Here is a 113,684-nt window from a genome sequence, read left to right as displayed (position 1 = left end):
CTGGATGGTTTTGCCCGCCAGGATATTGCCTATCTGCCGCAGCAGTCCGAGATCGACCGTTCGCTGCCGGTCAGTGTGCTGGACCTGGTGGCCACTGGCTTGTGGCATCGCACCGGGCCGTTTGGCAAGGTAGGGCGTGCCGGCCTGGGGCAGGCCATGGATGCGCTGGAGCAGGTAGGGCTGGCCGATTTCGCGCCGCGTGCCATCTCCGCGCTGTCCAGCGGGCAATTCCAGCGCGTATTGTTCGCCCGCATCCTGCTGCAGGACGCGCGGCTGATCCTGCTGGACGAGCCCTTCACCGCCATGGATGCCAAAACCACCTTCGATTTGCTGGAGCTGGTGCGGCGCTGGAAAGAAGAGGGCCGCACCATCATCGCGGTCCTGCATGACTACGAGCAGGTGCGCGCCTATTTCCCGCATACCTTGCTGTTGGCGCGCGAGGTGGTGGCCTGGGGCCGTACCGAGCAGGTGCTGACCGATGCCAATCTGAAACGGGCGGTGGATACCGCAGCCCACTGGCAGGACCGCGCAGCGGTCTGCCGGGTCGACGGGGTCAATGTCTGATGCAACACCTGTATGACTTGTTGATTGCTCCCTTTGTGGATTTCGCCTTCATGCGCCGCGCGCTGGCCGGTTGTCTGGCGCTATCGCTGGGCAGTGGTCCCATCGGCCTGTTTCTGGTGATGCGGCGCATGAGCCTGATGGGCGATGCCATGAGCCATGCCGTGCTGCCCGGTGCGGCGGTGGGCTTCATGCTGGCCGGTCTCAGCCTGCCGGCCATGAGCCTGGGCGGCTTTTTCGCCGGCGTGCTGGTGGCGGTGCTGGCCGGATTGGCCACCCGTTTTTCCAGCATCAAGGAAGATGCCAGTTTTGCCGCCTTCTATTTGTTGTCACTGGCCATTGGCGTATTGCTGGTGTCCAAGAGCGGCAGCAATGTCGACCTGATGCACATCCTGTTTGGCTCGGTGCTGGCGGTGGATGATGCGGCACTCTATCTGGTGAGCGGAGTGGCCTCGGTCACGCTGATCTGCCTGGCCTTTATCTATCGGCCCATGCTGCTGGAAAGCCTGGACCCGGTATTCCTGCGTGCGGTGGGTGCGCGTGGCGGCCTGTGGCACATGGCCTTTTTGATGCTGGTGGTGCTGAACCTGGTATCCGGTTTCCAGGCGCTGGGCACGCTGATGGCGGTCGGCCTGATGATGCTGCCGGCAATCACCGCGCGGCTGTGGTCGGAGTCGGTGGAAGGCATGCTGGTGATGGCGGTGAGTGTGGCCTTTGTCAGCGGCATGGCCGGTTTGCTGCTGTCCTACCATTTCGAGCTGCCGTCCGGCCCCGCCATCATCCTGGTGGCCGGCCTGTTCTATCTGTTTTCCCTGCTGTTCGCGCCAGCGGGCGGTGCTTTGCCGCGCTATATCCGTGCACGGCATTTTGAATCCTGAGGAGATAGCATGAAAAAAAGCCTGTTCGGCTTGTTATTGCTGAGTCTGCCGGCCTTTGCCCTGGCGGCGAAGCTGCCGGTGGTGGCCAGTTTCAGCATTGTGGGTGACATGGCCCGTCAAATCGGCGGCGATCGCGTGGATGTGGTGTCGCTGGTGGGGCCCGATCAGGATGCCCATGTGTTTCAGCCATCGCCTGCCGATGTGAAGAAACTGTCGGCCTCGCGGCTGTTTGTCACCAACGGTCTGGGTCTGGAGGGCTGGATGGGTCGTCTGACCAAGGCTTCCAGCTTCAAGGGCGTGCTGGTCGAGGCGGGCAAGGGCATCAAGACGCGCATGGCGCCGGCCGAAGAAGGCGAAGAACATGGCCATGAGATGGTGGATCCGCATGCCTGGCATGATCCGCAGCGGGTGCAAGTCTATATCCGCAACATCACCGATGGCCTGATCAAGGCCGACCCGCAAGGCAAGGCGGAGTACACCCGCCGTGCCGCGGAGTTTGCCGCCAAGGTGAAGCAGCAGGACGATTGGGCGGCCAAGGAATTTGCTGCCATTCCGGCAGCCAGGCGCAAGATGCTGACCTCGCATGATGCCTTCGGCTATTTTGGTGAACGTTACGGCATCAAGCTGCTGGCCATCCAGGGCGTCAGCACCGAAGCCGAAGCCTCGGCCAAGGGGGTGGCGCAATTGGTGCGCCAGGTGCGGCAGGAAAAGGTCAATGCGGTGTTCATGGAAAACATGACCGACAAGCGCCTGCTGGAGCAGCTGACCCGCGAAGCCAAGGTGAAGATCGGCGGCGAGCTGTATGCCGATGCCCTGTCCAAGCCCAGCGGCCCGGCCAGCGATTACCTCAAGCTGTTTCACTACAATGTGGAAACCATCCTGAAGTCCATTCGCTGACGCGGCACCGGCAGTCTGCTTATCTGTTCAAAAGCCGTCGCGCCAACGCGACGGCTTTTTTAATGAGCGGTAGCCAGCAGTGCCAGTCGAGTCAGACCCATGCCGGCAACCAGCAAACCAGCCAGTAGACGCACTGGTTTTTGTTGCAGCCACTGGCGCAAGGTGTCGGCAAACACCCCCATCAGCAGCAGATTCGGCAAGGTGCCCAGGCCGAAAGCCAGCATCAGCAAACCGCCCTGAGTGGCTTTGCCGCTGGCCAGGGCGGACAATGAGGCGCTGTATACCAGACCGCAGGGCAGCCAGCCCCACAGCATGCCTGCCAGCAGTGCCGTGCGTGGACTGCGGATGGGGAGCAGGCGTGCCAGCAGGGGTTGCAGACGGGCCCATGCCGGCCGGCCCAGTTTTTCCAGGGCAGTGATGGCGGAAGACAGGCCTGCCAGGTACAGGCCCATGGCAATCAGCATCAGGTTGGCCAGCACCAGCAAGGCAAGCTGTGCCGGCCGCGCCGTCAGCAGGCTGAGGCCGGCGCCGGCCAGGCCGCCCAGCAGGACGCCCACCAGCACATAGCTGCCGATGCGACCGATATTGTAGGAAAGCAGGATCAGCCAGCGCCGTTGTCCGGCCGGCAGATTCAGCGTGAGCGCGGTGATGATGCCGCCGCACATGCCCATGCAATGTCCGCCACCCAGCAGGCCGGTCAGGAAGATGATCCAGAAGTTTGTTTCTAACATGCGACAGCCTGTTGCTTAAACCTCTATTCTAACAGAGCGGCCAACAGGCCGGATTGCCTGAATATTAGGCAAATTGTGACATGGTAATAGTAAAAAAAACGCAAATTCTGTTTGGCATTCAAGTGCGCAGCCATCTAGAAAAAAAGTTGAGCATATCGGCATTCCATGCTGGAAAAAGGTGGTGCAAGCCCTGAGAATGCTCATTCTTTCCTGTCGGTATCGGGGATGGTCTGGTAACAAGGCCACGCGGGCAGGAGCCGCAATGTGTAACGACCCATAGAGAAACTGAGGAAACTACATGGCCAAGTATTTGACGCTTGAACATCTGGGCCAGTCTGCAATCATCACCATCAATCACCCTCCCGCCAACTTGTGGACCATTGCCAGCCTGCAGGAATTGGCCGGGCTGATGTCAGCGCTGCAGTCGGACAAGAGCGTGCGCTCGGTCGTGTTGACCGGGGCGGGCGATGCCTTTTTTTGTGCCGGTGCCGACCTGAATCTGTTTGCTGCCGGCAGCAAGCAGGAGGCACAGGCCCTGCTGGATGCTTTTGCGGCTGCATTTGCCGCCGTGCGCAATTATTCCGGCGTGACGGTGGCTGCCATCAATGGTTATGCCCTGGGCGGCGGACTGGAGTGCGCCCTGATGTGCGACTACATGGTGGTGGAACGTGGTGCCAGACTGGGCCTGCCGGAAGCCCGGGTCGGCCTGCTGCCGGCCGGTGGCGGCTGTAAGCGGCTGGCGGACAAGGTGGGGGTGTCCTGGGCCAAACGGATGATTCTGGGCGGCGAGATTGTCGACGCGCAAAAAGCCTATGATATCGGTCTGGTCGAAGAGATTGTCGATCCGGGCTTTGCCAAGATCATCGCTGTCAGCCTGGCTGGCAAGGTGGCCAATCAGGCACCGCAGGCCGTGGCGCGTGCCCGGCAGCTGATCGAGGATAGCGTGAACCTGTCGCTGGAGCAGCATCTGCAGCAAGGTCGGCAGGCTTTGCTGGAGTTGGTGGGCGGCGAGGAGCAGCTGGAGGGCGTGGCGGCTTTCCTCGGCAAGCGCGCACCAGGCTGGGCCGACGAGGACTGATGCTGGCTGGCACGGGCAGGTAAAAAAGGGATGCGTGAGCATCCCTTTTTTTCTGCGCATCACCCGGCAAGCCGGGCCGATGACGGTTTACTGCTGGATCTTGGCCTGGGCCTTCAGGTCGCCCACGTATTTTTCGATACGGGCGCCCATGATGCGCTGGGTCAGCTGCGGACGGGCATCTTCCAGCGAGGGCACATTGCGCTCGGTACGCACGTCGTCCAGCTTGATGATGTGCCAGCCAAACTGGGTTTTCACCGGCTTGGCGGTGACCTGGCCCTTGCTCAGCTTGGCCATGGCATCGGAGAACTCCGGTACGAAAGTGCCGGCTTCCTGCCAGCCCAGATCGCCGCCGCTAGCCTTGCTGCCCGGATCCTTGGATTTTTCCTTGGCCAGCAGGTCGAAGGCCTTGCCCTTGCGCAGGGCTTCGATCACGGCCTTGGCTTCCGCTTCGCTGCCTACCAGGATATGGCGGGCGTGGTATTGCTTGGTTTCCGGAACCGAAGCCACCAGCTTGTCGTATTCGGCCTTCAGCTGGTCGTCAGTGACCGGGTTGGCTTTCTGGAAATCCTTGATCACACGGTTGGCCAGGGCCATGGCTTCCATGTTTTGCAGTTCGGCCTTGAAGTCGGCCGTCTTGTCGAAGCCCTTCTTGATGGCTTCCTGACGCAGCACTTCGGCGGTGATCAGCTGATCCTTGACCATGTCCTTGGTCTTGTCGTCAGCGGCCTGACCCTGGGCGGCCATCATTTGCACGACGGCGTCGATGCGGGCCTGGGAGATTTCATTGCCATTCACGGACGGGCCGGCAGCCAGTACGACGGTGGTGCTCAGGGCGGCCAGCAGGGCGCTTGCCAGCAAAGTCTTGCGCATGATGTATTCCTGTTGTTACTTGCAGTGGTGTGGTGTTACTGGATTTTCGCCTTGCCGCGCAGTTCGTCCACTGCCTTGGCAATGGCTTCTTCCTGCAGCTGACGTTCGATCTGCGGTTTTACTTCTTCCAGCGGCGGCAGTTTGGCATCGCGTACATCGTCAACCTTGAACACGATCCAGCCCACGCGGGTCTGCATCGGCTTGCTGCTGACCTGGCCCTTGTTCAGCCCCTTCAGCACTTCGGCCAATTGCGGCTCCATGCGTGCCAGATTGCCCCAGCCCATGTCGCCGCCATTCTGCTTGGCTGCCGGGTCGAGCGAACGGCTCTTGGCCAGATCTTCGAACTTGCCGCCCTTTTTCAGGCTGTCGATGATTTTCTGTGCCTCGGCCTCGCTGCCGACGGTAATCTGGTGCGCATGCACGTCCTTGGTGCCGGCGAACTTGCTCTGGGTCTGGGCGTAGCGTTCCTGCAGCTGGGCATCGCTGATCTTCACCTGCTTGAGCAGGTCGGCAAACAGTGCTTCACGCAGCATGTCCTGGCGCACTTCATCCAGGCGCTTGATAAAGGCCGGCTGCTGGTCCAGCTTGCGGCTCTGGGCTTCCTGCAGGATCACTTCGCGGTTGATCAGGGTGTCCTTCACCTGCTGGCGCAGGGCGGGGGAGTCTTGCACATTGCCATTGCTGTTCTGCACGACCAGCGCGACGGCATTGTCCAGATCGGTCTTGTCGATGGCCTTGCCATTGACCATGGCAATGGATTCGGCCATGGCCGGAACACTGATACTGGCTGCCAGCAGCAGGGCGGCGATACGGGCGTTTTTCATGGATAACTCTTTCTCGAAATCAAAGTTCGTCAGGTGTCAGTGCGCGAATGGCCAGCGCATGCACCCGGGTTTGCATCAGATCGCCCAGGGTGGCGTAGACCAGCCGGTGGCGGGCCACGCTGCCCAGCCCGGCAAAGCGGCTGGAAACGATTAGCAGATTGTAGTGGCCGCCGCCGGAGCGGGCGCCGGCATGGCCGGCATGTGCCGCACTGTCATCCTCGATTTCCAGATGTTCGGGTTGCAGTGCTTGCAGTGCCGCTTGCAGCAGGGCGACGGTGTCACTCATGCGGGAAATACCTTGCGGAAGGGCTTTACTTCCACCGCCGCATAGACGCCGGCAGCAACATAGGGATCGGCATCGGCCCAGTTGCGGGCTTCTTCCAGGCTGGCGAATTCGGCCACGATCAGGCTGCCGGTGAAACCGGCGCTGCCCGGATCAATGCTGTCGATGGCCGGGCAGGGGCCGGCCAGTACCAGGCGACCTTGTTCCTGCAGGGCGGAAAGACGGGCCAGGTGTTCCGGACGGGAGGCCAGCCGCTTGTCCAGGCTGCCGGGATGGTCCTGGCCGCTGATGATGTACAGCATTATTTTTTATCCTCGATGTATTTGGACAGGAACAGGCTTTGCGCGATGATGAAAATCACCATCAGGCCCAGACTGCCGAACAGCTTGAAGCTCAGCCAGATTTCACGGCTGAAGTTGAAGGCAACATACAGATTCAGTGCGCCCATGGCGCTGAAAAAGGCAGCCCAGGCATAGGCCAGCTTGCGCCAGATGGCTTGTGGCAGCTGGAGCTGCTCGCCAATCAGCAGTTTCAGGCCGTTCTTGCCCATGAAGTCACTGACCAGCAAGGCCAGCGCCATCAGCCAGTACAGAACGGTGAATTTCCAGATGATGAACAGGTCGTTGTGCGAAATTACGGTCGCCGCACCCAGCACCACGCTGAGGATCAGGTTGATCCATTGCATGGCGTCCACCTTGCGGTGTTTGAACCATGTCCAGGCAAACAGCAAGGTGGTGGCGGCAACCAGCACCTTGGTGGCGAGGAACATGTCGTGGGTGATCAGGTAACTGCCGAAAAACAGGGCTACCGGAAGAAAGTCGGATAAAAATTTCATGCGGCTGATTATGGGGGCAGCCTGCCCGTTATACAAGACAGGGCAAGGCTGACGTCATGTTGAAAATGTTAACGATTGCTTTGCTTGACCACGCTCAAGGCCGTGGCCACCAGCGAGCTGACGTCGGCCACATTGGCAGGCAGGATGACGGTGTTGTTTTGCTTGGCCAGCTGGGCAAAGGCGGCGACATATTGCTCGGCCACCTTCAGGTTCACCGCTTCGATGCCGCCGTCCACCTTGACCGCCTCGGCCACGCGGCGCACGGCATCGGCCGTGGCATCGGCCACCAGCCGCAGTGCCTCGGCCTCGCCCTGGGCCTTGTTGATGGCAGCCTGCTTGTTGCCTTCGGAGTTGTTGATGGTGGCCTGCATCTCGCCTTGTGATTTCTGGATGGCGGCTTCGCGTGCACCGTTGGCCAGGTTGATCTGCTCCATCTTCACCCCTTCGGACTGGGCGATGCGGGCGCGCTTTTCGCGCTCGGCGGTAATCTGTGCCTGCATCGAGTGCAGGATGTCCTGTGGCGGCACCAGGTCCTTGATTTCATAGCGCAATACCTTCACGCCCCAGTTGATGGCGGCTTCATCCAGCGAGGCCACCACGATCTGGTTGATTTCATCACGCTCTTCGAAAGTCTTGTCCAGTTCCATCTTGCCGATGACCGAGCGCAGCGTGGTCTGCGACAGCTGGGTGATGGCCAGCAGGTAGTCACTGGTGCCATAGGAGGCGCGCTGCGGGTCGGTTACCTGGAAGTACAGGATGCCGTCCACTTTCAGCTGGGTGTTGTCGCGGGTGATGCAGATCTGGCTGGGTACTTCCAGCGGCACTTCCTTCAGGCTGTGCTTGTAGGCCAGGCGGTCGATGAAGGGAATGAGGATGTTGAGTCCGGGCGTCAGTGTGGCATGGTAGCGGCCCAGGCGTTCGACAATATAGGCATGCTGCTGCGGCACGACCTTGACCGACTTGATGATGAATACCACCACGGCCAGGAACAGAATGATGAAGAATTCCATGATTAGCGGGTTTCCGTTTGCTTGAGGGAAAGAATCAGCACATTGCCGTCGCGGCCATGGATGTAGGCCTGCATGCCGGCCTGCCATGGGCCGTCGCCGCTCAGGCGGGCCTGCCATTCCGTGCCGCGATAGTGCACGCGGGCCAGTCCGCCATCCAGCAGCGTGCTGATACGCACTGTCTGGCCAAGGTCAGGATCATCCGCCGCTGTCGTGGTGGGCCTGCCTCGACGCTGACGGGCGCGCCAGCGCGCCACGCAGCCTACGCCGATGCTGCCGCTGAGGCTGGCCAGCAACCAGCAGAGCACCTCGCTGGCGCCAGCCAGGCTGCCCAGGCCGGCCATGGCCAGTGCCAGCGCCAGCACCAGCAGGTAGAAGGTGCCGGACATGAACTCTGCGATCAGCGCCAGCAGGGCGGCGACCAACCAGATGGTGTGGGTCAAGGTAAGGCGTCTTTCATAACGATGGATTTGGCATTCTCATGCTGAATGCGGCGACTGACAACTGCTTTCAGCAGTGATCCCGGTCAGGCAGGTATCTGGCCAGCACGGCTTCTTGTTCCATATCAAGCCAGCACTTGTCCAGTGCCAGCCACAGTGCTTCCAGTAACAGGGTCAGAACGATCAACAGGGCTGGCATGGCGTGGCTCCTTTTGATGATGTTGCGGGCAGCGATTGCGGATTGGCGTTACCATGCAGGCCACTCCATCTGCTTTGACCATGGAAAGCGTAGCAATGTTTCAGCTGGTAGCGCCTGTCATGGCGGAAATCGACATCAAGAAAAGCCGCTTCATTGCCTGTTTATACCCGGTGCAGAGCCGGGATGAAGCCATGTTGCAACTGGCCGCCTTGCGGCGGCAGTGGCCCGATGCCCGTCATTATTGCGCCGTGCTGCTGGTGAGCGGTGACTCCATGCTGGACGATGATGGCGAGCCATCCGGTACGGCGGCACGCCCTATATACAACGTATTGATGCACAAGCAACTGCACAATGTACTGGCCGTGGTGGTGCGTTATTTTGGTGGCATCAAGCTGGGGGCGGGCGGCCTGGTGCGCGCCTATACTCAGGCGGTCAATGCGGCATTGCAAACTGCGCAGCTGCAGCCGGTGGTGCCGCGGCAAAGCTGCCTGGCGCGTGTCGGCTTTGCCAGCGAGTCGCGCCTGCGCCATTGTTGTGCCGAGCTGGCGATCAGTGTCGATGCGGCGGCATACGGCGAGCAGGTGGTGTTGACCTTGTCGATGCCGCTGGCACAGAGCCAGGCCTTGCAAACACGCTTGCACGACCTGCTGGCGGGTGAGGTATATTTCATGACGGATGAAAGCTGATGCTGCCTGCCGCCAGCGCTGGCGGGTCGGCACGGCTGATATGACTTGATCTCGGGGAGAAAATGATGTCGCAACAGCAATACCGCCTGGTGACGCGCAGTGATTTTGACGGCCTGGTCTGTGCCGTGCTGCTGAACGAGCTGGGCATGGTGAATGAAATCAAGTTTGTTCACCCCAAGGATATGCAGGATGGCAAGGTGGAAATCACCGAGCGTGATATCACCACCAACCTGCCTTATGTGCCGGGCGCCTATCTGGCCTTTGATCACCACCTGTCGGAAACGCTGCGCAATGGCCAGCACGATAACCACATCATCGATCCGTCCGCCCCCTCGGCAGCCCGCGTGGTGTACGACCATTTCGGTGGCAAGCAGGTTTTTACCCGTATCAGCGACGAAATGATGGAGGCGGTGGACAAGGCCGACTCTGCCCAGTTCACCCGCGATGAAATCCTTGATCCAAGCGGCTGGGTATTGCTCAATTACCTGATGGATGCCCGTACCGGGCTGGGCCGTTTCCGTAATTTCACCGTCAGCAACTATCAGCTGATGATGGACCTGATCGGTTATTGCCGCGATCACAGTATCGAGGAAATCCTGGCCTTGCCGGATGTGAAGGAACGGGTGGATCTGTATAGGCAGTACCAGGAGCAGGCGCGTGAGCAGATCCAGCGCTGTGCCCAGGTGCATGGCAATCTGCTGCTGCTTGACCTGCTGCAGGAAGAAACCATCTACCCGGCCAACCGCTTTCTGATTTATGCCATGTATCCGCAGTGCAATATCTCCATTCACATGATGTGGGGCCTGAACAAGCAGAACATCGTGTTTGCCACCGGCAAGTCGATCATCGATCGCAGCTGCCCTACCAATGTCGGTGCACTGATGCTGCAATACGGCGGCGGCGGGCATGAGGCGGCCGGTACCTGCCAGATTGGCATCGAGCAGTATGAGCAGGTAAGGGACGAGCTGATCGCCCGCATTCGCGCCGAGGCTTGATGATCTAGGAGCCTGGGAAAGGGCCGCTGCATTGCAGTGGCCCTTATTTTTTGGGGCGGGTGGTCTACAGGGTCTGCAGCAGCAGCAATGCCTGGTGCAGGTCTTGGCAGACGGCCAGCGCGCCGGCTGTTTCATGTACGGCCGGCTGCAGCATGTCCGGCACCAGAATCACCCGCATGCCGGCCGCCAGTGCCGCCCGCATGCCGATCAGCGAATCTTCCAGTACCACGCAGGCTGCCGGTGCGATGTCCAGCAGGGCTGCCGCAGCCAGGTAGACATCCGGAGCCGGTTTGGTATTGGCCACTTCATCGCCGGCAACGGTGTGCTGGAAATAAGGCCCCAATCCGCTACGTTGCAGTTTGAGATCGCACATCATGCGCTGGGTCGAGGTGGCCACTGCATGGGGAATGGCCTGATCCTGTACCCAGTCCAGCACTTCGATGATGCCGGGTTTGAGCCTGAGTTCGCCGGTACTCATCAGCTGATGGTAGTGATGACGGCAGCGCTGGCTGAGTGTTTCCGCCAGCTTGTGATCCTGGAAATGCGCGGCGACATGGTCGCGGCATTTGTGCACCGACAGCCCGACCATGCCCAGGATGACCTGTTCGGGGATGGTTACGCCCACTTCGGCAGCAGCCAGCAGCCAGGACTGGCCGCTGACACTTTCGGTGTCGATCATCAGTCCATCCATGTCGAACAGGATGGCTTGCATGTTTGCATTCATTGCTTTGTTTTCCTCCAGCGCGTCAGCCTAATGTGGCAAGCCCCTGCCTGCAAGCATGATGACTCTGGTATAGTGGCTCGATCACCAAGTGAGCGAGGTCCATTGTGCAGTCTGTGCTGGTAGCGAATCCCAAGGGTGGTAGTGGCAAGTCGACTTTAGCCACCAATCTGGCAGGTTACTTTGCCTGTTCCGGTCGTAATGTCATGCTGGGCGACGTGGATCGGCAGCAATCTTCATTGCGCTGGTTGCAGGAACGGTCGTCGGCATTACCGGCGATTCAGGGCTGGGAAGTATCGGCCGGTGCGCCGGCCAAGCCGCCCAAGGGCACCGAAGTGATTGTGCTGGACAGCGGCGCTGGCTTGCATGGCAAAAAAATGGCCTCACTGATCGCACGGGTCGAGCGCATCATCATCCCGATTCAGCCTTCCCCTTTCGATATGTGGGCCAGTGGCGAGTTTTTTGAACAGCTGCTGGCGGAAAAAGCGGTGCGCAAGAGCAAGGTGTTCATGGCCGTGGTCGGCATGCGGGTTGATCCGCGCACCCGTTCGGCCAAGGAGCTGGAGCGCTTTCTTGCCGAGCACGATGTGCCGGTGCTCAGCTGGCTGCGCGATACCCAGCTGTATGTGCAGGCAGCCGCCACCGGCATGACCCTGTTTGATCTGCCGCCCTCGCGTACCCAGAAGGATCGTGATGCCTGGAAGCCCATTTTGCAGTGGCTGGGCGAACCGCAGGATGGTTGCTGGTTTGATAAATAATCTTCACGTGAAGAAATTATTGCTTGACGTGAAGAAATTGCCGGCGTAGATTTGCTTCGACATTGCGTGCGAGCCCAGCTGAGGCGGCGCAGGAGAATCCGTAAACGGGAGCCCATGAGGCTCCCGTTTTTTATTGGGGCCCCTGCATTTTTATCGACTACAGCCTGAAGGGAATACTTGCATGATTACTACCGAACTGAACTATGGCGACGTCTACCTCGTCCCCAAGAAAACCGTGGTCGACAGCCGCAAGGAGTGCGACACCTCGGTGCAATTCGGGCCGCGCCGTTTTGACATGCCGATCTACCCTTCCAATATGAAATCGGTGGTCGATGAGGAAACCTGCGAAGCATTTGCCCGCCTGGGCTGGTTCTACACCATGCACCGCTTCAATGTGGATGCCTGCCGCTTTACCGCTGCCATGCAGGAAAAAGGGCTGTTTGCCTCCATCAGTGTCGGTGTCAACGAAGATACCATGCAGCAACTGGCCGAGCTGAAAGCCGCTGGCCTGACCCCGGAATACATCACCCTGGACGTGGCCAATGCCTGGTGCGTCAAGGCCGAACGCATGATCAAGCACATCAAGCAGCAATTCCCCGGCAGCTTCCTGATTGGCGGCAATATCGCCACCGCCGAAGCCGCCCGTGACCTGGAAAGCTGGGGCTGCGATGCCATCAAGGCCGGGATCGCCGGTGGCCGTGTCTGCATCACCAAGAACAAGACCGGCTTTCACCGCCCGATGGTGAGCACGGTCAAGGACTGTGCCGCCGCTGTGCAAGTGCCGGTGATTGCCGATGGTGGCATTGTCGAGCATGGCGACATGGCCAAGGCGCTGGCCTGCGGTGCCAGCATGATCATGGCCGGCTCGCTGTTTGCCGGTTATGACGAGTCGGCCGGTGAAATCGTCGAGATCAACGGCAAGCATTACAAGGAATACTTTGGCAGCGCCTCGCAGTTCAACAAGGGGGCTTATGTCAATGTCGAGGGCAAGAAAATCCTGGTGGAGTACAAGGGCAGCATCGGCAAGCTGCTGCGCGAGCTGAAGGAAGACCTGCAGTCATCGGTGAGCTATGCCGGCGGCCGTGACCTGTCTGCCTTGAAGGATGCCGCCATGATCCAGGTTTATCGCTGACACCACCGCTTGCCGGGCTGGCCACTGCCCGCGCTGGCACTGCTGGTGGCCATTGAGTCCACCAGCAGGCTCCCTCCGGCGCAGCCCCTCCTTGCCGCACCACCTTTAGCGCGCTGTGCTTGGCGGCGCTTACCCCACCCGCCTTGAGCGGGTTTTTATTTGCGGCTGCGGCTGGTAATTGGTCGCAGGTTTCATATGCTAAGCCTAGTGCTTGTTGTTAGAATGGTGAGATTAAATCATTTGTTTTAAATAATTAAAATTAACGCAAGAAAACACATCAAATGAAGATCAATCTGCCTGTCACCACCACGGAGCTGAGTGTTGATCCTGTCAATCCCATCGTGACCAAGACCGATGTGAAAGGCAGCATCACCTATGCCAATCGTGCCTTCATTGAAATCAGCGGCTTCAGCGAAGCCGAGTTGCTGGGCAAGAACCACAATATGGTGCGGCATCCGGATATGCCGCCGGCAGCCTTCGCTGATTTGTGGGATACGGTAAAGACAGGCAAGCCCTGGCGCGGCATTGTGAAAAACCGTGCCAAGAATGGCGATTTCTACTGGGTGGAAGCCTATGTGACGCCGATTACCGAGCATGGCCGCATCGTGGGCTATATGTCGGTGCGCTCCCGCCCCAGCCGTCAGGATGTGGATGCGGCGGCCGCGCTGTACCGGCAGGTAATGGACAAGCAGGCCACCCTGCCTTCCACCCTGCAGCGCTATGCCAGACAACGCGATGTGCTGAAAGTGGCGCCTGCGCTGGCCTTGTTTGGCTCGGCAGTGGCCGTGGTTTCGTTTTTCCTGCCCGACTCCATGCAGCTGCTGCGGGAAACCGTCGGGGTGGGCGGCAGCCTGCTGGCGCTGGGCAGTGGCGCCTGGGGCTGGTTGCGCATCCGTTCCGCGCTGGCCGTGCTGGATGGCCGTTTCCAGGATTTGCAGGAAGGCCGGCTGGATCATGCCATCCAGGCGCATGAAGGCGGCTTGCTGGGCAAGGTGCTGGCTTCGCTGGAAGCATTGCGCATCCACTATCGCGCCACCATTGCCGACGTGATGCGTGCCAGCCATTACACCAAGCAGCAGGCGCATGGGCTGCTGGATGATATGCATGCCTTGCAGGAGCGCTCAGTGGAGCAGCGCCAGGGCCTGAACCAGATCAGCCACAATATGGAATCACTCAGCCTGGCGGTGCAGGATGTGGTGCGGCTGGCCGAGCATAATCAACAGGATTCGCAACACACCCAGCAGGTGGCGCGCGAGGGGCGGCAGACCATGGATGCGGCCACCACGGCGGCACAGCGTGCGGTCAGCGTGGTGTCGCAGTCGCGCGGTGCCATGGTGGAGCTGGACGAAGCCATGATCCGCATCCGCAGCATGACCACGCTGATCCGCGAGATCGCCGATCAGACCAATCTGCTGGCGCTGAATGCAGCCATCGAGGCCGCGCGTGCCGGCGAAATGGGTCGTGGCTTTGCCGTGGTGGCGGATGAGGTCAGAAAGCTGGCGGAGCGCACCACCAAGACTACGGACTCCATTGGTGGCATCGTCGAGGAAATCGGCAAGATCACCCATTCGGCGGTCAGCAGCATGGATGCCACGGTGGAGGAGGTGGACGAGGTCAATGGCCAGATCCGTCTGTCGTCCGGCAATCTGCAGGGCCTGATCGAGGCGGCGGAACAGTCCAGCCAGCAGGCGCAGCAACTGGCGCGGGAGATGAGCAGCAAATCCGACTCCATCAATGTGATGGCGGCGGCGCTGGAGCAATTGAATGCGCTGTCCGAGCAGGATCTGCACACCACGCAGTCGATTGGTGACAGTGCCAGCCATCTGGCCGAGACTTCGGTCGATCTGGCACAGCTGACCGACACCTTCAGCAAATGGCAGCAGCGCTGAGCGATTGTTGACGGCGGTATCACAGAAAAACCTGCCCATCCTTGCGGACGGCAGGTTTTTTCATGGTGATTGCCTGCGGTGGCTCAGGCTGCCGGGCGGCAGGCGACCCAGATTGCGGTTTCCAGTTGCATGGCGATTTCATCGCGCTGGTTGCGGGTGGTCCAGCGCAGTTGCACCACACCAAAACCCGGCTGGCTGGTCGAGCGTTTGCCTGTCAGCACTTCGATTTCCGCACGCAGGGTATCGCCTGCGCGGGTGGGCTGCGGCCAGCGCATGTCCTTGATGCCCATGCCGATCAGCCCGTTGGCGACTTCTTTCAGCTCACTGGCGGTAATCAGGCGCATGGTCAGGCTGCTGGTGTGCCAGCCCGATGCGGCCAGGCCATCGAACACGCTGGCTTTGGCAGCCACGGGGTCGGTGTGGAAGGGTTGCGGGTCGAACTGGCGGGCGAACTGGATGATTTCGTCCTGGGTGAGGGTGTGGCTGGCCGTGTGAAACAAGCGGCCGGGTGTCAGGTCTTCGAAATAGAGCATGGCATTACGTTTGCGTAAGTTGATACTGCAGCATACGGCGCCAGCCGCCTGTGGTCAAAGCCTGTGTCAGGCCGCCGCTGGCGGCCCGACAGTATTCAGATGCGCAGGGCGCTGATCAGCGCGCTTTCCAGGGCCAATACCGTCTTGTCGTCCTTGAGGCCGGGACCACTGATCAGGAAGGAGTCTTCCGCACGGCTGCCCAGGGTCATGATCTTGGCGGACTGCACACTCAGGCGGTAGTCCGCCAGCACCTTGGCAATGCGCGCCAGCAGGCCGGGGCGGTCGCCGGCAACAATGGACAGTACATAGTAATTGTCCTTGTCGTCCGGGCGGATCAGCACTTGCGGCGCAATGGGGAAGTGCTTCAGATGGCGGCTGATACGGCCATTGGCTGGCGGCGGTGGCGGCGTTTCCAGGCGCAGGCATTCGGCCAGTTCGAATTCGATGAAGTTGATCATGTCACGATAATCGCCGTCGTGGTGCTCGGGGATGAAGACATGAAAGGTATCCAGCGCATAGCCGTGGCGCGTGGTGTAGACCTTGGCATCGGCAATGCTGTAGTTGGTGCGGCCAAAGAAGGCGCAGGTGCGGGCAAACAGCTCCGGCTTGTCCGGGGTGTAGACCAGCACCTGGATGCCTTCATGGTCATCCGACAGTCGCGCCCGCACCATCGGCGTGTCGATATTGACGAAGCGGTTGAGGATGCGCGCATGCCAGGCGATTTCGCGTGCTTCGTGGCGCAGGAAGTACACCATGTCCAGCTGCGACCACAGTTTTTGCTCCACGCCGGCCGGCACTGCATACAGGCGCAGCAGGCTGAGCGCCTGGGTCTTGCGTTCTTCCAGCTCCGAATTCAGGTCCACTTCGCCGCCGCGCAGCAGTACGCGCAGGGTGGCGTTATACAGGTCTTCCAGCAGCTTGGCTTTCCAGGCATTCCATACCTTGGGGCTGGTGCCGCGGATATCGGCTACTGACAGCAGATACAGCGCTGCCAGCCGGCGCGGCGTGCGGGTCAGCTCAGCAAAGCGCTGGATGATGTCCGGGTCGTAGATGTCCTGTTTCTGCGCGATGCTGGACATGGTCAGGTGCTGCCCCACCAGCCACACCACCAGCTCGGTATCTTCGGCCGACAGTTCGTGCTGTTCGCAGAATTCACGCGCGTCCACCATGCCCAGGGTGGAGTGGTCGCCGCCACGACCCTTGGCAATGTCGTGGAACAGGCCGGCTACATAGAGCACTTCCGGGCGCTCGAAGTCGTTGATCAGCCGTGACAGGAAGGGGTATTCGTGGTTGAAGGCGCTGATGGCAAAGCGGCGCAGATTGCGCACCACCATCAGGATGTGTTCATCCACGGTGTAAACATGGAACAGGTCGTGCTGCATCTGGCCGACGATGCGGCCAAAGCCCGGCAGATAACGCCCCAGCACGCCGTACAGATTCATGCGGCGCAGGCAGCGGGTAAGGCCCGGCTCGCGCAGCATCTGCATGAACAGGCGACGGTTTTCCGGGTTCTTGCGGAAACGGTCGTTGATATGGCTGCGACCATGCCACAAGGCGCGCAGCATGCGCGGCGCAAAGCCGGTGAGTTCCGGATTGCGCTGCAGCATGAGGAAGGCTTCCAGAATGGCGGACGGCTCTTTTTCGAAGACATCGGGGCGGCGGATGCCCAGCATGCCGTTCACCGAATAAAAGCGCTCGTTCAGGTTCTGGGTGATGCGCGGCACCTGCGAATACAGCCGGGCGCGCAGATTGGGCAGCAGGATGCCATTGAGCTGGCTCACCGTCTTGGCAGCGCGGAAGTAAAGCTGCATCACCTGCTCGCTGGCGCGTTTGGCCGGCGTGTCCTGCAAGCCCCAGGCCAGGCCCATGCTTTGCTGCAGGTCGAAAATCAGCCGGTCTTCGCGCCGGCGCGCCAGGATGTGCAGGTCGATGCGCAAGCGCTGCAGCTGGCGGTCGCTGTGGTGGATCAGCCGGGCTTCGGCCTGGGTAAGGATGCCGCGCTGCACCAGATCGCTCCAGTTTTCACCCAGCCCGATGGCCTTGCTGATCCACAGGATGGTGTGCAGATCACGCAAGCCGCCGGGGCTTTCCTTGATATTCGGTTCAAGATTGTTGGTGACGCCAAAGTGGCGGTTGTGGCGTTGTTGCTGCTCCAGCGTCTTGCCTTCGAAGAAGGCCAGCGGGTCGCGCTGGCAGTCGAGGCGGGAAATCAGCTGCTGGTAGGGCGCGGCCACCCCGGCGATCAGGCGGTTTTCCAGCAGATTGGTTTCGATGGTGATGTCTGCTGCCGCTTCCTGCAGGCATTCTTCAATGGTGCGTACGCTGTGGCCGACTTCCAGTCCGATATCCCACATGCGGCTGATCAGTGCCGCCACCCGCTCGGGCAGTTCGGCCGGGGTGGGGCTGGGCAGCAAGACCAGCACGTCGATGTCGGAGCAGGGGAATAGCTGGCCGCGACCATAACCGCCAACGGCAATCAGCGAGGCATCGGCATCCAGCCCCGCCTGCTGCCATAGCTGTTGCAGGACCTGGTCCACCGCCAGACTGTGCTGCGCCAGATAGCGCTGCGGATCACGTTCGCCCAGATAGTGTTCGACCAGTCGCTGGCGGGTGCTGGTCAGCTGTTTGCGCAGGTCCTGGGTCAGCTCGGTGGTGGATTCTTCCATGTCAGCGTCTTTCCTGTTTCAGGATGAGGGCGATGCCGGCGAACAGAAACAGCAGGGTGGGTACCGTGGCCGAGATCACCGGGTTCCAGTTGTACAGCAAGCCCAGGTGGCCGAACAGGCGGTTGATGAAGTGAAAGCCCACCCCCAGGCAAATGCCGGCAAACAGCTTGAGGCCAAGCTGGCCGTGGCGGCGCTGCTGCGGCGTGAATGCCAGCGCCACCAGCGCCATCGACACACAGGCCAGCGGATAGAACAGCTTACCCCACAGGGCAATGTCGTAGCGCTGGGTTTGCTGTTTGTTGGCGCTCAGGTGTTCGATGTATTTCATCAGGCTCAGGGCCGACATCTGTTCCGGCACCACCAGCAGCACATTGAGGATGTCCGGCTCGATGATGGAGCTCCACTGTGCCAGCGGCACCGATTTGCTTTCGGTGTGATCGGCATACAGATGGGTTTCCACCACATTGCTCAGCTGCCAGATATGGGTGCCGCGCAGGAAATTGCCGCGCTCGGCATAACGGGTGGTCACCAGTTGATAATTATCATCATAGGTATAGATGCGCACGCCAAGCAGGGTGGTGTCCGGCAGCATCTCATGGACATTGATGAAGTTGTTGTTGTCTTTCACCCAGATGCCGGAGCGGAACTCCTGCGCCACCATCGAGCGCATGGCCGACAGTTTCATGCGTTCGGCCTGTTGCAGCGAGTAGGGACTGATGAATTCGCCCAGTGCGGTGGTGAGGATGGCGAAGCCCAGGCCGAACAGCAGCAGGGTGCGGGCAATCTGGGCCAGGGTGATGCCGCAGGTGCGGATCACCGTGTATTCACTGGAGCTGGCCAGCTGGGTCATGGCCACCATGCCGCCGATCAGCACCGCCAGCGGCATCAGTTCGTAGGCATGGCCGGGAGCCTGCATGGCGATATAGGCCAGCATCTTGCCGATGTGGTAGCCGCCCTGGTTCAGGTCCGGCACTTCATGGATGATGTCGAAGAATCCATAAAGGCCCAGCAGGGCTGCCAGGGTAAACAGCGTGGACTGGGTCAGCGCGCTGATGATGTAGCGATAAATCAGTTTCATCGGGCTCAGTGCTTGTGCAGGAAGTATTTCAGGGTCTGGCGCACGGTATTGGCCGGGCGGTCACGGTATTTCAGCAGCAAAACGGCAATGATCAGCACGATGACATGCACCAGCAGAATGCTGGCCATGCCGACCTTGCCCTGGGTAATCCAGTTGCGCACCAGCGTCAGGCTGTTCTGGTACAGGAAGAAGGCGAGCAGGGCGACCACCAGATTGTGGGCATGGCCGTTGCGCGGATTGTAATAGGACAGGGGGATGGCCAGGAAGGCCAGCACCAGGCAGCTCAGCGGCATCGACAGGCGCCATACCAGTTCCGAACGATAGCCCGGATCACTGCTGCCAAGCAGCGCGCTGGTGCTTTGCGCCTGGCGATTGTTCGGGCGCGCGACCAGCTTCTGGTTATTCCCCACTACCACGCTATAACGCTTGAAGCTGCCGACTTCGTAGTTGGACTGGCCCGGCTCACCCACATAGCGCCGGCCATCTTCCAGCACCAGTACCCGCTCGTTATCGTCGTTGACGGTAATGTAGCCACGCTTGGCAAAGATGCTGGACACCTTGCCCTCGCTCATGTCCTGCATGAAGATATTGGTGGCAGCACCATGCTCGCCGCCATAGCTTTCGATGAAATACACCTTGCTGCCCGAACCGGTTTCCTTGAACACGCCCGGGGCAATGGCGCTGATCTCTTCGCGCCGCTTGAGGATTTCGGCATAGACCTGGCTGCGTTCTTCGGCCCAGGGGGCAATATACAGCGACACGATGCCCACCAGCAGGGCCAGCGGAATGGTGAAACGCATCACCGGCCACACCCAGTCGCGCAGCGACAGGCCGGACGACAGCCAGACGGCCATTTCGTGGTCGCGCCAGATACGGGTCAGCACCACCAGCACGGTGACGAAAACGGTGAGGATCATCAGCAGAGGAAACAGGCCGAGCGCCCAGAAGCCGATCAGTGCAGTGACCGCCTCATTGGCGATTTGTCCTTCGGCGGCGCGGCCGAGCAAATTGATCGCCTGGGTGGAGAGAATGATGGCCAGCAGGACGACAAATACGCCCAGGGCGGTAAAAGTCAATTCTCGGGTCAGGCTTTTACGAAAAACCATTTATCAGTGCCTTTTTGACTTTTTGTGACTAGCGTAGTGATAATTTGATTTGATAACTCTGAAACGCCGTTTTCGGCAAATTTCGGGATGGACGCAGCTTCTGTCTTCGCCTGCTACAGGCAGGGCTTTCCGGCACAAAATCTGGTGCAGACAGCCTGTCAAGAAGTGGAACAACTGACACTCGCATTACACGGGAGTACAAGATGGAATTTAACATAAAAAGCGGCAGCCCGGAAAAACAGCGCGTTGCCTGCGTGATAGTAGGTGTCTATGAATCGCGCAAGCTGACCTTCGCAGCCGATTTGCTGGATCGCATCTCCAATGGCTTCATCAGCGATGTGATCCGCCGCGGCGACATGGAAGGCAAGCTGGGCAGCACACTGTTGCTGCATTCGGTGCCGCATACCCTGTGTGACCGTGTCATGCTGGTGGGTCTGGGCAAGGAGCGCGATTTCCGTGCCAAGGAATACCGCGAAGCGGTACGCAGCTCCATCCGCAGCCTGACCCAGACCTCGGCCACCGAAGCCGTCAGCTATCTGACCGAACTCACCGTGAAGAAACACGATGTCGAGTGGATGATCGAACAGGCCACCGTGGTCACACTGGACATGCTCTATCGCTTCGACCGTTTCAAGAGCAAGCAGGACGAAAGCGTGCGCGAACCGCGCAAGCTGACGCTGGCGGTGCCGCGTCGCAGTGATCTGGCTGATGGCGAGAAGGGCTTGCAGCGCGGCTTGGCCATTGGCAACGGCATGAAGCTGGCCAAGGATCTGGGCAATCTGCCGCCCAATGTCTGCACCCCGAGCTATCTGGCAGGCGAGGCCGAGCGTATTGCGGCCGACTTTGGCTGTGGCGTGCAAATCTATGGCCAGGCACAGCTGGAAGAGCTTGGTCTGGCGTCCTTCCTGTCCGTGGCGCGTGGCAGTGTGCAGGAACCCAAGCTGATCGTGCTGCAATACCAGGGCGCCAAGGACAAGAGCGACCGTCCGCTGACGCTGGTGGGCAAGGGCATCACCTTTGATTCCGGCGGCATTTCGCTCAAGCCCGGCGAGGGCATGGACGAGATGAAGTACGATATGTGCGGCGCCGCCTCGGTGCTGGGCGCTTTCCGCGCTGCCGTGGAAATGAAGCTGCCGATCAATCTGGTGGCCATCGTCCCGGCCTGCGAAAACATGCCGGCCGGCAATGCGGTCAAGCCTGGCGACATCATCACCAGCCTGTCCGGCCAGACCATCGAAGTACTGAATACCGATGCGGAAGGCCGCTTGATCCTGTGCGATGCGCTGACCTTCGCCGAGCGTTTCAATCCGGACACCGTGATCGATGTGGCCACGCTCACCGGAGCCTGCGTCATCGCCCTCGGCCATGTCGCCACCGGCCTGTACAGCAACCAGGACAGCCTGGCGCGTGAGCTGCTGGCGGCCGGCGAAGAAGTGGCCGACCGCGCCTGGCACATGCCGCTGTGGGACGAGTACCAGGAGTTGCTCAAGAGCCCGTTTGCCGACATGGCCAATATCGGCGGCCGTCCGGGTGGCAGCATCACCGCCGCCTGCTTCCTGTCGCGCTTTGCCAAATCCTACGACTGGGCGCATCTGGACATCGCCGGCACCGCCTGGAAGAGCGGCAAGGACAAGGGGGCCACCGGCCGTCCGGTGCCGCTGCTGGTGCAGTTCCTGCAGGATCGTGCCGACATCGCCCTGGGCAATGTGGTGCGCCGTGGCCGTCCGCGCCGTGAATCCCCTGAAATCGTTGAAGATGACGCGGATTGATTTTTATACCAATGTGGCCCAGCCGCAGGAGTTCGCCTGCAAGCTGGCCGCAACGGTATTCCGCAAGCAAGAGCGCCTGCTGGTGTGGCTGGAAGACGAGCGGGCGCTCGACACCTTCAGCAACCGGCTGTGGTGTCTGGGTGATACCCAGTTCATTGCCCATTGCCGGCTGGATGCGGCCGAGGCAGCGCAGACGCCCATCTGGCTGACGGCCGAACTGCCGCCTGCACTGCAGCATCCGGTCCTGCTCAACCTGGGGGCAGAATTACCGCCCGCACCGCAGCATTTTTCCCGTATTCTGGAGATAGTGGGAAGCGATGAGGCTGCACTGGCCACAGCGCGTCACCGCTTCAAGGCCTATCGAACGCTGGGCTGTGAAATCCAACATCACGACATGAGCCACAAGTGACCATGAACGAGTCGCCAATGCCTGATCTGCCCTCTTGGGACGAGCTGGACCTGCCGGTACTGGATGAAGTGGTGGATGAGTCCGCCGTGCCGGTGCTGGCCGAGGAAGTGCTGGATGTCCCGGACTTTGACTTCTCCAGCGAGCTGGACGTGATGCAGCAAACCCTGGCCCCGCCAGATCACGCCATGGCCGAGCTGGAAATACCGGAGCTGACGCTGGAGGATCTGGATGTGGTCAGTCCGGCAGAGGTGCCGGCTGCTGCCGCGCTCGACCTGACCGCCTTGCCCTCGCTCGATCTGGATGAGCCCCTGGCCGATGAGCTGTCGCTGGAGCAGGTCTTGCCCGAGGCGCGGCCAGAGCCTGTGCCGGCGGCGCCGGTGCCACCGGTGTTGCGGCCAGAGGCGCCGGTGATGGCGGTGGATGGCTTTGAATTCATGCTGGATGGCCATGTGCCGCCAGCGTCGGCAGCGGGCAGTCAGCCCGAACCGTCATCGCCTGCCACGGCGCCACAGCCAGCGGCCGAGCGGCCGGCCGCAGTAGGGCAAGCACCGGTCGCGCCATCCGCTGCTGTGGCTGAAGCAATGCCGTCTGTTCCTGCCGAGCCGCCGCCCCCGGCCTTGCCGGGTGGTTTGTCCATTTCGCTGGATAGTCTGCCAGATGGTGTGCTGGGTGGTGGTGTGGGCAAGGTGGAAGAGGCCCGCCCCTCTGCCGCCGAATTGCTGGCGCGCGCGCAAGCACTGGTGGCGGCGACGCCCAGTTCGCTGGATGATGTATTGCACGCGGCCGAACTGACGCTGGCGCAGGAAGAAAGCCTGCAACGCTTTCATGCCGCACCGGCTGCGCCGGCGGCAGCCCAGCAAACCTTCGCATCGCTTGGCGAGGCCGAGTTGCGGGCTGCCATGGCCGATCTGCCGGGCGCTGTCGCTGCAGAGAGTCAGGAAGAGGACTGGCCCAGTCTGGGCGATGTCGACCGCCTGAACGAAACCGAGCGCGAGCTGCCGGCCGACGCGGCAGTGCAGGCCGCTGCGCCGCTGCTGCAAGCCGAGTGGCAAGACGAGCCGCCCGAGCACGCCGTGCCGGACAGCGCACTGGCTGTGCCGGTGCTGGAGCAGGAAGAAGACTGGCCCAGCCTGGGTGATGTCGACCGCCTGAACGAAACCGAAGTGGAAATACCGGACGAAGCAGCCGTGATCGCCGCCGCGCCGCTGCTGCAAGCGGAGTGGCAGGATGAGCTGGCAGCGCCTGCCGTGGCGGATAGTGCGGCTGCCTTGCCGGTGCTGGAGCAGGAAGAAGGCTGGCCCACGGTGGGCGAGGTGGACAAGGAGAGCGAAACCGAGGTGGATGGCGAGCCGGAGGTGCCGGTAGTCAAGGCTGCTGCATCTGCTGTGCAGGGCTTGTTTGCCGAGTCGCCCTTTGCCAGCGAGCGGCAGGCGGCCGTAGCTCCGGACGCGCCCGCTATTCCCGCCTTGCCAGACGAAGTGCAGGCCGAGCCGCAGGCAGTGGCAACTCAGCCTGCGCCGGTGGTCCAGCCAGTATTGCAGACTGCAGCTGAGCAAGTCATCGAACCGCCTTTGCTGGAAGAGCTGGCCGGTGCCAGTTTTGCCGCTGCCATGCCGCAAGCCCATGTCCAGCCTGCTGCGGAGGCCGGCAAGGCGGTGGAAGTGCTCAATGTCGCCGCAGTGACCACGGCCACAGCCGCTTCTGCGCTGATGAATCCGGTTGGCAAGCCTGATGCAACCGTGGCGGTGGTGGATGAGCGGGCGCTGGTGGAGGCGATGTATGAAAAGCTGCTGCCAAGGATGAAGGTGGAGCTGTCCTTGTGGTTGCAGGATGCACTGGAACTGCAGGCCAAGAACATGCTGTCCGGCGTGATGCAGCAATTGAAAGAAGACTACGACATGTTGTTTGGTGAAACATTGAAAGAAAGCCTGCGCCAGGCCATCCTGGCACTGGGGCGCGAACAGCAGGGGCGGCATGACGCCCCGCGAGGGGAGCAGGACTGATGGGGCATAGACTGTCACGCATTGTCACCCGAACCGGGGATGATGGTAGTACCGGGCTGGGCGATGGCAGCCGCGTGGGCAAGGATAGCCCGCGCGTGCAGGCGCTGGGTGATGTGGATGAGCTGAATTCGGTGATCGGCGTACTGCTGGCGGAGGATCTGCCGGAAGAGGTCGCCCAGCGCCTGCTGGCCGTGCAGCATGATCTGTTCGATCTGGGTTCAGAACTGGCGGTGCCGGGTTATGCCGCGCTCAAGCCAGAGCATGTGCTGATGCTGGAGGAGTGGGTGGCGGACATGAATGCCGAGCTGCCCATGCTGAAGGAGTTCATCCTGCCCGGCGGTTCGCGCCAGGCCGCGCTGGCGCATCAGGCCCGCTCGGTCTGCCGTCGCGCCGAACGTGCCGTGGTGACTGCGGCGCAGGATAGCGAGGTGTCGGTGGCGGCGCGCCAGTATCTCAACCGTTTGTCTGATGCGCTGTTTGTGCTGGCACGCCATCTGAACAAGGCGCTGGGCCGGCCTGATGTGCTGTGGCAGCCGCATCGGCGCGACTGAGACGGCCATGGGCAGAAAAAAGCCGCGAGGGGTCTCGCGGCTTTTTTCATGCAGACGGCGCTCAGGCCGGCACATGGCAGCTGCGTTCTGCCGCCACGGGCTGATGCAGCGTGTCCAGCCATTGCAGCAGCCGTTCGGCGGTACGCTCCCAGCGGGTGTCCAGCATCATCATATGCCCCATGTGCGGCAGGATTTCGGCGTTCACATCCAGCCGCTCGGCAGTGGCCACCACATCTTCCGGCGAGATCAGCATGTCTTCCGCCGCCCCCAGCACCAGTGCCGGCAGCGGCTGGATGGGGCGGATGGCCAGCGGATTGACCAGTGTCATGTCCATGACTGCACGCTGGCTTTCCTGCTGGCAGCACTGCGTCAGCAAGGCCGTGGTGGCCGCCGGTGCATCGTGCGACAGCAGCAGGTCGCGCAGCTCGCTCTCCACCGGGTTGTAGCTGCCTTGCTGGTACAGGTTCAGGTTGAGCAGCAGCACCGGCGCCTGGGTCAGCAGGCGCAGGCTGGACGATGCCAGCCCCGTGGGCGGAACCGAGGCCAGAAAGGCGGCCGCCGGCAGGGTGTGGCTGGTGAGGTATTGCTGCAGCACGAAGCCGCCCATGGAGTGGCCGATCATGATGGGCGTGCGTTTGATGCGCTTGACTGCCGCACTCAGGTTGCGCACGTAGTCATCGATGCTGATGGCAGACAGATACTGGTGGCCATCGCTGTCGCCATGGCCTTCCAGGCTGATGGCCCAGCAGTCGAAACCCTGCCGGGCAAACCAGGGCAGGAAAGTGCGCTGCCAGCACCAGGCGGCGCAAAACGCGCCGTGGACAAACAAAAGGGGCGGAGCATCGCGCTCCGTCCCTTGAGCTGCCTCATGGATCAATTCGAGGCGTGGATGCATTTAGTCAAAGTACCTCACCAGCATGGTCTGCCAGACGTGAACGTTCCCCGCGTTGCAGGGTGATATGGCCGGAATGTTCCCAGCCCTTGAAGCGGTCGACCACATAGGTCAGACCGGAACTGCCCTCTGTCAGGTAGGGGGTGTCGATTTGTGAAATATTGCCCAGACAGACTACCTTGGTTCCCGGACCTGCACGAGTGATCAGTGTCTTCATCTGCTTGGGCGTCAGGTTCTGCGCCTCGTCGATGATCAGGTATTTGTTGAGGAAGGTGCGGCCGCGCATGAAGTTGAGTGACTTGACCTTGATGCGCGAGCGCACCAGATCACGGGTGGCGGCACGGCCCCAGTCGCCGCCATCGTCATCACTCTTGTTGAGCACGTCCAGGTTGTCTTCCAGCGCGCCCATCCATGGGGCCATCTTTTCCTCTTCCGTCCCCGGCAGGAAGCCGATGTCTTCGCCTACCGGCACGGTCACCCGGGTCATGATGATTTCCGAATACAGCTTCTGCTCCAGCGTCATCGCCAGCCCGGCGGCCAGGGTGAGCAGGGTCTTGCCGGTACCGGCCTGACCGAGCAGGGTGATGAAGTCCACTTCCGGGTCCATCAGCAGATTCAGGGCGAAATTCTGTTCGCGGTTGCGTGCGGTAATGCCCCAGACATTGTTCTTGTGGTGGCTGTAGTCTTTCAGCGTCTGCAGCACGGCGACTTTGCCTTCTACCTTGCTGACACGCGCTTGCAGTGGCTGCGGGCCGTCCTGCCACAGCATCTGGTTGATGTGCAGATTGGGCACATCCGGGCCTTTGAGCTGGTAATAGCTGCGGCCCTGTTCCTGCCAGGACTTCATGTCCTTGCCATTGCGCTCCCAGAAGGTCTGGTCGACTTCGCGGGTGCCGGTGTACAGCAGGTCGGAGTCCTGCAGCACCTTGTCGTTGAAGTAGTCTTCGGCATCCAGCCCCAGTGCGCGGGCCTTGATGCGCATATTGATGTCCTTGGACACCAGGATGACCGAGCGCTCCGGGTGCAGCTCCTTCAGCGCCATCACGATGCCAAGGATCTGGTTGTCGGCCTTGCCCACCGGCAGCGAGGCCGGCAGCACGCTGTGAATGGCCTGGGTCTGCAGGATGAGCTTGCCGGTGGCCGCTTCGCGGCTGGCATTTTTCAGGGTGATGCCGGCTTCGATCTTGGTTTCGCAGCCGCTGACGATATCGTCGAGAAAGCGGCTGGTCTGGCGGGCATTGCGCGCCACTTCCGACATGCCGCTCTTGTGGGCGTCCAGTTCTTCCAGGGTGATGATGGGAATGAAAACATCGTGCTCTTCAAAGCGGTACAAGCTGGTAGGGTCGTGCAGCAATACATTGGTGTCCAGAACGAACAGCTTGGCGGTTTTGCTTTTCTTACGGCTTACCATGATGGACCCCTTGGCGATGCAGGGCCCGGTCGGCAGACCGGGGCACTGCGTTTAGAGAGTGTTTACAAAGGCAAGAACTTCAGCGGCGTGGCCGGGTACTTTGACCTTGCGCCATTCACGAACAATCATGCCGGCGGCATCGATCACGAAAGTGCTGCGCTCGATCCCCCTTACCTGTTTGCCGTACATGTTTTTCATTTTGATGACATCGAACAGGCTGCAAACCGTTTCCTCGCTGTCGGACAGCAATTCAAACGGCAGTTCCAGCTTGGTTTTGAAGTTTTCATGCGATTTGATGCTGTCGCGCGAGATGCCGACAATAGTGGCGCCAGCAGCGGCAAACTGGCTGTGCAGCTCACGAAAATCCATGGTTTCATTGGTGCAGCCGGGGGTGTTGTCCTTGGGGTAGAAGTAAATCACCAGTGGCTTGGGGGCGGCAGACAGGGTAAACGTGGTGCCGGCAGTGCCGGGCAGGCTGAAGTCGGGGCAGGCGGTACCTGACATGCAAGACTCCTGAAGGTGGTGGTTGATGGGAATGCAACCGCCTCGCTTTGAGCTTAGCGGAAATTTCTTACTATTGTCATCCGGATTCTGAGTCGTATGCCTCGTGCGGACCACGGCGGACCAATACCAGCAGTGCACCGTCGCCTCCCATTTCCTCACTGGCCTGACAAAACGCCAGTACCTCCGGATGGTGACTGAGCCAGGCGCGCACCAGCTTTTTCAAAACCGGCTGGCCATTGGAGCCGAAACCCTTGCCGTGGATGATGCGCAGGCAGGGGCCGCGACGGCGGGCGCGGTGCAAGAACAGCGCCAGGGCGTCCTGTGCCTGGTAGCGGTCCATGCCATGCAGATCCAGCTGGCAGGCAACCGGCCAGTGGCCATTGCGCAGACGTTTCAATGTCTGGTTGGGCAGGCCGCTGCGACAGAACTGCCCCAGCTGCTCGGCGGGCTCGAACAGGCCAACCATGTGGCGCAGTACTTCCATTTCCGTCTGGCTGGAAAGGCCATGCTGGGCATGCCGCTGCCTGGGGTGCGGGCTGGGCTTCTTGGGCTGGTGAATGTGACGGGGCGGGCTTTTCAGTGGAATGACATCGCTGAACAGCTGCTTGAAGTCGGGTTCGGGTGGGGCGGCAGGCGGGGATGCGGGTGCGGCAGACGTGTCGCGTTGACGCGTCTGCCGGCGGATTTCCTTCAATGTGTCCTTGAAGGCCTTCAAGATATTACTTCAGGCTGTCCAGATAGCGCTCGGCATCCAGGGCGGCCTGGCAGCCGGAGGCGGCGCTGGTCACTGCCTGGCGGTAGATGTGATCCTGCACATCGCCAGCGGCAAAGACGCCTTCCACGCTGGTCAGGGTGGCATTGCCTTCGCGGCCGCCACGGGTGATCAGGTAGCCGGTGGCATCCATTTCCAGCTGGCCCTTGAAGATGTCGGTGTTGGGCTGGTGGCCGATGGCAATGAACACACCCATCAGCTTGATCTCTTCCACGCTGCCGTCGGTAAACTTCAGGCGGGCACCGGTCACGCCGCTATCGTCGCCCAGCACTTCATCCAGGCTGGCGTTCAGCTTGAGGGTGATCTTGCCTTCGGCCACGCGCGACATCAGCTTGTCGATCATGATCTTTTCGGCGCGGAAGCTGTCGCGACGGTGGATCAGGGTGACATGTTTGGCGATATTGGCCAGATACAGTGCTTCTTCCACGGCGGTGTTGCCGCCACCGACCACGGCCACGTCCTGATTGCGGTAGAAGAAACCATCGCAGGTGGCGCAGGCCGATACACCCTTGCCGGCAAAAGCTTCTTCGGAAGGCAGGCCCAGGTATTTGGCAGAGGCACCGGTGGCGATGATGAGCGCATCGCAAGTGTATTCGCCGGCATCACCTACCAGACGGATCGGCTTTTCATGCAGATGGGTGGTGTGGATGTGATCGAAGATCATTTCCGTACCGAAACGCTCGGCATGCTGCTGGAAGCGTTGCATCAGTTCAGGACCCATCACGCCGCTGGCATCGGCAGGCCAGTTGTCCACTTCGGTGGTGGTCATCAGCTGACCGCCTTGAGCAAGGCCGGTGATCAGCACCGGTTTCAGATTGGCACGGGCGGCATATACGGCTGCGGTATAGCCGGCGGGGCCGGAACCAAGGATCAGGAGGGGGCTGTGACGGGTGTCGCTCATCGTGGTATTCCTGTTTTAGGTCGTTGGGTTGTCATTTTAGCAGCTTTGCCATGACAGAATGGCGTGGGCCGTCTAAACTGATCAGGTAAGCATTTGTTGATGTGGGAGGTGAGGGCATGGACGGAATAAGTCAAGTAAGCGGACAGAATGTTTCATCGGCCACTCAGGTGTTCGCCCTGAAAAAGTCGCTGCAGGCCGAAGGTCAGTCGGTACTGTCACTGGTGCAAGGTGCCAGTGATGCCGGCAACCAGATCAACCAGGCTGCCTCCAATCCGGCACATCTGGGACAAAGCGTCGACGTCAGGGCTTGAGTCGGCAGCAGTCAACAGCGGCGCAAGCCGCTTTTTTTACGTTTGTAAGAAATGCCCAGCCGGCCCGACCAATCAGCAGGAGGTGCCACATGCATCGCAAAAACGGAGTTGTCTGGCTGCTTCTGCTTGGCATGGCCTTGTCGGCCGCCGCTGCGGAAAAGCCATCACTACCAGGCTGGGCCAGTTATCAGGCAGGCGATTATGCGCAAGCGTTTCTCATGTTCAAGGCAGGTGCCGAGCGTGGCGACCGCGTGGCGCAATATGATCTGGCCATGCTGTATTGGCGGGGCGAGGGTGTGCCGCGTGATCGGGTGCAGGCCCTGAAGTGGCTGCAGCAGGCGGCGGCTGCGCACTTGTCATCAGCGCAGTTCGTACTGGCACAGGTGTATGAGAGTGGCGATGGCCTGCCACGCGACATGCAGCAGGCGACGCGCTTGTTCGAGGCTGCGGCCAGACAAGGGCATCGTGATGCGCAGGTGAGTGTGGCGACCCAGTATTACCTGGGCCGTGGTGCGCCGCAGGATTATGCCAGTGCGGCGCGCTGGTATCGGGCGGCGGCCAAACAGGGTGATGTGGGGGCACAATATCTGCTGGCCAGCCAGTATGAACATGGGCTGGGGGTGCAGGAAGACTGGCGTGAGGCGGTGCGTTGGTATACCCGTGCTGCGGCGCAGGGCGATCGTGCTGCCCAGCTGAAAGCCAAGGCGCTGGCGGCTGCCCACGCCGGATAATGACGATGGGACAAAAACAAAACAGCAGTGCGGGGTGGCCCGCACTGCTGTTTTGTTTTGATGCCGGACTCAGGCGCTTTCGCTGATACGGCGGCGGCTGGCCTGGGTGGATGTTTCCAGCAGGGACTGGTTGTTCTGGTATTGCGCCACGGCAATCTGGCCGCTGCTCTTCTGATTTTCGAGTGTGGTCTGGGTCTGGTTTGCTGGGGGGGCGGCCGATGTGCTGGCCGCGTTTTCCGTGCGGTCTTGTCTGCTCGTGCGGCTGGGGCTGCCATTGGACACGGCAGCTGTGCGCTCGCTGCGATTCGCTGCGGTACTGTTGCTGTCATTGTTGCTGCGAGTGTCACTGCTGGCTTGGCTGGCATTCACCGTGGCGGTGCTGCTGGTGCTGGCGCTTTGGCTGGCAGCCAGTTGCCGGCCCAGTTCCTGTTCCACCTGCAGGCGGTTCTGGCTTTGTTGCGAGGGCCTGCTGCTCGGCGCTGGCTGGCTGGCTGCTTGTGCCTGCAGCTGCTCGGTGGTGCTCTGGGTGCGGGTGGACTGCGCCGTGCTGGCGGTTTCCGTGCTGTTCTGACTGTTGCTGACGGCGCGGGAGTTGCGGCCCTGTTGTAGCAGGCTGGCGGCGGTGCTGGCGCTACTGCTTTGCAAACGATGGATACCGTCCATGATCGCAACTCCTGGGGTGTTGGTGCTAACCCTGTGATTTTAGAACACTTTGCCCCTGGTTTGCTGAAAAAATAAGCGAAAATCCTGACGGGTGTGGATTTACTTCAACAAAACCAGGGCCAGCATGCGCTCGGCCAGCTCATCCACGCTCAGTTCGCCTTCGGATTTGTACCATTGCACCGACCAGTGCAGGCTGCCCAGCAAGGTGCGGCGTAGCAGGCGGGTGTCCTGCTTGACCAGTCCGGCGGCGGCCGCTTCGTCCAGCACTTCCTGCCACAGTGCCTCGTAGCGGTCACGCAGTACGATCAGGCCCGGTTTGGCTGCGGCGGAAACGCTGCGCCATTCGTACAGCATGACTTCCAGTGCGGCCTGGTTGTCGCCCAGCAGCGAGCTGAGGTGGACATGAAACAGCGCCGACAGCTTGTCACGCGGATTGCGCGCCCGGGCAATCGCTGCGCTCAGTTGCTCGGTGGTGGCGCTGATACCCAGGGCCATCACGGCGACCAGGATTTCTTCCTTGGTGCGGAAGTGATAGAACAGGCTGCCGGATTGCAAGCCGACGGCATTGCCCAGATCACGCACCGTGGTGCGCTCGTAGCCCTGGTCGCGGAACAGTTTGGCGGCGGCGCGCACCAGCTCCATGCGGCGGCTGTTTTCTTCGGGCTGATTGTTTTTGTCTTGTACGCTCATGGTCCAGCCTATGTGCTGCGAGTGTGTTGAATGAGGGGATTGCCCAGTTCGGGCAGAAAACGCTGTGCGGCCTGCCAGGCGAGGTCTGGTTCCAGCTGTTCCAGGCAGTTGGTGTGCTGGTAAGGGCAGTTGCGTTCAAAGCAGGGGCTGCAGTCCAGGTTGAGGCTGACCACGGCCGCCTGATCCGACAGCGGCGGGGTAAAGTCCGGGCTGGATGAGCCATACAGCGCAACCAGCGGCTTGCCCAGCGCGGCGGCAACGTGCATCAGGCCGGAGTCGTTGCACACGGCCAGTCGGGCCAGACCCATCAGGTCGATGGCTTCTTCCAGTCCGGTCTTGCCGCACAGATTGATGGCTGTGCCCGCAGCCTGGCTGGCGATCTGCTCGCCGATTTCCTTATCCTTGCCCGAGCCGAACAGCCAGACCGCGAAGCCGGCCGCGGCAAAGCGTTTGGCCAGTTCGGCAAAATGGCGTGCCGGCCAGCGCTTGGCCGGGCCGTATTCCGCGCCGGGGCAGAAGGCGATCACCGGGCGGCTGGTGTCCAGCTGCAGGCGGCTGGCGGTTTGTTGCCGGCTTTGCGCATTGGTCACCAGTGTCGGGTGGGCAATGGGGCGGGGCAGCGGCTTGTTGCGGTCTTCGGCCAGGGCGCAGAAGCGCTCAACCATCATCGGCAATTCCTGCTCGTCCAGCTCGCGACTGTCGTTGAGAATCCAGTAACGCGATTCGCCAATGAAGCCGGTTCGCAGCGGAATGCCGGCAAACAGCGGAATCAGGGCGGATTTCAGTGAATTGGGCAGGATGATGGCCTGGTCGAAACCTTCGGCCTTCAGGCGGCGCGCGGTCTGCCAGCGTTCGCGCAGGCGCAGGGCGCCGTGGCCGAAGGGGTTGAGGTGGGCCTTGGCGACTTCCGGCATGCGTTCCAGCAGGGGCAGGGTCCAGGCCGGAGCAAAGACGTGCAGCTCCAGGCCGGGATGGCGTTCGTGCAGGCGCTGATACAGCGGCTGGGCCATGACGCTGTCGCCCACCCAGGAGGGGCCAATGACCAGTATCTTTTTCTTCATGAAGTTTTCCGCTTCCAAATCAGCGCCAGCCTGTCCGGCCCGCCGTTTCAAGCTGGCGTTGATTTGGTGAGGGATCAAGTGAAAAAGGTGCGGAAGCCCGCACCTTTGCACTTGGCGATTGCCAGGCAGTAGCTTAATGGTGGTGTCCGACCGGGCCAATCAGCTTGTAGTGGGTGCCGCAGTAGGGGCACAGTGCTTCGCCGGTTTTGTGTACCGGCAGGAAAACGCGTGGGTGCGAGTTCCAGGACACCATGTCCGGCATCGGACAGTGCAGGGGCAGGTCCTTGGCGGTGACTTCGATGAGGCGTTGGGTGTTTTCTTTCAGTTCAGCCATTGTCTTTCCTTGTCGGGCCGGCGGCGCCGGCCCTTGCTGCTGGGGTGTGTTTACTTGACGTAGGTCAGCCAGTGTTCGTGTTCGGCATCCAGGCCCTTCACGATATTGAAGTACTTCTGCTGGATGGCAGCGGTGATCGGGCCGCGCGTGCCTTCGCCGATGGCGCGGCGGTCCAGTTCGCGAATTGGGGTGACTTCGGCGGCGGTGCCGGTGAAGAAGGCTTCGTCGGCACTGTAGACTTCGTCACGGGTAATGCGTTTTTCGATGATTTCCAGGCCCTGTTCCTGCGCAATCTGCACCACGGTATCGCGGGTGATGCCTTCCAGTGCCGAGGTCAGGTCCGGGGTGTACAGCTTGCCCTTGCGCACGATGAAGATGTTCTCGCCCGAGCCTTCGGCCACAAAACCGTCCACGTCCAGCAGCAGGGCTTCGTCGTAGCCGTCTGCGGTGGCCTCGTTATTGGCGAGGATGGAGTTCATGTAGTTGCCATTGGCCTTGGCCTTGCACATGGTGATGTTGACGTGGTGGCGGGTGAAGGACGATGTCTTGACGCGGATGCCTTTCTCCAGGCCGTCTTCGCCCAGGTAGGCACCCCACGGCCAGGCTGCCACGATTACCTGCACGTCATCCTTTTTCGGCGCCACGCCCAGTTTGCCCGAGCCGTAAAAGGCCATGGGGCGGAAATAGCAGGACTGCAGCTTGTTGGCTTTTACCACGTCCAGATGGGCCTGGTTGATGTCGTCCTTGCTGAAGGGCAGGTTCATGCCCAGGATCTTGGCGGAGCGGAACAGACGGTCGGTGTGATCCTGCAGACGGAAAATCGCCGGGCCCCTGGGGGTTTCATAGGCACGTACGCCTTCGAACACGCCCATGCCGTAGTGGAGGGTGTGGGTCAGCACATGGGTGGTGGCATCGCGCCAGTCAACCAGTTTGCCGTCATACCAGATGAATCCGTCACGATCTGCCATCGACATCTTGGAGCTCTCCGTCATTGTGTTTTGTATCCTGCCGATTATACCGTCCGCCGCCGTCTTGTGAACCGTCCGCTGCGAAAAACGGCATCAGCCCAGGCTGTCCGCGCCGAAAACCTGCCGCCACAGTTGCTGTGCCTGCTGGTAGTGGGCAAGTAGCTTGTCGTTGACTTCCACCTTGCCGTTTTCATTGAGGCGGGCAGCATGTTGCAGCTTGCGGTAGTCGCGGTAGGCGGCGCGGCCTTGTTCGGCCTGCTCGTGACTGATCAGCCCGGCTTCGGCTGCCACGGCCAGCAGGGCGATGTTGCCGGTGTTGCGGGTGAGTGCCGGTAGCTGCCTGGCATGCGCCAGAATCAGGTATTGCACGATGAATTCGACATCGATGATGCCGCCGCGGGCATGCTTGACGTCGTTTTCCTGTGCCGGATGGCTTTCCAGCATACGCTGGCGCATGGCCAGCACTTCGCTGCGCAGGGCAGCGGGATCGCGCTGCTGGGTCAGCACATCGTGGCGGATGGCTTCGAATCCCTCGCCGATATCGGCTGCGCCGGCGACATAGCGGGCGCGGGTCAGTGCCTGGTGTTCCCATACCCAGGCCTGTTTTTCCTGGTAGCTGCGAAAGGCTTGCAGTGAGCTGACCAGGAGGCCGCTGGCACCATTGGGACGCAGGCGCAGGTCGATGTCGTACAGGATGCCGGCGCTGGTGGCGCTGGTCAGCCAGGTGGACATCTTGCGGGCCAGGCGCGAGTACAGGTCGGTGGCGTCGGGGTGGTCGTCGTCATACAGGAAGATGATGTCCAGGTCCGAGGCATAGCCCAGTTCTTTGCCGCCCAGTTTGCCGTAACCGATGATGGCGAAGCGCGGGGTGTCGGTGTGGCGGCTGGGAATGTCCAGCCAGGCATGGCGCAGGGTGGCGCCCAGCACGGTGTCAGCCAGCAGGGAGAGCTGGTCGGACAGCGCTTCCACCGTCCACATGCCGGCGATGTCCTGGGCGACCAGACGGAAGGCCTGGGCGTGCTGGAAGTGGCGCAGGGTATCCATCTTGGCCTCTACGTCGCCCTCGCATTGCTGCATTTGTTCCTGCAACTGGCTGGCCAGGGCCGGCCAGTCCGGCGTGGCGTACAGCACGCGGGCATCCAGCAGTTCATCCAGCAGGATGGGGTGGCGGGTCAGATAGTTGGACACCCAGGCGCTGGCCGAGCACAGGGTGGCCAGTCGTTGCAGGGTCTGCGGGTATTCGGTCAGCAAGGCCAGATAAGAGGCGCGCCGGCTGATGGCTTCCATCAGGCTGATGATGCGCGACAGGGTGGCCGCCGGATTGGGGAAGTGGGTGGACACTTCGATCAAGGGCGGGATCAATGCGTCGAATTTCTTGCGGCCGGCCAGTGGAATCTGCTGATAGCGCTGGCTTTGTGCCAGGGAGCGCAGCTGCCCGGTGACGCTGCTGACGTCATCAAAGCCCAGGCTGGAGAGTTGTTCGGTCGGGTCCTGTTCGCAGATGTCGCGCCACAGGCAGGACAGCGGGTGGTCCGGCGCGGTTTCGGTTGGCAGGATGAATACCTGCTCGAAGTGGCGGGTGACCTTGCGCCGCTCGCTATTGAGGGCATCGAGGAAATCCTGCCAGCTGGCAAAGCCCATGCTGTGGGCGATCTTGCCCTGGTTTTCCTCGCTGGTGGGCAGGGTCTGGGTTTGCTGGTCGTCCAGGTATTGCAGGCGGTGTTCCAGATTGCGCAGGAAGGCATAGGCTTCCTGCAGTTCCTGCACGGCGGCTGGCTCCAGCAGGCGCAGCTCGGCCAGGCGGTTCAAGGTGGCGCGGGTGCCGCGCAGTTGCAGGCTTTTGTCACGGCCACCGCGAATCAGCTGGAACACCTGGGCGATGAATTCCACTTCGCGAATGCCGCCCGGCCCCAGCTTGATATTGTCGACCATGTCGCGTCGCGCCACTTCGCGGCGGATTTGTGCATGCAGTTCGCGCATGGCGCCATAGGCGTTGTAGTCGAGATATTTGCGATAGACGAAGGGGCGCACCATGTCGGCCAGCCCGGCGATATCGCCGGTCAGTGCCTTGGCCTTGATCCAGGCATAGCGCTCCCATTCCCGGCCCTGGGTCAGCAGGTAGTTTTCCAGTGCGGCAAAGCTCATCACCAGCGGGCCGGAGTCGCCGTAGGGGCGTAGCCGCATGTCGACACGGAATACCTGCCCATCCAGCGTCACGTCGTTGATCAGGCTGATGATGCGCTTGCCAACCTGGCTGAAGTATTCGTGATTGCTGATCTTGCGTGGGCCGCTGGTTTCGCCGCCTTCGGGGTAGATGAAGATCAGGTCGATGTCGGAGGAGACATTCAGCTCGCCGCCGCCCAGCTTGCCCATGCCGATGACGATGAGTTGCTGGACTTCGCCGCTGTCTTCGCCGATAGGCTGGCCGTATTGCGGCAGTGAGCGGCAGGCGCAGGCCAGTGCTTGTTGCACGGCAAATTCGGCCAGCAGGCTGATGGTGCTCACCACCTCGTCCAGGTCGGCCAGTCCGTTGCAGTCACGGCAGATCAGCCGCGCCATCACCGCCTGACGCAGGCTGCGCAGTGGCGGCGTCATGGCTTCCGGCGTGTCAAGGCTATCCCAGTCGGCAAAGCCGGCCATTTCGGTGCGGTCAAATGGCTGTGCCAGCTTGTCGTGCAACAGGCTTTGCTGCTCCGGTCGCGCGCTCAGCAGGCGGTCCAGATAAAGTGAAAAGGCACGGCTCTGGGCAATGGCATGATCCGGGTTTGCTGGCATAATGACGAGGCGCTCATTTAGGTCCTGTAACACTTCATTGTATCGGTTTAGCTCATTTGGAAAAGCCCCCGCATCTGTTAGCCAGAGTCCACGTCATCAGTTTGCTGCGCAAATCGCTGCAAGCCCTCGGCTTGTTGCTGTTGCTGGCGCTGCTGGTGGTGGGTGGCGGCTTTGCCGTGTTCAACGGGTGGTTCTTGCCGCGGCTGGAGCAGTTCAGGCCACAGCTGGAGCAAAGCCTGTCGCAGGCGACCGGCCGTCAGGTGTCGGTGGCCTCCCTGTCCGGCCAGTGGCAGGGGCTGGCACCGCAGCTGCAGCTGCGTGGCTTGCGCATCGCCAATCCGGTGACTGCCGATGCCCTGACCCTGGAACGGGTGGCGGTGGTGCCGTCGTGGTGGTCGCTGCTGTCATGGGAGCCGCTGTTTTCCAGCATCACCATTGACGGGCCAAGTGTGGCGCTGCTGCGGCGGGCCGATGGTCATGTGCTGCTGAACGGCTTCGACATGAGTGCGCCCGCCAGTCAGCCACAGCCGGCCGGCAGCGAGCCGTCGGCCAACTGGTTGCTCAAACACAGCCGCATCGATATCCGCCAGGCACGCATCAGCTGGGAAGACCAGGCCTTGGGCCTGCCGCGGCTGGATCTGCAGCAGGGGCAGCTGACGCTGAGCCAGACCCTGCTCGGTCATCGGCTGAGCCTGTCCGGCCAGCCGGTGGCCACGCTGGGTAAAGGCTTTGACATGGAACTGGCCTGGCGCGGCAATGATTTTCGCCAGTGGCGCAACTGGGCCGGCAATATGCGCATCCGTCTGAATGGCGCACAGGCCGGCGTGGTGTCGCGCTATATGGAAAAGATCGGCCTGATCAATAGTGGTGAAGGCAGCGGCACGCTGGAAGCGGATTTTGCCGATGGCCACATCAACAGCCTGAGTGCCGATGTCAGCATCCACAACGCGGCCTACACCCCCAAGGATGCGCGCACCCTGGTACTGCCGGCCATCAGTGGCAAATTGCAGCTGGAGCGCTCTGCGCGTGGCAGCTATGCCATCAATGCCTCCAACCTGACCCTGGCCAGTGCCAGCGGGCTGGCCTTCGACAAATCCACCATTCGTGGTGACTGGACCCCTGGCGAACAAGGGCAGGGCAAGCTGACGCTGGATAATGTCAATGTGGCCCACCTGACGCCGTTTATCCGTGCGCTGGGTGGGGATGGCAATTCCTTGTTTGCCCGTTTCGCGCCCAGCGGCCAGCTGAAAAACCTGTCACTGAGCTGGCAGGGTCCCTTGCAGTCGCCACGGCAATATGCGGTGGCCACCCGGTTCGAGCAGCTGGCCTGGCAGGCTTTTTCCTCGGTGCCCGGGGTGAGTGGTGTCAGCGGCGAGCTGAGCTTTGGCGAGCAGGGCGGCCAGCTGCGGCTCAACAGCCGGCATGCCGCGCTCAATTACCCGACGGTATTTCCGCAGTTGCTCAATTTCGACCAGCTGGATGGCCGCGTGGACTGGCGCAACCACGGCCCGCAGACCGAGGTCGAGTTTCACGATGTGACCTTTGCCAATGCCGATCTCAGCGGTCATTTCGCTGGCCACTACCAGCACGACGGCAAGGGGCCGGGGGTGGTCGACTTCACCGCCGATGTGGCCAAGGTGGCCGCCGTGCGCGTGCCGGCTTATCTGCCGCATGCGGTGGGGCAGGATACCTTGCGCTGGCTGAATGCCGCGCTGCTGGGTGGTACGGCCAGCAATGTACGCATGGTGCTGAAGGGTGATCTGGCCAACTTCCCCTTTGCCGGTGGCAAGGGCGGGCAGTTCAGCGTGGATGCCAAGGTGGATCAGGGCCGTCTGCTATATGAAAAAGGCTGGCCCACCATCGACAACATCCAGGCTGATCTGGGTTTTCATAATGAGAAGATGCTGATCAGCGCACGCAGTGGCAGCACGCTGGGGGTGCCGTTGAGCGGGGTGCGGGTCGGGATTGATGATCTGGGAGCGGCCAGCTCCATCCTCAGTGTGCAGGGGCGGGCACAAGGCCCGCTGGCCAGCATGCTGAAATTCACCACCAGCAGTCCGGTCGATGGCTGGCTGGATGGTTTCACCGGTGGCATTCAGGCCGGCGGCAATGCCGCGCTGGACCTGCAGCTGGGCATCCCCCTGTCCGGCAAGCAGCCGGTGAAGGTGCATGGTGATATCTTGTTGTCCGGCAATCAGCTGGCATTCAAGGGCCTGCCGATTCCGCCAGCCAGCAATGCCCATGGCACGCTGAGCTTCACCGAGTATGGCGTGGAATCCAAAGGCGTGCAGTTTGCCGCGCTGGGCGGCCAGTTCCAGCTCAAGGCCAGCAGTACCCCGGCCGGACGCATGAATTTTGACATTCACGGCGACGCCGACAGCCATCAGGCGCTGGGCCTCTACCTGCCCTTGCTGGCGCCCTATGTCAACGGACATTCGCCATTTTCCGTACAGTTTGTCGTGCACAAGGGGCTGGAAAACCTGACAGTGCAATCCGGCTTGCTCGGTACGGCCATCGTGGCGCCGGCCCCGCTTGGCAAGCCCGCGGCGGACAGCTTGCCGCTGTCCTTGCGCTTTGCTCCGGGCAAAACCGCACAGCAGCCATACCGGCTGGATTTTGATGCGGGCAGCGTCGCCAGCGGCAGCCTGTTATTGGATGTTCACGGTAATCTGAAAAGCGGGGTGGTCGCCGCCGGGCGCCCCATTGGCAAACAACCCGACGAAGGGCTGGCGCTGCGGCTGGCCGCACCGCAAGTCGATCTGCAGCGCTGGGTGGCCGCCATTGCCAGCCCCGGTGGCAGTCAGGGCGGGGTGTCGACGGTCAGGCAGATCGATTTGCCGCTGCTGATCGAGCTGGACAGCCCGCAAGTGGAAGGATGGGGCGGCAGCCTGCATCAGGTCAGCGCCAGTCTGAGCAATCGGCGTCTGCGCAATGCCTGGTCGCTGGATGTGCGGGCGCGCGAGTTGAACGGCAGTGTTGATTACCTGCCGGCCGGCAGTGGCCTGCTGCGTGCCAATCTGGCCTATGCCATTCTGCGGCCGCCGGCCGCAGGCGCTGCGGACGAGGCGGATACGACCATGGTGGACAAGGGCGACTGGCCGGAGCTGGATATCCGGGTTGGTGACCTCATTTACCAGAACAAGACCGTGGGCAAGCTGGAACTGCGCGCGCGCCGCGAAGGGCGCGACTGGGTGCTCAATCCGCTACGGCTGCAGGCGGCGGAAGGCAGTCTGCAAGGCAGTGCCCGCGTACGGCGTGGTGAGGCCGGCAAGGAGGTGCAGGCCCGCTACCAGCTGGACAGCAGCGATGTCGGCAAGCTGCTGGCGCGCATCGGTCTGCAGGATACCTTCCGCAAGGGTGAGGGCAGTCTGTCCGGCAATATGAGCTGGCCGGGCGGCTTGTTTGATGTCAGCGCCAGCCGCTTGTCCGGCGACATGACGCTGGCGCTGAAAAACGGCCGTTTTGCCAAGGTCGATCCCGGAGTGGCGCGCCTGCTTGGTGTACTCAGCCTGCAATCGCTCAGCCGCCGGGTGAAACTGGACTTTACCGATGTGTTCAGTGACGGCTTCGCCTTCGATACCATCAGCGGCAATGCCACGGTGAGCAAGGGTGTGTTTGTTTCTGATAATGTGCACATGAAAGGCCCGGCTGCCGATGTCGCGCTCAAGGGGCAGGTGAATCTGGCCAGTGAAACCCAGGATGTGCGCATCCGGGTACAGCCGCACCTGGCCGAGAGCGTGGCGCTGGCCGCCGGCGCCGCACTGCTCAACCCGGTGGTGGGCGTGGCTGCGCTGGCCGCGCAGAAAGTATTGCAAGACCCGTTCGGCAAGATATTGTCGGTCGACTATGCCATTACCGGTTCCTTTGCCAACCCCAAGATTGACAAGCTGGCAGCGGAACCTTTGAAAAACAACAAGCGGATACCCTCGCCATGAAACAGAAATTTATTGCCGCAGCCGTGCAAATGGTCTCCGGTACGGATGTTGCCGCCAATCTGGCCACGGCGGCGCGGCTGGTGGCCGAGGCTGCGGCGGCGGGAGCCGCTTTTGTGGTGCTGCCGGAGTACTTTTGCCTGATGGGCCGGCAGGATGGCGACAAGGTGGCCATCAGTGAAGAGCCCGGCCACGGGCCGCTGCAAACTGCCTTGGCCGCCATGGCGCGCGACAACAAGGTATGGCTGGCTGCCGGCACCGTTCCGTTGCGCTGCCCGGCGCCGGGCAAGGTATTCAACAGCACGCTGGTGTTTGACCCGGCAGGGCAGCAGGCCGCCCGTTATGACAAGATTCACCTGTTCGGCTATACCGGCAATGGCGAACGCTATTGCGAATCCGACAGCATTCAGGCGGGCAGCACGCCAGTCAGGGTGGACATCGGCCTGGCCGAAGTGGCCTGCGGCATTTGCTATGATCTGCGCTTTCCCGAGCTGTTTCGCCAGCTGGCCCCGTTTGATGTGATGATTCTGCCGGCGGCATTTACCGCGACCACCGGCGAAGCGCACTGGGAGGTGCTGTTGCGCGCCCGCGCCATTGAAAACCAGTGTTATGTGATTGCCTCCGGCCAGGGCGGCACCCATGAAAACGGCCGCAAGACCCATGGCCAGTCCATGATCATCGACCCCTGGGGGCGCATTCTGGCGCAACAGGCCCTGGGCGAAGGTGTGGTACTGGCTGAAATCGACCCCGCATTGCTGCATGCGGTGCGCAGTGGCCTGCCGGCCCTGGCGCATCGCGTGCTCTGACAGAAAGCCCCCACCATGCAAGACGCATTCCGCATTGCCGATCAACTCCTGCTTGCGCCTTATGGCGTGGATGAGTCCGTGATCGAAACCACCTTCTCGCGCATGCGCCAGCATGCCGTCGACTACGCCGATCTCTACTTCCAGTACACCCGCAGTGAGGGCTGGAGCCTGGAGGAGGGCATCGTCAAGTCCGGCAGCTTCAGCATCGATCAGGGCGTGGGTGTCCGTGCCGTCTCCGGCGACAAGACCGCCTTTGCCTATTCCGACGATATCGGTGCCGAAGCCATTGGCCGTGCCGCCGATGCGGTACGGGCCATCGGTGCGGCCGGTGGCGATGGCTCGGCCGGGCGCCAGTCGCCGCAAGGGGCGCGTGATCTGTACCCGGCCATCGACCCCTGTTACAGCCTGGAAGCCGCCGCCAAAGTGGCGCTGCTGGAAAAGGTGGAGAAACTGGCGCGCGCCATGGACCCGCGGGTGATCCAGGTGATGGCGGGCGTCGCTTCCGAATACGATGTGGTGTATGTGGCACGGCATGATGGCGTGCGTGCGGCCGATGTGCGCCCGCTGGTGCGGCTGTCGGTGCATGTGATTGCCGAACAGAATGGCCGCCGCGAACAGGGTTCCGGCGGCGGTGGCGGCCGCTTTGACCTGACCCGTTTCGACGATGAGCTGGTGGAGCTATATGTGCGCCAGGCGGTGAACCAGGCGCTGATCAACCTGGAAGCACGCCCGGCACCGGCCGGCCAGATGACGGTGGTGCTGGGTTCCGGCTGGCCGGGTGTGTTGCTGCACGAGGCCATTGGCCATGGCCTAGAGGGCGACTTCAATCGCAAGGGCACCTCGGCCTTCTCCGGCAAGCTGGGCCAGCGTGTGGCCGCCGCCGGGGTGACGGTGGTGGATGACGGTACGCTGGATGGCCGGCGCGGTTCGCTGGCGATTGATGACGAGGGTAACCAGACCAACCGTACCGTGCTGATCGAGGACGGCATTCTCAAGGGCTATATGCAGGATGCGATGAATGCACGCCTGATGCAGGTGGCGCCCACCGGGAATGGCCGGCGCGAGTCCTATGCACATATCCCGATGCCGCGCATGACCAATACCTATATGTTGGGCGGTCAGCACGATCCCCAGGAAATCATCGCCTCGGTCAAGGATGGCCTGTATGCCGCCAACTTTGGCGGTGGCCAGGTGGACATCACCAGCGGCAAGTTCGTGTTCTCGGCCTCGGAAGCCTGGCGCATCGAGAATGGCAAGCTGACCTACCCGGTCAAGGGCGCAACCCTGATTGGCAACGGCCCGGATGTGCTGGGACATGTTTCCATGATCGGTAACGACATGGCGCTGGATCAGGGCGTGGGTGTCTGCGGCAAGGAAGGCCAGAGCGTGCCTGTTGGCGTGGGTCAACCCACCTTGCGCATTGATGGCGGCCTCACTGTTGGCGGCACGGCCGGCTAAGCGGTATGGCATGCTGACCTGCCTTCGCAGGGCAATGCGGACAGGGCAGGGATTGTGGCTGGCCTGTCTGCTGCTGGCGGCCACTGCCACCGCCCAGGACTTTGTCGTGGCCGTGGAGGAGTCGGATAACCATCCCTTCGAATACGCCAGGGGGGATGGGTCGGAGCATGGTGGTTTCCATCTGGAGGAAATCGACCAGGTGAGCTCACGCCTGGGCTGGCATGTGGTGTACAAGCCCATGCCCTGGCAGCGCGCCCTGCGCAGCCTGCAGCTGGGGCGGGTGGATGCGCTCAGTTATCTGGCGCGCACCCCCGAGCGTGAAGCCTATGCCGTATTCATGCCGGCGGCCATCCAGCACCGGCAGTATGCCGGTCTGTTCGTGCGGCGCAGTCAGCGCCGGCATTTTCCCGAAAGCAGCCAGCCCTGCACGTATGCTGGCTATCGCATGGCGGCCGCCAGCAATTACTTTTATGGCGAGGTGGTGCAAAAAGCCATGCATTCCTGCTGGCAGGTCGAGATGACGGCCAGTTCCAAGGAAGAAGTGTTCTCCAAGCTGCTGGCTGGCCGCATCGATATCGCGGTGGCGTATGGCACCTCCTTGCAGTCGCTGGAAGCCGGCATGCCGGAGCTGGCGTCGCAAGTGGTGGCCTTGCGCCAGCCGCGCTGGCTGATCGGTGATTTCTACCTCGGCTTTTCCCGCAAGGCGATGTCGGCCCAGCGTATTGCCAGCTATCTGCAGGCGCAGCAGCAGTATCGCCAGAGCAGCGACTACCAGCGGCTGGTACGCAAATACAATATGAAGGAATTCCTGCCCTGAGTGCGGCATGCGCCAGTTGCTTGCGGCAGCATACAGCTGCGGCGCGCTGGCTGTTGTTGTCAGCATCGGGGTGTGTTGGCCGGCTATCGTCCTGACTGCCTGGCCTGGCCATGGCACAAGCTGCCGCTGTGCCGGAGCCACCTGTTCCGGCTATTTCCAATGAATGATCGCTAACGGTGGCGGCTGCTGCCAGGGAGGGGGGGATGGTCCGACTGGAAGACCTGCAGATATTGCTGCATACCGCGCAGCTGGGCAGCCTGTCCGCTGCGGCTCGCCTGCTAGACATCAGTCCGGCAGTGGCCAGTGCCGGGCTGAAGCGGCTGGAGGCCGAACTGCATGTCCGGCTGCTGGTGCGCTCTACCCGCAGCCTGCGTCTGACTGCCGATGGTGAGCGCTATCTGGCTCATGCCCGCGCTGCCATCGAGGCATTGCAGGCCGGTGAGCAGGCGCTGGCAGCGGGACAGCAGGCCCTGCATGGCCAGCTCAGCCTGTCCATGCCTTCGGATATTGGCCGCCAGCTGTTGCGGCCATGGCTGGATGATTTCCTGGCCGAACATCCGGCGGTGCGCCTGCAACTGCACATCAGCGACCGGCTGGCCGATCTCTACCGCATGCCGGTGGACGTTGCCCTGCGCTATGGCGTGCCGGAAGATTCCAGCCTGGTCGCCCTGCCGTTGCTGGCCGATAACCGGCGGCTATTGTGTGCGGCGCCGACCTATCTGCAGCGGCATGGCTGGCCGCAGCGGCCGGCCGATCTGGCCGCGCATGAGTGCCTGCGATTTGTGCTGGGGGATGCCCTGCATGAACGCTGGCGTTTTGCCCTGCATGGCGAGTGGTCGGTGGTGACGGTGGGCGGGCGGCGCAATAGCGACGATGGCGAAATCGTGCGCCACTGGGCCGTGGCTGGCGAGGGCATTGCCTACAAGTCGCAGCTGGATGTGCTGGATGATGTGCGCGCCGGCCGGCTGCAAGCCTTGCTGACCGATTACCAGGCCGAGCCGGCACCTTTGTATCTGGTGTGTCCGCACCGGCTGATGCTGTCGCCCTTGCTGATGCGTCTGCGCGAGTTCCTGCAGCAGCGGCTGCAGCAATATGTGGCTGCAGAGGGCGCAAGCCTGCCGCAGGCGGGCTTGCGCTGAGCGGACTCAGCCCTGGGTGCTGAGCAGATTGCCGACCGAAGACGAGTAGCTGTTGCTCTGGCTGTTCTGCAGGTTCTGCAGCAGCGCGCTCAGGAAGGATTGCAGATTGGCCGAATTGCTGCTGCCAGAACTGCTGCCCGAGCTGCTGGAGCTGGTGTCACTGCTGCCGTTGGCTTGCTGCACGCTGCTGACCAGATTGTTGAAATCGCTTTGCAGTGTATTGAGCGCGCTCGAGCTGGAACTGGTGCTGCTGCTGCCGGAGGAGCTGGACAGTTGCTGAATCAGGCTTTGCAGTTGGCTCTCGGCATTGCCGTAAGCACTGGTGCTCGTACTGTCCGTGCTGCTGTCAGCGCTGCTGTTGGCTGATTTCAGCGCGCCGAACAGATCATGCATGAAGGTATGCATGGCCTGCATCGGATTTTGCGTACTGCCGGTGCTGCTGGTGCTGCCATCATTGTCGCCGTCGTTATCCGGTGGCGGCGGGGCCTGCAGGCTGGCCAGCGAGTTGTTGCCCGAAGTGCTGTCCGCATTACTGCTGCTGGCACTATTGCTGCCGGATGGCGGCTGCAAGGAAATCCCCAGCTGGCTGAGTGCCTGCTCCACGCTCTGCATGAAGGCGTCGTTGCCGCCACGGTGTTTGCCATGGTGACGGGTTTCGCCAGTGCTGGAGGTGCTGCTGGTGGATGTGCTGCCAGTCAGCTGGCTGCTGTAAATCGACGATGTACTGCTGATGCCCGAAATACTCATGATAAGGCTCTCCCTGTGCTTGCTTGTGACTTGTGCAGTAAAGCCACCTCCAGAGATCAGGACGCGGCATTGCGCCTGCCTGTCATTGCAAGTTTCGGGCCAGGAGCGGCCCGGCCAGATGTAAATCTTTGTCAGCAAATGTTAAGAAGTGTGAGCAAAAACAGGATTTTAGCCCGGTTTTGCTAGTATTCGGCCTGCCATTGGCCAAGTCGGCAGTCTGGCCTGGCAAGATTTGCCGCTGCTGCAGGCCGCAAGCCAGCAGAATTGCCGCCTGCTCCTGCCCAATTTGTGCGGCGCCGGCACGCAGCCGGCAAGAATTGCCGTGGTCATCGGGGGGGCAGCCGCCAGAAGAGAGAGAGGGACCCGGGCAAGCCGGCGGCGGCTGCTTGTCTTGCATGATGCGGCAGCGGACGGTTAAGTAAGGTTAACAATCGGTAAAGCGCGATAAATCAGTGTAAAAGCCGGTAAAACTTCCCCCGCAGGCGGCCGTGATGTGGATCATGTCTGCCGACAGTCTCCGGGAGAGCGGGGCCTGCACAGAATAATCAGGATGGAAAATGCGAATACTGCTGGTAGATGATGATATCGAGTTGGCCGACATGCTGGGCAGCTACCTGGAGCGGGAATCCTGCCTGGTCCAGAAAGTGAGTGATGGCACCAGCGCCGTGGTGCAGGCCTTGTCCGGCCAGTTTGATCTGATGGTGCTGGATGTGATGATGCCTGGCCTGAGTGGGGTGGAAGTACTGCGGCGGGTGCGCGAGCACAGCATGTTGCCGGTGGTCATGCTGACCGCGCGGGGAGATGATACCGACCGTGTGCTGGGCCTGGAGCTGGGTGCCGATGACTATGTGCCCAAGCCCTGCACCCCGCGCGAGTTGCTGGCACGCATCCGTGCCATTCTGCGCCGTACCGGCAACCAGGTGCTGCCGGCCCAGGAAAACGATGTGTTGCGTGAAGGGCCGCTCACCATGTGGCCCGGCGAGCGCCGTGCCCAGTGGGGCGAGGAAACGCTGGAACTGACCAGCACCGAATACAGCCTGCTGGAATTGCTGGTACGCCATGCCGGCCAGCCGGTGGGCAAGGATGTGCTGTCCAAGCAGGCATTGGGCCGGCCACTGGCGCGCTTTGACCGCAGCGTGGATGTGCACATGAGCAGTATCCGGCAGAAACTGTCACGGGTGGCCCCGGGCCGCATCTGCATCCAGACCGTGGTCCGCCGCGGTTATCAGTTCATCAAGGCCTGAGCATGGGACGCCTGTTCTGGAAGCTGTTTCTCATTCTGTGGCTGGCGCAGATCAGCACGGTGTTCGGGGTGGGCACGGTATTCTGGCTCAGGCATCGCATGGAAAGTGCGGCAGTCGTCGAGCAGCAGCATCCGATGGATACGGTGGTGCTGGATATGGCGGCGGCGGTACTGCGGCGCGAAGGTGTGGCCGGTTTGCGGGCCCATCTGCAAGACATGAGCCCCGGTGCGCGCCGGCATCTGCTGGTGCTGGACGATCAGCAGCACGAGCTGCTGGGCCGGGCGCTGCCCGTGCCGGAGCGGCTGGGGCCGCGGCCCATGCGCGAAGTGACGCTTGGCGGTTCTGCGCATTACCGCCTGCTGCTGTTGCCGCCGGGCCCGCCGGGTGGCGGGCCTGAGCACGGACCGGGGGAACCCAGCCCCTTTCCCATGCTGCCCATCCTGGGTGCGCTGCTGGCCAGCCTGCTGTTCGGTGCCATCCTCGCCCGTCATCTGTCCAAGCCGATCCGCTTGATGAGCGAGGCCTTCCAGTCGGTGGCCAGGGGAGACATGGATGTGCATCTGGCCAGTGATCTGGGTAGCCGGCGCGATGAGCTGGCCGATCTCGGGCGTGATTTCGATGGCCTGGCACAGCGCCTCAAGCAGTTGATCACCGGCCAGCGCCGCTTGTTTCACGATGTGTCGCACGAGCTGCGCTCACCACTGGCCAGGCTGAATGCCGCAGTGGATCTGGCGCGGCAGCAACCGGAAAAGCTGGAGGAATGGCTGGATCGCATCGAGCGTGAATCCGGGCGCATGGATGCGCTGGTGGGGGAAATCCTGGCGTTGGCGCGGCTGGATGCCGAAGCATCGCAACACCCGCCCGAATGCCTGCCCGTGGATGCCTTGCTGGAGGAGCTGATTACCGATGCCCAGTTCGAGGCGGAGGCCAATGGCACCCGCATCGTGTTGCTGCAAGAGGATAGGGCGGAGGTGATGGCGCAGCCCGAGCTGCTGTCGCGCGCCTTGGAAAACGTGGTGCGCAATGCCATTCACCATACCCGCAAGGGTGGCCCGGTTTCACTGGCCGTGGTGCGTGGCAGTGGTGAGGTGACGATTAGCGTGAGTGATTGCGGGCCGGGGGTGCCGGAGCAGGAGCTGAAAACCATTTTCGAGCCCTTCTTCCGCAGCGAGCAGAATGCCCAGCCTGGCGGCTACGGCCTGGGACTGGCCATGGCGCAGCGCATTGTCGAGGCGCACCATGGCCGGATACGGGCGGCCAATCTGCCGCAGGGCGGTTTGCAAGTTAGCATCACCCTGCCGCTGGTCTGAGCTGGGCTCAGCCGCGCGAGCGCAGGCCGCCCGAGCTGCCCAGTTCGCAGAGCAGGCGGGTGGTGGTGCTGCCGCTCAGACGGAAGGGGTCGAGGACCGGGCTGGAAGAGTGCCGCAGCAACAGCGCGGCATTTTTCTTGTCGATGGGCGCCTGCGCCATCGACCAGCAGGCGAATTCGCGCTGATCGATTTCCTGGTAGGCCAGCAGGGTGACGTCGCGATGACGGCTGTCGCGGCAGATATGCTGGTACAGCGCATTCACTTCGGCACGGCCGCCTTCCAGCGCCTGCACGAACACATCATCGCCATAGCACAGCACGCCGGTAATGCCGCTTTGTGGATTGTGCTGGTGGGCGGCGTCCAGGATCTGTTTCACCAGTTCGCTGGTGATCGGGCTGCAGCTGCGGCTGGCGTAAATGAGTCGGACGAGCATGGTCAGTTTCCTCTGTGCATCAGCGACAGGAATTCCCGGCGCAGATTGGCGTCGCGCAGGAAAGAACCGCGCATCACGCTATTGGTCATTTTCGAATTATTGTCCTTCACCCCGCGCCAGTGCATGCAGAAATGATCCGCCTCCATGACGATGGCCAGCCCGTCCGGTTGCAGCTTGTCCATCAGCAGGTCGGCAATCTGCATCACCGCTTCTTCCTGGATTTGCGGGCGGGTCATGATCCAGTCGATCAGCCGCGCGTATTTGGACAGGCCGATCAGGCTGGAATGTTCGTTCGGCATCACCCCGACCCAGACCCGGCCCATGATGGGGCACAGATGGTGGGAGCAGGCACTGCGTACCGTGATCGGGCCGACAATCATCAGCTCGTTGAGCTGTTCGATATTGGGAAACTCGGTATTGGGCGGGCTGGCCACATAACGGCCACGGAATACTTCGCGCACAAACATCTTCGCCACGCGGCGGGCTGTGTCCTGGGTGTTGTGGTCGTTGACCGTGTCGATGACCAGGCTTTCCAGCACGCCCTGCATTTTTTCTGCCACTTCCTGTTGCAACAGGTCCAGCTCATCGTCCTGAATGAAGTCGGCAATATTGTCATTGGCGTGGAAGCGTACGCCAGCCTGTTGCAGGCGGTAGCGTATGCGGGATGAAACGCTGGCCGTGGTCATGGCCTTGTCTTCCGGTTTACTCATGGTGGGGCAGACCCTATCTGGATGGCTGGCTTGTTCTGGGTAAGGGGCCTTGCAAGTGGCGACAGCGGTGGTGCCAGGCCTGAATGCCAACCGCTCTTAGCCGTGATGTGTGCCTGATTCTTGTCCGGTTTTCCGGGCTGCCGCTTGCTGCTGCGACAGCCGGCAACCCTGTCCTGAATGGTAATGCGCTTGCCCGGCAGGGGAAAGGAAAAATCCGACCCTGCCGCATCAGATGGTGCCTCCACCGCTGCTTTCAAGAGGAAGAGGCCGTTTTCTGCTGCCGGTACAGACAGTGCTGGCCCGAGGCTTCCAGCACATCCTGGCAGGGCTGGCGCTTGCTCTTGATCTGCAAGGCATGACAGGCATAAGGAAAGCGGGCGTCGTGGCTGATGTAGTAGTGGCGGCAGCCCTGGCAGCGCAGACGGGCAGCAGCGGTATGGCTGGTATTGGGCATGGGCTGGCCTGCTGATGAGTGTCAGCGGATTGTGCCGTGAGTGGCGCCGAATGTGAATATTTGTTTTAAATGATGATGGCGGCTGTCATTTTTGATATAAAGCTGGATTGCGCCCTGCTGTTTTCGCCCGACTCCTCTGGCGGAAGGTGGGCCTGGCTTCCCCGGCGGTTCAACACAGCCGACATACATCATCATGAATATCAACCCCGTATTGGTGCTGGCACCCATCTTCCTCACCACCGAATTGCTGAGTCTGGCACTGTGCCTGGTGCTGGCTTCGCTGCGCAGCAGCGGGCTGCCCGGTGTGCGCCACTGGCTGCTGGCCAATGTGGCGGTGGTGGTTTACCTGCCCTTGCTGGGTTTGCGCGGCATCATACCCGATGTCATTTCCATTGTGCTGGCCAATGGCGTCGTGGCGCTGTCGGCGGCTTGCTATTATGCCGGCTGCGCACATTTCCTCGGCCAGCCGTCCCGCTGGAAATACCTGCTGGGCGGTGCGGTGCTGCAAGTGCTGGCCGTGGCCTACTGGCGTTACGGAGTCGACAGCCTGCCTTTACGGGTGATGGCGATTTCCGCCTATGGCGCGGCGGTTTGCACCGCCACCGCCTGGCTGATGCTGCGCCATTACACCGGCCGCCGCAACAGCGTGCACTACCGGCTGCTGACCGGTCTGTCCTGCCTGTTTGCCGTGGCGCAGATCACACGCAGCCTGTATTTCGGCATGCTGCATCCCGCGCCCACCAACATCATGCTGGCCAGCGGCTGGAATGTGCTGCTGCTGTGCCTTGGTGCCGCCATCATGCCGGCACTGTCCATGGCGGCGGTGCTGATGCTGCACGAGGCCCTGCAGACCGAAGCGGAAGAAGCCGCCAACCGCGACTTCATGACCGGCGCCTTGTCACGCAAGCACCTGTTTGCCACCGGCCAGCAGTTCATCCTGCAGGCGGCCGCCACGCGTCGGCCGCTGACACTGTTGCTGATCGACCTGGATCACTTCAAGGCCATCAATGACACCTATGGCCATGCGGCGGGTGATGAAGTGCTGCGAGCCTTTGCCGACATGGTGGGCGAGCATCTGCGTGGCCGCGATGCGCTGGGGCGGCTGGGTGGCGAGGAATTTGCGGTCTTGCTGCCGGATGCCGGCGTCGCCGCGGCGCAGCTGGTGGCCGAGCGGCTGCGTTTGCGGGCGCAGCAACATCGGGTGGTCAGCAGTTTTGGCGAGTGCCGCTACAGTATCAGCATCGGTGTGGCCGGCTGGCAGGGCGGGGAGAACTTCGATCAGCTGTGTCAGCGCGCGGATCAGGCCCTGTATCAGGCCAAGAATGGTGGGCGCAACCGGGTGCATACCAGTCAGCTGGCGCCGGAATTGCAGGCGCAGTCTGCCTGAGTGGTGGCATGGTGTGCTGGCCGGGTCGTGATGGACGATGGCGGAAGCCGAATACAAACAGGCCGTGGACGGTAGTCCACGGCCTGTTTTGTTACGGGCGGGGGTGACTCAGCATTCCACCACGTTGACGGGTACTTCGATCACATTGATGGCCAGGCCGCCGCGCGCGGTTTCCTTGTACTTGGTGCTCATGTCGCGGCCGGTGTCGCGCATGGTCTTGATCACGCGGTCCAGCGACACGCAGTGCTGGCCGTCACCGCGCAGCGCCATGCGCGCGGCGTTGATGGCCTTGATCGAGGCCATGGCATTGCGCTCGATGCACGGCACTTGCACCAGGCCGCCCACCGGGTCGCAGGTCAGTCCCAGATTGTGTTCCATGCCGATTTCCGCCGCATTTTCCACTTGTTCCGGCGAGCCGCCCATCACCTCGGCCAGCGCACCGGCGGCCATGGAGCAGGCCGAGCCCACTTCGCCCTGGCAGCCGACTTCCGCGCCGGAAATGGAGGCATTGAGCTTGAACAGGATGCCAATCGCTCCGGCAGTCAGCAGGTAGCGCACGATGCCGTCTTCGCTGGCGCCCGGCACAAAGCGCGAATAATAGTGCATGACTGCCGGGATGATGCCAGCCGCGCCATTGGTGGGCGCGGTGACGACGCGGCCACCGGCGGCGTTTTCCTCGTTCACGGCCAGCGCATACAGATTGACCCAGTCCATCACCGTCAGCGGGTCGCGCAGCGCGGCTTCCGGCGCGGCCAGCAGTTTCTGGTACATGTCGGCAGCACGGCGTTTTACCTTCATGCCACCGGGCAGGGTGCCTTCGCGCTGGCAGCCGCGTTTGACACAGGCTTGCATCACCCCCCAGATGGTCAGCAGGTCGCGGCGGACTTCTTCCTCGCTGCGCCAGGCCAGCTCGTTTTCCAGCATGATCTGGCTGATGCTCTTGCCCTGTTCCTTGCACAGCGCCAGCAGTTCCGCCGCGCTATTGAAGGGGTGCTTGAGTTCGGTGACGCCCGGCGGGGTGAAGCCGGCCTCGATGGCCGCTTCGTCCACCACGAAACCACCGCCCACCGAATAATAGGCGCGCTTGGACAGGCTGTTGCCTGCGGCGTCGAAGGCTTCAAAAATCATGCCGTTGGGGTGGTAGGGCAGGGTCTTGCGCTTGTGCAGGATCAGGTCTTCGGCCTCGTTGAAGGCGATGTCCTGCTGGCCCAGCAAGTTCAGCCGCTTGCTGCTGCGGATTGCTGCCAGCAAGTCCGGCACGGCATCGGTATCCACCAGGTCGGGCAGTTCGCCCGCCAGGCCCAGCAGCACGGCGGTGTCCGAGCCGTGACCCTTGCCGGTGGCACCCAGCGAGCCATACATCTCGCTGCGTACGCGGCGGGTGGCGGCCAGCAGGCCGTCCTTGTCCAGCCGGGCGACAAACTGGCGTGCGGCGCGCATGGGGCCGACGGTGTGCGAGCTGGACGGGCCGATGCCAATCTTGAACAGGTCGAAAACGCTGATAGCCATATTGCTCTCTTGTCTGCTGCGGGCAGGCCGTTTGCGGGCGCTGCCGGTGTTTCGGATGTGGTCCGCCTGCTATTGGAAGCGGCCCCTTGATGTAGGTGTCAGCCTGTCATGTTTTGTGCGTGCGGACTGTTCTGCTTCCGGCCATCAGGCGTCGCGAAGCGTCTGATCCGCTGTTGTTTGCGGCAGTAAATGCCGTGTGCGTGACGGATCATGGTGGCTGGCGCAGCGATGGCAGGCAGGACGGGCGAGGGCAGGCAGGCTCCATCGCTCGCAAACCGGGCAGGCCGACGCATGCTGACATGATGCAGTCACTGCCCCCTCTGTCCTTTTGCCTGAGAGATTGCGACTGCAGGGGCTGTCTCAGGCTGCTGACAAGGTAATTTGACAGGATTGCGCAGGAGCCGCGCCTTCCGGCGCGCTGATTGATTCCGCAGCCTTCCTGTCTGTTCCCGATACCCCGCCCTTGTCCTGACTATTGAAGAAGGGAGCCGCGCTTGCATTTCACAAAGCGCGAGGGGTTTGTCAACAATCTTCGACAACGCGTGCTGTCTTTTCCTTCGGCGAGGCCGGGCGTACTGGCCCGGTCCTTCTCTCCAGAGAGCCAGACGACGGCGCGGTTCTTTTGCCTGAGAGTTTCTGGGGCGATACCCCTTCGGCGTCACCGCAAAGGTGATCTCTCCCGCGCCATCCAGTACGGCTGGCTGGCACTGTAGATAAGCCGGGAATGGCTGTCAACGCCAATATTGACGCGGGTTTTGATGTGCGCTTTTTTCATGCGCCGGCGCATGAAAAAAGCCGCCTGCAGGAGCAGGGCGGCCAAGGCGGGTGAGGTGGAAAGTCAGTGTGCGACAGTAAAGCGCTGGCGGCTGTGACGCGGTGTTTCCGCTTCGTCGACGATGGCAACGGCGAGGTCGGCCACGCTGATGCCGGCGGGGGCTTCTCCATCCATCAGCAGTGTATCGCCACCCAGACGGTACTGACCGCTACGCGCGCCCGGCGCCAGCTGGGCCGGCGGCGACAGGAACACCCAGTCCAGCGTGGTTTCCTGTTGCAGGTCGGCCAGTGCCTGGCGCGCGCCTTCGGCGCCTTCCTTGTATTCGGCAGGGAAGTGCGGGGTGTCGATCAGTTGCACGCCCGGTGCCACGTACAGGCTGCCGGCTCCGCCCACTTCCAGAAAGCGTTTCACCCCTGCCTGTTTCACCCCGGCAACAATGGCGGCATGGCCCTTGAGGAAGAGGGCGCGGATATCGGCCTTGTCCCAGCCGGGGTTGAAGGCGCTGATCACCATGTCGTGGCCGGCCACGGCGCTGGCAATGGTGGCGGCATCATAGGCATCGGCCTTGACGGCGTGCAGTTGCGGGTGGGCGGGCAGGCGTTCCGGACGGCTGACAATGGCAGAAACCTGATGCTGGCGGGCCAGCAGCTCTTGCAGGATGGCCGAGCCAACAAAACCGCTAGCGCCGATCAGTGCTATTTTCATCTTGCTTTCCTTTCGATAATGGATGGAAGCAACTGTAATCGCTTGCTGATCTGCTGATAATCCGGCGATACTGCCATTAATAAATTAGCTGAACTTAATAATATGGAAATGTTACGGCGTATGGCGGTGTTTGCCACCGTGGTGGAGCAGGGCTCGATGATTGCCGCTTCGCGGCAGCTGGGCATGACGCCTTCGGCAGTGAGCCAGCATATCAGCAAGCTGGAAGCCGAGCATGGCGTGTCCTTGTTGCACCGGACCACGCGCAGCCTGACCCTGACCGAAGCCGGCAGCCTGTTTTACCAGGGCTGTGCCGACATGCTGGCGGCCGCGCAGCTGGCCGAGCAAAGGCTGAGCGAGCTGCGCGATGCACCGGTGGGCGAGCTGCGGCTGGCGGCCCCCACCGGTTTTGCCGGCCCCATGCTGAGCGAGGCGCTGGCGCCCTTGCTGGCGGCCCATCCCCGACTCAGCCTGAAGTTGTTCTTTCATGACGAGATGATCGATCTGGTACAGCATCGTATCGATCTGGCCTTGCGCGCGGGCGACTTGAAAGACTCCAGCCTGGTGGCACGCCATCTGGCGGACTGGGATAGCGTGCTGTGCGCTGCGCCGGCCTATCTGGCCCGCCATGCGCCGATTACCCAGCCGCAACAGCTGACCGAGCACCAATGGGTGATGCTGGATCATCAACGCAGCCAGAGCTGGCTGAGCATGGAGAATGCGCAAGGGGTGGTGGTACGGCCCGAGGTGGGTGTCCGGGTCAGCAGCAATAATATCCTGGCGGCGCGCCAGTTTGTGCTGGCCGGCATGGGCTTGTCGATCCAGCCGGAGCCGGAAATCAGGCAGGAACTGGCCGATGGCCGCTTGCTGCGTATCCTGCCCGAATGGCGTTTGCCGGCGCTGGGCATTTATGCGGTGACGCCCAGGCGTGATGCACAGCCGGCCAAGGTGCGCTATGCCATCGACGCACTGCGCCAGCGCATGCAGCAGCGCAGCCCTGTGGCGGCATGAGCGGCCAGCGCGTCAGCCAGGGCTGGCGCACCGGTCACTCAAACCTTGTTGCTGCAAGGCTGCTGTTCGAGCTGGGTCAGCAGATCCATCACCTGGTCGGAGGCCTCTTCCATGCGCTGCAGCGCCTGTCTGGCCTTGGCGAAATCCTTGGCGTGGAAGGCGTTCAGTGCCTCCTTGCCGGCATTGTGCACATTGGCATGCGGGGCTTCCAGCTGCATGAACTGGCTGTTGCCCTTGCATTCCTGTGCGCCACGACCTTCGTAATACCACTTGCCCAGACGGCAATGCTGGTGCGAGGACACCTTGTCTGCCGCCAGGTCGTGGTAGCCGATGAAAGCCTTGTAGATGTCCAGCTTGAATACCACATGGTCGAGCTTGACCACCTCCATGAAGCTGGTATTGGTGCCCTGGGCGATGACCCGTGCCATCTGTTCGCTGACATCCACCATGCTGCGGATGGCAGCGGCGGTTTCCAGCCCGGTATCGCGGTAGCCGGCCACTTGTCCGGCTGCTTCGGTGACTTGCTGCTTGGTGTTGAGCGAGGCGCTTTCCACATCGCTCACCAGGGTGGAGATCTCATTGGTGGCATTGGCCGTGCGCTCGGCCAGCTTGCGCACCTCGTCCGCCACCACGGCAAAGCCGCGGCCCTGTTCGCCGGCACGGGCGGCCTCGATGGCGGCATTCAGCGCCAGCAGATTGGTCTGGTCGGCCACGTCCTTGATCAGCTGCACAAACTGGCGGATCTGTCCGGTCTTGCTATTGAGCGAGTCCATGGCAGCGGCGGTTTTCTGCTGCGCCTGGGCGATTTCGTCGAAACTGTGTGCCAGCGTATCCACCGCGCCACGGGTGTGGTGCAGGGTGGTGACGGCATCGGCCGCTGCGCCGAAATGGCTTTCCATCAGCGCCGCCAGCTCGGCAAAGGAGCCGCGGATGCTGGACAGGCTGTTGCAGAAATCGCCAAAAGGTTCCACATAGCTTTGATTGCGCTGGTTCTGGCTTTGCTGGGCATTGACCTGCTGCTCGGCCTGCTGGCGCGCCTGTTCGCTGTCCTGCAATTGCCGCTGGCTCTGCTGGAGTGCGCCTTCCAGTTCTGCTACCCGATCCTGCAGTTGCTGGATGCGCTTTTTGTGACCTGATCCAAACATTCTTGTATCTCCCTCTGATGGCTAGTCTGCTTTATTAGAATATTAATGAATTTTTTTAAGGCTTTGCCGCGTTCAACCCAGGCCTGGCCAAGCCATAGTCCTGCCCGAGATTTGTCCGGGTCATGGTCGGCCATTTTCTGCTGACTGGGCACGATGCTGTAAATTTATGTTGTAAATGATATCGCCAGTGGGCTGCGCTGTCTTTGTGTCATGTCATGGGATTTTCATCATCCTGCCGTTTCTTGCCGGTTGAGTGTGCTTGGTCAATTTCATGTTTCTGATAAGTAATGCGTTTTTTCTTGCTTAGTTTTCCGATGGCTGCTTGCTAGATTGGTGTCCAGCAAACAAACCCACCATCACGGAAAACACCATGACACAAGCCAAGACCAAGAAGCTTCGCCTCTCGCTGATTGCCGCTGCGCTGGCCCTGTTCGGCAGCCTGGCCCATGCGGGCGATGCGGTGACCATTGCCTACCAGACCGGCATCGACCCGACCAAGATTCCGCAGGCCGACGGTACTTATGAAAAAGCCACCGGCAGCCAGATCAACTGGCGCAAGTTTGAAAGCGGCTCCGAAGTGATTGCCGCCGTGGCCTCCGGTGATGTGGTGATTGGCAACCTGGGCTCCAGCCCGCTGGCTGCTGCTGCCAGCCGTGGCCTGCCGATTGTTACCTTCCTGGTGGCTGACGAAATCGGCGATGCCGAGGCACTGGTGGTGCGCAATGGCAGCAAGATCAGCAAGCCGCAGGACCTGATTGGCAAGAAAGTGGCCGTGCCTTATGTGTCCACCACCCATTACAGCCTGCTGGCCTCGCTGAAACACTGGAAGGTCGACCCGACCAAGGTGAATGTGCTGAACCTGCGCCCCAGCGAAATTACCGCTGCCTGGCAGCGTGGTGATATTGATGCCGCCTATGTGTGGGACCCGGCACTGGGCAAGATCAAGGCCAACGGCAAGGTGCTGACCAGCTCGGCCCAAGTGTCCAAGTGGGGTGCGCCGACCTACGATATCTGGATCGTGCGCAAGGACTTTGCCGATGCCCATCCGGAATTCGTCAACAAGTTTGCCAAGGTGTCGCTGGATGCCATCGCCGGCTATGTGGCCAACCCCAAGGCCTTTATCGCCAACAAGGACAATATCGACAAGATCAGCCGCCTGACCGGTGCTGCGCCGGCCGACGTGGTGCTGGGCTTGCAGGGTAACCGCTTCCTCACCCAGAAAGAACAGATTGCCCTGCTGCAAAAGCCTTTCGTGCAGGCGGTGGCCAATACCGCGGCCTTTTTGAAATCGCAAGGCAAGGTGGACAGCCTGCAGGCTGATTACAGCCCCTATGTCAGCAACCAGTTTGTCAAGGCAGCGAAATAATCATGGCCATCCTCTCCGCCCACAAGGTGAGCGTGCGCTATCCCGGTCAGGACCGCCCAGCCTTGTCCGAGGTGTCGCTGGACATCGGCCCGGATGACCTGACCGTGGCACTGGGGCCGTCCGGCTGCGGCAAGACCACCTTGCTGAACCTGTTTGCCGGTTTTGTCCAGCCGGATGGCGGCGAGGTGCGCTTTGGTGAAGCCCGGGTAACCGGGCCGGGGGCCGACCGCGCCGTGGTGTTTCAGCACGACGCGCTATTGCCTTGGTTGAATGTGCGCGACAACGTGGCTTTTGGCTTGCGCCTGCAAGGCGTGGCCAAGGCCGAACGGCTGGCACGGGCCGACGAGGTACTGCGCCTGGTCGACCTGCCGGAGGCCGGTAGCCGCTACAGCTGGCAGCTGTCCGGCGGCCAGCGTCAGCGCGTGGGGATTGCCCGCGCACTGGCCAGCCATTCGCAAGTATTGCTGATGGATGAGCCTTTCGGCGCACTGGATGCCTTTACCCGTGAGCAAATGCAGGAACTGCTGCTCAAGGTGTGGCAGCAGGCACGGCGACGCATTTTCCTGATTACCCACGATATCGAAGAGGCGCTGTTTCTCGCCACCGAACTGGTGCTGATGTCGCCAGGACCGGGCCGCATTGTCCAGACCCTGCGTCCGGGCTTCAGCCAGCGCTATCGCGCCGGTGAATCGGCGCGGGCCATCAAGTCCGATCCGGCCTTTATCGCGCTGCGCGAGCAATTGCTGGCCACCTTGTTCGACCATCGCCGTCAGGCCGAGGAGATTGCCGCATGAATGCACTGGAACACACACTGGAGCAAAAACTGGCTGATGTCGCCATCAGCAAACCGGTGCCGGATGAACTGCCGGCCAGCAGCCGCGCGCCGCGCAACAACTGGTGGCAGCCATACCGCCGTGGCTGGCTCAGCCTGATCAGCCTGCTGGCGGTGCTGGGCGGCTGGTGGGGGCTGTCGCACAGCGGCATTGTGCCGCCGCTGTTTCTGCCGGCACCCGAAGCGGTGCTGGCCAAACTGGTTACCGTCAGCACCCAGGGCTTTATGGACGCCACCTTGTGGCAGCACCTGGCGGCCAGCCTGCAACGCATCGTGCTGGCCTTGCTGGCGGCGGTGTTGCTGGGCATCCCGCTGGGCGTGCTGATGGGTGTCAGCCCGGTGGCGCGTGGCCTGCTGGACCCGCTGATCGAGGCCTATCGCCCGGTGCCGCCACTGGCTTATCTGCCCTTGATTGTCATCTGGTTCGGCATTGGCGAGTTGTCCAAGGTGCTGCTGATTTTCCTGGCGGTACTGGCCCCGGTCATCATTGCCACCAGTCACGGTGTGGCACAGGTCAGCCGTAACCGCCTGCGTGCCGCCCAGACACTGGGGGCCAGCCGCAGCCAGTTGCTGTGGTTTGTCATCCTGCCGGAAGCCTTGCCGGAAATCCTCACCGGCATCCGCATTGGCCTGGGGACCGGCTGGTCCACCCTGGTGGCGGCCGAGCTGGTGGCAGCCACCCGTGGTCTGGGTTTTATGGTGCAGTCGGCGGCGCAGTTCCTGGTGACTGATGTGGTGATTCTGGGCATTGCCGTCATCGCGGTGATTGCCTTTGCGCTGGAACTGGGCTTGCGCCTGTTGCAGCGACGCCTCGCCCCCTGGCATGGCCAGCTGGACTAAAGATTTCATGGCCACTGCCTGCGGCGGCGGCCAGAACCGAATACTGCAAGGAATATCAAGATGAGTCTGACGCTTACCCGTTTGTCCCCGGCGCTGGGAGCGATTGTCGAAGGTGTGGACCTGGCGCAGCCGCTGACCGACAGCCTGCAGCAGGAGATACAGCAGGCCCTGCTGCAACACCAGGTGCTGTTCTTCCGAAATCAGGACATCAGCCCGCGCCAGCAACGCGATTTTGCCGCCCGCTTTGGCGATCTGCACACTCACCCCATCTACCCGCAGCACCCGGATGCGCCGCAGGTGATGATTCTGGATACCGACGCTTTCGACCTGAAGGACAATGCCATCTGGCACACCGATGTCACCTTCATCGAAACCCCGCCAGCCGCTGCGGTACTGGCGGCACGCTTGCTGCCGGAGTATGGCGGAGACACGCTGTGGGCCAGCAGCTTTGCTGCCTGGGATGCGCTGTCCGACCGGCTGAAAACCTTGCTGGAAGGGCTGACCGCCACCCATGACTTCACCAAGACCTTCCCGCTCAAGCGCTTTGGCCTGACCCCGGCTGACCGGGAAAAATGGGAACAGACGCGGCGTGACAATCCGCCGCTAAGCCATCCGGTGGTGCGTACCCATCCGGTGAGCGGACGCAAGGGCCTGTTCGTCAATGGCGGTTTCACTACCGAAATCAACGAGCTGCCGGAAGAAGAGGGCGCCGCCTTGCTGGCCTTCCTGCTGGCCCATCAGGCAAGACCGGAGTTCACCATCCGCTGGCGCTGGCAGGCTGGCGATGTGGCCTTCTGGGATAACCGCTCTACCAGTCATTATGCGGTGGACGATTACCGCCCCAACCGCCGCATCATGCACCGGGCTACCATCCTGGGTGACAAACCGTTCTGAGTCAGTGTGTTGCGCGGCTGAAATGACAAAAGCCACCCCGCGGGGTGGCTTTGGCTTGTTGCGGCGCGCAAGGCTTATTCGACAAAGCGCATCTTGAACAGACGGCCCTTGATCTTGCTGACCGACAGGCGCTCGAAGGCTTGTTCGGCGATGTCGCGCTGCAGGGCGACAAAGCTGGCGCCCTCCAGTACGTTGATCTTGCCGACATGGCTGCCGGCAATGCCGCCGTCACCCGTCAGCGCGCCCAGAATGTCACCCGGACGCAGCTTGTCACGTTTGCCGCCGGCAATTTCCAGCGTCACCATAGCCGGAATCAGCTGGCCGCCCGGTGCCGGGGTCAGCTCGCTGACTTCGGCCCAGGTGAGCGGGGCTTTCTGGTAATCCTCGATCTGCACCAGACGGCGTGCGTCGTTTTCGCAGGCCAGGGTCATGGCCAGGCCGTGCAGCTCGCCGCGGCCGGTACGGCCAATGCGGTGGATGTGGATTTCCGGGTCGTGGCTCACGTCCACATTGATCACCAGGTCCAGTTCCTTGATGTCCAGCCCGCGTGCCGCCACGTCGGTGGCCACCAGCACGGTGGTGCTCTTGTTGGCAAAGCGCAGCAGGATCTGGTCGCGGTCGCGCTGTTCCAGGTCGCCATACAGCGCCAGCGCGGAGAAGCCACGCGCTTGCAAATCCTTTACCAGCTCCTTGCAGCGTTCCTTGGTATTGCAGAAGGCCAGCGCCGAAGCCGGGCGCACATGCTGCAGGATGCGGGTGACGGTTTCCAGCCGGGTTTCCGGCTTCACCTTGTAGAACCATTGTTCGATATGGTCGCCACTGTGCAGGGCCTGCACCTTGACTTCCACCGGCTGGCGCAGGAACTGCGCGCTGGCCTTGCGGATGGTGTCCGGGTAGGTGGCGGAGAACAGCAGGGTCTGACGCTGACGCGGGCAGGCGCGCACGATGCCGACGATTTCCTCGATAAAGCCCATGTCTATCATGCGGTCGGCCTCGTCCAGCACCAGCATTTTCACATTGGACAGGTCCAGCGACTGGCGGAACAGGTGATCCTGCAAGCGGCCGGGGGTGCCCACCACGATGTGCGCACCGTGTTCCAGCGAGCCGCGCTGCGGGCCCATGGGCGAGCCACCGGTGAGGGTGACCACCTTGATATTGTCGATGCTGCGTGCCAGACGGCGGATTTCCTGTGCCACCTGGTCGGCCAGTTCGCGCGTGGGGCACAGTACCAGACCCTGCACGGCAAACCAGCGCGGATTGATGCCGGCCAGCATGCCTAGACCAAAGGCGGCGGTCTTGCCGCTGCCGGTCTTGGCCTGGGCGATCAGGTCGCGGCCTTCCAGAATCACCGGCAGGCTTTCGGCCTGGATGGGGGTCATGCTGTGGTAACCCAGGCTGTCCAGGTTGGAGCGCAGGGCTTCAGGCAGGGCGGTGAGGCTGGAAAAGGCGATTTTTTTCACGGACTTGGCGATATCACGACAGAAACGGGCTGGCAGTGTAACAGCTGGCGGCGTATTGGCCAAACCGGCTGTTGCGGATGTGGCGCTGGCTGGCTGCCTGGCAGAAAAAACGCCAGTGGGCCGGGGCGCACTGGCGTGGTTGGTCATGCAGGTCTGCTACACCTTGAAACGGGCTACCGAATCGTTCAGCCCGCCTGCCAGCTGTTCCAGCTCCTCGGCAGAGCGCACGGTGTGCTGGATGGCCGTGTCATTGGTATTGGCCAGCTCGGCAATGCTGTCGATATTGCGGGTGACGCGTTCGCTGGTTTCGCGTTGTTGCTCGGTCACCTGCACGATCTGGCGCAGGCCATTGCGCACGGCGGTGGCGGAATCGCTGGCCGACTCCAGCACACTGGCCACTTGCCCTGCCGACAGATGGCTGGCTTCCAGCGAGCTGAGGCTGGCGGCCACCGCCTGGCGTACCGCTTCGGTCTTGTGGTTGAGCGCCCCGGTCACGGTATCGATTTCGCGGGCCGACAGGGCGGATTTTTCCGCCAGCTTGCGTACTTCATCCGCCACCACGGCAAAGCCGCGTCCGGCTTCGCCGGCACGGGCGGCTTCGATGGCGGCGTTCAGCGCCAGCAGATTGGTCTGTTCGGCGATGTCGCGCACCTGTTGCGTCATGCTGGTGATGGAGCTGGTGGACTTCACCAGCTCGGTTTCGGCTTCGGCCATCATCTCCACCGCCTGCTGCACCTGGTTGACTTCCTGTTGCAACTGGGTAAGGTTGCGGCGGCCCTGTTGCGAGCGCTGCAGGCTTTCGTCCGACTGTTCCAGCACCTGTTCGGCATGGCGGGCGATTTCGCCAATATGCTGTGCCAGCTGCTCGACGGCTTGCGCCGCATCCTGCGACTGGGCGTTCTGGGTGCGCGAGCTGTCTGCCAGCTTTTCCGCGCCATCGCTGAGCTGGCCGGCGGAAGAGGCTACCGTGCGGGCGGCACTGCCTACCTGTCTGACCAGCTCGGCAATCGAGCCCAGCATCTGGTTGAACAGGCTGGCAGTCTGGCCGATTTCATCCTGGTGGCGCACCTCCAGCCGCCGGGTCAGGTCGCCTTCGCCCTTGGCCAGTTCGGCCAGTCCGCCGGCCATGGCCTGTAGCGGACGGGTGACAAAGCTGCGGATGAAGAAGAACACCACGGCCATCAGCGGCAGCGAGGCGACAATGGCGAACAGGATGCTCTGGTTGCGGAACTGGGTGACCGAGGCATAGGGTTTTTCCAGCGAAATACGCATGCTGACCGCACCCAGCGGCGTGCCGGCACTGACCTGGTGACAGGTCATGCAATTCTTGCCCAGATAGTTGCTGGCGGCGCGCGCCGGGTACACCACATGCAGGTGTTCGCCCAGCTGCGGGGTGGATTCGATGGCGATATAGGGCTGACCGCTGGCCAGCGCTCCTTTCTCGGCCTCATCGGCGGCGTGCGCCTTGTCACCGGCATTGCCGGGGCCAAACTGCTTGCTGACCGCATCGCCACGGATTACCCGCAACTCGCGCACCGCAGACAATTCCTTGATCTGATCGAGAAACACATCGCGCTGGCCTACCGTGCCGGTCATCATCATGCCGGTGAGGCCGGCCAGGGTCATTTCATTCATGCTGCTGGCCAGGTCCTTGGCCTGGGACACCGCGATGTCGCGGCTGACCGTGGTTTCCCAGGCAATCAGCCCGCTCCATGCCAGTACCAGGCAGCACCAGATGGCGCTGGTGAGTCTTAGCCAGATTGGCCATTCGGAAAATTTTTTCATTGCAAACGGGAGCCCCGCCTCCTTTGTTGTTGCTTATGTTTTTTTTCCCGGTTAACAAAATAGCCGGGCATTCCTGTGGCAAGCGGCGCTGGCCCCGGCAGCAGGACTGCCAGGGGGCGCAACACGCAGCAGGTTTTTGGTGTGCGACTCTTATTGAGCCGTCATGGCCTGTAACAGCGGCCAGCGTAACGTACGTCATATTACCTGTGCTTGGTTTAAATCAAATTTCTTTCCCCGATGGCAGTGTGGGAAGGATGCGGCTTGGGAGAACGCGTGTTTTCTGCAACAATCCCGCCTCAATCAACAGGCAGCACGCTGATGCGGCACCGGCACGGTGAGCTCAGCGGCTGTCGGCCACCAGTCAGGAGTCCCTATGCAGCAGCCCCCGTCCTCATCCAGTGTCGCCATCATTGGTGGAGGTCCGTCCGGCCTGATGGCAGCCGAGGTGCTGGCTGCCGCGGGCGTGGCGGTCACGGTGTATGACGCCATGCCGTCGGTGGGGCGCAAATTCCTGCTGGCCGGGGTGGGGGGGATGAACATCACCCATTCCGAGCCCAAAGCGGACTTTCTCAGCCGCTATCGTGAGCGCGAACCTGAGCTGGGCAACTTGTTGCAGGATTTTGATGCCGACCGGCTGCGCGAGTGGGTGCATGTGCTGGGGGTGGAAACCTTTGTCGGCAGCTCGGGCAAGGTATTCCCGCGCGAGATGAAGGCCGCTCCGCTATTGCGTGCCTGGCTGTCGCGCCTGCGCGAAGGCGGGGTGCAGTTCCGCGTGCGCCACCGCTGGCTGGGTTGGGGCGAACAAGGCGCCTTGCGCTTTGCCACGCCGGAGGGCGAGCTGGAAGCCCGCCATGCTGCCGTGCTGCTGGCCCTGGGCGGTGGCAGCTGGAAAAAGCTGGGTTCGGATGGCAGCTGGCTGCCGCTACTGGCCGCGCGCGGTGTGGCGGTGCGCGAGCTATTGCCGGCCAATTGCGGCTTTGACTGCCACTGGACGCCGCATTTTGCCGACAAGTTTGCCGGCCAGCCGCTGAAATCGGTCACCCTGGAGTTTACCGACCTGGCGGGCAAGACCGTGCGCAAGACCGGCGAGTGTGTGGTCACCCGCCATGGGGTGGAAGGCAATCTGATCTATGCCTTTTCCGCCGCACTGCGCGATACCCTGCTGGCGCAGGGCTCGGCCACCTGCTATCTGGATTTGCTGTCACAGAAAAGCGCCGAACAGGTGCTGGCGGAAGTGACTCACCCGCGCGGCTCGCGCTCGCTGTCCAGCCATCTGCAAAGCCGGCTCAATATCAAGGGTGTGCGCGCCGGCCTGCTGCGCGAGTGCCTGAGCAAGGAGGCTTTCAACGACATGCAGCAACTGGCTGCCGGCATCAAGCGCCTGCCGCTGACGGTCCATGCCACGCGCCCCATCGACGAGGCCATCAGCACCGCCGGGGGTGTGCGTTTCGAGGCCATGGATGAGCGGCTGATGCTCAAGGCCTTGCCCGGTGTGTTCTGCGCCGGAGAAATGCTGGACTGGGAAGCACCGACGGGTGGCTATCTGCTGACCGCCTGCCTCGCCAGTGGCCGTGCGGCCGGCCTGGGCATGCTGGACTGGCTGCGTGCTGCCGCGGCAGTGTGATGTGCTGCTGTGCTGATCCTGCATGAGCAAGTGCGGCGGCATGGACCCTGGCTGATGCAAGCGCCCATGCCAGCATGCGCGTTTTAGCGCAGCCTCTGTGCCGGCAGCTGCTGGCTGTTCCCAGCCCTGCCTTGTACCCAATCCCGTGGCTTCCCGGTGGCGGCTTCCGTCCATGGCGGCCTTGGTCAACGGCCACGGCCGGCGATGCTTGTTCTGGCATGATCACCTGAATTATTGATGTCAATGTCCTTGCGGGCGGCTATACCATAGCAATGGCCCGGCACCGCGGCAGCATGGCTGCATGGTACTGGCACAATACAGGGTGGACTATGCACAGAAAAATAAGCAGCAAGGTATTGCAGACCTTGTCTATCAGTCGGGCGGTCTTGCTTATCGTCATCTTGCTCGGCGCAATCCAGCTGGCCTGGATTACCGAATTGCTGGTGGCCTCCTGGGCCAACTATCAGCAGGCCGAGCAGGTGATGCAGCTGAACAATGTCAGCCGGCAATTGTTCATGGTGGCCGACCTGGCGCGGCGCGAATCCATTCAGGCCCGTATTTTGCTCAACCGCCGCACGGCACCGGGCGCTGCCGAGCGTGCCAACCTGTTGCATTTGCAGCAGGGGGCGGACTTCTGGGCCGAGCAGGTCCTGCAGTCCTTTCGCCAGTTGCCGGATGAGCGTCACTATGGCGAGCAGTTTGCCGGGCAATGGCAGAATTTCAAACGCTTGCGCCAGGAGGTCAACACCCGGCTGGGGCCGTCTTTTGCCCGTGACGAAACCCTGAGCTACGGGCTGGAGCTGGCCATGCGCACGCTGCAGGGCACGCTGAGCGCCATGATGGTGGAAACCGGCAACCGCATCGATCTCAAAGGCAGTGCCGACATCAATCTGCTGGATACCATCAAGCAGGATGGCTGGCTGGTGGCACGCAGCCTGCGGGCGGCTGCGATGGGGCTGGTGTTGCGCGGCGAGCTGAATTCCATGCTCAGTGAAACCGAGGAGGACGATCTGCGCGCCCGGCTGGATCTGGCTGGCGTATTGCTGGAAAAACTGCGCAGCGATGCCCGCTATGCCAATGATCCGCGCCTGTCACAGCGCATGCAGCAATTTTCCGCGCTGGCCCTGCAGCTGAATATCCAGACCAAGCAACAAACCCAGGTGTTGCGCGAGCATGGCGACAATCCGCTGGCTGTGGCGCAGCTGCAAAGCCAGCTGACGCGCACCCAGGATACGGCGCGCGATACCTTCATGCTGTTGTCGGACATGACTGGCGAACTGATCCGGCAGAATCATCAGCATTCTCGCCGCCTGCTGCTGCGGGACAGCCTGTTGGGTGGCTTCCTGCTGGTGCTGGGTGTGGCCTTGCTGTATTTCATGGTGCGCAAGGTGTTGCAGCCGCTCAATCATCAGCAGCGCATGCTGGATGCCGCCGGCGACGCCATCATGACCATCAACGAGCAGGGCATCATCCAGAGCGCCGCCGCCGGTGCCGAGCGCATGTTTGGCTACCCGATGGGCGGCTTGTCCGGTTTGCCGATCGACCAGTTGCTACGCATGGGCGATGACCTGGGCAAGGCCATGCTGCTTGCCGGCGCTGAGGTGGGCATCAATTTGCAGGGCCTGGGCATGGAGCGCAGCGGTCGCTGCTTTTTTGCCGGGCTGACCCTGACCCGCTACCAGGACAGCGCCGCCCATACCGTTTACCTGCTGATCATCCGGGATGAGCACCAGCGCCGGCTGGCCGAACATTCGCTGGAGCGCAACCTGGACATGCTGTCGGCCATCTCCCATGTGGAAAACCTGATGTTGTGCCGCTGGCCGCGGCAACAGGTGCTGAACCGGCTGCTGGACGAATTCAAGCGCTTTGCCGCCGCGGCGGATGGTTTTCTGCTGGAACTGTTCAATGTCAGCGATGGTTCGCTCAATATCAATTTGCAGGCGGGAACATGGCCGGCCAATTTTCCCAGCCTTGCCAGCATCGGCCAGGAGCTGGATCCGGTCAGCTACCTGATGGCCGCCCTGGCCAACGAGCCGGCCTGGGTCAGTCTGCCGGTGACGCAGGACGAGCAGGTGCACGCCATCATCTGCCTGCGGGGTGCCGACCCCTTGCTGGTGGACAAGGATATCCGGCCGCTGGTCAGCTCCTGCGCCAGCATTCTGGGTTTCTACGACGAGGAAGACCGTCGCCTGCATTCGGAAGCGCAGCTGCGTGCGGTATTGCAGGAAGAAGAAGCGATCTATTCCGCCTCGCCGGTCGGATTGCTGCGGCTGAATGCCAATATGCAGATTGTCCGCGCCAACCGCATGGCCGAAGCGATGTTCCTCAGTGGCAGGGAGCAGTTGCCGGGCCGGCACCTGATGGAGCTGGTGCTGTCCGACGAGGGCTGGTTCGAGCTGACCAGCCAGTTGCATGACATGGTGCAGAAACAGACCAAGGTAGCCTGTGAGATCGAATGCAAGACCGGGCAGGGGGCGCCGATCTGGGTCCTGTTCGAGGGCATGAACCTGTTTGCCGCGCAGCCGGAACAGGGCTCGATTCTGGCCTGCATCGATATTTCCGAGCGCAAGCAGGCCGAGCGCGAGTTGCTGGAAGCACGCGATCAGGCCAATTCGGCCAACAAGGCCAAGAGCGCCTTTCTCGCCACCATGAGCCATGAAATCCGCACCCCGATGAATGGCGTGCTGGGCATGCTGGAACTGCTGGCCATGACCCCGCTGGACGAGGAACAGAAAGATTCGGTGGATACGATACAGGAGTCGGCCCGCACCTTGCTGCGGCTGATCGACGACATCCTGGATTTTTCCAAGATCGAGGCCGACAAGCTCGAGGTGGTGATGGCGCCCACGGCGCTACGCCCGATGCTGGAGCAGGTGCATACCCTTTACTCACAGGCGGTCGGGCGCAAGGGGCTGGAGTTTGTGCTGGAAATCGATCCGCGGGTGGCCGCGGTGGTGGTGGTCGATCCCCTGCGGGTAAGGCAGATCCTGCAGAACTTTGTCAGCAATGCGGTGAAATTCACCGCGCATGGCCGCATCGTGTTGCGGGTGCTGCTGCTGGAAGAGGATGGCCGCTCGCAGACCCTGCGTTTCGAGGTGGAGGACAGCGGTATCGGCATTAATGCCGAGGGGCTGGCCAAGCTGTTCCAGCCCTTTACCCAGGCCGAATCGGATACCTCACGCCGCTTTGGCGGTACCGGGCTGGGGCTGACCATCTGCCGCCGGCTGGCCAGGCTGATGGGCGGGGAAGTGAGTCTGGACAGCACGGTCGGTCAGGGCAGCTGCGCGGCACTCTTGCTGGTGGTGAGCGTGGCCGATGCGCAGGAGCTGGAAGAATCACCACCCGTACGGCCCGGCCACCCGGCCGGCATGCCTGGCAACCAGGATCAGACCATGCTGCCCATCCTGTTTGCCGAGGATAATCCCACCAATCGCAAACTGGCGACCAGGCAGCTGGAAAAACTGGGCTACCGGGTGGAGCTGGCCGAGGATGGTGCCGAGGCCTATGCCAAGTGGCAGGATGGCCATTTCAGCCTGCTGCTGACCGATTGCCAGATGCCGAATACCGATGGCTACCAGCTGGCGCGGCTGATCCGCAATTACGAGGCAGAACACCCGGCGCGGCCGCCGACCATCATCATCGCCTGCACCGCCAATGCCGGGGTGGAGGAGCAGGAAAAAACCAGCGCCGCCGGCATGGATGATTTTCTCACCAAGCCGTTGTCCATCGTGGCCTTGTCCGCCATGCTGGACAAGTATCTGGGGCCGTCGGCCAGCCCCCCGGCCTAGCGCGGGTGCCGCTTTGTGCCGCCGCCGAGGCATTTGATGCAAATCAAACAATGCATTTTTTATGCAAGCATCTATGCTGCAATAACAAGCCGCTGCGGTTTGCTGTCTTGCCGGTGTTGCCCGCCCGGGTAGAAACTGGCAGCGCCAAGTCACCCCAGTTTGATGTCGGAGATCAGAGCCATGAAACTTGACGATTTCAACCAGGTTGCCGACCTGATCGGCCTGAAAAAACGCTCGCGCGAAGCCGTGTGGCTGATGGAAGTGGAAGGCATGACCGGCTATTTTGCCGCCCAGCAAATGGATATCAGCGAGTCCACCGTATCCCGTGCCCATACCCGTTTCCGCCTCGCACTACGCAAGCTCAATGCCCTGTCCGGGCATCTGCCCCTGTAATTTCTCCTCTGTTGTTGACTTGCAGCCCGGCCGCCATGCCGGGCTTTTTCTATGCAGCCTCATCCGCGGCAGCCTGTTGCCGCAGCCAGCCCAGCAGTGCCTGCAGACCGGGATGGTCGGCATAGCTGTCGGGATAAGCCAGGTAATAGCCGCAGCCGGTTTCCAGCACGCTGTCGAAGGGGCATGCCAGCCGGCCCTGTTGCAGCTCGTCCTTCAGCAAGGCCATGTCACCGATGGCCACGCCCAGCCCGCTGGCCGCCGCCGTCCAGGCCAGGTGGTGCAGGTCCACCACCTGATGTTTGTATTGCGCCAGCGAGCTGATCTGCCGGGTGGCCAGCCAGGCCATCCACTCCTCGTAATCGCGGGTGGTGTGGAACAGCGTCTGACCGGCCAGATCATCCAGGCAGGTCAGCTGCGGCAGCATGCCGGGCGCACACACCGGGCTCAGCCTTTCCGCCAGCAGCAATTCGGCCTGCATATTGGGCCAGTGACCGCGGCCAAACAGGATGTAGGCCCGGTCGATGCCCGGGTCCAGCTCCGAGGGCTCATACACCATGCTGTCGATGCGCAGCTGGGTCAGCGGGTATTGCTGGTAGAAACTGCCCAGCCGTGGCATCAGCCAGCGCACGGCAAAGCTGACATACACCTGCAGCGACAGGATGTCGGTCTGGGTTTTCAGCCGTCTTTCCACTTCTTTCAGTCTTTCCACCACGTCTTGTGCGACCGGCAGCAGGGTGCGGCCCGATGGCGTGGGCTGCACCTGCCGGCTGTGGCGTTGCAGCAGGGGCGTGCCGTAATGCTCCTCCAGCAGGCGGATCTGCTTGCTGATGGCGCCCTGGGTCAGGAAGAGCCGGCGTGCCGCTTCGGTAAAGCTGCCGCTCTGCACTACGGCGACAAAGGCACGCAGGGCGGAGAGCGAGGGAAGGTGATGGGTGTCGTTCATGACAAGATGGAATAGTTCCATGCCAATAATTCGTTCGTGCAAATTAGGTGATTTCCGTATGTTTGGCAACAAACAGCACCAGCAAACGGAGACGCCATGCACCACGATTATGATTCCCAACGGCAATACACCCTGCAGCATGACCGCCGGCTGAGCGCCGGCAGCGGCCATCTGCAATGCGAAGGGGTGGATCTGCCGGCACTGGCCGCAGAGTTCGGCTCGCCCTTGTTTGTCTATTCCGCGCCGGAAATCCGCCGCAATATCGCGGAAATCCAGCAGGCTTTTGCCAGCCACGCCAATACCCGCATCTGCTATGCCTCCAAGGCCTGCTCGCTGCTGGCCGTGCTGCAGGTGGTGCGTGCCACCGGCATCAGCATCGAGGCCAATTCCGCCAATGAAATCCGCCGCTGCCTGGCGGCCGGTTTTGCCGGCAATGAGATCGTCTACAACGGCGTGGTCAAGCGTGATGAAGAACTGGAATTCGCCATCCGCCAGCAATTGCACGCCATCAATGTGGACAGCGAGCAGGAGCTGCTGGCCATCGACCGCATCAGCCGTCAGTTGCAAACCCCGGTACGTATCTGCCTGCGGGTGGAGCCGAATGTCCGGGCCGCCACGCACGAGGGGCTGATGACGGCTTTCCGCGCCAAGTCCGGGGTGGATCTGGCCGATGCCGAGCGGATTTGCCGTCAGGTCGCCGCCATGCCACATGTGCGCCTGTGTGGCCTGCACATGCATGTGGGCGACCAGGTGCCGGATGCCGAACCGTTTGCCGCGGCGACCCGCGTGCTGGTGGAAACGGCGCGCCGGCTGGAAAGCACGCTCAACATCCGTTTTGACATGATCAATGTCGGTGGCGGCATTCCCACGCCCTACCGTTATGCCAGCGACCGTGGCCTGGGTGGGCCGGACAATATGCAGCCGGCCATTGGCGCGGCGGAATTTGCTGACGCGGTGATCCGCGCAGTGCATGCCTGGCGCCAGGACATCGAAATCTGCATCGAGCCGGGGCGCAAGGTGGTGGGCAGTGCGGCGGTATTGCTGACCGGCCTGGTCAGCGGCAAGCGCAAGACCCTGCTCAATGAAGATGGCAGTGTGGAAGGCCAGGTGGACTGGCGCATGCTGGATGCCGGTTTCAACGCCATTCCGGATTACAAGGACTGGTATTTCTACGTTTACAACGCCAGCCGCATCACGGACAGCCACAATCAGCCGGTCAAGCTGGGCGGACCCTTGTGCGATGGCGGCGACTACTTCCGCCACGGCCCGCTGGGCGAGCAGTTCCTGCTGCCCGAAGCCAGTGCCGTGGGCGATGTGCTGGCTTTTCTGGATGTCGGCGCCTATCAGCTGGAAAACCAGACGGTATACAACGCCCAGCCGCGCTCGGCCGCGGTGCTGATCGAGGACGCCGGTCATTACCGCCTGATCCGTCGTCAGGAACGCTTTGACGACATGTTGTTGCTGGAGCGTGACCTCGCCTGATGGTCAGAAAGTCTTGCCATACCGCCACGCCCCTTGACGGGTGTGGCGTGATAACGCCAAGCCGTCCCTTGTCGTGCGTTTGTCTACTCACCCAGTCCGGAGGAATCAAGATGAAGCTGCAATCCTGGTGTGCCGTATTGCTGTCCGCTGCTGCCGTACAGGCTGGCGCGACCGATCTGAACAATCTGCGTATCGGCATGGATGCCACTTATCCGCCGTTCGAGTCGCTGAACCCTGCCGGGCAGATCGTCGGATTTGAGGCCGATCTGGCCATGGCGCTGTGCAAGGAGATGAAGGCGCACTGCACGCTGATCAATCAGGACTGGGATGGCATCATTCCCGGCCTGATTGCCAAGAAATACGATGTGATCATGTCGTCGATGACCATTACCGCTGATCGGGCCAAGGCGGTGACCTTCAGCGAGCGCTATTTCCGCACGCCACAACGGCTGATCGCGGCCAAGGGCAGCACGCTCAAATTTACTGCCGAAGGCATGAAGGGCAAGCGGGTGGGGGTGCAGCGCGGGACCACGGCCGACATGTATCTGAGCAAGTTCTGGGGGCCGCGCGGCATGGATGTGGTGCGCTATGAAGACCAGGACAAGGCCTATGCCGACCTGGTGAATGGCCGGCTGGATGCCAGCTTCCAGGACGAGCTGCAGGTGGAGGCCGGCTTCCTCAAGAGCGAGCCGGGCAAGGGCTTTGCCTTTGTCGGCCCGTCCATCAATGGCGACAATGCCGCCGAGCGCGAGGTGCTGGGCTCCGGCGCCGGCATGGCGGTGCGCAAGGAAGACAAGGAGCTGGTGGCGCGTCTGAACAAGGCGATTGCCGCGGTGCGCGCCAATGGCAGCTTCAAGAAGCTGAGCGTGCAGTATTTCGGGCGCGATATTTACTGATGGGTGTTGCTGCCCGCAGCCCGGTGACGCGGGTTGCGGGCATGGCTCAGCTGCTGCTTGCCGACGTGTTCTGGCTGTTGTCTTGCTGCAAGTCCGGGCGGATCAGCGTGTAGTCGTTATTGCTGGGCAGGCCGTTCTTCTGCCAGTCGTCCAGCGTGGCCATGATGGCGTCGTGGGTCTGGTTGCTGATGTCGGGCAGGCTGCCGCCAAAAGCCTGTTTGGCCTCATCAAAGCCCTGTTGTACTGCGGCGCGGAGGGTATCGATCTTGCTGGGGTCGTTGCCTATGCCCAGCCTGGCAAAATCCAGGATGCGCCGTGCGGTGTTCTTTACGCCCAGCTCGCCATCCTCGGACACCGCCTGGGTGGCTGCGGCCTTGGTTTGCGGGTCGACCGTCAGCTTTTGTTCGCCACTGACCACCTTGTTCCATTGCAGGCCCTGCTGTTGCACCAGATTGCCCAGCAGCTTGAGGAAGTCCGACACTTGCTGGTTGGACTTGGCCAGCAAGGCTGACACATCCACCGGGGCAGCGGTGGTGCTGCTGCTTGGTTTGCCGTAGGTCAGCGACTGTGTGCCGCTGTCGTTCTGGCCCAGGCTGACCACTTCGTCCACGGTCAGTGTGCTGCTGTTGATGCTGTCGCCGGTCTTGCTATCGGTCAGGGTCGTGCTGCTGAGGCTGGCGTAAAGCGACAGGCTGTTGCCCGGAATGCTGCTGATGCTCATGAGCGACTCCCATGGTGATAGTGATGAAGCATGCCGGCAAAGTGGCAGGCTACTGTCTCATTATCGGTCGCTGGCGGGAAAATTTTAGTAAAAAACAATGCAATCAGGCCGGTGCGCCCTGCGGCAGCCCCGGCCGGGTGTGACTGCTTGCTGGCTTAGGCAGACAGCTGGCTGGCCCAGGCTTGCAGTGCCTGCAGTTGTTGCACCACCAGTCCTTGCAGGCGTTCATCGGTCAGATTGCCTTCGGCATCAAAGCCGCCGGCAAAGGCATTGGCAAACACTTCCGGCCGGTTCAGCGGGTGCAGGTCGAGGTATACGCAGGTCTGGCGCAGATGGTATTGCGCGCGGGACGTCCCCATGCCGCCACCTGCGCCGACAATGGCGACCGCCTTGCCGGCCAGCAGTGCGTTGTCCGGCTCGCGCGAGGCCCAGTCCAGCGCGTTTTTCAGCGCCGGAGCCATCGAGTAATTGTATTCCGGGCAGGCCAGCAGCAGGGCATCGGCACTGGCCAGCTGCGCCAGCAGTTGCTGCACGGCGGCCGGTTTTTCGCTGATGTCGGCATTGTAAAAAGGCAGCTGGCCAAGGTCTGCGATCTCGATCTGGATGCCTGCTGGTGCGTGTGCCTTGGCATATCGCAGCAAGCCCATATTGGTGGATGCGCGACGCAGGCTGCCACAGATGCCCAGTACTTTCAGTGTGCTCATCGTGGTTCCTTGTGTGAGGACAGGGGGTGGAGAGAGATGTCCCGTCTGCATTCTAGATAGCACCTGTCCTCTTTTCCAGTTGAGGCGGTCAGTCATTGGCTGTGCTGCCAAATGCAGGCCCGCATTTCGCTTCACCCTGAGTCCGGCTTATAATGTCCGGCTGTCCGCATTCCAGAGTGTTGAAATAGTGTCCGAACGATTCGCCGTATGGCTGCAATATCTCCTGCCCAAGCAGGCTTTGACCATTCTGGCCGGCAAACTGGCCAGTGCCGAGGCCGGAGGGTTGACCACGGCGGTGATTCGCTGGTTTGTCGGCCGTTATCAGGTCAATATGGCCGAGGCGGCCAACCCCGATATTGCCAGTTATCCCAGCTTCAACCAGTTTTTTACCCGGCCGCTGCGCGCCGGGGCGCGTCCATTGGCCGATGCCGCACTGATCTGCCCGGTGGATGGTGCCATCAGCCAGTTCGGACCCATCCGGCAAGACCAGATTTTCCAGGCCAAGGGGCATGACTACTCCACCACCGCGCTGGTGGGCGGCGATACGGCCATGGCCGCGCACTATCAGAATGGTTTCTTTGCCACCATCTACCTGAGCCCGCGTGATTATCACCGCATCCACATGCCTTGCGATGGCCGCCTGCTGAGCATGACTTATGTGCCGGGTGCGCTGTTTTCGGTGAATCCGGCCACGGCGCGTGGTGTGCCGGGGCTGTTTGCCCGTAATGAACGGGTGGTATGCGAGTTTGACGGGCCGCATGGCCGCTTTGTGCTGACCCTGGTGGGGGCCACCATCGTCGGCAGCATGGCCACAACCTGGCATGGTGTGGTGAATCCGCCGCGTCCGGACCGGATCCAGCGCTGGGACTACCAGGACCAGCATATCGTTATCGGCAAGGGGGAGGAGATGGGCCGCTTCCAGCTCGGTTCCACCGTGGTGTTGCTGTTTCCGCAGTCCACCGGCTTGCAGTTCAATCAGCAGTGGCAGCCCGCCAGCCCGGTCCGACTGGGAGAGTGCATGGCCGACATGGCCTGAGAGCAAAACCGCCGTTGGCGGTTTTTTTATGCCTGTCGCTGATGCGTTGCACCAACCTGCCTGTCATTGAACTATGCTAGTGTCACCATCGCCTCATGCCCGCTGCTGTCAGCCCCTCCGGGGCGGCCGGCCAGCACCCTGCGGTGGCGGACGCTGTCCGGCTGACTTTACTTTGCCCTTGTTCGACCTCTCTCATGAATACAGACGTGTCAGGACCTTCTGCTGCATTGCCGCTGGCCAGCCCGGATGCTGCCCTGCGGCCGCCCGCCATCACGCCCTGGCGGCTGTGGCGCATCATTTCGCGGCGTGAACGCTGCATCCTGTTTGGTGGCTGGCTGTGCAGCGTGCTGCTGTCGCTGGGGCTGGGTGTGCTGTCGGTGGCGGAGAACTGGTCTGGCATGCCGCTGCAGTTTGGCGGGGTCACGGTTTACATCACCGTGTATCCGGCCCTGCTGATCAGCCTGTGGTGGAGCCTGTGCCTGGGCTGGTGGTGGGGCGCCTTGCCAGCCTATCTGACCACGCTGGTGCTGGCCTTGTATGCCGGCATGGCTTGGCAGTGGGCCGCCCTGTTTGCCTTTGCCGATCCGCTGGGTGTGGCGGTAATGGTGCTGGGGTTTCGCGCCTTGCCCATGTTGCGCGGCCTGCGCAGCCTGGAATCGGTGCTGCACTTTGTCCAGCTGTCTTTTGTCGGCAGCATTTTCAGTTCCAGCGGGGCGCTGATCTGGACCTATTGCAACAAACAGGCGTTCAGCGAGCTGCTACCCATCTGGCAGGGTTGGTGGCTGGGGTTTTTCCTGCAAAACCTGCTGCTGGTGGGGCCGGTCCTGGCTCAAAGCTGGCGGGCGACCGACCGCTGGCTCAGCCGTCACCAGGCCTTGCCGCCTGCCAGTGAGGCGGAATCGCGCCACCTGATCGTGCTGTTGCTGGTGCTGGTCAGCCTGGGGGCGCTGGTGTACGGCTACCTGTCGCTCAGCCTGGGCAGCAGCCTGTTGCTGGGGCAGTTGCAACATGGTCTGTCACCTGAGCTCCGCCAAGCCGCCACGGTGATGACCCAGACCGGCTGGGTGTTCTTCTGGGTGTTTGCCTTGCAGGTACTGTTCAATGCCTTCTTTGCCTACCGGCTGTTCCTGCACTGGCAGGGGCGCAACCAGCAGTTGCTGACCGCGCTGAAACAGAGCAATGCCTATCTGGCGCAGCTGGTCCGGCTGGACGGCCTGACCGGTCTGCTCAATCGCCGTTCCGGCGACGAGGTGCTGCAACAGGAATGGCTGCGCAGCCAGCGTTCTGGCCAGCAGGCCGTGCTGATCATGCTGGATATCGACCATTTCAAGCAGGTGAATGACGAATATGGCCACGATGTGGGTGACCGGGTGATCGAGCGGGTGGCCACGCTGCTGCTGGAACATACCCGTGCCATCGATACCGCCATCCGCTACGGTGGCGAGGAATTCCTGCTGCTGCTGCCGCACACCACGCAGGAAGGTGGCGTGCAATTGGCCGAGCGCCTGCGTCAGCAGATGGCAGCCAGGACGCTGCATTGCAACGACGTGGAGGTGAGCGTCACGCTCAGCCTGGGTGTCGCGGCCACCACCATGGTGATGCAGGACAAGGCTGCCTGGGTGAAGCAGGCTGATATGGCGCTGTACCAGGCCAAGCGGGCAGGGCGCAATCGGGTGGTGGCAGCGCACTGAGCATCACGCTGCCGGCGCAGGCAATGAAAAGGCCACCCGCGGGTGGCCGTTTTCATGGGCAGGCAGGCGGATTCAGACACTGTCGCCGGGGATGCGGACCCAGCCTTCCATCAACACGCGGGCGCTACGGCTCATGATGGCCTTGCTCACCTGCCACTGGCCGTCCACCAGCCTGGCTTCCGCACCGACGCGCAGGGTGCCGGACGGGTGGCCAAAGCGCACCGACTGGCGTTCGCCGCCACCGGCAGCCAGGTTGACCAGCGTGCCGGGAATGGCGGCGGCGGTGCCGATGGCCACTGCCGCAGTGCCCATCATGGCGTGGTGCAGCTTGCCCATGGACATGGCACGCACGCGCAGGTCGATGTCTGCCGGGGTGATTTCCTTGCCGCTGGAGGCGGTATAGGCCGCAGGCGGAGCGACAAAGGCAATCTTGGGCGTGTGCTGGCGGGTGGCTGCTTCGGCAAGGTCCTTGATCAGCCCCATGCGGACTGCACCATGGGCGCGGATGGTTTCAAAGCGGGCCAGTGCGGCGGCATCGCCATTGATGGCTTCCTGCAGTTCGCTACCGCTGTAACCCAGCTCGGCCGCGTTCAGGAAGATGGTGGGGATGCCGGCATTGATCATGGTGGCCTGGAAACTGCCCACGCCCGGCACATCCAGCGTGTCCACCACATTGCCGGTGGGGAACATCGCGCCGCCGCCATCGCCTTCGCCCTCGTCGGCCGGGTCGAGGAATTCCAGCTGTACTTCGGCGGCCGGGAAGGTGACGCCGTCCAGCTCGAAATCACCGGTTTCCTGTACTTCACCGTTGGTGATGGGTACGTGGGCGATGATGGTCTTGCTGATATTGGCCTGCCAGATGCGCACGGTGGCCACGCCATTGGCCGGGATGCGGCTGGCGTCTACCAGTCCGCTCATGATGGCAAAGGAGCCGACGGCGGCGGACAGGTTGCCGCAGTTGCCGCTCCAGTCGACAAAGGCCTTGTCGATGGCCACCTGGCCAAACAGGTAGTCCACATCGTGATCGGGCCGACTGCTCTTGGCCAGGATCACCGTCTTGCTGGTGCTGGAGGTGGCACCGCCCATGCCGTCGATCTGCTTGCCGTAGGGGTCGGGGCTGCCGATCACCCGCATCAGGATGGCGTCACGCACCGGACCGGCTTGTTGCGCGGCGGCCGGCAGGTCTTGCAGGCGGAAAAACACCCCCTTGCTGGTGCCGCCACGGATATAGGTGGCAGGAATGCGGATTTGTGGAGCATGGGCCATGTGGTCTCTCCTGTCATGCTGTGGGCAAGGCCGTCAACAGGCATTGCCGGAATAGGGTGGCAAGCAGCCGGGCGGCTGCGAAACGGATTTCGCGCCGCCCGGCGGTTGGGGGCTGCCCTGAATCCGGCCTGCCGGCAGGGACATACCTGCAGGCCGGGGGCAGCAAAACTCAAGCGGTGGTGGACTCCAGGAAGTCCTGGGCAAAGCGCTGCAGCACGCCACCGGCCTGATACACCCGCACTTCGGCGGCGGTATCCAGACGGCAGGTGACCGGCACTTCCAGCGTTTCGCCATTACGACGGTGAATCACCAGCGTGAGCGTGCAGCGCGGCGAGATATCACCCTTGACGTCGTAGCTTTCGCTGCCGTCAATGGCCAGGGTCTTGCGGTTGGTACCGGCCTTGAATTCCAGCGGCAACACGCCCATGCCTACCAGATTGGTGCGGTGGATGCGTTCGAAGCCTTCGGCCACGATGGCTTCCACCCCGGCCAGCCGTACGCCCTTGGCCGCCCAGTCACGCGAGCTGCCCTGGCCGTAGTCGGCACCGGCAATGATGATCAGCGGCTGCTTGCGCGCCATATAGGTTTCGATGGCTTCCCACATGCGGGTGACCTTGCCTTCCGGCTCGATCCGCGCCAGCGACCCCTTCTTCACCACGCCATCCACCACCGCCATTTCGTTCACCAGTTGCGGGTTGGCAAAGGTGGCGCGCTGGGCGGTCAGGTGGTCGCCACGGTGGGTGGCGTAGGAGTTGAAGTCCTCCTCCGGCAAGCCCATCTTGGCCAGGTATTCACCGGCAGCCGAGCTGGGCAGGATGGCGTTGGACGGTGACAGGTGGTCGGTGGTGATGTTGTCCGGCAATACCGCCAGCGGCAGCATGCCCTTGAGCGTGCGCTCCCCGGCCAGTGCACCTTCCCAATAGGGTGGGCGGCGGATATAGGTGGACATCGGACGCCAGTCGTACAGCGGGCTCTTGGCTTCTTCCACCTGACCCAGATCGAACATCGGGATGTAGATCTGCTTGAACTGTTCCGGCTTTACGCAGCGCGCCACGATGGCGTCGATTTCATCATCGGACGGCCACAGGTCCTGCAGGCGGATTTCCTTGCCGTCCACCACGCCCAGTACGTCTTTTTCGATATCGAAGCGCACGGTACCGGCAATGGCGTAAGCCACCACCAGCGGCGGCGAGGCGAGGAAGGCCTGCTTGGCATAGGGGTGGATACGGCCATCAAAGTTGCGGTTGCCCGACAGTACGGCGGCGGTGTACAGGTCGCGGTCTATGATTTCCTGCTGGATTTTCGGGTCCAGTGCGCCGGACATGCCGTTACAGGTGGTGCAGGCATAGGCGACAATGCCAAAACCCAGTTTTTCCAGTTCCGGCAGCAGTCCGGCTTCTTCCAGATACAGCTTGGCGACTTTGGAGCCCGGAGCAAACGAGGACTTCACCCACGGCTTGCGCAGCAGGCCCAGTTCATTGGCTTTCTTGGCCAGCAGGCCGGCGGCCACCACATTGCGCGGGTTGCTGGTGTTGGTGCAGCTGGTGATGGCGGCAATGATGACCGCGCCATCCGGCAGCAGGCCTTCGGCTTCTTCGGCACGGGCCTTGTCCAGATCAACCGCAATGCCGCGCTCGGCCAGTGCCGAGGTGGGCAGACGTTTGTGCGGGTTGGACGGACCTGCCATATTGCGCACCACGCTGGACAGGTCGAATTCCAGCACGCGTTCGTATTGCGCGCTTTCCAGACTGTCGGCCCACAGGCCGCTGACCTTGGCATAGTTTTCCACCAGTGCCACTTGCTCGGCTTCGCGGCCGGTCAGCTTGAGGTAGTCGATGGTTTGCTGGTCGATATAGAACATGGCGGCGGTGGCGCCATATTCCGGGCACATATTGGAGATGGTGGCACGGTCGCCGATGGACAGGCTGGCAGCGCCATCACCAAAGAATTCCACATAAGCACCGACTACGCGCTCCTTGCGCAGGAACTCGGTGAGCGCCAGCACGATATCGGTGGCGGTAATGCCGGGCTGGCGCTGGCCGGTGAGCTTGACGCCGACGATGTCCGGCAGACGCATCATCGAAGGATGGCCCAGCATCACGGTTTCCGCTTCCAGGCCGCCCACGCCGATGGCAATCACGCCCAGTGCATCCACATGCGGGGTGTGGCTGTCGGTGCCGACACAGGTGTCGGGAAAGGCCACGCCATCGCGCACCTGGATTACCGGTGACATTTTTTCCAGATTGATCTGGTGCATGATGCCGTTGCCGGCCGGAATCACATCCACATTCTTGAAGGCAGTCTTGGTCCACTCGATGAAGTGGAAGCGGTCTTCATTGCGACGGTCTTCGATGGCGCGGTTTTTTTCGAAAGCCTGCGGGTCGAAACCACCGCACTCCACGGCCAGCGAGTGGTCGACGATCAATTGCGTCGGTACCACCGGGTTGACCAGCGAGGGGTCGCCACCCTTGTCGGCAATGGCGTCACGCAGACCGGCCAGGTCGACCAGTGCGGTCTGGCCCAGAATGTCGTGGCACACCACGCGCGCCGGATACCAGGGGAAGTCCAGGTCACGCTTGCGTTCGATCAATTGCTTGAGCGCGTCGGTCAGCAGTTCCGGTTCGCAGCGGCGCACCAGTTGCTCGGCCAGTACGCGCGAGGTATAGGGCAGGGGGGCATAGGCGCCGGGCGCAATGGCGTCAACGGCGGCGCGGGTGTCGTAGTAGTCCAGCTGGCTGCCGGGCAATCGGGTGCGGTAGTTTTTGTTCATGGCGTCGCTAAAACTCTCAGGGTGGAAGCAAAGCGGGGAGCTATCCTTGCGGCTTAGCTCCCCTGACCATCAGCGTTGTGCCAGCGGCACGAAGGCCTGATCGTCCGGGCCGGTGTAGTTGGCCGACGGGCGGATGATCTTGCCGTCAATGCGTTGCTCAATCACGTGTGCGCTCCAGCCGCTGGTGCGGGCAATCACGAACAGCGGGGTGAACATGGCAGTGGGCACGCCCATCATGTGGTAGGACACGGCGGAGAACCAGTCCAGGTTGGGGAACATCTTCTTGATGTCCCACATTACGCTTTCCAGGCGCTCGGCAATGTCGAACATCTTGCTGTCGCCAGCGGCGGCGGACAGGTTGCGCGCCACTTCCTTGATCACCTTGTTGCGCGGGTCGGAGATGGTGTACACCGGGTGGCCAAAGCCGATCACCACTTCCTTGCGTTCCACGCGGGCCTTGATGTCAGCTTCGGCTTCATCCGGATTGTCGTAACGCTTCTGGATTTCAAACGCCACTTCATTGGCACCGCCGTGCTTGGGGCCGCGCAGCGCGCCAATGGCACCGGTAATGCTGGAGTACATGTCCGAACCGGTACCGGCAATCACGCGGCTGGTAAAGGTGGATGCGTTGAATTCGTGCTCGGCGTACAGGATCAGCGAGGTATGCATCGCCTTCACCCACAGCTCGGACGGTTTTTCGCCGTGCAGCAGGTGCAGGAAATGACCGCCGATGGAGTCGTCGTCGGTTTCCACGTCGATGCGCTTGCCGTTGTGGCTGAAGTGGTACCAGTACAGCAGCATGGAGCCGAAGGAAGCCATCAGGCGGTCGGCGATGTCACGCGCACCGGCGATATTGTGGTCGTCCTTTTCCGGCAGGGTGCAGCCCAGGGCGGACACGCCGCTGCGCATCACGTCCATCGGGTGGGCGGAGGCGGGCAGGGCTTCCAGCACGCTCTTCACCACTTGCGGCAGGCCGCGCAGGGCTTTCAGCTTTTGCTTGTAGCCAGCCAGTTCGGCCTTGTTCGGCAGCTTGCCGTGCACCAGCAGATAGGCGACTTCTTCAAATTCGCACTGATCGGCGATATCCAGAATGTCATAGCCGCGATAGCTCAGGTCGTTGCCGGTACGGCCAACCGTGCACAGGGCGGTATTGCCGGCGGCAACGCCGGACAGGGCGACCGATTTCTTCGGCTTGCCAGTCAGAACCACTTCAGTCATGCCATTTCTCCTTGGACAATTTCTCTGCTGTTACTGTTGTGCGCTTGGCTGGGCAGCACATGGCCGCCCGGCCTGATTGGTTTTGCTGCCAGTCTTGCTGGTGACGGACAGTTATTTGTTTTTGCCTTCGGCGGACAGTTACTTGTTTTTGCCTTCGGCAAATAGCCCATCCAGCTTTTGCTCGTAGCTGTGGTAGCCCAGGTGTTCGTACAGATCCATGCGGGTTTGCATCAGGTCCAGCACATTTTTCTGAGTGCCGTCGCGACGCAGCGCGCCGTATACATTCAGCGCGGCCTGGCTCATGGCGCGGAAGGCGGACAGCGGGTAGAGCACCAGCGATACGCCGTTTTCGCCCAGTTCCTGGGTGGTGTAGAGCGGGGTGGAGCCAAATTCGGTGATGTTGGCCAGTACCGGTACGCCAACGGCCTCGGCAAATTGCTTGTACATGGCCAGGTCGGTCATGGCTTCCGGGAAAATCATGTCGGCACCGGCTTCCACGCAGGCCACAGCGCGTTCGATGGCGGCATCCAGTCCTTCCACCGCCAGCGCATCGGTACGGGCCATGATGACGAAACTGTCATCCTTGCGTGCGTCGGTAGCGGCCTTGACGCGATCTACCATTTCTTCCTGGCTGACAATCGCCTTGTTGGGGCGATGGCCACAGCGTTTTTGCTGTACCTGGTCTTCAATATGCACTGCGGCGGCACCGGCTTTTTCCAGGCTGCGGATGGCGCGGGCGATATTGAAAGCGCCACCCCAGCCGGTATCGATATCCACCAGCAGCGGCAGTTCGGTCACATCGGTAATGCGGCGCACATCAATCAGCACGTCTTCCAGCGTAGTGATGCCCAGGTCCGGAATGCCGCAGGAGCAGGCAGCCACACCGCCGCCTGACAGATACAGGGATTTGAAACCGGAGTGTTCGGCCAGACGTGCGGCATAGGCGTTGACAGCGCCTACGACTTGCAGCGGTTTTTCCTGTTCTACAGCGAGGCGAAAGCGTTGACCGGGTGTGCTCATGGCGGGGTCCTTAATGGATGCGGGTGACATTGCAGAGCATTCTAGCAAGTGCTTGGTTGGAGTGCAAATGCTCTATCATCATCGGCGCTGACGAAGGTGGTTCATGTTTTGCACAGGCTCTGGTATGTTTCGCAGCAGCAAGCTCGGGGGAACTCATTGCACGAGCCACGGTCTAGTGTTGTGTCCACACAGACGCCCATACAACTAAACCAGTGGACAATTCAGGGAGCATTACAACGACATGAGTGATCGTGATATCGATCAACAGTTGGTGGAGCGTGCCCAGCGAGGTGAAAAAAGAGCTTTCGACCTGCTTGTTGCAAAATATCAGCGTCGTCTGGCTAGGCTTTTGTCACGCTTCATTCGCGACGGCTCGGACATCGAAGATGTGACGCAAGAGGCATTTATCAAAGCGTATCGCGCTTTGCCGTCATTTCGCGGCGAGAGCGCGTTTTACACATGGCTGTACCGAATCGGCATCAATACTGCCAAGAATTTCCTCAGTTCAGCCGGGCGCCGCCCGGTAGTGAACAGCGAGTTTGAAGACGAAGATGGCGAGAGCTTCGACCTGGCGTCGCAAGTGCCCGACATGAACACGCCTGAAACCGAGCTGATGAACAAGGAAATCGTGACGACGGTCAACGCCGCCGTGCAAGCCTTGCCGGAGGAACTCAGAACGGCCATTTCACTGCGTGAAATGGACGGACTATCCTACGAAGAGATTGCTCAGGTGATGAACTGTCCGATCGGCACCGTGCGCTCGCGGATTTTCCGTGCACGCGAGGCGATTGCTGCCGAATTGCGGCCACTGCTGGATACGGCCAAAAACAGAAGGTGGTAGCTTATGAAAGAAAAATTATCCGCGCTGATGGACGGCGAGCTGGACGGGCAGCACGCACAGAGGGCCATCAATGCCATCGCTGATGAAGAGGAACTGAAGCAGGTCTGGGACGCCTATCACCTGATTGGTGACGCCATGCGCGCAAACAGCCATGTTGCGGTGAATGTGCGGCAGCAAGTGGCCGAGCGTCTGGCTAAGGAGCCGACTGTACTGGCACCACGCCGCTGGTTTGCCCCGGTGCGCACGCGCCGGGCCGGCGCAGTGGCGCTGGCGGCCAGCGTCAGCTTTGCCGCGGTGGTGGGTTGGCAGCAGCTGTCCCATGGTAATGCCGCTTCGGTGATGGCAGATCGCGGCGTGCCGGTTGCCGCCTTGCAGCCGGCGCAGCAGCATGACGACCTGTATCTGGCTGCACATCAGGAGATGACGGCCGATCAGAGCGTGTACAAGGTTTCTTACGGCAATGGAGTTCGCCACTGATGCGTCTGACACAGCTGTCCGGGGTCTGTTTGATGGGTGTGGCGGTGCTTGCCCATGCGGATGATGACTGGCTGGTGGTAAAGAAGGTGGCTGCCGCCGCAAGGCAGCAGCCACTGAGCGGTACCTACCTGCATCAGATGAACAGTTCGCTGGAAACCTTTCGCATCGTGCGCAGCGGTTCCGGCGACAACATCCAGGAAAAGCGCAGCTCGCTGGATGGTCCATCACGTGAAATCATCCGCAAGGGGCTGGAGCTGAGCTGTTACGCACCGGATGCCAAGTCGCTGTCTGCTGCCAAAGTCAGTGCCATGCGCCTGTTTCCGGCCTTGCTGCCCGATGATATCGGCAATATCGCCCAGTCGTATTCGGTAAAGCGCTCCGGCAAGGACCGGGTGGCGCAGCGCGATTGCAACTGGCTGGAGCTCAAGCCGAAAGACAGCAAGCGCTACATGCTGCGCATGTGTGTGGAGCCGGCCAGCTTCCTGCCGCTGAAGGTGATTACCCAGAATGCGGCCGGCGAGGTGGTGGAGCAGTTCACCTTTACCGAAATCGAATTGCAGGGGCCGAAAGACAAGGGCGCGTTCCGGCCGCAATACAAGCAGAACTATGTATTGCGCAGCGCCAGTGCGCCGGCCATGACGCTCGATGCCGATGCGCCGTCGGAAGTAAGCGGCATGCCCAGCGGCTTCAAGCTGCTGCGGGCGGTGCAGCGCACGCTGCCTGGTCAGGCCGAGCGCACCGTGCGGCATATGGTGTTCAGCGACGGGCTGGTGATGCTGTCGCTGTTTATCGAACCGCAGACTGAAGGCCGCCCGGAGCGTGCCGTCAATCTGCACGGTGCCGTCAATATGGCGACTGCCGAGCAGGGCGATTATCTGGTCACGCTGGTGGGGGATCTGCCCGAACCCACCATGCTGGCGATGATCCGCAATCTCAAGATCGCACTCAGGCCATGATGGTGCCAGGCCTGCCTTGCCGTGCGGCGGCGAGGCGGGCCGTTTTGATTTCCTTTCCTGTTGTTCTGTGCAAACCACATCAAGATGGAGCGACCATGTCGATCAAAAAGCTGATCGTTGCTGCCATGCTGGCGGCATCTGCCTTCACTGTTGAACCTGTTGTCGTGCTTGCTGCCGATTTGCCCGATTTTGCCCGCATTGTCGAAACCGAGGGCAAGGCGGTGGTCAATGTCAGTACCACATCGACCATCAAGCAGAATGTCAGCAGCTTGCCGGAAGGCATGGAGGGTGATCCCTTTTTCGAATTCTTCCGCCGCTTTGCGCCCCAGCAGCAACAGGAGCGGCAGGAGCGCTCGCTCGGTTCGGGATTCATCATTTCGGCCGATGGCTACCTGCTGACCAATGCCCATGTGGTGGCGCGCGCGGATGAAATTACCGTCACCCTGACCGACAAGCGCGAATTCAAGGCCAAGGTGATTGGCTCGGATGCCCGTACCGATGTGGCCCTGCTCAAGATCGAGGCCAAAGACCTGCCGGTGGCGCGGCTGGGCAATATGGCTGATGTGCGCGTGGGCGAGTGGGTGCTGGCCATTGGCTCGCCCTTCGGTTTCGAGAATACCGTGACTTCCGGCATCGTGTCGGCCAAGAACCGCCTGTTGCCGGATGAGAATTTCGTCCCCTTCCTGCAGACCGATGCTGCGGTCAACCCCGGCAACTCCGGTGGACCGCTGTTCAATATGAAGGGCGAGGTGATCGGCATCAATTCGCAGATCTACAGCCGCTCTGGCGGCTTCATGGGCATTTCCTTCTCCATTCCCATCGACGTGGCAATGAATGTGGCCGATCAGCTGAAAGCCACCGGCAAGGTCAGCCGTGGCCGCATCGGCGTGGCCATTCAGGAATTGAACAAGGATCTGGCGGCCTCTTTCGGCCTGAGCAAGCCGGTGGGGGCGCTGGTGAATGAAGTGGAGAAAAAGAGTCCGGCAGACAAGGCCGGATTGCGCGCCGGTGATATCATCCTGTCGGTGGCTGGCCAGGCCGTGGCATCGTCTTCCGATCTGCCGCGGCTGATTGGTGCCATCCGTCCGGGGCAGTCGGTGGCGCTGGAAGTGTGGCGCAATCGCGCCACCCTCAAGCTGAATGTGGTGCCGGAAGAGCTGAAGAGCGAAGACGCGCGTACTGCCCAGCGCGAATACCGTGCTCCGCAAGCCACGCCTGATGCGCAGAACATGAAGCAACTGGGGCTGGCGCTGGCCGAATTGTCGCCGCAGCAACTGGCCAAGGCCGGCATCAAGTATGGCCTGCAGGTGCGGCGTGCCAGCGGGCTGGCCGCTCGTGCCGGGCTGCAGGTCGGCGATGTGATCGTGGGTCTGGGTGGTGAAGCCATCAGCAGCTTCAGCCAGTTCAAGGCCGCGGTGACCTCCACGCCCAAGGGTGGCACCCTGGCCTTGCAAGTGCTGCGCCAGGGCATGACCCTGTTTATTCCATTGACCATTGGTGGGGAAGAATGAAGCTGACCTTGTATTTCCGTGAGTACTGCAGCCTGTGTCACCAGATGCTGGCGGAGCTGCAGCCATGGCAGGCCAGGCATGGTTTTGCGCTGGAGGTGGTGGACGTGGATGCCGACCCTATCCTGGAGGCCAGATTCAATGAACTGGTGCCGGTATTGATGGATGGCGAGCAGCAGATTTGTCACTGGCACCTGGATATTCCTGCTTTGGCTGCACATTTGGGCGAAATCGGCTAAAATCCGCGCCAGTGTGAGTTGTTCGAGGGCACGCCAGCGTGCCCTTATCTTTTTGCTGGATACCGATGAAACATATCAGAAATTTCTCGATCATTGCCCATATCGACCATGGCAAATCGACCCTGGCCGACCGCTTCATCCAGTTTTGCGGTGGCCTCGAACTGCGCGAAATGAGTGCCCAGGTGCTCGACTCGATGGATATCGAGAAAGAGCGCGGCATTACCATCAAGGCGCAAACGGCCGCCCTGCAATACAAGGCGCGTGATGGTCAGGTGTACAACCTGAACCTGATCGACACCCCGGGACACGTCGACTTCTCCTACGAAGTGTCCCGCTCGCTGTCCGCCTGCGAAGGCGCATTGCTGGTGGTGGATGCCTCGCAAGGCGTGGAAGCGCAAACCGTGGCCAACTGCTACACCGCCATCGACCTGGGGGTGGAAGTGGTGCCGGTGCTCAACAAGATCGACCTGCCGGCTGCCGAGCCGGAGCGCGTCTGCCAGGAAATCGAGGACATCATCGGCATCGAAGCCATTGATGCGGTGCGTGCCTCGGCCAAGTCCGGCATTGGCATCCAGGACATCCTCGAAGTGGTGGTCAGCAAGATTCCGCCGCCGGAAGGAAATCCGGATGGCCCGCTCAAGGCGCTGATCATCGACTCCTGGTTCGACAACTATGTCGGCGTGGTGATGCTGGTGCGCGTCAAGGACGGCCAGATCCGTCCCAAGGACAAGATCAAGTTCATGGCCACCGGTGCCGAGCACCTGGTGGAGCAAGTGGGCGTGTTCTCGCCCAAGTCGGTGCAGCGCGATGTGCTGAACGCCGGTGAGGTAGGCTTCATCATCGCCGGTATCAAGGAACTGAAATCGGCCAAGGTGGGTGACACCATCACCCTGATGAAAACACCGGCCACCGAAGCCCTGCCGGGCTTCAAGGAAGTGCAGTCACAGGTGTTCGCCGGTCTGTACCCGGTGGAAAGCCACGACTACGAAGCCCTGCGCGATGCGCTGGAAAAACTGCAGCTGAACGATGCCTCGCTCAAGTACGAACCCGAGGTGTCGCAGGCATTGGGCTTTGGTTTCCGTTGCGGCTTCCTGGGCCTGCTGCACCTGGAAATCGTGCAGGAACGGCTGGAGCGCGAATTCGACATGGACCTGATCACCACGGCACCGACCGTGGTGTACGAGCTGGTGTTGAAAGACGGCAGCGTGATCCATGTCGACAACCCGTCGCGCCTGCCGGACCCGGGCAAGGTGGAAGAAATCCGCGAACCCATCATCACCGCCCATATCCTGGTGCCGCAAGACTATGTCGGCGCAGTGATCACCCTGTGTACCCTGAAGCGCGGCGTGCAGCGCAATATGCAGTATCTGGGCCGGCAGGTCATGCTCACTTACGACATGCCGATGAATGAAGTGGTGATGGACTTCTTTGACCGCCTCAAGTCCACCAGCCGCGGCTATGCCTCGCTGGATTATGAGTTCAAGGAATTCCAGTGCGCCGACCTGGTGAAGCTGGATGTGCTGGTCAACAGCGAGAAGGTGGATGCGCTCAGCCTGATCGTGCACCGTGCTTCCAGCGTGTACCGCGGCCGCGAACTGGTATCGAAAATGCGCGAACTGATCCCGCGCCAGATGTTTGATATCGCTGTGCAGGCGGCCATTGGCGGGCATATCATTGCCCGTGAAACCGTCAAGGCCCTGCGCAAGAACGTACTGGCCAAGTGCTACGGCGGCGACATCACCCGTAAGAAAAAGCTGCTGGAAAAACAAAAAGCCGGCAAGAAGCGCATGAAGCAGGTGGGTAATGTGGAAATCCCGCAAGAGGCTTTCCTGGCCATTCTTCAAGTAGGGGAAAAATAAGTGGGCGAAAACCTGTTCTGGGTGTTTACCGTGGCCGTCATCGTTGGTGGCATGCTGGTGGCTTTTGGCGGACAGCGCGAGGCCGGTGCCAAGGACTGGCCGGTTTCGGTGCAGTGGGGCTATCTGGCCCTGGTCATCGGTGGTTTCGGCCTGTTGTCCAATTACATGAGCTTCACCGCGGTGATGCTGGTGTTCGTGCTGATTACCGGCGTGGTATGGGGCCTGGACAAATGGGTGCTGGCGCGGAAACGTGCTGGAGAGCCCGGACACTTTGTCGAATATTCGCGTGGTTTCTTCCCGGTCATCCTGGTGGTGTTCCTGCTGCGCTCCTTTTTGGTGGAGCCCTTCCAGATTCCCAGCAGCTCGATGCGCCCGGGCCTGGTGGTGGGTGACTTCATCCTGGTCAACAAGTTTGCCTATGGCATCCGCGTGCCGGTGCTGAATAATGTGCTGGTGCCGGTGGGCAAGGTCAGCCGTGGCGATGTGGTGGTGTTCAACTATCCGCCCAACCCGAAGGTGAATTACATCAAGCGGGTGATCGGTGTGGCTGGTGATGTGGTGGAATACCGCAACAAGCGCCTGACCATCAATGGCAAGCCGGTGCCGGATGAAAAAGACGGCACTTACGAGTATCTTGAGCAGGGCATGGCCATGATTCACAATGACCAGTTCAAGGAAGTGATGGATGGCAAGTCCTACCAGGTGCTGAATATTCCTGACGCACCGGTGGTGGCGCTGGGGCAGGTGGCGGATTTCCCCTATCGCGACCAGTGCCAGTATGACGACAACGGCTTTGTGTGCAAGGTACCGGCCGGCCATTACTTCATGCTGGGCGACAACCGCGACAACAGCCTGGATGGCCGTTACTGGGGCTTTGTGGAAGATCGTCTGATGGTAGGCAAGGCCTTCCTGATCTGGATGAACTTCAGTTCGCTGTCGCGTATCGGCAAGACCATTCATTGACACCGTTTTCCGGCAGGGGGAGTTTCATGCAGCGTCAGCGAGGTTTGTCAGTCATTTCGGTGTTGTTCATCATGCTCATTCTCGGCGCCGGCTTCCTGCTGGCCGGCAAGGTGCTGCCGGTGTACAACGAGTATGCCGAGGTACGCAAGGCGGTCACCGCCATGTCCGGGGAAACCGGCAAGGGCGAAACCGAGCTGCGCCGGGAATTCATGAACCACGCCATGGTCGGCGACATTTCGTCGATCAAGCCGGAAAACCTCACCATCATCACCACCGCCAACACCGTGTTCGTGCGCGCAGCCTATCGCCGCGAAGTTCCGCTGTTTGCCAATGTCAGCCTGGCTTTCGATTTCGACACCCAGGCCGGACAGACACCCCAGTAACTACAGTGAACCAAGTTGAAACCCGATTCCGGCGCCTGTCACAGGCGCTGGATTATGCATTCCAGAAGCCCGATCTGCTGCGCCAGGCGCTGACACATCGCAGCTATGCCGCCTCCAATAACGAGCGATTCGAATTCATTGGCGACAGCATTCTCAATTACACCGTGGCGCGCATGCTGTTCGACCAGTTTCCGCGCCTGAGTGAAGGCGAGCTGTCACGCCTGCGCGCCAATCTGGTCAACCAGAACACCCTGGCCGAGATCGCCCATGAGCTCAAGCTGGGTGAATACCTGTATCTGGGTGAGGGCGAGCTGAAAAGCGGCGGCTTCAACCGCCCGTCGATTCTGGCCGATGCGCTGGAAGCCACCTTTGCCGCCGTCAGTTTCGATGCGGATTTCCAGCGCGCCGAGCAGGTGGTCCGCCGCCTGTACGCCGGCCGCGTGGCTGCCATCGACCCCACCAAGCATGCCAAGGATGCCAAAACCCGCTTGCAGGAAGCCCTGCAGGCGCGCAAATGGCCCTTGCCCAAATACCGCATCCAGACCCAGAGCGGCGAAGCCCACGAACAATGGTTCAAGGTGGTGTGCGATCTGGGCGAGCTGATGATCGAATCCAGCGGTGAGGGCGGTAGCCGCCGCGCCGCCGAACAGCAGGCCGCCGAAGCCGCACTGCTGCTTCTTGAACAAAAACTGGCCACAGGCAAGAAACATCCATGACCGAACACGCATATCACTGTGGCTTTGTTGCCATCGTCGGCCGTCCCAATGTGGGCAAATCCACGCTGATGAACCATCTCATCGGCCAGAAAGTCAGCATTACCTCGAAAAAGGCGCAAACCACGCGCCATCGCGTCAACGGCATTCATACCGAAGACAAGGCCCAGTTCATTTTTGTCGATACGCCGGGCTTTCAGACCTTTCACAAGGGCGCACTCAACGAGACGCTGAACAAGAGCGTGAAAGACTCGCTGGGCAGTGTCGACTGCGTGCTGTTCATTCTGGAAGCCATGCGCTGCAGCGCAGCCGACCGCGAAGTGATGGCACTGTTGCCCAAGCACACCCCGGTCATCCTGGTGGTCAACAAGCTGGACAAGGTCAAGGACAAGTTCCTGCTGCAGGAATTCATCGATGGCGTGCGCGCCGAATTCCAGTTTGCCGACTGCGAAGTGGTCAGTGCCAAGCACGGCCAGCGCCTGTCCGAGCTGCTGGACAAGGTGCGGCCGCATCTGCCGGAATCCATGCCGCTGTATCCGGATGACATGGTGACCGACAAGAGCGAGCGCTTCCTGTCCGCCGAAATCGTGCGCGAAAAGCTGTTCCGCTATCTGGGCGAAGAGCTGCCGTATGAAATGAATGTGGAAGTGGAAATGTTCGAAATGGATGGCGCGCTGCGCCGCATCCATATCGCCATTCTGGTGGACAAGGAAAACCAGAAACCCATCGTGATTGGCAAGGGTGGCGAAAAGCTCAAGAAAATCTCCACCGAAGCCCGCCTCGACATGGAAAAACTGTTCGATGGCAAGGTCTTCCTGCAAGTATGGGTCAAGGTCAAATCCGGCTGGGCGGACGATGTGCGCTTCCTGCGGGAATTCGGCCTGAACTGATGCCGCTCAAGCTGCCTGCACCGCCTTACTGGGCGGTGATCTTTTCCTCGCAACGTAGCGCTGCCGACCAGGGCTATGCCGCCATGGCCGAGCGCATGTTGCGGCTGGCCGAAGTCCAGCCCGGTTATCTGGGGGCGGAAAGTGCGCGCGACAGTGCCGGCTTTGGCATTACCGTTTCCTACTGGGACAGCGTGGAAGCCATTGCCGCCTGGCGCCAGCATGCCGAGCATCTGGTCGCGCAAAAGCTGGGACGCGAAGTGTGGTATCGCGATTTCTCGCTCAAAGTGGCGCGGGTTGAGCGTGCCCATGCCAGCGGACAGGACCGGGACGCATGAGCCAGCCGGGCAGGGTAGACCGCCAGCCCGGCTACCTGCTGCACACCCAGCCTTACCGTGAAACCAGCCTGCTGGTAGAGGTACTTACGCCCCAGCATGGCCGTTTCACCTTGGTGGCGCGCGGCGCCCGCCGGCCACGGGCGGATGTGCGCGGCGTACTGCTGCCGTTCCAGCCACTGACCCTGTCCTGGTTTGGCAAGGGTGAAGTGCGCACCCTGCACACGGCAGAATGGAATGGCGGCGTGCCGCAGCTATCCGGCCTCCGCCTGGTGTGTGGTTTTTATCTCAATGAGCTGATGCTCAAGCTGACGGCACGCGATGATGCCGAGCCACGCGCCTTCACCATTTATGACCAGGCGGTGCGGGCGCTGGCGCAGGCCCATTCCCTGTCCGGCGTGCTGCGCCGTTACGAATTGCGGCTGTTGCAAGCCTTGGGTTATGCCGGCAGCTTCGCCTGTGATGTGCATGGCGAACTGATCGACCCGGCGGCCGACTACCTGTGCCGGTGCGGTGCCCTGCCGGAACGGGCGAGCGGCGAGCCGGCTGGGCCCTCGCTGTGCTTGCCCGGTGCCGCATTGCTGGCCATCGAGGCGGATGACTATGCCGCCGCCAGCACCCGCCGTGCCGCGCGCAGCCTGCTGCGCTTGCTGCTTACCGATTTGCTGGGCGAGGAGCCATTGGCCTCGCGTGAACTCTTGCAGGCCATCAACGCCATTGCCGACTGAGGCCTGCGCAACAGGAGCTGAAAATGATTTTGCTAGGTGTGAATATCGATCATGTCGCCACCCTGCGCCAGGCGCGTGGCACCCGCTACCCCAGCCCGATCGAGGCGGCACTGGTGGCGGAAACCGCTGGCGCCGACCTGATCACCCTGCATCTGCGTGAAGACCGTCGCCATATTCAGGATGCCGACGTGGTGGCCATGCGTCAGGTGATCAAGACCCGCATGAACCTGGAAATGGCCATGACGCCGGAAATGCTGGCCAATGCATTGGCCGTGGCCCCGGAAGACGTGTGCCTGGTGCCGGAAAAGCGCGAAGAAGTCACCACCGAAGGTGGGCTGGATGTGTTGGGCCACTATGCCGATGTCTGTCATTACACCGAAACCCTGCAGCAAGCCGGCATCCGCGTGTCCATTTTCATCGATCCGGATCGCGCCCAGATCAGCAAGGCTTACGAGGCCGGTGCCCGCGTGATCGAGCTGCACACCGGTGCTTATGCCGATGCAATCCATGCGGCCGAGCGCGAAGCCGAGCTGGCACGCATCCGTGGCGCCGCGGCCTTTGCCGCCGAGCTGGGCATGGTGGTGAATGCCGGCCACGGGCTGAACTATCACAATGTCAAACCGATTGCCGCCATCCCGCAGATCACCGAGCTGAATATCGGCCATGCCATCATCGGCCAGGCGGTGTTTGTCGGCCTGGACCGCGCCGTGCGCGACATGAAGGCGCTGATGCAGCAAGCCCGCCAGGGCTGAAGCAGGACAGGAGCGGGCAGATGATCTACGGCATTGGCACCGATATGGTGGAAATCGCCCGCATGCAGGGCCTGCTGCAACGCTGGGGCGACAAGGCCGGCCGGCGCATTCTGGCCGAGGCAGAAATGCCGGCCTTCCTGGCCGCGGCCGACCAGGCCCGTTTCCTTGCCAAGCGCTTTGCCGTCAAGGAAGCGTTGTCCAAGGCGGTGGGCACCGGGGTGGTCGCTCCGGTACTGCTGACGGCCATTGTCGTCAGCCACGATGCACAGGGCAAGCCCATGCTGGAGTTTGGCGCGGAGTTGCAGGACTTCCTGGTGCAGCGCGGGGTGGGACGCAGCCATGTTTCCATTAGCGACGAGCGCGAACACGCCCTGGCCTTTGTGGTATTGGAGCGGGATGAGTCCCGGTCTATCCTTGCCTGAGAATCAATCCTGAGGGCCGCCCGGCCCTCGCACTGTTTGGAGTATCAGCCATGCAAGCCTTGTCGCTGCAACGTGGTCCGGTCATGGTGGATGTAGCCGGTTTCAGCCTGAGCGCAGCAGAGCGCACCCGTCTGTCGCATCCGCTGGTAGGCGGTGTCATCCTGTTTCGCCGCAATTTCCAGAATATCGAACAGCTCAAGGCATTGACTGCCGAAATCCGCAGCCTGCGCCATCCCGCGCTGCTGATCGCCGTCGATCACGAGGGCGGCCGGGTCCAGCGTTTTCTGGAAGGTTTCACCCGCTTGCCACCGATGAGTGTGCTGGGTGAGCTGTGGCAGCAGGATGAGGTGGCCGCGCGCGCCGCCGCCGAGGATGTGGGCGTGGTGCTGGCGGCGGAATTGCGCGCCTGTGGCATCGACTTGTCCTTCACCCCGGTGCTGGATCTGGACTGGGGCCGCTGCGCCGTCATCGGCAACCGCGCCTTCCACCGTGATCCGCAGATTGTCAGCGAACTGGCACTGGCGCTGCAGCGCGGCTTGCGGCAGGGCGGCATGGCCACCTGCGGCAAGCACTTCCCCGGTCACGGCTTTGTTGCTGGTGACAGTCATTTCGTGATGCCACAAGACGACCGCAGCCTGGCCCAGCTGGAAGCCGACGATTTGATTCCGTTTGCCCGCCTGGCTGCGGCTGGCATGGGTTCGGTGATGCCGGCCCATGTGGTGTATCCGGCGGTGGATAGCCGCCCGGCCGGTTTTTCCCCGGTGTGGCTGCAGGACATCCTGCGCGGCCAGCTGGGCTTTGATGGCGTCATCTTCTCGGATGATCTGGGGATGGAAGGCGCGGCTGGCGCAGGTGGGTTTGTCGAGCGGGCCGAGGCGGCACTGGAGGCCGGCTGCGACATGGTATTGGTGTGCAATCAGCCGGAGCGTGCGGAAGAAGTGCTGGCCGGCCTGCAGCCACCGCCGCAACCCAAGCTGGCGGAACGGTTGCAGCGCATGGCGGGTGCTGGTGAAACCGCCAGCTGGCAGCAGGAAATACGCAGCCCGGCTTTTGCTGCACGACAGCAAAGGGTGATGGCACTGGGCATGCCGCAGAACGTTTTGCAGGGTCCTGCCGTGGGCGAGGCCAGCTAGCGGTCAGCGGTCAAAGCAGCGCAGGGGCAGGCAACAAGCCGGCGTTAACGCCGGCTTGTTTATTGGTGTGCGGTTTGGTCTCAGCTGGCCTGGGTACGCCACAGCCGCGCCAGGTGCGAGGCGCGTACGCCGGCCATGGCGGCGGGGCAAGGCGAGACTACCTTGTGGGCCGGCAGACTGGTGTCACGAATCAGCGCATCGATATAGGCCGGACCATCGCCATGGCGGATGGCGGCCACTTGCGGCTCGCTGGCCTTTTCGCGGCGTGCCAGTACCACGCCGATTTCATCATTGGCCAGTTTGACAAAGCTGCCGGGCGGGTAAATGCCCAGTTCCTTGATCAGCAAGGTGGTGTAGGCCGGGTCGAATTCGGTGTCCTTGCGCTGGAACAAATGTCCCAGTGCGGCCGCCGGCACCATGCCGGCGCGATAACTGCGCGGGGTCAGCTTGGCGCAGGTGATGTCGGCCATGTGCAGGATGTGGGCCAGTGATTCGATTTCGCCACGGGCCAGACCATAGGGATAGCCATTGCCCAGCCAGGACTCATGATGGGTCTGCACCAGCCAGTGCCACAGCTCGTCGGTGACACCGGCCTCGCGCAGAATGGCCGAGCTCATCAAGGGGTGGCCGGCGATTTCTTCTTCCTGCTGGGGTGTCAGTGCTTCCTGCTGGTGATACAGGGTGTTCTGCAGCTGGCAGATCGACATGTTCATGGTGAGCGCTGCGGCCAGCACGGTATTGCGCTGCGCATTGCTCAAGTGCGGAATGCGGCGGCAGAGCAGGGCCAGCAGGGCGGTGGTATGCAGGGCATGGGCCGGGCCGTACTCGTTGAATGGCACCAGCAGCAGGCTGGCAATCACGCCATCGGGGTGTTGTTCGCTCAGGCTGACGATATCGCGCACCAGCAGGTTGACCTTGCGCGGGAAGTCTTCCAGTTGCAGGGCATAGTTGAGCAGGGTGCGGGTACGTTGTTGCAGAAAGGCCATCTCGTGCAGCACGCTCTCGCGCACCATCATCGGGTCGGCTTCGGGCAGGCTGACGGCATCCAGCTTGTTGCCGTTTACCGCATAGCCCATTTCCAGCAGCTTTTCACGCTGACGGTCGCTCAGCACGAAATGCCCCTTGCTCAGCAGCAACAGGCCGTTCTTGGCATAAACATCCAGCGGCAGTTCCTTGCCCATGAGAATCTGTTCGGGCACTACCTTGTCATGCAGTTGCGTCTTGTTGCGGGTGTTCATGCGGCGATGCTGTCGGCGTGGGTTGCGGGCGCTGCGTCAGCAAGGTGGCGCAGCAGCCGCAATTATAAGCCGATGGACTGTCTGGTGCTTGGCTTTATACCGGCAGTGCCGCCGGCTCAGACCTTCCACAAGCTGGCGAGAAAGGAGATGCGTACGCCGGCCAGGCTGGATGCGCAGGGGCCGGCAATCTTGTATTGCGGGTTGCTGGTTTCGCGTAGCAATACTTCGGCATAGGCCGGGCCGTCCGCCTTGCGCAGCGCCGCCACCTGCGGTTCGCTCGGCTTGTCGCGACGCGCCAGCACCACGGCAATTTCATCATTGACCAGTTTGACAAAGCTGCCTGGCGGATAAATGCCCAGTTCGCGGATCAGCATGGTGGTGAAGGCTGCATCAAAATCCACATCCTTGCGCTGGAACAGCTGGCCCAGCGCCGTGGCGGGCAGCTGTGCGCTGCGATAGCGGCGAGGTGCCAGCTTGGCGCAGGTGATGTCGGCCAGATGCAGCAAATGCGCCGGCGGCAGGATCTGCTTGCGATCCAAGCCGAAGGGATAGCCGGTTCCCTGCCAGTTTTCATGGTGGGTCTGCACCAGCGCGTGCCACAGCTCGTTTTCGATGCCGGCTTCACGCAGGATGGCCGAGCTGAGCAGGGGGTGTTCCTTGATGGCGCTATGGTGCTGGGGCGTCAGCTCCCCTTCGTGGCTGAACAATTCATTCTGCAGCTCGATCTGCGAGACATTCATGGTGAGCGCGGCGCACAGCAGCACTTCGCGGTGGCCGGGTGGCAGCTTCATCTGGCGGGTGATCAGCGCCAGCAGGGCCGTGGTGTGCAAGGAGTGCGCCACGCCGTATTCCTGGAAGGGCAGCAACAGCATGGAGGCCAGCAGGCCGTCCGGGTGGCGTTCGCTCAGCGCGACGATGGTCTGGGCGATGGCGCGCACGCGCTGTTCCAGATCGGGCTGGGTCAGTGCGTGCTGCAGCATATTGCGCACTCTTTGCTGCAGGAAAACGATTTCCTCGAATAGCGACTGACCTTTGCGATAGGTGTCCGGGGTCTTTTCCGCCGGCTTCACCTCGATGGGCTGCTCGGTGAAGCCCAGCTTGATCAGTCGATGCTTCATGTCCGGCGACAGCACATAATGACCACGCTTGAGCAGCAGAATGCCGTTCTTGGCGTAGACATCCATCGGCAATTCCTTGCCGATGGAAATGGCGCTCGATTTGGGCTTGTCGGAAAGATTATTGTCGGACATGGTGCATTGTTTCGGATTGGCCTAGCATTCTATGTTTTCGTCATCGCATATGCCAGCCATTTTCGCCAGCAATGATTGATCATCATCATTGTTTTGGCAGGTCTTGCCAGGCTTTTTGCAAGCGTTTCACTGATACAGGATAGGGCGTCTTCAATTCCTGTGCAAACAGGCTGACGCGCAGTTCTTCCAGTTGCCAGCGGAAATCCCTTAGCGCCGGCGAGGGTTCGCCGGCCTCCCGCTCGCTGGCCATGCGTGCTTCCCATTTGTTCCACAGTTCGCGTATCTCGGCTGCGCGCTGGCCATCGCGTTGCGGATTGGCCGGCTGCTTGTCCATGCGCAGGCTCATGGCGCGCATGTAACGGGTGAGGTGGGGCAGCTGCGACCAGGGCGTGTCGTAGAGGAAGCCGGGGTAAACCAGCTTGCCCAGCTGCTGTTGCAGCTCTGGCCCCAGACGATGCTTCTGTATCTTGTTATAGAGCGGCATGTACTCGCTGCCAACCTGACTCAGATACTGGGTGACCGCCTGGATCACCGCCGGCAGGCGGGTACGGGCGCGGGTTTTCTGCTCGTTGAAGGCTTTTTCGTTGCGTGGCAACGGGTCCTCGCCGATAAAGGCGCGGTCACAGATGCAGGCAATGGCATCGGCCAGCAATTGTTCCACATTGGCCACATTGCGCAGGTTGAGGCCGATCTGGGTCATGCCGGACAGGCCCTTGCCCAGCTGCTTCATCTGTTCCTTCAGCTGCAATTGCAGCAGGCGGATCACCCCTGCACGGTGATGGCATTCGGCCTCCGGCTGGGTATCGAACAGGCGGATGGCCACCTTGTCCTGTTCCAGTGTCAGCGCCGGAAAGCCGGTAAGCTGCTGGCGGCCGCGGGCAAACTGGATGCTTTCCGGCAGTTCGCCAAAATCCCAGCTGCTGACTTCGTCGCGCTCAAAGTCGGCACTGCTGTCGCGGAAGGTGAGCTGGGCGGCCTGGCCAAACTGCTTCTGCAGGGCGAGCAGATCGCGCCCCAGGCCGATTTCCTGCTTGCCGTCATCGATGATGCGGAAGTTGAACAGCAGATGTTCCGGCAGCTCCTGCTGCTTGAAGGCATCAATGTCGACTTTGACGCCGCCGGTTTCGCGCAGGATGAAATGGGCCAGCTGGCCGGCTATCGGCTGCTGTTGGTCAGGATTGCTGCTGAGGAAGCGGGTGACGAAATCCGGCACCGGCACGCAGCAGCGCCGCACCTGCTTGGGCAGGCCCTTGATCAGCTGCTGCAGTTTTTCGCGAATCATGCCCGGTACCAGCCATTCGAACTGTGCTGGCTGCAGGCGGTTGAGAATGGCCAGCGGCACATCCATGGTGACGCCATCCAGCGGATGGCGGGGTTCGAAACGGTATTTCAGCCGCAGCTTGCCGTCTTCCAGTTCCAGCCATTCCGGGAACTGGTTTTCCGTGACGTGCTGGGCGGCATGGCGCATCAATTCTTCGCGCGTCAGGTGCAGCAGCTTGGGCGCGGTTTTTTCCGCTTCCTTGCGCCAGGCTTCAAAGCTGGCGGCATCCACCACTTCGCTGCCAATACGCTCGTGATAGAAGGCATACAGCGCTTCTTCATCCACCAGTACGTCCTGACGACGCGCCTTGTGTTCCAGCTGTTCCACTTCGCGGATCAGCTGCTGGTTGCGCTGGAAGAAGGGCGCATTGCTGACGTAATCCATATTGACCAGTGCGCCGCGGATAAACAGCTCGCGTGCTTCCTGGGGCGCAATGCGGCCATAGCTGACGGCGCGACGCGGTATCAGCGTCAGGCCATACAGGGTGACGCGTTCGCTGGCCACCACTTCGCCCCGGCTCTTTTCCCAGTGCGGTTCGAAATAGTGGTATTTCACCAGGTGGGAGGCCAGTTTTTCCACCCATTCCGGCTCGATCTTGGCCACGCAGCGGGCATAGAGGCGGGTGGTTTCCACCAGCTCGGCCGCCACCAGCCACTTGGGCTTGCTCTTTTTCAGGCCGGAGCCGGGGAAGACATGAAAACTGACGCCGCGGGCGCCCATGTAGTCGTCGCCTTCCAGATTCTTCATGCCGATATTGCCCACCAGGCCGGTCAGCAGCGCCTTGTGCAGGTTTTCGTAGGCCACGGCATCCAGTTGCTGGCGTTTTTTCTGCGACAGCTGGGCATCGGGCTGTTCGGCATCGGCATGGGCGTCTTCACGCTTGATCAGCCCCAGTTCGCTGGCAATTTCCGCCAGTTGGCCGTGCAGCTCGCGCCACTCGCGCAGGCGCAGATAGGACAGGAAATGCTCGTGGCAGGTATTCACCAGCAGGCGGTTGGATTTCTTGTGCTTGAGCGCTTCGCTGAAGAAGTCCCATAGATGCAGATAGGACAGGAAGTCGGATTTTTCGTCGTTAAAGCGCGCCTGGGCGCGTTCGGCGGCTTCGCGTGCTTCGAAGGGGCGTTCGCGCGGGTCCTGGATGGACAGGGCCGAGGCGATGATCAGCACCTCGCGCATGCAGCCGAAATCGCGGCCGGCCAGCAGCAGCCGGCCCACCTTCGGGTCCACCGGGATGCGCGCCAGCTCCTTGCCCACCGCGGTGAGTTCGTTATTGTCGGTGACCGCGCCCAGTTCGGTCAGTACCTGGTAGCCGTCGGCAATCAGGCGGCTGCTGGGGGCTTCCAGAAAGGGGAAGGCATCCACCTGACCCAGCCGCAGTGCGGCCATGCGCAGGATGACTGCCGCCAGGTTGGAGCGGATGATTTCCGGGTCGGTAAAGGCCGGGCGGGCGTTGAAGTCTTCTTCGCTATACAGGCGCACGCAGATGCCGGCCTCGACCCGGCCGCAACGACCGGCGCGCTGGCGGGCGGCTGCCTGCGAAATCTTTTCCACCTGCAGCAGTTCCACCTTGGCGCGCGGGCTGTAGCGGTTAAGCCGGGCCAGGCCGGTGTCGATCACATACTTGATGCCCGGTACGGTGAGCGAGGTTTCCGCCACATTGGTGGCCAGCACGATGCGCCGTCCGCCAGAGGGTTTGAAGATTTTCTGCTGATCCTCATTGGACAGACGGGCAAACAGCGGCAGGATTTCATAACCGCGAATGCCGGATTTGCGCAGCTTTTCCGCCGTTTCGCGGATTTCGCGCTCGCCCGGCAGGAAAACCAGCATGTCGCCGGGGCCCTGACGTGACAGCTCGTCGGCAGCATCGACAATGGCGTCTTCCATTTCCATTTCGCGCTCGTCCTCGTCGCGCTGCTTGAGCGGGCGATAGCGTACCTCCACCGGGAAGGTGCGGCCGGACACTTCAATCACCGGTGCGCCATCGAAATGGCGGGCAAAGCGGTCGGCGTCGATGGTGGCCGAGGTGATGATGATTTTCAGGTCAGGGCGGCGCGGCAGCAGCTGCTTGAGAAAGCCCAGCAGGAAGTCGATGTTGAGGCTGCGTTCGTGCGCCTCGTCGATGATGATGGTGTCGTAGGCTTCCAGATAACGGTCGGTCTGGGTTTCCGCCAGCATGATGCCGTCGGTCATCAGCTTGATGACGGACTTGTCCGACAGCTTGTCGGTAAAGCGCACCTTGAAACCGACATGCTCGCCCAGCTGCGAGCCCAGCTCCTGCGCAATGCGGGTGGCTACCGAGCGCGCGGCCAGCCGGCGCGGCTGGGTGTGGCCGATCAGCCCGTACACGCCACGGCCCAGCTCCAGGCAGATCTTGGGAATCTGCGTGGTTTTACCCGAGCCGGTTTCGCCGCAGATGATCACCACCTGATGCCCGGCAATGGCCGCCTTGATGTCGTCCAGCTTCTGGTTGACCGGCAGGGCGTCGTCAAACTGCGGGCGCGGCATGTGCTGGCGGCGGGCCTCGACACGGGCGGCCGAGCGTTCCAGTTGCTGGCTGATGTCGGCCAGTTGCTTGTCGGCAGGCTGGCCTTTTTTCAGCCGCTCGCCGGCATCGTTCAGCTTGCGGCGCAAGACATGGCGATCACGGATCAGGCAGTGGGCAAGGCGGGTTTTCAGTTGGGACAGCTGCTGGACTGGGGTGGTCATCGGGCAAAGAGCACTGGTTTACAGAAGGCAGCCAGTATAACAGAGGCCGGGCTGGCGACTGAAAGCAAAAGACCGCCAGTTGGCGGTCTGGGCGGGATGGCGTTCGCTGGCGGCTAGCCGGCGTACTGGGCCTGCGAGGAGCGGCCCAGCTCGTCCAGCAGCTGGTCCAGCCGCTTGATGGCGTCGGCGATGGAGCGGGTTTCGGTGGATAGCGAGCGAGTGGATTCGCCCACGGCGGTAATGTCGCCGGCAAATTGGGCAAAGCCGTGATTCTGGCTGTTTTCTGCCTGCGCCACCTGTTCGAGCAGGCCGGCCAGCTGGCGGGTTTCCTGGATGATGCCCTGCAGGTTCTGCTGGGCTTCCAGCGCATTGTTGCGGCCAGCCTGCATCTGGTCGTTGCCGTCGCGCATGGCGACGATGGCCTGATTGGTGCCGTCCACGATCAGCTTGATCTTGTTGCCGATATCCAGCGTGGCGTTCTGGGTGCGTTCGGCCAGCTTGCGTACCTCATCCGCCACCACGGCGAAGCCACGGCCCATTTCACCGGCACGGGCGGCTTCGATGGCGGCATTAAGCGCCAGCAGATTGGTCTGGTCGGCAATGTCACGGATCAGCTGCACAATGCCATTGACCTCGGCACTGCGCTGGCCCAGGTCTTCCAGCTTGCTGGCCGCGTGCGAAATCACCTCGCCGGCCCGACCCAGCTGGCGAACGGCCTGGTCCATCACCTCGCCGCCACTATTGGCGGCCTGGCCGGCGGTGGCAGCCAGCCGGGTGGCGCTGCTGGATTGGGCGGCGTTCTGGCCGGTGACCACTGCCATCTGCTGTGCCACCACCATCATGTCTTCGGCGCGGCTGCGCTGCTCGGCCATGGTCTGCGCCATCAGCCCGGTGCTGTCGGCAATGTCGCGGCTGGCGCTGGAGGCGGCCTGAATCGAACGCGCCACCTGTTCCATCATCTCGCGCATGGCACGGCTGGCATGCTCGGATTCGGCCCGCGCCCGCTCCAGCCGTTCCAGGCTTTTTACCTTGGCCTTGTCAAAGGCCATGGCCAGCGTCAGCACCACAATGGTCAGGCCGATCAGCGACTTGGCCTGCAGTTTGGGAATCTCCTCGCGGGCGATGGGCACGGTCGGCAGCGCGCCGGGGTCGCTGGACAGCAGGTAAAACACGGCGATGGCCAGAATGGTCAGGGCCATCCAGGTCCAGCCCGAGCGGCGGGTGGAGACAAAGATGGCGGTAAACGGGATGGAGGCAAACCACACCACGCTGGTGGACATGATGCCGCCGTTGACATACACCATCCAGCACACCATGACGAACATGCAGCTGGTGATGAATTCGGCACAAAAGCGTACGGCACCCGTCAGCCTGAGCAGCAGGGTGCCCAGCAGCAGGCCCAGTCCGCCCAGGGCAATGCCCGTGCCCATGGCGCTGTGGCCCAGCATGAAATACTCGACGGAAAACAAGGGCGCGATGCCGCCGGCCAGCAGGCCGACGCCGACGGTGGTGCGGGCCGGGATGGCCAGTTCGGGTGATTGGCGGATGTCTTCCGGAATAAACCAATCGGTAATGGTGGTGGCAGCCATGTGGTGAGTCCTCCCTCGTAGAGCTTGATTTGTAAGTATTCTTTTGTTTTATTTGCCTGTTTTTTAAAACAGTGCGAGTCATAATGTAAAACATCCGTTTGAATGCGGCAATATCCGGTCTGGAATGCCGCTTGTTTGATGTCATGTTGTGGCTGCTGGCAGAAGGAATTTGCTTGATTCGCCTTGCAAAGTCGTTTTGAAACAGGCGGTTGAGATCATTGCCACTTGTTGCGGCAATGGCGCAGGACGCAAAAAAGCCCGCCGGTGAGGGCGGGCTTTTGTGGTGGCTGATGCTGCCGGAGTGGTCTTAGCGCTTGTCCGCCTGAATGGCGGTCAGGGCGATGGTGTAGACGATGTCATCCACCAGTGCGCCGCGCGACAGGTCGTTCACCGGTTTGCGCAGGCCCTGCAGCATGGGGCCCACACTGACTACGCCAGCCGAGCGCTGTACTGCCTTGTAGGTGGTGTTGCCGGTGTTGAGGTCCGGGAACACAAACACGGTGGCGCGGCCAGCCACCGTGCTGTCCGGGGCCTTTTGACGGCCTACCGACTCCACGCTGGCGGCGTCGTATTGCATCGGCCCGTCGATTTCCAGTTCCGGGCGCTTTTCCTTGGCGATGCGGGTGGCTTCGCGCACTTTTTCCACGTCCGAGCCGCTGCCGGAGCTGCCGGTGGAGTAGGAAATCATCGCCACGCGCGGCGGAATGCCAAAGGCCGCGGCGGAGTCGGCCGACTGGATGGCGATGTCGGCCAGGTCTTCCGCGGTCGGGTCCGGGTTGACCGCACAGTCGCCGTAGACCAGCACCTGTTCCGGCATCAGCATGAAGAACACGCTGGAAACCAGCTTGGCTTCCGGGGCGGTCTTGATCAGCTGCAGGGCAGGGCGGATGGTGTTGGCGGTGGTGTGTACCGCGCCGGAGACCAGGCCGTCCACTTCGCCCAGGGCCAGCATCATGGTGCCCAGTACCACATTGTCTTCCAGCTGTTGCTCGGCCATCGGTGCGTTCAGGCCCTTGCCCTTGCGCAGTTCCACCATGGGCTGGATGTAGTTGCCGCGTACTTCGTTGGGATCGAGGATTTCAATCGAAGCGGGCAGGGTGACGCCCTGGGCTTCGGCAATCTGTTCGATCTCGGCGCGGTTGCCAATCAGCACGCAATGGGCAATGCCCTTTTCCTGACAGATGGCGGCGGCCTTGACGGTACGCGGCTCATTGCCTTCTGGCAACACGATGCGCTTGCCGGCACGGCGGGCCTTTTCCATCAGCTGATAGCGGAAGGCCGGCGGCGGCATGCGGTGTTCGCGCGGCGCGCCGACATTGCGCTTGAGCTTGTCGGCGTCCAGATGCTCGGCCACGAAGTCGATCACCCGCTCCATCCGTTCCAGATCGTCCGCCGGTACCTGGCGGCTCATATTGCTGAGGAAGCTGGCGGTTTCAAAGGTGTTGTGCGTGGTGGTCATCACCGGCAGGCCGCTGGTGAAGGCCTGGTGGCACAGTTGCTGGATGCGCGGGTCGGGCAGCGAGTCGCAGGTCAGCAGCAGGCCGGCCAGCGGCACGCCGTTCATGGCGGCCATGGAGGTGCCCAGCACGATGTCTTCGCGATCACCGGCGGTGACGATCAGCGCGCCGGGTTTCAGCAGATGCACCACATTGGGCACGGTGCGGGCGGTTACCGCCATGCTGCGCACGCGGCGGCGGCTGATCTGGCCGGCGTGCAGCACGCGCGCCTGCAGATAATGGGCCACGTCCAGTGTGCGCGGGGCCAGCAGCTCCGGCTCGCTGGGAATGGCGCCTATCATGGTCAGGCGGTTTTTCTGCAGCAGGTTGCCCGCTTCCAGGATTTCCATCGCCAGCTGCTGGGCTTTTTGTTCCTTGGGCAGGCGATTCAGGATGTAGCCGGCGACATGGCCGGGCTGGGCGCCGAAAGCCTGCAGGCTCAGTTCCAGCTGCTCGGCGATTTCGTGGCTGGCCAGCTTGTCGGCGGCGGTGACCAGAATGGTTTGCGCCTGCAGGTTACGGGCGATCTTGGTATTGAGGAAGGTGGAGAACACCTGCTTCTGGTCGGGGACCAGGCCCTCCACAATCATCAGGTCGACATTGTGCGATGCCTGCTGGTAGAGCGACACCACTTCTTCCATCAATTGGTCGATTTCGCCCTGCGCCAGCAGGTGTTCCACCCGCTCCATCGGCAGCGGCTCCGGCGGATTCAGGTGGCAGATGGCGCGGGCAAAGTGGGTGGAGCGTTCCGGCGAGCTGCTGTCGGCACCCTGGGCAATGGGTTTGACAAACCCCACGCGCAGGCCGGATTGCTCCAGCGCGCGAATCATGCCCAGTGCCACCGAGGTCAGCCCGGCATCAAAGCCGGTCGGGGCCAGAAAAAAAGTATGCATGCTTGGACTCTTTCCTTAGCGCAGCCTCAGACCGACAGGCCGGCCAGCCGGGCGGTGTCGAGGGCAATCATCAGTTCTTCGTCGGTATTGATCACCAGGGCCGGCACGGAGTCGGCGGTGGTGATGCGGCCAGCCTTGCCGCGAACGCATTGTTCGTTGGCGGCTTCGTCCAGCTTGAGGCCCAGGAAACCCAGCTGCTTGATGACGCGGGCGCGCAGGTAGGACGAGTTTTCGCCAATGCCACCGGTGAACAGCACGCCATCCAGCCGGCCCAGGGCCACGGTCAGCGCGGCAATATGCTTGGCCAGGCGGTAGCTGAAGATGTCCAGAGCCAGGATGGCTTCCGGCTTGCCGGCCATGGCGGCGTCTTCCAGTTCGCGGCAGTCGCTGGATTGTTCGGACAGGCCCAGCAGGCCGGATTTCTTGTTCAGCAGATCGGTCACGCCGTTGACATCCAGGCCCAGCTCGGAGGCCAGATAGCCAAAGATGCCCGGATCGATGTCGCCGGAGCGGGTACCCATCACCAGGCCTTCCAGCGGGGTCAGGCCCATGGTGGTGTCCACGCTCTTGCCACCCTTGATGGCGGCGGCAGAGGCGCCATTGCCCAGGTGGGCGCAGACAAAGGCGGTGTCTTCCAGCGGCTTGCCCAGCAGGCTGGCGGCTTCGCCGGTGACAAAGCGGTAGCTGGTGCCGTGGAAGCCATAGCGACGCACGCCATGCTCGCGGTACAGCTGCATGGGCACGGCATACAGATAAGCCTGCTGCGGCATGCTCTGATGGAAGGCGGTGTCGAATACCGCAACCTGAGTCAGGCCGGGGAATTGCTGCATGGCGGTGCGGATGCCCAGCAGATGCGCCGGGTTATGCAGCGGGGCCAGTTTGGCGCATTTCTCGATTTCGGCGATGACGGTGTCGTCGATGACTGCGGAAGCCTTGAAGTGCTCGCCACCATGCACCACGCGATGGCCTACCGCCTTGACGCTATCCAGCAAGTCCAGCACGCGCAGACGTTCGATGATGGCGTGCATGGCGGCGGCGTGGTTGGCTTCGCTCAGCGGCTGGCTATCTTTCTGGCCGGCATGCTTGAAGCTGATCTGGGCTTGTTCCAGGCCCAGTTTTTCGGCGAGGCCAGTCAGGATGGCTTGTTTGCTGGCGGTGTCGATCAGGGCAAATTTCAGCGAGGAACTGCCGCAGTTGATAACGAGAATGCTTGATTTCATAGGCGCTGGAAGTAGTAAATGGCTAAAAAGGGGTCCGTTGGGAAAATAACTGTCGCCAGCCGGCATGTCGGCCATATTAGGATTATGACTGTGGCAGCAAGATGACGGTGCGGAGCAGTTGACGGGCTCCTCTTCTCTTTCCTTTGGTCGGTGTTAACCGGGCGGCGATTATCCGCTGCTGGCACGCTGGCGGCAATGCGGGGTTTTCCTCGCTTGCGCAGCGCAGCAAGCGCCTGCATTGCTGTAGTGACAAGCCTTGGCGGCGTGTCAGGCCATGCAGGTGGGCATATTGCAGCGCGGACCGGCGTGGTGCTTGCCAGCTTGGCCTTGCGCGCTGGCCTGGCGGCCTGTCACAAGTGGCGGTGGATTCGCCCGCGCAGTATAGCATATCGATCATCAGCTGCTAATGTTGCTTCGCACAATTTGAGCTAAAGCAATGATTCCTATGGCAGCGCTGGATGAAAATGTCCTGAATTTTGCAAAATGCCATTTTGTAGCGGCAATGTTTCAGTCTGTCCCCGCTTTTCCGTGGCAAAAATTGCTTGCCCCCCCTCGCGGGGCGGGGCATAATCCCGCCCTCGCAAAGCACAGGCTTGGCCTTTGTTTTAATTCATTGTTTTGATGGTTCCGTAAACTCGTTTAGCGAGATTCGGCTGGTCTTATATCTTCTACCACGGAGGTGTGGGAATAATGTCTGATCTGGCTTCTTCGCAGATGCTACAGGCGTCTGCTGCTCAGCTGCCTATCTATACTTATTTTGATCCCGCTCACTACGAGCTGGAGCAAAAACAACTGTTTGCCAATGCTCCGCTGTATTACGGCCATGAGCTGATGGTGCCCAATGACGGGGACTATCACACGCTCGACTGGCTGGGCCATGGCAAGATGCTCAAGAATGTGGGCGGTGAAATCAAGCTGATTTCCAACGTCTGCCGGCACCGTCAGGCCCTGATCTATCAGGGGCGCGGCAATGGCAACCACATGGTGTGCAATCTGCATGGCTGGACTTACGACGCCGAAGGCAAGCTGCTGGGCGCGCCGCATTTCCCGCAAACACCCTGTCTCAATCTGAATCAGACGCAGCTGACACGCTGGAACGGCCTGCTGTTTGATGCCGGCCGCGACATTGCTGCCGATCTGGCGCAGCTGGGTGTGGCCAAGCATCTGGATTTCTCCGAGTTCGCTTTCCATTCGACGCAAACCACCGAATACGACTTCAACTGGAAAACCTTTATTGAAGTCTATTCCGAGGATTACCACGTCGATCCCTTCCATCCGGGCCTGGGCAATTTTGTTGATTGCGCGGAACTGAAATGGGAGTGGGGCGCGCAATACCATGTGCAGACGGTTGGTGTGAAAAACCAGCTGGCCCGCTCCGGTTCGCGCGTCTACGGCAAGTGGCACGAGGAAGTGCGCCGCCGCTTTGCCGACCAGCAACCGGAGTTTGGTGCCATCTGGCTGACCTACTACCCCAACATCATGGTGGAGTGGTACCCGCATGTGCTGGTGGTCAGCGTGGTCATCCCGCGCGGTCCGGAAAAATGCACCGTCATCACCGAGTTCTACTACCCGGAAGATGTGGTGTATTTCGAACCGGAATTCGTCGAAGCCGAGCAGGCCGCTTACTTCGAAACCGCCAAGGAAGACGACGAAATCTGCTATCGCATGCACCAGGGCCGTCGGGCGCTGTGGCTGCGTGGCGAGAGCGAAGTGGGGCCGTACCAATACCCCACCGAGGAAGGCATGCAACACTTCCACGAGTTCTACCGCCGCATGATGGGCGATGCCATGGCTGGCTAAGCCGGGTATTTCAGTGCAGAATGGCAAAGGCGCGGGTTTCCGCGCCTTTTTCTTTGTCTTGATGACAATGCACTGGCAAAAATACATTCTCTTCTCCGGGCTGAGCCTGCTGGCCGGCCCGTTGCTGGCGGCCGCTTTTGTCGATCCGGCCAGCAAGATCAGCTTCACTCTGCCTGCCGGCTGGAAAGTCCGCAGCGTGGTGCAGGAGGGCGTGCGCGTGATCAAGGTGGTGCCGCCCAAGGCCGACCAGCGCGAACGCGCCGCCATCGAAGTGACCCTGCAAGAGCGCAAGGCCGGCAAGGCGGATGCGCCCGAGCGGCTGCAGCGCCGCTTCCGCCAGGCCGAGGCGGACCGCGAAGCGGCTGTCTATACCCGGCTGAATCCGCATAGCGGCCGGCTGGTCACCGAATACCGCGAGGGCAGCTTTGTCTCTGGCCGCTTGTGGATTGTGCGGCACAATCTGCAGGTGTTTCTGCCGACGCCAGGCAAGCGCCTGTTGGTGGCCCGCTGTGCTGCCAATGCATCCGAATTCAAAACCTACCGCCGGCAGCTGGAAACAATCTGCCTGTCGGCCACTTTCCTGCACAAACCATGATGTCCTGCCATCTTGTCCAATCTGCCGCCGGAGCTGCTGATGCCGGCTGAACTGTTGCTGCGGCTGCGGCGCGGCCAGCTGGGTGCCGGCTGGATGGTGATTGCCGCCGTCTTCTTTGCCTTGATGGGAGTATTCGTCAAGGCTGGTGCCCAGCATTTCAACTCCATCGAACTGCTATTCTGGCGCACGCTGATCGGCACGCTCATTCTTGGTTTCGGCATCCGCCTGCGCGGCTTGTCCTTGGCCACCCCGCATTGGCTGGGCCATATCAAGCGCAGCTTTGTCGGTTATCTGTCGATGTCGGCGCTGTTTTACGCGCTGACTCATCTGCCGCTATCCACGGCGGTGACCCTCAACTACACCTCCTCGCTGTTTTTCTCGCTGATCTGCGTGGTCAAGCTCAAGGACAAGCTGTCGCGCCCGGCGGCGCTGGCGCTGGGACTGGGGTTTCTAGGTATTGTGCTGTTGCTGCGGCCTACTTTCAGTTCGGCTCAATGGCTGGCTGGCGTGGTGGGCCTGTTATCTGGCGTATCTGCCGGTTTTGCTGTGTTCCAGGTGCGGGAACTGGGGCAGATGGGCGAACCATCCTGGCGCGTGGTGTTCTGGTTTTTTGCCATTGCCAGCCTGTTTGGCGCCATCTGGCTGGTCCTGGGGCCTGGATTCTCACCGATTCGTCCGGATAATGTGGCGGCGCTGCTGGGCGTAGGGGTGTGCGGCATGCTGGGGCAGCTGGCGATGACCATGGCTTACAAGGAAGGCCGCAAATACCTGGTGGCCAGTTTCGCCTACCTTACCGTGGTGTTCTCTGCCTTGTTAGGCGTATTGCTGTGGGGAGATGCGCTGGGGCCGGATGCACTGATGGGCATGGGCATGATCGTGGGGGCCGGCTTGCTGGCGGCCGTACGCTGATGCATGCCGAAATCATGCGCAAGCTTGATGGTTGTCAGCAGAATCTTGACCGCGCGGGGCTAGAATACAATCATGATCGCGCTGCGGCTATTGGCGTGGCATCAACAATAACAGGCAGGACTCACACTTTAGGAGATACAGCATGATTTCTATCCGCGAACAGGATTATGGTCTGGATGTGGCGCTGTTCAATGAATTCTCGCTGGCGGATTTCAAGCTGTTCGAGGATGCCCTGGTCAAGCGCGTGGCGGAGCAAGGCAAGCCGGATGTGCTGCTGGATCTGACCGAGCTGATCGATTTCACCCTGGACATGGCAGTGGAAGAAGTGAAGTTTGTGCGTGCACATGAAAAAGACTTCGGCCGCATTGCGCTGGTGGTGAGCGATGTATGGATCAAACTGGCTGCGCATATTGCCGGCTTGCTGTCGCACAACCATCTCGAATACTTCGATACCGTGGAAGAGGCGCAGGCCTGGCTGGCCAGGCCGGTTGCCGCTTGATTTTGGGGCGAATGCCGGTACAGTAGCGGTTTTTGTTCAGCAAGAAAGAATAAAAACCGATGTTGAAAAGCATTGCCAGTCGTCTGGCCACTGAACTTGCCGTTCGCGAAAACCAGGTGGCGGCCACTATCGAACTGATCGACGGTGGTGCCACCGTTCCTTTTATTGCCCGTTACCGCAAGGAAGTCACCGGCGGGCTGGATGATACCCAGCTGCGCACCCTGGCCGAGCGACTGGTCTATCTGCGCGAGCTGGATGATCGCCGCGACAGCATCCTCGCCAGCATCCGCGAGCAGGACAAGCTCACCCCCGAGCTGACGGCTGCGCTCTACGCTGCCGACAACAAGACCGCGCTGGAAGACCTGTATCTTCCCTACAAGCCCAAACGCCGCACCAAGGCGCAAATCGCCCGCGAAGCCGGCTTGCAGCCATTGGCCGACAGTCTGCTGGCCGACCCTTCGCAATCCCCGGAAACACTGGCACTCACTTATCTCAATGTCGAGGCAGGAGTCGGCGATGCCAAGGCCGCACTGGATGGTGCGCGTGCCATCCTGATTGAACAATTTGCCGAAGATGGCGAGCTGCTGGGACGCCTGCGTGAAAAGCTGTGGAATGAGGCCGAACTGGCCGCCAGCGTAGTGGCAGGCAAGGAGCAGGAGGGCGCCAAGTTTGCCGACTACTTCGACCATCGCGAGCCGCTGCGCTCCACCCCCTCGCATCGTGCGCTGGCGCTGCTGCGCGGTCGCAACGAAGGCGTGCTCAGCATTGCGCTCAAATACCAGCCGGACGAAACGCCGATTACCGAGCGTTCCAGCTATGAATTACTGATCGGGCAGCGCTTTGGCGTGCAGGACAAGGGTCGTGCCGCCGACAAATGGCTGCTGGATGGTGTGCGCCTGTGCTGGCGCGCCAAGATTTTCCTGTCGCTGGAGCTGGAGCTGATGGGCCGGCTGAAGGACGCCGCCGATGGCGAAGCCATCAAGGTGTTCGCCGACAATCTGCACGATCTGTTGCTGGCGGCGCCGGCCGGGCAACGTGCCACGCTGGGCCTGGATCCTGGTCTGCGTACCGGCGTCAAGGTGGCCGTGGTGGATGGTACCGGCAAGGTGCTGGACACCACCGCCATCTACCCGCACGAACCACGCCGTGAATGGGACAAATCCATCGCCATTCTGGGCGCACTGTGTACCCGTCATCATGTTGACCTGATTGCCATTGGCAATGGCACGGCCAGCCGCGAAACCGACAAGCTGGCACAAGACCTGATCAAGGCCTACCCGCAATTGGGTATGACCAAAATCGTGGTGTCCGAGGCAGGCGCATCAGTGTATTCGGCTTCCGAGCTGGCGGCCAAGGAATTCCCGGACATGGACGTCAGCCTGCGCGGTGCCGTCTCCATTGCCCGCCGCCTGCAAGACCCGCTGGCCGAACTGGTGAAGATCGACCCGAAATCCATCGGCGTGGGCCAGTATCAGCACGACGTCAACCAAAGCCAATTGGCGCGCGCACTGGATGCGGTGGTGGAAGATTGCGTGAATGCCGTCGGGGTGGATGTGAATACCGCCTCCGTCCCGCTGCTGACCCGCATCTCTGGCCTGAACAGTACGCTGGCAGCCAATATTGTGGCCTATCGTGACCAGAATGGTGCCTTCAAAAACCGCAAGCAGCTGTTGAAAGTCCCGCGGCTGGGCGAAAAGACCTTCGAGCAGGCTGCTGGCTTCCTGCGCATCAGCGGCGGCGACAATCCGCTGGATGCTTCCTCGGTGCACCCGGAAGCTTACCCGGTGGTAGAAAAAATCGTCGCCAGGCTGGGGCGCGAGGTGAAGTCCCTGCTGGGGGATTCGGTGGCGCTCAAATCAGTCAAGGCGGCGGACTACACGGATGAGCGCTTCGGCCTGCCCACCGTCATGGACATCCTGAAGGAACTGGACAAGCCGGGACGCGACCCGCGACCGGAGTTCAAGACCGCCACTTTCCAGGACGGTGTCGAGGACATCAAGCATCTGCAACCCGGCATGGTGTTGGAAGGTGTGGTCACCAATGTCGCCAACTTTGGTGCCTTTGTTGATATCGGCGTACATCAGGATGGCCTGGTGCACATCTCCGCGCTGTCCAGCAAATTCATCGACGACCCGCGCAAGGTGGTGAAGGCCGGTGACGTGGTCAAGGTCAAGGTGCTGGAAGTGGACGTGGCGCGCAAGCGCATCGCCCTTACCATGCGCCTGAGCGATGAAGTCGGCACAGTCAGTCGCGGTGCGCGCCCGGAAGCCGGTCGTGCTGGCGATCAACGTGGCCGGCAGTCACCTTCGCGCGCGCAGCAGCCTGCGGGTGAGTCGGCGATGGCTGCGGCATTTGCCAAGCTGAAGCAGCGTTGAGTGCACGTCATATCACCTATCATATATAGAAGCTAACAAGCCCGGCCCCGCCGGGCTTTTTGCTGCCTGAGCCAGCGTCGAGACCAACTTTTGCGTCCGCCAGCCACCTTTTTCAGTACCCAGGTGAGCACCGGTACACCATCCACTGTGCGTCCGCAGCAAAACAGTCATGAAGCCCGTATTTCATAAATCATTGCTGCTCAGTGACTTAGCGCGCAGCGGGCCGGGATTTCAGCAAAATCTGCACTTTTCTTCACACAAAGTGTTGACGAGGGTGGGGCGGGGCGGTATAGTTCGCCTCCTCAGCAGACAACGCAGCGACGGAAACGAAACGCAGCGACCTGCACCGCTCTTTAAAAAACAGAATAACCGATAGG

The 113,684-nt window shown here is 61.7% G+C and carries 102 protein-coding genes, 2 pseudogenes and 1 riboswitch (1 of these 105 running past the window's edge); of the genes and pseudogenes, 57 read left to right on the top strand and 47 right to left on the bottom strand.

Going from position 1 to position 113,684, the window contains the following annotated elements; genetic code table 11:
• The 3 genes in view from DFR38_RS09165 to DFR38_RS09155 are tightly spaced (at most 9 nt apart) and all read left to right on the top strand, a layout consistent with a single transcriptional unit that may run on beyond the window.
• Positions 1-564 carry the 3' portion of a metal ABC transporter ATP-binding protein gene (locus DFR38_RS09165; protein WP_059284964.1) on the top strand. Its footprint begins 180 nt before the window's first position, so the window shows 564 of its 744 coding nt (coding positions 181-744); the start codon falls outside the window, past its left edge; it ends in the stop codon at positions 562-564.
• Complete coding sequence (locus DFR38_RS09160) at positions 564-1,439, top strand: metal ABC transporter permease (protein WP_059284963.1); 876 nt, start codon at positions 564-566, stop codon at positions 1,437-1,439. The genes DFR38_RS09165 and DFR38_RS09160 overlap by 1 nt, the downstream gene beginning before the upstream one ends.
• Positions 1,440-1,448: 9 nt before the next feature.
• Positions 1,449-2,336, top strand: a complete 888-nt coding sequence (locus DFR38_RS09155; RefSeq protein ID WP_059284962.1) for a metal ABC transporter substrate-binding protein — start codon at positions 1,449-1,451, stop codon at positions 2,334-2,336.
• Positions 2,337-2,395: 59 nt separating this feature from the next.
• Here DFR38_RS09155 and DFR38_RS09150 read toward each other — a convergent pair whose 3' ends face one another.
• A complete protein-coding gene (locus DFR38_RS09150; protein WP_059284961.1) occupies positions 2,396-3,067 on the bottom strand; it encodes a sulfite exporter TauE/SafE family protein in 672 nt (223 codons plus the stop codon).
• Positions 3,068-3,365: 298 nt separating this feature from the next.
• Between DFR38_RS09150 and DFR38_RS09145 the strand changes: the two genes are divergently transcribed.
• Complete coding sequence (locus tag DFR38_RS09145; RefSeq protein WP_110313307.1) at positions 3,366-4,145, top strand: enoyl-CoA hydratase; 780 nt, start codon at positions 3,366-3,368, stop codon at positions 4,143-4,145.
• Positions 4,146-4,232: 87 nt separating this feature from the next.
• Here DFR38_RS09145 and DFR38_RS09140 read toward each other — a convergent pair whose 3' ends face one another.
• From DFR38_RS09140 to DFR38_RS21720, 8 genes are all read right to left on the bottom strand, one after another.
• Complete coding sequence (locus DFR38_RS09140; RefSeq protein ID WP_059284960.1) at positions 4,233-5,015, bottom strand: peptidylprolyl isomerase; 783 nt, start codon at positions 5,013-5,015, stop codon at positions 4,233-4,235.
• Between the two features lie 35 nt (positions 5,016-5,050).
• Positions 5,051-5,839, bottom strand: a complete 789-nt coding sequence (locus tag DFR38_RS09135) for a peptidylprolyl isomerase (protein ID WP_110313306.1) — start codon at positions 5,837-5,839, stop codon at positions 5,051-5,053.
• A 19-nt stretch (positions 5,840-5,858) separates the two neighbouring features.
• Complete coding sequence (locus DFR38_RS09130) at positions 5,859-6,125, bottom strand: BolA family protein (RefSeq protein ID WP_059284959.1); 267 nt, start codon at positions 6,123-6,125, stop codon at positions 5,859-5,861.
• A complete protein-coding gene (locus DFR38_RS09125; protein ID WP_059284958.1) occupies positions 6,122-6,424 on the bottom strand; it encodes a YciI family protein in 303 nt (100 codons plus the stop codon). The genes DFR38_RS09130 and DFR38_RS09125 overlap by 4 nt, the downstream gene beginning before the upstream one ends.
• Complete coding sequence (locus DFR38_RS09120) at positions 6,424-6,957, bottom strand: septation protein A (RefSeq protein WP_059284957.1); 534 nt, start codon at positions 6,955-6,957, stop codon at positions 6,424-6,426. The genes DFR38_RS09125 and DFR38_RS09120 overlap by 1 nt, the downstream gene beginning before the upstream one ends.
• A 68-nt stretch (positions 6,958-7,025) precedes the next feature.
• Positions 7,026-7,967, bottom strand: coding sequence for an SPFH domain-containing protein (locus DFR38_RS09115; protein WP_059284956.1), 942 nt, complete (start codon positions 7,965-7,967; stop codon positions 7,026-7,028).
• Positions 7,968-7,969: 2 nt separating this feature from the next.
• Entirely contained in the window at positions 7,970-8,407 is a 438-nt protein-coding gene (locus DFR38_RS09110; RefSeq protein WP_059284955.1) for an NfeD family protein, read from the bottom strand.
• A gap of 67 nt (positions 8,408-8,474) precedes the next feature.
• Positions 8,475-8,603 (bottom strand): hypothetical protein, encoded by a 129-nt coding sequence (locus DFR38_RS21720; protein ID WP_275576109.1) that lies wholly within the window; start codon positions 8,601-8,603, stop codon positions 8,475-8,477.
• 95 nt (positions 8,604-8,698) lie between these two features.
• Here DFR38_RS21720 and DFR38_RS09105 point away from each other — a divergent pair, with 95 nt between their 5' ends.
• Both DFR38_RS09105 and DFR38_RS09100 read left to right on the top strand, forming a co-directional pair.
• Positions 8,699-9,289, top strand: a complete 591-nt coding sequence (locus tag DFR38_RS09105) for an IMPACT family protein (protein WP_059284954.1) — start codon at positions 8,699-8,701, stop codon at positions 9,287-9,289.
• 65 nt (positions 9,290-9,354) lie between these two features.
• Positions 9,355-10,284 carry a DHH family phosphoesterase gene (locus tag DFR38_RS09100; protein ID WP_059284973.1) on the top strand — a complete coding sequence of 310 codons (930 nt, stop codon included), beginning with the start codon at positions 9,355-9,357 and terminating at the stop codon, positions 10,282-10,284.
• A gap of 64 nt (positions 10,285-10,348) precedes the next feature.
• On the opposite strand, the gene DFR38_RS09095 is transcribed toward DFR38_RS09100, so the two are convergent.
• Complete coding sequence (locus DFR38_RS09095) at positions 10,349-11,008, bottom strand: HAD family hydrolase (RefSeq protein ID WP_059284953.1); 660 nt, start codon at positions 11,006-11,008, stop codon at positions 10,349-10,351.
• Positions 11,009-11,121: 113 nt separating this feature from the next.
• Between DFR38_RS09095 and DFR38_RS09090 the strand changes: the two genes are divergently transcribed.
• The 3 genes from DFR38_RS09090 to DFR38_RS09080 all read left to right on the top strand — a co-directional run bounded on the left by DFR38_RS09090 (position 11,122) and on the right by DFR38_RS09080 (position 14,784).
• A complete protein-coding gene (locus DFR38_RS09090) occupies positions 11,122-11,763 on the top strand; it encodes a nucleotide-binding protein (protein ID WP_239688532.1) in 642 nt (213 codons plus the stop codon).
• Positions 11,764-11,944: 181 nt separating this feature from the next.
• Entirely contained in the window at positions 11,945-12,895 is a 951-nt protein-coding gene (locus DFR38_RS09085) for a GMP reductase (protein ID WP_059284951.1), read from the top strand.
• A gap of 281 nt (positions 12,896-13,176) precedes the next feature.
• The gene (locus tag DFR38_RS09080; protein WP_059284950.1) at positions 13,177-14,784 is read left to right on the top strand and encodes a methyl-accepting chemotaxis protein; all 1,608 of its coding nucleotides are present in this window, start codon (positions 13,177-13,179) and stop codon (positions 14,782-14,784) included.
• A gap of 83 nt (positions 14,785-14,867) precedes the next feature.
• Here DFR38_RS09080 and DFR38_RS09075 read toward each other — a convergent pair whose 3' ends face one another.
• The 4 genes from DFR38_RS09075 to lptF form a co-directional block, all read right to left on the bottom strand.
• Positions 14,868-15,317, bottom strand: a complete 450-nt coding sequence (locus DFR38_RS09075; protein ID WP_059284949.1) for a MaoC family dehydratase — start codon at positions 15,315-15,317, stop codon at positions 14,868-14,870.
• Between the two features lie 95 nt (positions 15,318-15,412).
• A complete protein-coding gene (locus tag DFR38_RS09070) occupies positions 15,413-17,983 on the bottom strand; it encodes a [protein-PII] uridylyltransferase (RefSeq protein WP_110313305.1) in 2,571 nt (856 codons plus the stop codon).
• 1 nt (position 17,984) lies between these two features.
• Positions 17,985-19,061 (bottom strand): LPS export ABC transporter permease LptG, encoded by a 1,077-nt coding sequence (gene lptG, locus DFR38_RS09065; protein WP_059284948.1) that lies wholly within the window; start codon positions 19,059-19,061, stop codon positions 17,985-17,987.
• Positions 19,062-19,066: 5 nt separating this feature from the next.
• Positions 19,067-20,167 carry an LPS export ABC transporter permease LptF gene (gene lptF / locus DFR38_RS09060; protein ID WP_059284947.1) on the bottom strand — a complete coding sequence of 367 codons (1,101 nt, stop codon included), beginning with the start codon at positions 20,165-20,167 and terminating at the stop codon, positions 19,067-19,069.
• Between the two features lie 203 nt (positions 20,168-20,370).
• On the opposite strand from lptF, the gene DFR38_RS09055 reads away from it, so the two are divergent.
• Genes DFR38_RS09055 through DFR38_RS09040 form a run of 4 tightly spaced genes read left to right on the top strand, consistent with a single transcriptional unit; the run spans position 20,371 to position 24,899 of the window.
• Entirely contained in the window at positions 20,371-21,936 is a 1,566-nt protein-coding gene (locus DFR38_RS09055; protein WP_110313304.1) for a leucyl aminopeptidase, read from the top strand.
• A complete protein-coding gene (locus DFR38_RS09050) occupies positions 21,923-22,345 on the top strand; it encodes a DNA polymerase III subunit chi (protein WP_059284946.1) in 423 nt (140 codons plus the stop codon). The genes DFR38_RS09055 and DFR38_RS09050 overlap by 14 nt, the downstream gene beginning before the upstream one ends.
• Before the next feature lie 2 nt (positions 22,346-22,347).
• A complete protein-coding gene (locus DFR38_RS09045) occupies positions 22,348-24,348 on the top strand; it encodes a hypothetical protein (protein ID WP_110313303.1) in 2,001 nt (666 codons plus the stop codon).
• Positions 24,348-24,899: a cob(I)yrinic acid a,c-diamide adenosyltransferase gene (locus tag DFR38_RS09040; protein ID WP_059286037.1), complete on the top strand. Its 552-nt coding sequence runs from the start codon at positions 24,348-24,350 to the stop codon at positions 24,897-24,899. Before DFR38_RS09045 ends, DFR38_RS09040 begins: the two co-directional genes overlap by 1 nt.
• 61 nt (positions 24,900-24,960) lie before the next feature.
• Here the strand turns inward: DFR38_RS09040 and DFR38_RS09035 are convergent, their stop codons facing one another.
• The 5 genes from DFR38_RS09035 to trxB all read right to left on the bottom strand — a co-directional run bounded on the left by DFR38_RS09035 (position 24,961) and on the right by trxB (position 29,379).
• A complete protein-coding gene (locus tag DFR38_RS09035) occupies positions 24,961-25,794 on the bottom strand; it encodes an alpha/beta hydrolase (RefSeq protein WP_110313302.1) in 834 nt (277 codons plus the stop codon).
• Positions 25,795-25,798: 4 nt separating this feature from the next.
• The gene (locus DFR38_RS09030; protein WP_059286036.1) at positions 25,799-27,202 is read right to left on the bottom strand and encodes a PhoH family protein; all 1,404 of its coding nucleotides are present in this window, start codon (positions 27,200-27,202) and stop codon (positions 25,799-25,801) included.
• A gap of 51 nt (positions 27,203-27,253) precedes the next feature.
• Positions 27,254-27,706, bottom strand: coding sequence for a peroxiredoxin (locus tag DFR38_RS09025; protein WP_059286035.1), 453 nt, complete (start codon positions 27,704-27,706; stop codon positions 27,254-27,256).
• A gap of 76 nt (positions 27,707-27,782) precedes the next feature.
• The gene (locus DFR38_RS09020) at positions 27,783-28,421 is read right to left on the bottom strand and encodes a Smr/MutS family protein (RefSeq protein ID WP_059286034.1); all 639 of its coding nucleotides are present in this window, start codon (positions 28,419-28,421) and stop codon (positions 27,783-27,785) included.
• A gap of 4 nt (positions 28,422-28,425) precedes the next feature.
• Positions 28,426-29,379 carry a thioredoxin-disulfide reductase gene (trxB, locus tag DFR38_RS09015; protein ID WP_059286033.1) on the bottom strand — a complete coding sequence of 318 codons (954 nt, stop codon included), beginning with the start codon at positions 29,377-29,379 and terminating at the stop codon, positions 28,426-28,428.
• A gap of 116 nt (positions 29,380-29,495) precedes the next feature.
• On the opposite strand from trxB, the gene DFR38_RS20995 reads away from it, so the two are divergent.
• Together DFR38_RS20995 and DFR38_RS09010 are read left to right on the top strand one after the other, a co-directional pair.
• Positions 29,496-29,690, top strand: coding sequence for a hypothetical protein (locus DFR38_RS20995; protein ID WP_146215954.1), 195 nt, complete (start codon positions 29,496-29,498; stop codon positions 29,688-29,690).
• Between the two features lie 89 nt (positions 29,691-29,779).
• Entirely contained in the window at positions 29,780-30,421 is a 642-nt protein-coding gene (locus tag DFR38_RS09010; protein WP_059286032.1) for a tetratricopeptide repeat protein, read from the top strand.
• A gap of 69 nt (positions 30,422-30,490) precedes the next feature.
• Here DFR38_RS09010 and DFR38_RS09005 read toward each other — a convergent pair whose 3' ends face one another.
• The 6 genes from DFR38_RS09005 to glnE all read right to left on the bottom strand — a co-directional run bounded on the left by DFR38_RS09005 (position 30,491) and on the right by glnE (position 36,945).
• Positions 30,491-31,084, bottom strand: a complete 594-nt coding sequence (locus tag DFR38_RS09005) for a hypothetical protein (RefSeq protein ID WP_059286031.1) — start codon at positions 31,082-31,084, stop codon at positions 30,491-30,493.
• Positions 31,085-31,183: 99 nt separating this feature from the next.
• Complete coding sequence (locus DFR38_RS09000; protein WP_059286030.1) at positions 31,184-31,774, bottom strand: TetR/AcrR family transcriptional regulator; 591 nt, start codon at positions 31,772-31,774, stop codon at positions 31,184-31,186.
• Positions 31,775-31,782: 8 nt separating this feature from the next.
• On the bottom strand, positions 31,783-32,835 hold the full coding sequence (waaF, locus tag DFR38_RS08995; RefSeq protein WP_110313332.1) for a lipopolysaccharide heptosyltransferase II: 1,053 nt from the start codon (positions 32,833-32,835) through the stop codon (positions 31,783-31,785).
• Between the two features lie 133 nt (positions 32,836-32,968).
• The gene (locus DFR38_RS08990) at positions 32,969-33,169 is read right to left on the bottom strand and encodes a zinc-finger domain-containing protein (RefSeq protein WP_059286029.1); all 201 of its coding nucleotides are present in this window, start codon (positions 33,167-33,169) and stop codon (positions 32,969-32,971) included.
• Positions 33,170-33,219: 50 nt separating this feature from the next.
• Positions 33,220-34,143: a branched-chain amino acid transaminase gene (locus DFR38_RS08985; protein WP_082693446.1), complete on the bottom strand. Its 924-nt coding sequence runs from the start codon at positions 34,141-34,143 to the stop codon at positions 33,220-33,222.
• A gap of 87 nt (positions 34,144-34,230) precedes the next feature.
• Positions 34,231-36,945, bottom strand: a complete 2,715-nt coding sequence (glnE, locus tag DFR38_RS08980) for a bifunctional [glutamate--ammonia ligase]-adenylyl-L-tyrosine phosphorylase/[glutamate--ammonia-ligase] adenylyltransferase (protein WP_280523844.1) — start codon at positions 36,943-36,945, stop codon at positions 34,231-34,233.
• Positions 36,946-37,013: 68 nt separating this feature from the next.
• Here glnE and DFR38_RS08975 point away from each other — a divergent pair, with 68 nt between their 5' ends.
• The 5 genes from DFR38_RS08975 to DFR38_RS08955 all read left to right on the top strand — a co-directional run bounded on the left by DFR38_RS08975 (position 37,014) and on the right by DFR38_RS08955 (position 45,064).
• On the top strand, positions 37,014-40,847 hold the full coding sequence (locus DFR38_RS08975) for a YhdP family protein (RefSeq protein ID WP_059286028.1): 3,834 nt from the start codon (positions 37,014-37,016) through the stop codon (positions 40,845-40,847).
• Positions 40,844-41,650: a carbon-nitrogen hydrolase family protein gene (locus DFR38_RS08970; protein ID WP_110313300.1), complete on the top strand. Its 807-nt coding sequence runs from the start codon at positions 40,844-40,846 to the stop codon at positions 41,648-41,650. The genes DFR38_RS08975 and DFR38_RS08970 overlap by 4 nt, the downstream gene beginning before the upstream one ends.
• A gap of 15 nt (positions 41,651-41,665) precedes the next feature.
• Positions 41,666-43,108 (top strand): metalloprotease TldD, encoded by a 1,443-nt coding sequence (tldD, locus tag DFR38_RS08965; protein WP_059286027.1) that lies wholly within the window; start codon positions 41,666-41,668, stop codon positions 43,106-43,108.
• A 52-nt stretch (positions 43,109-43,160) separates the two neighbouring features.
• Entirely contained in the window at positions 43,161-43,925 is a 765-nt protein-coding gene (locus tag DFR38_RS08960) for a substrate-binding periplasmic protein (protein ID WP_059286026.1), read from the top strand.
• A gap of 203 nt (positions 43,926-44,128) precedes the next feature.
• Entirely contained in the window at positions 44,129-45,064 is a 936-nt protein-coding gene (locus tag DFR38_RS08955; RefSeq protein WP_059286025.1) for a LysR family transcriptional regulator, read from the top strand.
• Positions 45,065-45,070: 6 nt separating this feature from the next.
• Here DFR38_RS08955 and DFR38_RS08950 read toward each other — a convergent pair whose 3' ends face one another.
• Positions 45,071-45,811, bottom strand: coding sequence for a hypothetical protein (locus DFR38_RS08950; RefSeq protein WP_059286024.1), 741 nt, complete (start codon positions 45,809-45,811; stop codon positions 45,071-45,073).
• 557 nt (positions 45,812-46,368) lie between these two features.
• Between DFR38_RS08950 and DFR38_RS08945 the strand changes: the two genes are divergently transcribed.
• The gene (locus DFR38_RS08945; RefSeq protein WP_059286023.1) at positions 46,369-47,055 is read left to right on the top strand and encodes a response regulator transcription factor; all 687 of its coding nucleotides are present in this window, start codon (positions 46,369-46,371) and stop codon (positions 47,053-47,055) included.
• A gap of 2 nt (positions 47,056-47,057) precedes the next feature.
• Positions 47,058-48,365: a sensor histidine kinase gene (locus DFR38_RS08940; protein ID WP_110313299.1), complete on the top strand. Its 1,308-nt coding sequence runs from the start codon at positions 47,058-47,060 to the stop codon at positions 48,363-48,365.
• Between the two features lie 7 nt (positions 48,366-48,372).
• On the opposite strand, the gene DFR38_RS08935 is transcribed toward DFR38_RS08940, so the two are convergent.
• The 3 genes from DFR38_RS08935 to DFR38_RS08925 all read right to left on the bottom strand — a co-directional run bounded on the left by DFR38_RS08935 (position 48,373) and on the right by DFR38_RS08925 (position 49,962).
• Positions 48,373-48,798 (bottom strand): BLUF domain-containing protein, encoded by a 426-nt coding sequence (locus tag DFR38_RS08935; RefSeq protein ID WP_059286168.1) that lies wholly within the window; start codon positions 48,796-48,798, stop codon positions 48,373-48,375.
• A 2-nt stretch (positions 48,799-48,800) separates the two neighbouring features.
• Positions 48,801-49,508 (bottom strand): GTP cyclohydrolase I, encoded by a 708-nt coding sequence (gene folE / locus DFR38_RS08930; protein WP_110313298.1) that lies wholly within the window; start codon positions 49,506-49,508, stop codon positions 48,801-48,803.
• 253 nt (positions 49,509-49,761) lie between these two features.
• Positions 49,762-49,962, bottom strand: coding sequence for a hypothetical protein (locus DFR38_RS08925; protein ID WP_059287414.1), 201 nt, complete (start codon positions 49,960-49,962; stop codon positions 49,762-49,764).
• 193 nt (positions 49,963-50,155) lie between these two features.
• Here DFR38_RS08925 and DFR38_RS08920 point away from each other — a divergent pair, with 193 nt between their 5' ends.
• Entirely contained in the window at positions 50,156-51,349 is a 1,194-nt protein-coding gene (locus DFR38_RS08920) for a GGDEF domain-containing protein (RefSeq protein WP_110313297.1), read from the top strand.
• 108 nt (positions 51,350-51,457) lie between these two features.
• On the opposite strand, the gene DFR38_RS08915 is transcribed toward DFR38_RS08920, so the two are convergent.
• Together DFR38_RS08915 and DFR38_RS08910 are read right to left on the bottom strand one after the other, a co-directional pair.
• Positions 51,458-52,858, bottom strand: coding sequence for an L-serine ammonia-lyase (locus tag DFR38_RS08915; RefSeq protein ID WP_110313296.1), 1,401 nt, complete (start codon positions 52,856-52,858; stop codon positions 51,458-51,460).
• 604 nt (positions 52,859-53,462) lie between these two features.
• Positions 53,463-53,550, bottom strand: a riboswitch (glycine riboswitch).
• A 146-nt stretch (positions 53,551-53,696) separates the two neighbouring features.
• Entirely contained in the window at positions 53,697-54,338 is a 642-nt protein-coding gene (locus DFR38_RS08910; RefSeq protein ID WP_059287622.1) for an NAD(P)-dependent oxidoreductase, read from the bottom strand.
• 108 nt (positions 54,339-54,446) lie between these two features.
• Between DFR38_RS08910 and DFR38_RS08905 the strand changes: the two genes are divergently transcribed.
• Complete coding sequence (locus DFR38_RS08905) at positions 54,447-55,346, top strand: LysR family transcriptional regulator (protein WP_199054589.1); 900 nt, start codon at positions 54,447-54,449, stop codon at positions 55,344-55,346.
• 38 nt (positions 55,347-55,384) lie between these two features.
• Here the strand turns inward: DFR38_RS08905 and DFR38_RS21715 are convergent, their stop codons facing one another.
• Positions 55,385-56,491: a methyl-accepting chemotaxis protein gene (locus DFR38_RS21715; RefSeq protein ID WP_110313294.1), complete on the bottom strand. Its 1,107-nt coding sequence runs from the start codon at positions 56,489-56,491 to the stop codon at positions 55,385-55,387.
• Between the two features lie 370 nt (positions 56,492-56,861).
• On the opposite strand from DFR38_RS21715, the gene tauA reads away from it, so the two are divergent.
• Genes tauA through tauD form a run of 4 tightly spaced genes read left to right on the top strand, consistent with a single transcriptional unit; the run spans position 56,862 to position 60,423 of the window.
• Positions 56,862-57,857 (top strand): taurine ABC transporter substrate-binding protein, encoded by a 996-nt coding sequence (gene tauA / locus DFR38_RS08895; protein ID WP_059286181.1) that lies wholly within the window; start codon positions 56,862-56,864, stop codon positions 57,855-57,857.
• A 2-nt stretch (positions 57,858-57,859) separates the two neighbouring features.
• A complete protein-coding gene (gene tauB / locus DFR38_RS08890; protein WP_059286180.1) occupies positions 57,860-58,651 on the top strand; it encodes a taurine ABC transporter ATP-binding subunit in 792 nt (263 codons plus the stop codon).
• Positions 58,648-59,529 carry a taurine ABC transporter permease TauC gene (gene tauC / locus DFR38_RS08885; protein ID WP_082693460.1) on the top strand — a complete coding sequence of 294 codons (882 nt, stop codon included), beginning with the start codon at positions 58,648-58,650 and terminating at the stop codon, positions 59,527-59,529. The genes tauB and tauC overlap by 4 nt, the downstream gene beginning before the upstream one ends.
• A 60-nt stretch (positions 59,530-59,589) precedes the next feature.
• A complete protein-coding gene (gene tauD, locus DFR38_RS08880) occupies positions 59,590-60,423 on the top strand; it encodes a taurine dioxygenase (protein WP_059286179.1) in 834 nt (277 codons plus the stop codon).
• A gap of 74 nt (positions 60,424-60,497) precedes the next feature.
• Here tauD and dbpA read toward each other — a convergent pair whose 3' ends face one another.
• Together dbpA and DFR38_RS08870 are read right to left on the bottom strand one after the other, a co-directional pair.
• Positions 60,498-61,883, bottom strand: a complete 1,386-nt coding sequence (dbpA, locus tag DFR38_RS08875; protein WP_059286178.1) for an ATP-dependent RNA helicase DbpA — start codon at positions 61,881-61,883, stop codon at positions 60,498-60,500.
• Positions 61,884-62,039: 156 nt separating this feature from the next.
• Entirely contained in the window at positions 62,040-63,668 is a 1,629-nt protein-coding gene (locus DFR38_RS08870) for a methyl-accepting chemotaxis protein (RefSeq protein WP_059286177.1), read from the bottom strand.
• Positions 63,669-64,041: 373 nt separating this feature from the next.
• On the opposite strand from DFR38_RS08870, the gene DFR38_RS08865 reads away from it, so the two are divergent.
• From DFR38_RS08865 to DFR38_RS08855, 5 genes and pseudogenes are all read left to right on the top strand, one after another.
• Positions 64,042-65,292 carry a TIGR03862 family flavoprotein gene (locus DFR38_RS08865; protein ID WP_110313293.1) on the top strand — a complete coding sequence of 417 codons (1,251 nt, stop codon included), beginning with the start codon at positions 64,042-64,044 and terminating at the stop codon, positions 65,290-65,292.
• A gap of 272 nt (positions 65,293-65,564) precedes the next feature.
• Positions 65,565-67,868: pseudogene (locus tag DFR38_RS21995) on the top strand (PAS domain S-box protein); the annotation flags it as partial.
• Positions 67,869-67,913: 45 nt separating this feature from the next.
• Positions 67,914-68,051: pseudogene (locus tag DFR38_RS21990) on the top strand (histidine kinase dimerization/phospho-acceptor domain-containing protein); the annotation flags it as partial.
• A gap of 78 nt (positions 68,052-68,129) precedes the next feature.
• Positions 68,130-69,080 carry an ATP-binding protein gene (locus DFR38_RS21985; protein WP_483396325.1) on the top strand — a complete coding sequence of 317 codons (951 nt, stop codon included), beginning with the start codon at positions 68,130-68,132 and terminating at the stop codon, positions 69,078-69,080.
• A gap of 180 nt (positions 69,081-69,260) precedes the next feature.
• Positions 69,261-69,473 carry a sigma factor-like helix-turn-helix DNA-binding protein gene (locus DFR38_RS08855; protein WP_059286182.1) on the top strand — a complete coding sequence of 71 codons (213 nt, stop codon included), beginning with the start codon at positions 69,261-69,263 and terminating at the stop codon, positions 69,471-69,473.
• Positions 69,474-69,522: 49 nt separating this feature from the next.
• Here the strand turns inward: DFR38_RS08855 and DFR38_RS20990 are convergent, their stop codons facing one another.
• Entirely contained in the window at positions 69,523-70,437 is a 915-nt protein-coding gene (locus DFR38_RS20990) for a LysR family transcriptional regulator (RefSeq protein ID WP_158527716.1), read from the bottom strand.
• Between the two features lie 75 nt (positions 70,438-70,512).
• Here DFR38_RS20990 and dokD point away from each other — a divergent pair, with 75 nt between their 5' ends.
• The gene (gene dokD, locus DFR38_RS08840) at positions 70,513-71,898 is read left to right on the top strand and encodes an ornithine/lysine decarboxylase DokD (RefSeq protein WP_059286174.1); all 1,386 of its coding nucleotides are present in this window, start codon (positions 70,513-70,515) and stop codon (positions 71,896-71,898) included.
• Positions 71,899-72,008: 110 nt separating this feature from the next.
• Positions 72,009-72,794 carry an ABC transporter substrate-binding protein gene (locus DFR38_RS08835; protein ID WP_110313292.1) on the top strand — a complete coding sequence of 262 codons (786 nt, stop codon included), beginning with the start codon at positions 72,009-72,011 and terminating at the stop codon, positions 72,792-72,794.
• A gap of 46 nt (positions 72,795-72,840) precedes the next feature.
• On the opposite strand, the gene DFR38_RS08830 is transcribed toward DFR38_RS08835, so the two are convergent.
• Together DFR38_RS08830 and DFR38_RS08825 are read right to left on the bottom strand one after the other, a co-directional pair.
• Entirely contained in the window at positions 72,841-73,515 is a 675-nt protein-coding gene (locus DFR38_RS08830; RefSeq protein ID WP_059286173.1) for a hypothetical protein, read from the bottom strand.
• Positions 73,516-73,670: 155 nt separating this feature from the next.
• Positions 73,671-74,219: an NADPH-dependent FMN reductase gene (locus DFR38_RS08825; RefSeq protein ID WP_110313291.1), complete on the bottom strand. Its 549-nt coding sequence runs from the start codon at positions 74,217-74,219 to the stop codon at positions 73,671-73,673.
• Between the two features lie 187 nt (positions 74,220-74,406).
• Here DFR38_RS08825 and asd point away from each other — a divergent pair, with 187 nt between their 5' ends.
• Positions 74,407-75,255 carry an archaetidylserine decarboxylase gene (gene asd, locus DFR38_RS08820; RefSeq protein ID WP_059286172.1) on the top strand — a complete coding sequence of 283 codons (849 nt, stop codon included), beginning with the start codon at positions 74,407-74,409 and terminating at the stop codon, positions 75,253-75,255.
• A 206-nt stretch (positions 75,256-75,461) separates the two neighbouring features.
• Positions 75,462-76,946, top strand: coding sequence for a GGDEF domain-containing protein (locus DFR38_RS08815; protein ID WP_204377474.1), 1,485 nt, complete (start codon positions 75,462-75,464; stop codon positions 76,944-76,946).
• A 72-nt stretch (positions 76,947-77,018) separates the two neighbouring features.
• On the opposite strand, the gene prpF is transcribed toward DFR38_RS08815, so the two are convergent.
• The 4 genes from prpF to prpB form a co-directional block, all read right to left on the bottom strand.
• Positions 77,019-78,212: a 2-methylaconitate cis-trans isomerase PrpF gene (gene prpF, locus DFR38_RS08810; protein ID WP_110313290.1), complete on the bottom strand. Its 1,194-nt coding sequence runs from the start codon at positions 78,210-78,212 to the stop codon at positions 77,019-77,021.
• Between the two features lie 169 nt (positions 78,213-78,381).
• Entirely contained in the window at positions 78,382-80,982 is a 2,601-nt protein-coding gene (gene acnD / locus DFR38_RS08805) for a Fe/S-dependent 2-methylisocitrate dehydratase AcnD (RefSeq protein ID WP_059287000.1), read from the bottom strand.
• A gap of 69 nt (positions 80,983-81,051) precedes the next feature.
• Positions 81,052-82,200 carry a bifunctional 2-methylcitrate synthase/citrate synthase gene (prpC, locus tag DFR38_RS08800; protein WP_059287001.1) on the bottom strand — a complete coding sequence of 383 codons (1,149 nt, stop codon included), beginning with the start codon at positions 82,198-82,200 and terminating at the stop codon, positions 81,052-81,054.
• Positions 82,201-82,338: 138 nt separating this feature from the next.
• Positions 82,339-83,220, bottom strand: coding sequence for a methylisocitrate lyase (gene prpB, locus DFR38_RS08795; protein WP_059287002.1), 882 nt, complete (start codon positions 83,218-83,220; stop codon positions 82,339-82,341).
• A gap of 241 nt (positions 83,221-83,461) precedes the next feature.
• Here prpB and rpoE point away from each other — a divergent pair, with 241 nt between their 5' ends.
• The 15 genes from rpoE to nagZ all read left to right on the top strand — a co-directional run bounded on the left by rpoE (position 83,462) and on the right by nagZ (position 95,416).
• Entirely contained in the window at positions 83,462-84,061 is a 600-nt protein-coding gene (rpoE, locus tag DFR38_RS08790) for an RNA polymerase sigma factor RpoE (protein WP_059287003.1), read from the top strand.
• A 3-nt stretch (positions 84,062-84,064) separates the two neighbouring features.
• Positions 84,065-84,538, top strand: coding sequence for a sigma-E factor negative regulatory protein (locus DFR38_RS08785; protein WP_110313289.1), 474 nt, complete (start codon positions 84,065-84,067; stop codon positions 84,536-84,538).
• Positions 84,538-85,494, top strand: coding sequence for a MucB/RseB C-terminal domain-containing protein (locus tag DFR38_RS08780; RefSeq protein ID WP_059287004.1), 957 nt, complete (start codon positions 84,538-84,540; stop codon positions 85,492-85,494). The genes DFR38_RS08785 and DFR38_RS08780 overlap by 1 nt, the downstream gene beginning before the upstream one ends.
• Before the next feature lie 95 nt (positions 85,495-85,589).
• A complete protein-coding gene (locus tag DFR38_RS08775) occupies positions 85,590-87,005 on the top strand; it encodes a DegQ family serine endoprotease (RefSeq protein ID WP_059287005.1) in 1,416 nt (471 codons plus the stop codon).
• Positions 87,002-87,241 (top strand): glutaredoxin family protein, encoded by a 240-nt coding sequence (locus DFR38_RS08770; protein WP_059285029.1) that lies wholly within the window; start codon positions 87,002-87,004, stop codon positions 87,239-87,241. The genes DFR38_RS08775 and DFR38_RS08770 overlap by 4 nt, the downstream gene beginning before the upstream one ends.
• A 65-nt stretch (positions 87,242-87,306) precedes the next feature.
• Complete coding sequence (lepA, locus tag DFR38_RS08765; protein WP_059285028.1) at positions 87,307-89,100, top strand: translation elongation factor 4; 1,794 nt, start codon at positions 87,307-87,309, stop codon at positions 89,098-89,100.
• Positions 89,101-90,063, top strand: coding sequence for a signal peptidase I (gene lepB, locus DFR38_RS08760; protein WP_059285027.1), 963 nt, complete (start codon positions 89,101-89,103; stop codon positions 90,061-90,063).
• Between the two features lie 26 nt (positions 90,064-90,089).
• Positions 90,090-90,446, top strand: coding sequence for a DUF4845 domain-containing protein (locus DFR38_RS08755; protein WP_059285026.1), 357 nt, complete (start codon positions 90,090-90,092; stop codon positions 90,444-90,446).
• 5 nt (positions 90,447-90,451) lie between these two features.
• On the top strand, positions 90,452-91,162 hold the full coding sequence (gene rnc, locus DFR38_RS08750) for a ribonuclease III (RefSeq protein ID WP_059285025.1): 711 nt from the start codon (positions 90,452-90,454) through the stop codon (positions 91,160-91,162).
• Positions 91,159-92,049 carry a GTPase Era gene (gene era, locus DFR38_RS08745; protein WP_059285024.1) on the top strand — a complete coding sequence of 297 codons (891 nt, stop codon included), beginning with the start codon at positions 91,159-91,161 and terminating at the stop codon, positions 92,047-92,049. Before rnc ends, era begins: the two co-directional genes overlap by 4 nt.
• The gene (locus tag DFR38_RS08740) at positions 92,049-92,384 is read left to right on the top strand and encodes an antibiotic biosynthesis monooxygenase family protein (RefSeq protein WP_059285023.1); all 336 of its coding nucleotides are present in this window, start codon (positions 92,049-92,051) and stop codon (positions 92,382-92,384) included. Before era ends, DFR38_RS08740 begins: the two co-directional genes overlap by 1 nt.
• Positions 92,381-93,109 (top strand): DNA repair protein RecO, encoded by a 729-nt coding sequence (gene recO / locus DFR38_RS08735; RefSeq protein ID WP_059285022.1) that lies wholly within the window; start codon positions 92,381-92,383, stop codon positions 93,107-93,109. The genes DFR38_RS08740 and recO overlap by 4 nt, the downstream gene beginning before the upstream one ends.
• 23 nt (positions 93,110-93,132) lie before the next feature.
• Entirely contained in the window at positions 93,133-93,861 is a 729-nt protein-coding gene (gene pdxJ, locus DFR38_RS08730; protein WP_059285021.1) for a pyridoxine 5'-phosphate synthase, read from the top strand.
• A 20-nt stretch (positions 93,862-93,881) separates the two neighbouring features.
• Positions 93,882-94,283 (top strand): holo-ACP synthase, encoded by a 402-nt coding sequence (gene acpS, locus DFR38_RS08725; RefSeq protein ID WP_059285020.1) that lies wholly within the window; start codon positions 93,882-93,884, stop codon positions 94,281-94,283.
• 50 nt (positions 94,284-94,333) lie between these two features.
• Positions 94,334-95,416, top strand: a complete 1,083-nt coding sequence (gene nagZ, locus DFR38_RS08720; RefSeq protein ID WP_170124156.1) for a beta-N-acetylhexosaminidase — start codon at positions 94,334-94,336, stop codon at positions 95,414-95,416.
• An 80-nt stretch (positions 95,417-95,496) separates the two neighbouring features.
• Here the strand turns inward: nagZ and DFR38_RS08715 are convergent, their stop codons facing one another.
• The 6 genes from DFR38_RS08715 to DFR38_RS08690 form a co-directional block, all read right to left on the bottom strand.
• The gene (locus DFR38_RS08715; RefSeq protein ID WP_059285019.1) at positions 95,497-96,654 is read right to left on the bottom strand and encodes an HD-GYP domain-containing protein; all 1,158 of its coding nucleotides are present in this window, start codon (positions 96,652-96,654) and stop codon (positions 95,497-95,499) included.
• A 116-nt stretch (positions 96,655-96,770) separates the two neighbouring features.
• The gene (locus DFR38_RS08710) at positions 96,771-97,904 is read right to left on the bottom strand and encodes an HD-GYP domain-containing protein (RefSeq protein WP_059285018.1); all 1,134 of its coding nucleotides are present in this window, start codon (positions 97,902-97,904) and stop codon (positions 96,771-96,773) included.
• A gap of 85 nt (positions 97,905-97,989) precedes the next feature.
• Positions 97,990-101,931, bottom strand: coding sequence for an ATP-dependent RNA helicase HrpA (gene hrpA / locus DFR38_RS08705; protein ID WP_110313288.1), 3,942 nt, complete (start codon positions 101,929-101,931; stop codon positions 97,990-97,992).
• A 113-nt stretch (positions 101,932-102,044) separates the two neighbouring features.
• Complete coding sequence (locus tag DFR38_RS21710; RefSeq protein ID WP_059286790.1) at positions 102,045-103,520, bottom strand: methyl-accepting chemotaxis protein; 1,476 nt, start codon at positions 103,518-103,520, stop codon at positions 102,045-102,047.
• A 307-nt stretch (positions 103,521-103,827) separates the two neighbouring features.
• Positions 103,828-105,909 (bottom strand): phosphate acetyltransferase, encoded by a 2,082-nt coding sequence (gene pta / locus DFR38_RS08695; RefSeq protein WP_059286789.1) that lies wholly within the window; start codon positions 105,907-105,909, stop codon positions 103,828-103,830.
• Positions 105,910-105,935: 26 nt separating this feature from the next.
• A complete protein-coding gene (locus tag DFR38_RS08690) occupies positions 105,936-107,129 on the bottom strand; it encodes an acetate/propionate family kinase (protein ID WP_059286788.1) in 1,194 nt (397 codons plus the stop codon).
• A gap of 690 nt (positions 107,130-107,819) precedes the next feature.
• Between DFR38_RS08690 and DFR38_RS08685 the strand changes: the two genes are divergently transcribed.
• The 5 genes from DFR38_RS08685 to DFR38_RS08665 all read left to right on the top strand — a co-directional run bounded on the left by DFR38_RS08685 (position 107,820) and on the right by DFR38_RS08665 (position 113,307).
• Positions 107,820-108,929 (top strand): aromatic ring-hydroxylating oxygenase subunit alpha, encoded by a 1,110-nt coding sequence (locus DFR38_RS08685; RefSeq protein WP_059286787.1) that lies wholly within the window; start codon positions 107,820-107,822, stop codon positions 108,927-108,929.
• Between the two features lie 67 nt (positions 108,930-108,996).
• A complete protein-coding gene (locus DFR38_RS08680) occupies positions 108,997-109,524 on the top strand; it encodes a hypothetical protein (protein ID WP_244909893.1) in 528 nt (175 codons plus the stop codon).
• Positions 109,525-109,563: 39 nt separating this feature from the next.
• Positions 109,564-110,433 carry a DMT family transporter gene (locus DFR38_RS08675; protein ID WP_059286792.1) on the top strand — a complete coding sequence of 290 codons (870 nt, stop codon included), beginning with the start codon at positions 109,564-109,566 and terminating at the stop codon, positions 110,431-110,433.
• A 142-nt stretch (positions 110,434-110,575) separates the two neighbouring features.
• Positions 110,576-110,932, top strand: a complete 357-nt coding sequence (locus DFR38_RS08670) for a SpoIIAA family protein (protein WP_059286786.1) — start codon at positions 110,576-110,578, stop codon at positions 110,930-110,932.
• 59 nt (positions 110,933-110,991) lie between these two features.
• Complete coding sequence (locus DFR38_RS08665; RefSeq protein WP_059286785.1) at positions 110,992-113,307, top strand: Tex family protein; 2,316 nt, start codon at positions 110,992-110,994, stop codon at positions 113,305-113,307.
• The last annotated feature ends 377 nt before the right edge of the window (positions 113,308-113,684 follow it).

This window comes from Aquitalea magnusonii (genome assembly GCF_003202035.1).
GTDB lineage: Bacteria > Pseudomonadota > Gammaproteobacteria > Burkholderiales > Chromobacteriaceae > Aquitalea > Aquitalea magnusonii.
Note: the sequence above shows the minus strand (reverse complement) of the source record. Positions and strands in the feature narration are given on the sequence as shown.

What these genes read in the sequence shown, in the direction of transcription:
- DFR38_RS09160 (WP_059284963.1), top strand. Translation starts at nt 564, where the DNA reads ATGCAACACCTGTATGACTTGTTGATTGCTCCCTTTGTGGATTTCGCC.
- DFR38_RS09155 (WP_059284962.1), top strand. Translation starts at nt 1,449, where the DNA reads ATGAAAAAAAGCCTGTTCGGCTTGTTATTGCTGAGTCTGCCGGCCTTT.
- DFR38_RS09150 (WP_059284961.1), bottom strand. Translation starts at nt 3,067, where the DNA reads ATGTTAGAAACAAACTTCTGGATCATCTTCCTGACCGGCCTGCTGGGT.
- DFR38_RS09145 (WP_110313307.1), top strand. Translation starts at nt 3,366, where the DNA reads ATGGCCAAGTATTTGACGCTTGAACATCTGGGCCAGTCTGCAATCATC.
- DFR38_RS09140 (WP_059284960.1), bottom strand. Translation starts at nt 5,015, where the DNA reads ATGCGCAAGACTTTGCTGGCAAGCGCCCTGCTGGCCGCCCTGAGCACC.
- DFR38_RS09135 (WP_110313306.1), bottom strand. Translation starts at nt 5,839, where the DNA reads ATGAAAAACGCCCGTATCGCCGCCCTGCTGCTGGCAGCCAGTATCAGT.
- DFR38_RS09130 (WP_059284959.1), bottom strand. Translation starts at nt 6,125, where the DNA reads ATGAGTGACACCGTCGCCCTGCTGCAAGCGGCACTGCAAGCACTGCAA.
- DFR38_RS09125 (WP_059284958.1), bottom strand. Translation starts at nt 6,424, where the DNA reads ATGCTGTACATCATCAGCGGCCAGGACCATCCCGGCAGCCTGGACAAG.
- DFR38_RS09120 (WP_059284957.1), bottom strand. Translation starts at nt 6,957, where the DNA reads ATGAAATTTTTATCCGACTTTCTTCCGGTAGCCCTGTTTTTCGGCAGT.
- DFR38_RS09115 (WP_059284956.1), bottom strand. Translation starts at nt 7,967, where the DNA reads ATGGAATTCTTCATCATTCTGTTCCTGGCCGTGGTGGTATTCATCATC.
- DFR38_RS21720 (WP_275576109.1), bottom strand. Translation starts at nt 8,603, where the DNA reads ATGCCAGCCCTGTTGATCGTTCTGACCCTGTTACTGGAAGCACTGTGG.
- DFR38_RS09105 (WP_059284954.1), top strand. Translation starts at nt 8,699, where the DNA reads ATGTTTCAGCTGGTAGCGCCTGTCATGGCGGAAATCGACATCAAGAAA.
- DFR38_RS09100 (WP_059284973.1), top strand. Translation starts at nt 9,355, where the DNA reads ATGTCGCAACAGCAATACCGCCTGGTGACGCGCAGTGATTTTGACGGC.
- DFR38_RS09095 (WP_059284953.1), bottom strand. Translation starts at nt 11,008, where the DNA reads ATGAATGCAAACATGCAAGCCATCCTGTTCGACATGGATGGACTGATG.
- DFR38_RS09085 (WP_059284951.1), top strand. Translation starts at nt 11,945, where the DNA reads ATGATTACTACCGAACTGAACTATGGCGACGTCTACCTCGTCCCCAAG.
- DFR38_RS09080 (WP_059284950.1), top strand. Translation starts at nt 13,177, where the DNA reads ATGAAGATCAATCTGCCTGTCACCACCACGGAGCTGAGTGTTGATCCT.
- DFR38_RS09075 (WP_059284949.1), bottom strand. Translation starts at nt 15,317, where the DNA reads ATGCTCTATTTCGAAGACCTGACACCCGGCCGCTTGTTTCACACGGCC.
- DFR38_RS09070 (WP_110313305.1), bottom strand. Translation starts at nt 17,983, where the DNA reads ATGGAAGAATCCACCACCGAGCTGACCCAGGACCTGCGCAAACAGCTG.
- lptG (WP_059284948.1), bottom strand. Translation starts at nt 19,061, where the DNA reads ATGAAACTGATTTATCGCTACATCATCAGCGCGCTGACCCAGTCCACG.
- lptF (WP_059284947.1), bottom strand. Translation starts at nt 20,167, where the DNA reads ATGGTTTTTCGTAAAAGCCTGACCCGAGAATTGACTTTTACCGCCCTG.
- DFR38_RS09055 (WP_110313304.1), top strand. Translation starts at nt 20,371, where the DNA reads ATGGAATTTAACATAAAAAGCGGCAGCCCGGAAAAACAGCGCGTTGCC.
- DFR38_RS09050 (WP_059284946.1), top strand. Translation starts at nt 21,923, where the DNA reads ATGACGCGGATTGATTTTTATACCAATGTGGCCCAGCCGCAGGAGTTC.
- DFR38_RS09045 (WP_110313303.1), top strand. Translation starts at nt 22,348, where the DNA reads ATGAACGAGTCGCCAATGCCTGATCTGCCCTCTTGGGACGAGCTGGAC.
- DFR38_RS09040 (WP_059286037.1), top strand. Translation starts at nt 24,348, where the DNA reads ATGGGGCATAGACTGTCACGCATTGTCACCCGAACCGGGGATGATGGT.
- DFR38_RS09035 (WP_110313302.1), bottom strand. Translation starts at nt 25,794, where the DNA reads ATGCATCCACGCCTCGAATTGATCCATGAGGCAGCTCAAGGGACGGAG.
- DFR38_RS09030 (WP_059286036.1), bottom strand. Translation starts at nt 27,202, where the DNA reads ATGGTAAGCCGTAAGAAAAGCAAAACCGCCAAGCTGTTCGTTCTGGAC.
- DFR38_RS09025 (WP_059286035.1), bottom strand. Translation starts at nt 27,706, where the DNA reads ATGTCAGGTACCGCCTGCCCCGACTTCAGCCTGCCCGGCACTGCCGGC.
- trxB (WP_059286033.1), bottom strand. Translation starts at nt 29,379, where the DNA reads ATGAGCGACACCCGTCACAGCCCCCTCCTGATCCTTGGTTCCGGCCCC.
- DFR38_RS20995 (WP_146215954.1), top strand. Translation starts at nt 29,496, where the DNA reads ATGGACGGAATAAGTCAAGTAAGCGGACAGAATGTTTCATCGGCCACT.
- DFR38_RS09010 (WP_059286032.1), top strand. Translation starts at nt 29,780, where the DNA reads ATGCATCGCAAAAACGGAGTTGTCTGGCTGCTTCTGCTTGGCATGGCC.
- DFR38_RS09005 (WP_059286031.1), bottom strand. Translation starts at nt 31,084, where the DNA reads ATGGACGGTATCCATCGTTTGCAAAGCAGTAGCGCCAGCACCGCCGCC.
- DFR38_RS09000 (WP_059286030.1), bottom strand. Translation starts at nt 31,774, where the DNA reads ATGAGCGTACAAGACAAAAACAATCAGCCCGAAGAAAACAGCCGCCGC.
- waaF (WP_110313332.1), bottom strand. Translation starts at nt 32,835, where the DNA reads ATGAAGAAAAAGATACTGGTCATTGGCCCCTCCTGGGTGGGCGACAGC.
- DFR38_RS08990 (WP_059286029.1), bottom strand. Translation starts at nt 33,169, where the DNA reads ATGGCTGAACTGAAAGAAAACACCCAACGCCTCATCGAAGTCACCGCC.
- DFR38_RS08985 (WP_082693446.1), bottom strand. Translation starts at nt 34,143, where the DNA reads ATGTCGATGGCAGATCGTGACGGATTCATCTGGTATGACGGCAAACTG.
- DFR38_RS08970 (WP_110313300.1), top strand. Translation starts at nt 40,844, where the DNA reads ATGAAACAGAAATTTATTGCCGCAGCCGTGCAAATGGTCTCCGGTACG.
- tldD (WP_059286027.1), top strand. Translation starts at nt 41,666, where the DNA reads ATGCAAGACGCATTCCGCATTGCCGATCAACTCCTGCTTGCGCCTTAT.
- DFR38_RS08955 (WP_059286025.1), top strand. Translation starts at nt 44,129, where the DNA reads ATGGTCCGACTGGAAGACCTGCAGATATTGCTGCATACCGCGCAGCTG.
- DFR38_RS08950 (WP_059286024.1), bottom strand. Translation starts at nt 45,811, where the DNA reads ATGAGTATTTCGGGCATCAGCAGTACATCGTCGATTTACAGCAGCCAG.
- DFR38_RS08945 (WP_059286023.1), top strand. Translation starts at nt 46,369, where the DNA reads ATGCGAATACTGCTGGTAGATGATGATATCGAGTTGGCCGACATGCTG.
- DFR38_RS08940 (WP_110313299.1), top strand. Translation starts at nt 47,058, where the DNA reads ATGGGACGCCTGTTCTGGAAGCTGTTTCTCATTCTGTGGCTGGCGCAG.
- DFR38_RS08935 (WP_059286168.1), bottom strand. Translation starts at nt 48,798, where the DNA reads ATGCTCGTCCGACTCATTTACGCCAGCCGCAGCTGCAGCCCGATCACC.
- folE (WP_110313298.1), bottom strand. Translation starts at nt 49,508, where the DNA reads ATGAGTAAACCGGAAGACAAGGCCATGACCACGGCCAGCGTTTCATCC.
- DFR38_RS08925 (WP_059287414.1), bottom strand. Translation starts at nt 49,962, where the DNA reads ATGCCCAATACCAGCCATACCGCTGCTGCCCGTCTGCGCTGCCAGGGC.
- DFR38_RS08920 (WP_110313297.1), top strand. Translation starts at nt 50,156, where the DNA reads ATGAATATCAACCCCGTATTGGTGCTGGCACCCATCTTCCTCACCACC.
- DFR38_RS08915 (WP_110313296.1), bottom strand. Translation starts at nt 52,858, where the DNA reads ATGGCTATCAGCGTTTTCGACCTGTTCAAGATTGGCATCGGCCCGTCC.
- DFR38_RS08910 (WP_059287622.1), bottom strand. Translation starts at nt 54,338, where the DNA reads ATGAAAATAGCACTGATCGGCGCTAGCGGTTTTGTTGGCTCGGCCATC.
- DFR38_RS08905 (WP_199054589.1), top strand. Translation starts at nt 54,447, where the DNA reads ATGTTACGGCGTATGGCGGTGTTTGCCACCGTGGTGGAGCAGGGCTCG.
- DFR38_RS21715 (WP_110313294.1), bottom strand. Translation starts at nt 56,491, where the DNA reads ATGTTTGGATCAGGTCACAAAAAGCGCATCCAGCAACTGCAGGATCGG.
- tauA (WP_059286181.1), top strand. Translation starts at nt 56,862, where the DNA reads ATGACACAAGCCAAGACCAAGAAGCTTCGCCTCTCGCTGATTGCCGCT.
- tauB (WP_059286180.1), top strand. Translation starts at nt 57,860, where the DNA reads ATGGCCATCCTCTCCGCCCACAAGGTGAGCGTGCGCTATCCCGGTCAG.
- tauC (WP_082693460.1), top strand. Translation starts at nt 58,648, where the DNA reads ATGAATGCACTGGAACACACACTGGAGCAAAAACTGGCTGATGTCGCC.
- tauD (WP_059286179.1), top strand. Translation starts at nt 59,590, where the DNA reads ATGAGTCTGACGCTTACCCGTTTGTCCCCGGCGCTGGGAGCGATTGTC.
- DFR38_RS08870 (WP_059286177.1), bottom strand. Translation starts at nt 63,668, where the DNA reads ATGAAAAAATTTTCCGAATGGCCAATCTGGCTAAGACTCACCAGCGCC.
- DFR38_RS08865 (WP_110313293.1), top strand. Translation starts at nt 64,042, where the DNA reads ATGCAGCAGCCCCCGTCCTCATCCAGTGTCGCCATCATTGGTGGAGGT.
- DFR38_RS21985 (WP_483396325.1), top strand. Translation starts at nt 68,130, where the DNA reads ATGGCGCCCACGGCGCTACGCCCGATGCTGGAGCAGGTGCATACCCTT.
- DFR38_RS08855 (WP_059286182.1), top strand. Translation starts at nt 69,261, where the DNA reads ATGAAACTTGACGATTTCAACCAGGTTGCCGACCTGATCGGCCTGAAA.
- DFR38_RS20990 (WP_158527716.1), bottom strand. Translation starts at nt 70,437, where the DNA reads ATGGAACTATTCCATCTTGTCATGAACGACACCCATCACCTTCCCTCG.
- dokD (WP_059286174.1), top strand. Translation starts at nt 70,513, where the DNA reads ATGCACCACGATTATGATTCCCAACGGCAATACACCCTGCAGCATGAC.
- DFR38_RS08835 (WP_110313292.1), top strand. Translation starts at nt 72,009, where the DNA reads ATGAAGCTGCAATCCTGGTGTGCCGTATTGCTGTCCGCTGCTGCCGTA.
- DFR38_RS08830 (WP_059286173.1), bottom strand. Translation starts at nt 73,515, where the DNA reads ATGAGCATCAGCAGCATTCCGGGCAACAGCCTGTCGCTTTACGCCAGC.
- DFR38_RS08825 (WP_110313291.1), bottom strand. Translation starts at nt 74,219, where the DNA reads ATGAGCACACTGAAAGTACTGGGCATCTGTGGCAGCCTGCGTCGCGCA.
- prpF (WP_110313290.1), bottom strand. Translation starts at nt 78,212, where the DNA reads ATGGCCCATGCTCCACAAATCCGCATTCCTGCCACCTATATCCGTGGC.
- acnD (WP_059287000.1), bottom strand. Translation starts at nt 80,982, where the DNA reads ATGAACAAAAACTACCGCACCCGATTGCCCGGCAGCCAGCTGGACTAC.
- prpC (WP_059287001.1), bottom strand. Translation starts at nt 82,200, where the DNA reads ATGACTGAAGTGGTTCTGACTGGCAAGCCGAAGAAATCGGTCGCCCTG.
- prpB (WP_059287002.1), bottom strand. Translation starts at nt 83,220, where the DNA reads ATGAGCACACCCGGTCAACGCTTTCGCCTCGCTGTAGAACAGGAAAAA.
- rpoE (WP_059287003.1), top strand. Translation starts at nt 83,462, where the DNA reads ATGAGTGATCGTGATATCGATCAACAGTTGGTGGAGCGTGCCCAGCGA.
- DFR38_RS08785 (WP_110313289.1), top strand. Translation starts at nt 84,065, where the DNA reads ATGAAAGAAAAATTATCCGCGCTGATGGACGGCGAGCTGGACGGGCAG.
- DFR38_RS08780 (WP_059287004.1), top strand. Translation starts at nt 84,538, where the DNA reads ATGCGTCTGACACAGCTGTCCGGGGTCTGTTTGATGGGTGTGGCGGTG.
- DFR38_RS08775 (WP_059287005.1), top strand. Translation starts at nt 85,590, where the DNA reads ATGTCGATCAAAAAGCTGATCGTTGCTGCCATGCTGGCGGCATCTGCC.
- DFR38_RS08770 (WP_059285029.1), top strand. Translation starts at nt 87,002, where the DNA reads ATGAAGCTGACCTTGTATTTCCGTGAGTACTGCAGCCTGTGTCACCAG.
- lepA (WP_059285028.1), top strand. Translation starts at nt 87,307, where the DNA reads ATGAAACATATCAGAAATTTCTCGATCATTGCCCATATCGACCATGGC.
- DFR38_RS08755 (WP_059285026.1), top strand. Translation starts at nt 90,090, where the DNA reads ATGCAGCGTCAGCGAGGTTTGTCAGTCATTTCGGTGTTGTTCATCATG.
- era (WP_059285024.1), top strand. Translation starts at nt 91,159, where the DNA reads ATGACCGAACACGCATATCACTGTGGCTTTGTTGCCATCGTCGGCCGT.
- DFR38_RS08740 (WP_059285023.1), top strand. Translation starts at nt 92,049, where the DNA reads ATGCCGCTCAAGCTGCCTGCACCGCCTTACTGGGCGGTGATCTTTTCC.
- recO (WP_059285022.1), top strand. Translation starts at nt 92,381, where the DNA reads ATGAGCCAGCCGGGCAGGGTAGACCGCCAGCCCGGCTACCTGCTGCAC.
- pdxJ (WP_059285021.1), top strand. Translation starts at nt 93,133, where the DNA reads ATGATTTTGCTAGGTGTGAATATCGATCATGTCGCCACCCTGCGCCAG.
- acpS (WP_059285020.1), top strand. Translation starts at nt 93,882, where the DNA reads ATGATCTACGGCATTGGCACCGATATGGTGGAAATCGCCCGCATGCAG.
- nagZ (WP_170124156.1), top strand. Translation starts at nt 94,334, where the DNA reads ATGCAAGCCTTGTCGCTGCAACGTGGTCCGGTCATGGTGGATGTAGCC.
- DFR38_RS08715 (WP_059285019.1), bottom strand. Translation starts at nt 96,654, where the DNA reads ATGAACACCCGCAACAAGACGCAACTGCATGACAAGGTAGTGCCCGAA.
- DFR38_RS08710 (WP_059285018.1), bottom strand. Translation starts at nt 97,904, where the DNA reads ATGTCCGACAATAATCTTTCCGACAAGCCCAAATCGAGCGCCATTTCC.
- hrpA (WP_110313288.1), bottom strand. Translation starts at nt 101,931, where the DNA reads ATGACCACCCCAGTCCAGCAGCTGTCCCAACTGAAAACCCGCCTTGCC.
- DFR38_RS21710 (WP_059286790.1), bottom strand. Translation starts at nt 103,520, where the DNA reads ATGGCTGCCACCACCATTACCGATTGGTTTATTCCGGAAGACATCCGC.
- pta (WP_059286789.1), bottom strand. Translation starts at nt 105,909, where the DNA reads ATGCATACTTTTTTTCTGGCCCCGACCGGCTTTGATGCCGGGCTGACC.
- DFR38_RS08690 (WP_059286788.1), bottom strand. Translation starts at nt 107,129, where the DNA reads ATGAAATCAAGCATTCTCGTTATCAACTGCGGCAGTTCCTCGCTGAAA.
- DFR38_RS08685 (WP_059286787.1), top strand. Translation starts at nt 107,820, where the DNA reads ATGTCTGATCTGGCTTCTTCGCAGATGCTACAGGCGTCTGCTGCTCAG.
- DFR38_RS08680 (WP_244909893.1), top strand. Translation starts at nt 108,997, where the DNA reads ATGCACTGGCAAAAATACATTCTCTTCTCCGGGCTGAGCCTGCTGGCC.
- DFR38_RS08675 (WP_059286792.1), top strand. Translation starts at nt 109,564, where the DNA reads ATGCCGGCTGAACTGTTGCTGCGGCTGCGGCGCGGCCAGCTGGGTGCC.
- DFR38_RS08670 (WP_059286786.1), top strand. Translation starts at nt 110,576, where the DNA reads ATGATTTCTATCCGCGAACAGGATTATGGTCTGGATGTGGCGCTGTTC.
- DFR38_RS08665 (WP_059286785.1), top strand. Translation starts at nt 110,992, where the DNA reads ATGTTGAAAAGCATTGCCAGTCGTCTGGCCACTGAACTTGCCGTTCGC.